General features: G+C 39.7%; 110 protein-coding genes and 2 pseudogenes (2 of these 112 cut by a window edge). 71 read left to right on the top strand and 41 right to left on the bottom strand.

What is annotated here, in order from left to right; translation table 11 throughout:
- From aroB to F927_RS15230, 14 genes and pseudogenes are all read left to right on the top strand, one after another.
- Positions 1-753: the 3' portion of a 3-dehydroquinate synthase gene (gene aroB, locus F927_RS15295; RefSeq protein ID WP_005087027.1), read on the top strand. 333 nt of this gene lie to the left of the window's left edge; only the last 753 of its 1,086 coding nucleotides appear in the window; the start codon falls outside the window, past its left edge; the stop codon is at positions 751-753.
- 15 nt (positions 754-768) lie between these two features.
- Positions 769-1,641 carry a hypothetical protein gene (locus F927_RS15290; protein WP_005087024.1) on the top strand — a complete coding sequence of 291 codons (873 nt, stop codon included), beginning with the start codon at positions 769-771 and terminating at the stop codon, positions 1,639-1,641.
- A gap of 461 nt (positions 1,642-2,102) precedes the next feature.
- Positions 2,103-6,581, top strand: coding sequence for a glutamate synthase large subunit (gene gltB, locus F927_RS15285; protein ID WP_017394591.1), 4,479 nt, complete (start codon positions 2,103-2,105; stop codon positions 6,579-6,581).
- A 71-nt stretch (positions 6,582-6,652) separates the two neighbouring features.
- On the top strand, positions 6,653-8,074 hold the full coding sequence (locus F927_RS15280; protein ID WP_005087020.1) for an FAD-dependent oxidoreductase: 1,422 nt from the start codon (positions 6,653-6,655) through the stop codon (positions 8,072-8,074).
- A 169-nt stretch (positions 8,075-8,243) separates the two neighbouring features.
- Positions 8,244-9,134 (top strand): metal-dependent hydrolase, encoded by an 891-nt coding sequence (locus tag F927_RS15275; protein WP_005087017.1) that lies wholly within the window; start codon positions 8,244-8,246, stop codon positions 9,132-9,134.
- A gap of 173 nt (positions 9,135-9,307) precedes the next feature.
- The gene (locus F927_RS15270; RefSeq protein WP_004641306.1) at positions 9,308-9,898 is read left to right on the top strand and encodes a LemA family protein; all 591 of its coding nucleotides are present in this window, start codon (positions 9,308-9,310) and stop codon (positions 9,896-9,898) included.
- A 24-nt stretch (positions 9,899-9,922) separates the two neighbouring features.
- On the top strand, positions 9,923-10,984 hold the full coding sequence (locus tag F927_RS15265) for a TPM domain-containing protein (protein WP_005087014.1): 1,062 nt from the start codon (positions 9,923-9,925) through the stop codon (positions 10,982-10,984).
- Positions 10,978-11,538: a TPM domain-containing protein gene (locus F927_RS15260; protein WP_005087011.1), complete on the top strand. Its 561-nt coding sequence runs from the start codon at positions 10,978-10,980 to the stop codon at positions 11,536-11,538. Before F927_RS15265 ends, F927_RS15260 begins: the two co-directional genes overlap by 7 nt.
- Positions 11,539-11,935: 397 nt before the next feature.
- Positions 11,936-13,026 (top strand): IS4-like element ISAba33 family transposase gene (locus F927_RS17140; RefSeq protein WP_107010211.1). Its coding sequence is split into 2 segments (ribosomal slippage): positions 11,936-12,476 and positions 12,476-13,026, totalling 1,092 coding nucleotides; the frame shifts between segments, so codons are not numbered across the junction.
- Positions 13,027-13,079: 53 nt separating this feature from the next.
- Positions 13,080-13,598, top strand: a complete 519-nt coding sequence (locus F927_RS15245) for a pilin (RefSeq protein WP_171057141.1) — start codon at positions 13,080-13,082, stop codon at positions 13,596-13,598.
- An 80-nt stretch (positions 13,599-13,678) separates the two neighbouring features.
- A complete protein-coding gene (gene tfpZ / locus F927_RS15240) occupies positions 13,679-14,413 on the top strand; it encodes a TfpX/TfpZ family type IV pilin accessory protein (RefSeq protein WP_005087007.1) in 735 nt (244 codons plus the stop codon).
- A 147-nt stretch (positions 14,414-14,560) separates the two neighbouring features.
- Positions 14,561-15,004 (top strand): pilin, encoded by a 444-nt coding sequence (locus F927_RS15235; RefSeq protein WP_005087005.1) that lies wholly within the window; start codon positions 14,561-14,563, stop codon positions 15,002-15,004.
- A 35-nt stretch (positions 15,005-15,039) separates the two neighbouring features.
- Positions 15,040-15,147, top strand: a pseudogene (locus F927_RS17385) (TfpX/TfpZ family type IV pilin accessory protein); the annotation flags it as partial.
- Positions 15,148-15,302: 155 nt separating this feature from the next.
- Positions 15,303-16,949 carry a PglL family O-oligosaccharyltransferase gene (locus F927_RS15230; RefSeq protein ID WP_005087002.1) on the top strand — a complete coding sequence of 549 codons (1,647 nt, stop codon included), beginning with the start codon at positions 15,303-15,305 and terminating at the stop codon, positions 16,947-16,949.
- Positions 16,950-16,994: 45 nt separating this feature from the next.
- Here the strand turns inward: F927_RS15230 and bfr are convergent, their stop codons facing one another.
- The 6 genes from bfr to gmk form a co-directional block, all read right to left on the bottom strand.
- Positions 16,995-17,459 carry a heteropolymeric bacterioferritin subunit Bfr gene (gene bfr / locus F927_RS15225; protein WP_005087000.1) on the bottom strand — a complete coding sequence of 155 codons (465 nt, stop codon included), beginning with the start codon at positions 17,457-17,459 and terminating at the stop codon, positions 16,995-16,997.
- A gap of 259 nt (positions 17,460-17,718) precedes the next feature.
- Entirely contained in the window at positions 17,719-17,913 is a 195-nt protein-coding gene (locus tag F927_RS15220) for a bacterioferritin-associated ferredoxin (RefSeq protein ID WP_004641287.1), read from the bottom strand.
- Between the two features lie 246 nt (positions 17,914-18,159).
- A complete protein-coding gene (locus F927_RS15215) occupies positions 18,160-18,540 on the bottom strand; it encodes a RidA family protein (RefSeq protein ID WP_004641286.1) in 381 nt (126 codons plus the stop codon).
- Positions 18,541-18,640: 100 nt separating this feature from the next.
- A complete protein-coding gene (locus tag F927_RS15210; protein WP_004641284.1) occupies positions 18,641-20,749 on the bottom strand; it encodes a RelA/SpoT family protein in 2,109 nt (702 codons plus the stop codon).
- 233 nt (positions 20,750-20,982) lie between these two features.
- Positions 20,983-21,261 carry a DNA-directed RNA polymerase subunit omega gene (gene rpoZ, locus F927_RS15205; protein ID WP_004641282.1) on the bottom strand — a complete coding sequence of 93 codons (279 nt, stop codon included), beginning with the start codon at positions 21,259-21,261 and terminating at the stop codon, positions 20,983-20,985.
- Between the two features lie 69 nt (positions 21,262-21,330).
- Complete coding sequence (gene gmk, locus F927_RS15200) at positions 21,331-21,954, bottom strand: guanylate kinase (protein WP_004641280.1); 624 nt, start codon at positions 21,952-21,954, stop codon at positions 21,331-21,333.
- A gap of 102 nt (positions 21,955-22,056) precedes the next feature.
- Here gmk and ispH point away from each other — a divergent pair, with 102 nt between their 5' ends.
- The 18 genes from ispH to rplS all read left to right on the top strand — a co-directional run bounded on the left by ispH (position 22,057) and on the right by rplS (position 41,283).
- A complete protein-coding gene (gene ispH / locus F927_RS15195; protein ID WP_005086997.1) occupies positions 22,057-23,007 on the top strand; it encodes a 4-hydroxy-3-methylbut-2-enyl diphosphate reductase in 951 nt (316 codons plus the stop codon).
- Positions 23,008-23,147: 140 nt separating this feature from the next.
- Positions 23,148-23,636: a pilus assembly FimT family protein gene (locus tag F927_RS15190; protein WP_004641277.1), complete on the top strand. Its 489-nt coding sequence runs from the start codon at positions 23,148-23,150 to the stop codon at positions 23,634-23,636.
- Complete coding sequence (gene pilV, locus F927_RS15185) at positions 23,636-24,136, top strand: type IV pilus modification protein PilV (protein WP_005086996.1); 501 nt, start codon at positions 23,636-23,638, stop codon at positions 24,134-24,136. The genes F927_RS15190 and pilV (F927_RS15185) overlap by 1 nt, the downstream gene beginning before the upstream one ends.
- A 1-nt stretch (position 24,137) precedes the next feature.
- Complete coding sequence (locus F927_RS15180) at positions 24,138-25,271, top strand: PilW family protein (protein WP_004641273.1); 1,134 nt, start codon at positions 24,138-24,140, stop codon at positions 25,269-25,271.
- Positions 25,268-26,056 (top strand): hypothetical protein, encoded by a 789-nt coding sequence (locus F927_RS15175; protein ID WP_005086993.1) that lies wholly within the window; start codon positions 25,268-25,270, stop codon positions 26,054-26,056. Before F927_RS15180 ends, F927_RS15175 begins: the two co-directional genes overlap by 4 nt.
- 16 nt (positions 26,057-26,072) lie before the next feature.
- Positions 26,073-30,083, top strand: coding sequence for a pilus assembly protein (locus F927_RS15170; RefSeq protein ID WP_005086991.1), 4,011 nt, complete (start codon positions 26,073-26,075; stop codon positions 30,081-30,083).
- A gap of 9 nt (positions 30,084-30,092) precedes the next feature.
- Positions 30,093-30,590, top strand: a complete 498-nt coding sequence (locus F927_RS15165; protein WP_004641267.1) for a type IV pilin protein — start codon at positions 30,093-30,095, stop codon at positions 30,588-30,590.
- Positions 30,584-31,042, top strand: a complete 459-nt coding sequence (locus F927_RS15160) for a type IV pilin protein (RefSeq protein ID WP_004641266.1) — start codon at positions 30,584-30,586, stop codon at positions 31,040-31,042. The genes F927_RS15165 and F927_RS15160 overlap by 7 nt, the downstream gene beginning before the upstream one ends.
- Before the next feature lie 274 nt (positions 31,043-31,316).
- Complete coding sequence (locus F927_RS15155; RefSeq protein WP_005086988.1) at positions 31,317-31,913, top strand: pilus assembly FimT family protein; 597 nt, start codon at positions 31,317-31,319, stop codon at positions 31,911-31,913.
- On the top strand, positions 31,910-32,398 hold the full coding sequence (pilV, locus tag F927_RS15150) for a type IV pilus modification protein PilV (protein WP_005086986.1): 489 nt from the start codon (positions 31,910-31,912) through the stop codon (positions 32,396-32,398). Before F927_RS15155 ends, pilV (F927_RS15150) begins: the two co-directional genes overlap by 4 nt.
- 1 nt (position 32,399) lies before the next feature.
- Positions 32,400-33,530 (top strand): PilW family protein, encoded by a 1,131-nt coding sequence (locus F927_RS15145; protein WP_005086985.1) that lies wholly within the window; start codon positions 32,400-32,402, stop codon positions 33,528-33,530.
- A 2-nt stretch (positions 33,531-33,532) separates the two neighbouring features.
- Positions 33,533-34,267 carry a pilus assembly PilX family protein gene (locus F927_RS15140; RefSeq protein ID WP_004641259.1) on the top strand — a complete coding sequence of 245 codons (735 nt, stop codon included), beginning with the start codon at positions 33,533-33,535 and terminating at the stop codon, positions 34,265-34,267.
- Between the two features lie 13 nt (positions 34,268-34,280).
- Positions 34,281-38,537, top strand: coding sequence for a PilC/PilY family type IV pilus protein (locus F927_RS15135; protein ID WP_005086984.1), 4,257 nt, complete (start codon positions 34,281-34,283; stop codon positions 38,535-38,537).
- Positions 38,521-39,000: a type IV pilin protein gene (locus tag F927_RS15130; RefSeq protein WP_026057290.1), complete on the top strand. Its 480-nt coding sequence runs from the start codon at positions 38,521-38,523 to the stop codon at positions 38,998-39,000. The genes F927_RS15135 and F927_RS15130 overlap by 17 nt, the downstream gene beginning before the upstream one ends.
- Positions 39,001-39,165: 165 nt before the next feature.
- A complete protein-coding gene (gene rpsP, locus F927_RS15125; RefSeq protein WP_004641253.1) occupies positions 39,166-39,423 on the top strand; it encodes a 30S ribosomal protein S16 in 258 nt (85 codons plus the stop codon).
- An 18-nt stretch (positions 39,424-39,441) separates the two neighbouring features.
- Positions 39,442-39,990, top strand: coding sequence for a ribosome maturation factor RimM (gene rimM, locus F927_RS15120; protein WP_004641251.1), 549 nt, complete (start codon positions 39,442-39,444; stop codon positions 39,988-39,990).
- Positions 39,991-40,035: 45 nt separating this feature from the next.
- A complete protein-coding gene (trmD, locus tag F927_RS15115; RefSeq protein ID WP_004641249.1) occupies positions 40,036-40,776 on the top strand; it encodes a tRNA (guanosine(37)-N1)-methyltransferase TrmD in 741 nt (246 codons plus the stop codon).
- Positions 40,777-40,911: 135 nt separating this feature from the next.
- Positions 40,912-41,283 carry a 50S ribosomal protein L19 gene (rplS, locus tag F927_RS15110; protein WP_004641247.1) on the top strand — a complete coding sequence of 124 codons (372 nt, stop codon included), beginning with the start codon at positions 40,912-40,914 and terminating at the stop codon, positions 41,281-41,283.
- A gap of 62 nt (positions 41,284-41,345) precedes the next feature.
- Here rplS and F927_RS15105 read toward each other — a convergent pair whose 3' ends face one another.
- Together F927_RS15105 and F927_RS15100 are read right to left on the bottom strand one after the other, a co-directional pair.
- A complete protein-coding gene (locus tag F927_RS15105) occupies positions 41,346-42,320 on the bottom strand; it encodes a lipase family alpha/beta hydrolase (RefSeq protein WP_005086978.1) in 975 nt (324 codons plus the stop codon).
- 104 nt (positions 42,321-42,424) lie between these two features.
- The gene (locus F927_RS15100) at positions 42,425-43,471 is read right to left on the bottom strand and encodes a lipase secretion chaperone (protein WP_005086976.1); all 1,047 of its coding nucleotides are present in this window, start codon (positions 43,469-43,471) and stop codon (positions 42,425-42,427) included.
- Positions 43,472-43,607: 136 nt separating this feature from the next.
- Here F927_RS15100 and truB point away from each other — a divergent pair, with 136 nt between their 5' ends.
- From truB to F927_RS15085, 3 genes are all read left to right on the top strand, one after another.
- Entirely contained in the window at positions 43,608-44,501 is an 894-nt protein-coding gene (gene truB, locus F927_RS15095) for a tRNA pseudouridine(55) synthase TruB (protein ID WP_005086974.1), read from the top strand.
- Between the two features lie 11 nt (positions 44,502-44,512).
- Positions 44,513-45,283 (top strand): sulfite exporter TauE/SafE family protein, encoded by a 771-nt coding sequence (locus tag F927_RS15090; protein WP_005086972.1) that lies wholly within the window; start codon positions 44,513-44,515, stop codon positions 45,281-45,283.
- Positions 45,284-45,429: 146 nt separating this feature from the next.
- Positions 45,430-45,876 (top strand): hemerythrin domain-containing protein, encoded by a 447-nt coding sequence (locus F927_RS15085; RefSeq protein WP_005086970.1) that lies wholly within the window; start codon positions 45,430-45,432, stop codon positions 45,874-45,876.
- A 24-nt stretch (positions 45,877-45,900) separates the two neighbouring features.
- Here the strand turns inward: F927_RS15085 and F927_RS15080 are convergent, their stop codons facing one another.
- Together F927_RS15080 and F927_RS15075 are read right to left on the bottom strand one after the other, a co-directional pair.
- Complete coding sequence (locus F927_RS15080) at positions 45,901-46,767, bottom strand: EamA family transporter (protein WP_005086968.1); 867 nt, start codon at positions 46,765-46,767, stop codon at positions 45,901-45,903.
- On the bottom strand, positions 46,764-47,645 hold the full coding sequence (locus F927_RS15075) for an EamA family transporter (protein ID WP_005086966.1): 882 nt from the start codon (positions 47,643-47,645) through the stop codon (positions 46,764-46,766). The genes F927_RS15080 and F927_RS15075 overlap by 4 nt, the downstream gene beginning before the upstream one ends.
- 429 nt (positions 47,646-48,074) lie before the next feature.
- Here F927_RS15075 and F927_RS15070 point away from each other — a divergent pair, with 429 nt between their 5' ends.
- On the top strand, positions 48,075-48,902 hold the full coding sequence (locus tag F927_RS15070) for a M23 family metallopeptidase (RefSeq protein ID WP_005086965.1): 828 nt from the start codon (positions 48,075-48,077) through the stop codon (positions 48,900-48,902).
- Between the two features lie 55 nt (positions 48,903-48,957).
- On the opposite strand, the gene serA is transcribed toward F927_RS15070, so the two are convergent.
- Entirely contained in the window at positions 48,958-50,190 is a 1,233-nt protein-coding gene (gene serA, locus F927_RS15065) for a phosphoglycerate dehydrogenase (RefSeq protein WP_005086963.1), read from the bottom strand.
- 361 nt (positions 50,191-50,551) lie between these two features.
- On the opposite strand from serA, the gene F927_RS15060 reads away from it, so the two are divergent.
- Positions 50,552-51,961 (top strand): FAD-binding oxidoreductase, encoded by a 1,410-nt coding sequence (locus F927_RS15060; RefSeq protein WP_005086962.1) that lies wholly within the window; start codon positions 50,552-50,554, stop codon positions 51,959-51,961.
- Positions 51,962-52,033: 72 nt separating this feature from the next.
- A complete protein-coding gene (locus F927_RS15055; RefSeq protein WP_005086961.1) occupies positions 52,034-52,366 on the top strand; it encodes a hypothetical protein in 333 nt (110 codons plus the stop codon).
- A gap of 27 nt (positions 52,367-52,393) precedes the next feature.
- Here the strand turns inward: F927_RS15055 and F927_RS15050 are convergent, their stop codons facing one another.
- The 3 genes from F927_RS15050 to F927_RS15040 all read right to left on the bottom strand — a co-directional run bounded on the left by F927_RS15050 (position 52,394) and on the right by F927_RS15040 (position 54,767).
- Positions 52,394-53,977 carry an IS66-like element ISAba25 family transposase gene (locus F927_RS15050; RefSeq protein WP_005080957.1) on the bottom strand — a complete coding sequence of 528 codons (1,584 nt, stop codon included), beginning with the start codon at positions 53,975-53,977 and terminating at the stop codon, positions 52,394-52,396.
- A 74-nt stretch (positions 53,978-54,051) separates the two neighbouring features.
- Positions 54,052-54,387, bottom strand: coding sequence for an IS66 family insertion sequence element accessory protein TnpB (gene tnpB, locus F927_RS15045; RefSeq protein ID WP_000618091.1), 336 nt, complete (start codon positions 54,385-54,387; stop codon positions 54,052-54,054).
- Positions 54,384-54,767, bottom strand: a complete 384-nt coding sequence (locus F927_RS15040; RefSeq protein WP_001055585.1) for a transposase — start codon at positions 54,765-54,767, stop codon at positions 54,384-54,386. The genes tnpB and F927_RS15040 overlap by 4 nt, the downstream gene beginning before the upstream one ends.
- A gap of 272 nt (positions 54,768-55,039) precedes the next feature.
- Here F927_RS15040 and F927_RS15035 point away from each other — a divergent pair, with 272 nt between their 5' ends.
- Entirely contained in the window at positions 55,040-55,342 is a 303-nt protein-coding gene (locus tag F927_RS15035) for a hypothetical protein (protein ID WP_005086960.1), read from the top strand.
- 43 nt (positions 55,343-55,385) lie between these two features.
- Here F927_RS15035 and F927_RS15030 read toward each other — a convergent pair whose 3' ends face one another.
- Positions 55,386-56,177, bottom strand: a complete 792-nt coding sequence (locus F927_RS15030; protein WP_005086959.1) for a hypothetical protein — start codon at positions 56,175-56,177, stop codon at positions 55,386-55,388.
- A gap of 135 nt (positions 56,178-56,312) precedes the next feature.
- On the opposite strand from F927_RS15030, the gene F927_RS15025 reads away from it, so the two are divergent.
- On the top strand, positions 56,313-57,077 hold the full coding sequence (locus F927_RS15025; RefSeq protein ID WP_005086958.1) for a nucleotidyltransferase domain-containing protein: 765 nt from the start codon (positions 56,313-56,315) through the stop codon (positions 57,075-57,077).
- A 259-nt stretch (positions 57,078-57,336) separates the two neighbouring features.
- On the opposite strand, the gene F927_RS15020 is transcribed toward F927_RS15025, so the two are convergent.
- Together F927_RS15020 and F927_RS15015 are read right to left on the bottom strand one after the other, a co-directional pair.
- On the bottom strand, positions 57,337-57,651 hold the full coding sequence (locus tag F927_RS15020) for a putative quinol monooxygenase (protein WP_005086955.1): 315 nt from the start codon (positions 57,649-57,651) through the stop codon (positions 57,337-57,339).
- 12 nt (positions 57,652-57,663) lie between these two features.
- Positions 57,664-58,254 carry an NAD(P)H-dependent oxidoreductase gene (locus F927_RS15015; RefSeq protein WP_005086951.1) on the bottom strand — a complete coding sequence of 197 codons (591 nt, stop codon included), beginning with the start codon at positions 58,252-58,254 and terminating at the stop codon, positions 57,664-57,666.
- A 253-nt stretch (positions 58,255-58,507) separates the two neighbouring features.
- Here F927_RS15015 and F927_RS15010 point away from each other — a divergent pair, with 253 nt between their 5' ends.
- Both F927_RS15010 and craA read left to right on the top strand, forming a co-directional pair.
- On the top strand, positions 58,508-58,879 hold the full coding sequence (locus F927_RS15010) for a hypothetical protein (RefSeq protein WP_005086949.1): 372 nt from the start codon (positions 58,508-58,510) through the stop codon (positions 58,877-58,879).
- A gap of 351 nt (positions 58,880-59,230) precedes the next feature.
- Positions 59,231-60,459: pseudogene (gene craA, locus F927_RS15005) on the top strand (chloramphenicol efflux MFS transporter CraA).
- Between the two features lie 21 nt (positions 60,460-60,480).
- Here craA and yccS read toward each other — a convergent pair.
- From yccS to F927_RS14990, 3 genes are all read right to left on the bottom strand, one after another.
- The gene (yccS, locus tag F927_RS15000) at positions 60,481-62,631 is read right to left on the bottom strand and encodes a YccS family putative transporter (protein WP_005086941.1); all 2,151 of its coding nucleotides are present in this window, start codon (positions 62,629-62,631) and stop codon (positions 60,481-60,483) included.
- 307 nt (positions 62,632-62,938) lie between these two features.
- A complete protein-coding gene (locus F927_RS14995; RefSeq protein WP_026056338.1) occupies positions 62,939-64,036 on the bottom strand; it encodes an AI-2E family transporter in 1,098 nt (365 codons plus the stop codon).
- A gap of 121 nt (positions 64,037-64,157) precedes the next feature.
- On the bottom strand, positions 64,158-64,802 hold the full coding sequence (locus F927_RS14990; protein WP_005086938.1) for a ParA family protein: 645 nt from the start codon (positions 64,800-64,802) through the stop codon (positions 64,158-64,160).
- Positions 64,803-64,934: 132 nt separating this feature from the next.
- On the opposite strand from F927_RS14990, the gene F927_RS14985 reads away from it, so the two are divergent.
- The gene (locus F927_RS14985; RefSeq protein WP_005086937.1) at positions 64,935-65,402 is read left to right on the top strand and encodes a Holliday junction resolvase-like protein; all 468 of its coding nucleotides are present in this window, start codon (positions 64,935-64,937) and stop codon (positions 65,400-65,402) included.
- Here F927_RS14985 and F927_RS14980 read toward each other — a convergent pair.
- Complete coding sequence (locus F927_RS14980) at positions 65,399-66,031, bottom strand: class I SAM-dependent methyltransferase (protein ID WP_004641203.1); 633 nt, start codon at positions 66,029-66,031, stop codon at positions 65,399-65,401. The two genes, F927_RS14985 and F927_RS14980, sit on opposite strands and share 4 nt — an antisense overlap.
- Before the next feature lie 169 nt (positions 66,032-66,200).
- On the opposite strand from F927_RS14980, the gene F927_RS14975 reads away from it, so the two are divergent.
- Positions 66,201-66,764, top strand: coding sequence for a hypothetical protein (locus F927_RS14975; protein WP_004641202.1), 564 nt, complete (start codon positions 66,201-66,203; stop codon positions 66,762-66,764).
- Positions 66,765-66,843: 79 nt separating this feature from the next.
- Here the strand turns inward: F927_RS14975 and F927_RS14970 are convergent, their stop codons facing one another.
- Together F927_RS14970 and F927_RS14965 are read right to left on the bottom strand one after the other, a co-directional pair.
- Positions 66,844-67,386 (bottom strand): hypothetical protein, encoded by a 543-nt coding sequence (locus tag F927_RS14970; RefSeq protein WP_004641200.1) that lies wholly within the window; start codon positions 67,384-67,386, stop codon positions 66,844-66,846.
- A gap of 8 nt (positions 67,387-67,394) precedes the next feature.
- Positions 67,395-68,174: a class I SAM-dependent methyltransferase gene (locus tag F927_RS14965; protein WP_005086935.1), complete on the bottom strand. Its 780-nt coding sequence runs from the start codon at positions 68,172-68,174 to the stop codon at positions 67,395-67,397.
- A 112-nt stretch (positions 68,175-68,286) separates the two neighbouring features.
- Between F927_RS14965 and F927_RS14960 the strand changes: the two genes are divergently transcribed.
- A complete protein-coding gene (locus F927_RS14960; protein WP_005086933.1) occupies positions 68,287-69,558 on the top strand; it encodes a hypothetical protein in 1,272 nt (423 codons plus the stop codon).
- A 69-nt stretch (positions 69,559-69,627) separates the two neighbouring features.
- Here F927_RS14960 and F927_RS14955 read toward each other — a convergent pair whose 3' ends face one another.
- Complete coding sequence (locus tag F927_RS14955; protein ID WP_005086932.1) at positions 69,628-70,203, bottom strand: hypothetical protein; 576 nt, start codon at positions 70,201-70,203, stop codon at positions 69,628-69,630.
- Positions 70,204-70,792: 589 nt separating this feature from the next.
- Between F927_RS14955 and F927_RS14950 the strand changes: the two genes are divergently transcribed.
- Positions 70,793-71,104 carry a hypothetical protein gene (locus tag F927_RS14950; RefSeq protein ID WP_004641190.1) on the top strand — a complete coding sequence of 104 codons (312 nt, stop codon included), beginning with the start codon at positions 70,793-70,795 and terminating at the stop codon, positions 71,102-71,104.
- Positions 71,105-71,174: 70 nt separating this feature from the next.
- Positions 71,175-72,521: a S8 family peptidase gene (locus F927_RS14945; RefSeq protein ID WP_005086929.1), complete on the top strand. Its 1,347-nt coding sequence runs from the start codon at positions 71,175-71,177 to the stop codon at positions 72,519-72,521.
- Between the two features lie 96 nt (positions 72,522-72,617).
- Here the strand turns inward: F927_RS14945 and F927_RS14940 are convergent, their stop codons facing one another.
- Positions 72,618-73,031 carry a hypothetical protein gene (locus F927_RS14940; RefSeq protein WP_005086927.1) on the bottom strand — a complete coding sequence of 138 codons (414 nt, stop codon included), beginning with the start codon at positions 73,029-73,031 and terminating at the stop codon, positions 72,618-72,620.
- A gap of 235 nt (positions 73,032-73,266) precedes the next feature.
- Here F927_RS14940 and F927_RS14935 point away from each other — a divergent pair, with 235 nt between their 5' ends.
- On the top strand, positions 73,267-74,763 hold the full coding sequence (locus F927_RS14935; protein WP_005086926.1) for a flavin-containing monooxygenase: 1,497 nt from the start codon (positions 73,267-73,269) through the stop codon (positions 74,761-74,763).
- Positions 74,764-74,815: 52 nt separating this feature from the next.
- Here F927_RS14935 and F927_RS14930 read toward each other — a convergent pair whose 3' ends face one another.
- Entirely contained in the window at positions 74,816-75,235 is a 420-nt protein-coding gene (locus tag F927_RS14930; protein ID WP_005086925.1) for a hypothetical protein, read from the bottom strand.
- A gap of 209 nt (positions 75,236-75,444) precedes the next feature.
- On the opposite strand from F927_RS14930, the gene F927_RS17135 reads away from it, so the two are divergent.
- Positions 75,445-76,535 (top strand): IS4-like element ISAba33 family transposase gene (locus tag F927_RS17135; protein WP_107010211.1). Its coding sequence is split into 2 segments (ribosomal slippage): positions 75,445-75,985 and positions 75,985-76,535, totalling 1,092 coding nucleotides; the frame shifts between segments, so codons are not numbered across the junction.
- On the opposite strand, the gene F927_RS14915 is transcribed toward F927_RS17135, so the two are convergent.
- Both F927_RS14915 and F927_RS14910 read right to left on the bottom strand, forming a co-directional pair.
- Positions 76,530-77,030 (bottom strand): ATP-binding protein, encoded by a 501-nt coding sequence (locus F927_RS14915; RefSeq protein ID WP_005086923.1) that lies wholly within the window; start codon positions 77,028-77,030, stop codon positions 76,530-76,532. The two genes, F927_RS17135 and F927_RS14915, sit on opposite strands and share 6 nt — an antisense overlap.
- Entirely contained in the window at positions 77,027-77,440 is a 414-nt protein-coding gene (locus tag F927_RS14910) for an ASCH domain-containing protein (protein WP_005086921.1), read from the bottom strand. Before F927_RS14910 ends, F927_RS14915 begins: the two co-directional genes overlap by 4 nt.
- A 13-nt stretch (positions 77,441-77,453) precedes the next feature.
- Here F927_RS14910 and F927_RS14905 point away from each other — a divergent pair, with 13 nt between their 5' ends.
- Complete coding sequence (locus F927_RS14905; protein ID WP_005086919.1) at positions 77,454-78,065, top strand: hypothetical protein; 612 nt, start codon at positions 77,454-77,456, stop codon at positions 78,063-78,065.
- Here the strand turns inward: F927_RS14905 and F927_RS14900 are convergent.
- Positions 77,992-79,017 (bottom strand): IS30-like element ISAba125 family transposase, encoded by a 1,026-nt coding sequence (locus F927_RS14900; protein WP_080631719.1) that lies wholly within the window; start codon positions 79,015-79,017, stop codon positions 77,992-77,994. The genes F927_RS14905 and F927_RS14900 overlap by 74 nt on opposite strands.
- 27 nt (positions 79,018-79,044) lie before the next feature.
- On the opposite strand from F927_RS14900, the gene F927_RS14895 reads away from it, so the two are divergent.
- On the top strand, positions 79,045-79,716 hold the full coding sequence (locus F927_RS14895; RefSeq protein WP_005086914.1) for a hypothetical protein: 672 nt from the start codon (positions 79,045-79,047) through the stop codon (positions 79,714-79,716).
- 93 nt (positions 79,717-79,809) lie between these two features.
- A complete protein-coding gene (locus tag F927_RS14890) occupies positions 79,810-80,289 on the top strand; it encodes a GNAT family N-acetyltransferase (RefSeq protein WP_005086912.1) in 480 nt (159 codons plus the stop codon).
- Positions 80,290-80,327: 38 nt separating this feature from the next.
- Here the strand turns inward: F927_RS14890 and glyS are convergent, their stop codons facing one another.
- From glyS to F927_RS17380, 3 genes are all read right to left on the bottom strand, one after another.
- Entirely contained in the window at positions 80,328-82,397 is a 2,070-nt protein-coding gene (glyS, locus tag F927_RS14885; RefSeq protein WP_005086910.1) for a glycine--tRNA ligase subunit beta, read from the bottom strand.
- Positions 82,397-83,386 (bottom strand): glycine--tRNA ligase subunit alpha, encoded by a 990-nt coding sequence (glyQ, locus tag F927_RS14880; protein ID WP_004641159.1) that lies wholly within the window; start codon positions 83,384-83,386, stop codon positions 82,397-82,399. Before glyQ ends, glyS begins: the two co-directional genes overlap by 1 nt.
- 89 nt (positions 83,387-83,475) lie before the next feature.
- Entirely contained in the window at positions 83,476-83,856 is a 381-nt protein-coding gene (locus F927_RS17380; RefSeq protein WP_228127562.1) for a hypothetical protein, read from the bottom strand.
- A 614-nt stretch (positions 83,857-84,470) separates the two neighbouring features.
- Here F927_RS17380 and F927_RS14870 point away from each other — a divergent pair.
- The 3 genes from F927_RS14870 to F927_RS14860 all read left to right on the top strand — a co-directional run bounded on the left by F927_RS14870 (position 84,471) and on the right by F927_RS14860 (position 87,972).
- The gene (locus F927_RS14870) at positions 84,471-85,733 is read left to right on the top strand and encodes a putative DNA modification/repair radical SAM protein (protein WP_005086906.1); all 1,263 of its coding nucleotides are present in this window, start codon (positions 84,471-84,473) and stop codon (positions 85,731-85,733) included.
- Positions 85,734-85,735: 2 nt separating this feature from the next.
- The gene (locus tag F927_RS14865) at positions 85,736-86,530 is read left to right on the top strand and encodes a TIGR03915 family putative DNA repair protein (RefSeq protein WP_005086904.1); all 795 of its coding nucleotides are present in this window, start codon (positions 85,736-85,738) and stop codon (positions 86,528-86,530) included.
- Between the two features lie 155 nt (positions 86,531-86,685).
- Positions 86,686-87,972, top strand: coding sequence for a YncE family protein (locus F927_RS14860; protein WP_005086901.1), 1,287 nt, complete (start codon positions 86,686-86,688; stop codon positions 87,970-87,972).
- 85 nt (positions 87,973-88,057) lie between these two features.
- On the opposite strand, the gene F927_RS14855 is transcribed toward F927_RS14860, so the two are convergent.
- Complete coding sequence (locus F927_RS14855; RefSeq protein ID WP_005086899.1) at positions 88,058-89,473, bottom strand: SLC13 family permease; 1,416 nt, start codon at positions 89,471-89,473, stop codon at positions 88,058-88,060.
- A 612-nt stretch (positions 89,474-90,085) separates the two neighbouring features.
- Here F927_RS14855 and F927_RS14850 point away from each other — a divergent pair.
- Positions 90,086-91,201 carry an HPP family protein gene (locus tag F927_RS14850; protein ID WP_171501598.1) on the top strand — a complete coding sequence of 372 codons (1,116 nt, stop codon included), beginning with the start codon at positions 90,086-90,088 and terminating at the stop codon, positions 91,199-91,201.
- 73 nt (positions 91,202-91,274) lie between these two features.
- Here F927_RS14850 and F927_RS14845 read toward each other — a convergent pair whose 3' ends face one another.
- Positions 91,275-91,544, bottom strand: coding sequence for a PspC domain-containing protein (locus F927_RS14845; RefSeq protein WP_004641148.1), 270 nt, complete (start codon positions 91,542-91,544; stop codon positions 91,275-91,277).
- A 352-nt stretch (positions 91,545-91,896) separates the two neighbouring features.
- Between F927_RS14845 and F927_RS14840 the strand changes: the two genes are divergently transcribed.
- Positions 91,897-92,541 carry a hypothetical protein gene (locus tag F927_RS14840; protein WP_005086895.1) on the top strand — a complete coding sequence of 215 codons (645 nt, stop codon included), beginning with the start codon at positions 91,897-91,899 and terminating at the stop codon, positions 92,539-92,541.
- Between the two features lie 52 nt (positions 92,542-92,593).
- Here F927_RS14840 and F927_RS14835 read toward each other — a convergent pair whose 3' ends face one another.
- The gene (locus tag F927_RS14835; RefSeq protein WP_005086893.1) at positions 92,594-94,417 is read right to left on the bottom strand and encodes an acyl-CoA dehydrogenase C-terminal domain-containing protein; all 1,824 of its coding nucleotides are present in this window, start codon (positions 94,415-94,417) and stop codon (positions 92,594-92,596) included.
- Positions 94,418-94,657: 240 nt separating this feature from the next.
- On the opposite strand from F927_RS14835, the gene F927_RS14830 reads away from it, so the two are divergent.
- Positions 94,658-97,009 (top strand): hypothetical protein, encoded by a 2,352-nt coding sequence (locus tag F927_RS14830; protein WP_005086891.1) that lies wholly within the window; start codon positions 94,658-94,660, stop codon positions 97,007-97,009.
- Positions 97,010-97,058: 49 nt separating this feature from the next.
- Here the strand turns inward: F927_RS14830 and aroE are convergent, their stop codons facing one another.
- Positions 97,059-97,847 carry a shikimate dehydrogenase gene (aroE, locus tag F927_RS14825; RefSeq protein WP_005086890.1) on the bottom strand — a complete coding sequence of 263 codons (789 nt, stop codon included), beginning with the start codon at positions 97,845-97,847 and terminating at the stop codon, positions 97,059-97,061.
- Positions 97,848-97,992: 145 nt separating this feature from the next.
- On the opposite strand from aroE, the gene F927_RS14820 reads away from it, so the two are divergent.
- Positions 97,993-98,574 carry a histidine phosphatase family protein gene (locus F927_RS14820; protein WP_005086888.1) on the top strand — a complete coding sequence of 194 codons (582 nt, stop codon included), beginning with the start codon at positions 97,993-97,995 and terminating at the stop codon, positions 98,572-98,574.
- Between the two features lie 48 nt (positions 98,575-98,622).
- On the opposite strand, the gene hemF is transcribed toward F927_RS14820, so the two are convergent.
- From hemF to ribA, 3 genes are all read right to left on the bottom strand, one after another.
- A complete protein-coding gene (gene hemF, locus F927_RS14815; RefSeq protein ID WP_005086885.1) occupies positions 98,623-99,567 on the bottom strand; it encodes an oxygen-dependent coproporphyrinogen oxidase in 945 nt (314 codons plus the stop codon).
- A gap of 137 nt (positions 99,568-99,704) precedes the next feature.
- Positions 99,705-100,169 (bottom strand): DUF4844 domain-containing protein, encoded by a 465-nt coding sequence (locus F927_RS14810; RefSeq protein ID WP_005086884.1) that lies wholly within the window; start codon positions 100,167-100,169, stop codon positions 99,705-99,707.
- A 42-nt stretch (positions 100,170-100,211) separates the two neighbouring features.
- Positions 100,212-100,814: a GTP cyclohydrolase II gene (ribA, locus tag F927_RS14805; RefSeq protein ID WP_020846336.1), complete on the bottom strand. Its 603-nt coding sequence runs from the start codon at positions 100,812-100,814 to the stop codon at positions 100,212-100,214.
- Between the two features lie 306 nt (positions 100,815-101,120).
- Between ribA and dxs the strand changes: the two genes are divergently transcribed.
- The 10 genes from dxs (at position 101,121) to F927_RS14755 (ending at position 112,606) form a co-directional block, all read left to right on the top strand.
- Positions 101,121-103,016 (top strand): 1-deoxy-D-xylulose-5-phosphate synthase, encoded by a 1,896-nt coding sequence (gene dxs / locus F927_RS14800; protein ID WP_005086880.1) that lies wholly within the window; start codon positions 101,121-101,123, stop codon positions 103,014-103,016.
- Positions 103,017-103,147: 131 nt separating this feature from the next.
- Positions 103,148-103,978 (top strand): inositol monophosphatase family protein, encoded by an 831-nt coding sequence (locus F927_RS14795; RefSeq protein WP_004641131.1) that lies wholly within the window; start codon positions 103,148-103,150, stop codon positions 103,976-103,978.
- A gap of 74 nt (positions 103,979-104,052) precedes the next feature.
- The gene (locus F927_RS14790) at positions 104,053-104,589 is read left to right on the top strand and encodes a shikimate kinase (RefSeq protein ID WP_005086877.1); all 537 of its coding nucleotides are present in this window, start codon (positions 104,053-104,055) and stop codon (positions 104,587-104,589) included.
- A 429-nt stretch (positions 104,590-105,018) separates the two neighbouring features.
- Entirely contained in the window at positions 105,019-106,947 is a 1,929-nt protein-coding gene (locus F927_RS14785; protein ID WP_005086875.1) for a DEAD/DEAH box helicase, read from the top strand.
- A 418-nt stretch (positions 106,948-107,365) separates the two neighbouring features.
- On the top strand, positions 107,366-108,184 hold the full coding sequence (locus F927_RS14780; protein WP_005086872.1) for an ABC transporter ATP-binding protein: 819 nt from the start codon (positions 107,366-107,368) through the stop codon (positions 108,182-108,184).
- Positions 108,181-108,957, top strand: a complete 777-nt coding sequence (gene mlaE / locus F927_RS14775) for a lipid asymmetry maintenance ABC transporter permease subunit MlaE (protein WP_004641120.1) — start codon at positions 108,181-108,183, stop codon at positions 108,955-108,957. The genes F927_RS14780 and mlaE overlap by 4 nt, the downstream gene beginning before the upstream one ends.
- On the top strand, positions 108,957-109,619 hold the full coding sequence (gene mlaD, locus F927_RS14770) for an outer membrane lipid asymmetry maintenance protein MlaD (protein WP_005086870.1): 663 nt from the start codon (positions 108,957-108,959) through the stop codon (positions 109,617-109,619). Before mlaE ends, mlaD begins: the two co-directional genes overlap by 1 nt.
- A 19-nt stretch (positions 109,620-109,638) precedes the next feature.
- Positions 109,639-110,271, top strand: a complete 633-nt coding sequence (locus F927_RS14765; RefSeq protein ID WP_004641117.1) for an MlaC/ttg2D family ABC transporter substrate-binding protein — start codon at positions 109,639-109,641, stop codon at positions 110,269-110,271.
- Between the two features lie 11 nt (positions 110,272-110,282).
- Positions 110,283-110,570, top strand: coding sequence for an STAS domain-containing protein (locus F927_RS14760; protein WP_004641115.1), 288 nt, complete (start codon positions 110,283-110,285; stop codon positions 110,568-110,570).
- Between the two features lie 119 nt (positions 110,571-110,689).
- On the top strand, positions 110,690-112,606 hold the full coding sequence (locus F927_RS14755; RefSeq protein ID WP_005086869.1) for an acyltransferase family protein: 1,917 nt from the start codon (positions 110,690-110,692) through the stop codon (positions 112,604-112,606).
- Positions 112,607-112,679: 73 nt separating this feature from the next.
- Here F927_RS14755 and F927_RS14750 read toward each other — a convergent pair whose 3' ends face one another.
- On the bottom strand, positions 112,680-113,696 hold the full coding sequence (locus tag F927_RS14750; protein WP_005086867.1) for a CorA family divalent cation transporter: 1,017 nt from the start codon (positions 113,694-113,696) through the stop codon (positions 112,680-112,682).
- A gap of 173 nt (positions 113,697-113,869) precedes the next feature.
- On the opposite strand from F927_RS14750, the gene F927_RS14745 reads away from it, so the two are divergent.
- On the top strand, positions 113,870-114,454 hold the full coding sequence (locus tag F927_RS14745; RefSeq protein WP_005086863.1) for an LOG family protein: 585 nt from the start codon (positions 113,870-113,872) through the stop codon (positions 114,452-114,454).
- A gap of 10 nt (positions 114,455-114,464) precedes the next feature.
- Positions 114,465-114,872, top strand: a complete 408-nt coding sequence (locus F927_RS14740) for an NUDIX hydrolase (RefSeq protein WP_020846335.1) — start codon at positions 114,465-114,467, stop codon at positions 114,870-114,872.
- Here the strand turns inward: F927_RS14740 and F927_RS14735 are convergent.
- A protein-coding gene (locus F927_RS14735; protein WP_004641105.1) for a ComF family protein crosses the window boundary here: on the bottom strand, positions 114,841-115,343 show its 3' portion. It continues 157 nt past the right edge of the window; only the last 503 of its 660 coding nucleotides appear in the window; its start codon lies beyond the right edge, outside the window — the gene reads right to left on this strand; it ends in the stop codon at positions 114,841-114,843. The two genes, F927_RS14740 and F927_RS14735, sit on opposite strands and share 32 nt — an antisense overlap.

Raw genomic sequence — 115,343 nt, 5'->3', positions numbered from 1 at the left:
TTTGCATCGGCATGTTTTCAGCGTGGCGTGAATTTTGTACAAGTACCGACCACGCTTTTATCTCAGGTAGATTCGAGCGTTGGGGGGAAAACGGGGATTAATCATCCTTTGGGGAAAAACATGTTAGGTGCTTTTCAGCAACCGCAGGTGGTGCTTGCGGATATGGCCCAGCTAGATACCTTGCCTGATCGCGAGCTATCAGCGGGTTTGGCTGAAGTCATTAAATATGCACTATTGGGTGATCAAGACTTCTTGTTATGGTTAGAGCAACATATGGATGCATTGGTTGCTCGTGATGCAAATTTACTAGCAGAAGCGGTTTATCGCTCATGTGCCCATAAAGCACGTATTGTTGCTAATGATGAAAAAGAACAAGGTGAGCGAGCATTATTGAATTTAGGTCATACTTTTGGTCATGCGATAGAGTCTTATTTGGGTTATGGCGTATGGTTGCATGGAGAGGCTGTTGCAACGGGTATGGTCATGGCAGCAGATTTATCACAGCGTTTAGGATGGATCGCAGTTGAAGATGTAGAACGTACAAAAAAAATCATTCAACGTGCTAATTTACCGATATCATGTCCAAAAATACCATTAGATGAGTTTCTTGCTTATATGGCACATGATAAAAAAGTTTTAAATGGTCAATTGCGCTTAGTTTTGCTCCAAAAGTTAGGGCAAGCTGTGATCACTAAAGACTTTGATATTGAGCTAATGAAACAATCTATTCTTACAAATCAATCTGCATCATAAATCACGAAGGAAAGCATGGCTGTGTCACGATCAATTTGGCAAAATATTCAACAATATAGCTGGCTAGTTTTAGCGCTCGCTTGTTTAATTGCTGCATTGGTTTTTTGGGCGGTGACGGATCGTGATGCTTTGGTTGAAGTGGAGCAACCTTCGAAAACGGAAACCTCTGTGCAAATTCAACCTGAAAAGGTCGCTGCCACGACGCATTTGGGTGCCTTATCAGATAGTGTAAGACCTTTGGATTTAAAAGCGCGTGTGGTGGTTGCTAACGAGCATCTTCCTGAATTTCGTGGGACGAAATTTGTCAAAGACAATCAGCGTCGTTGGACGATGGAAATTTTTCGTAGTTCAAACGAAGCAATTATTAAAAACTTTTTATTAAATCGCTCAGATCGTAAAAAATTTACTTATTTTCGTTTAAGTGGCCAAGATCAAGTTGAACAATATGTTTTGGTATATGGTCTGTTTGCCAATCCAGATGAAGCGAATCGTCAATTTGCACAATTAGAGTTGATTCTACCAGAATCAATCCAACCGAAAGCACAGCGGCTCGAAACTTACGTCGATTTAGTGAATGATTTGGGTGCAGATGAGATGAAGCTGGCCACCAATCAGCTCTATGCGATTCAATTAAAACCCGCTGCTTTACCAAAGGTTGATGAAACGCTATTAATTGGGGCCACTCGAAGTGCGACTTCAGCCAATAAAGCAACTTCATCAGCAGATGCATCGACAACCGTGAGAACAACGGTGACTCGCCGTGATGCACAAGGCAATGTCGTGAATGTCCAGCAAAATCAGTCTCCTGTCCATACACCGACAAATGCAGAGAAAATAAAAGAAAATTCAGATTCTTCTAAGCGCGAAATCAGTGACCCCTTTAATTAATGAGCACTAAAATGGTGCTTTATTAGTGCAATATTGTGGCGCTATGCTTTTTTGTGGTGCATTTTTGGTCAGTAAATCTTGGTCTCAGATTACTATAAATTAAAGTTATTTTAATTTTTTTAATGATTTAGTAAATTTATATCTTATTGGCATGTTTTTTGCTTTTTTGTGGTGCTAATTTGTCTGCTCAATGTTCTTTTTGGTGCTAAATGACTCATTAATTTGGTGAAATGTAAAGTTTTCTGCTTTACAAAGCCTTGCTAAGGTGTAATAACTGAAAACACATTACATGGTAAATACGCTGATTCTTGGATGAGAAAGACGTATATTGCAAATTCGCCATGAAAAATGTTTTCGCGAAGCATTGAACTTTGTATGAGTTAATCGGCAATATCGCAGAAAATGAATTGATTGTTTGTTGCTCGAAAGAGCCATGTTGAAAAGAAGGGTACGCTATGCACATGCCATCGCCTAATACTGTAGCTCCCGCTCAAGGTTTATATCAACCTGATGAGTTTAAGGATAACTGTGGTTTTGGTCTGATCGCCCACATGAAAGGGGAATCAAGCCATCATTTAGTTGAAACCGCGATTCACAGTTTAAGTTGCATGACGCACCGTGGTGGTATTGCCGCAGATGGTAAGACAGGAGATGGGTGCGGATTGTTATTGGCTATGCCTAAACAATTTTTCCGTGATGAAGCACTAAAATTAGGGGTCAACCTGACAGAAATTTTTGCTGCGGGTACTGTATTTCTAAATATTGATCCAGCACTTGCTCAAAATGCAAAGAATATTCTGAATAAGGAAATTGCAGCGGAAGGTTTAACAGTTGCAACGTGGCGTGTTGTGCCAACAAATAATGACGCATTAGGCGAGATTGCATTGCAATCATTGCCTGTGTTCGAACAAATTCTTGTAAATTGCCCAATGGGCTTAACTGAGGTTGAATTCAACCGTAAGTTGTTTTTAGCGCGCCGTCGTGCTGAACAACAGTTGCACAATGATCCTTTATTCTATGTGACGACTTTAGCAACAACGGTAATCAGCTATAAAGGTCTGATGATGCCTGCGGCAATTGCTGACTTTTATACTGACTTGGCGGACGAGCGTTTAAAATCACATATCGTGGTATTCCATCAGCGTTTCTCAACCAACACATTACCGCGTTGGCCGTTGGCTCAGCCATTCCGTTATCTTGCGCATAATGGTGAGATTAATACCATTACTGCAAACCGTAATTGGGCTTTGGCGCGTACTCCAAAATTTGAAAACCCATTATTGCCAGGTCTAACTGAGTTAAATCCAATTGTAAACCGTACTGGTTCGGACTCTTCTAGCTTAGATAATATGCTTGAAATCCTTGTGGGCGGTGGTATGGATCTATTCCGTGCATTACGTATGCTTGTTCCACCAGCATGGCAAAACGTTGAAACATTAGATGCGGATTTGCGTGCCTTCTATGAGTTCAACTCTAAGCATATGGAAGCGTGGGATGGTCCTGCTGGGTTAGTTATTCAAGATGGTCGTCATGCGATCTGTATGTTGGACCGTAATGGTTTGCGTCCTGCGCGTTGGGTGATCACAAAGAATGATTACATCACGTTGGCCTCTGAGATTGGCGTATGGGACTATCATCCAGAAGATGTGGTGTCTAAAGGTCGCGTTGGCCCAGGTCAAATCTTGGTGGTTGATACCCTAACCAGTAAAGTGCTAGACACTAAAGATGTCAGTAATCATCTTAAAAATATGCGTCCGTATCGTGAATGGTTGCGTGATCATGCCATTCGCCTGAAAGCGAATCCTGAGTTAGAAGAGCAATTGATTGATCAAGGTTTAGTAGGCGATCAATTAAAAGCAGCTCAAAAAATGTTTATGGTGACATTTGAAGAGCGTGATCAGTTATTACGTCCGATTGCTGAAAGTGGTCAAGAGGCGGTGGGTTCGATGGGTGATGATACGCCAATGGCAGTATTGTCTCGTCAAGTACGCCATGTGTCTGACTATTTCCGTCAACAATTTGCGCAAGTCACCAATCCACCAATTGATCCATTACGTGAATCAATTGTAATGTCATTGGAAACTTGTTTAGGTCGTGAGCAAAACGTATTCGAACAAGGTCCAGAACATGCGGATCGCATCATTATTTCAAGCCCTGTATTGTCTAATTCGAAAATGCAGCAGCTTCGTGATGTTGAAAAAGAGCGCGAAGGCTATGGCGTAGTTGATATTGATTTGAATTACGCTGAGACTGAGGGTTTGCAAGCTGCAATTACACGTATTTGTGAAGAAGCCGCGCAAGCAATTCGTGATGGTAAGACTTTGATTGTTTTAACGGATAAAAATATTCGTGAAGGTTTCTTACCCGCAAATTCAGCATTGGCAACAGGTGCAGTTCACCATTATTTGATTAAAACCGGTTTGCGTACTGATGCAAACATTTTAGTTGAAACGGGTTTTGCTCGTGACCCACATCAATTCGCTGTATTGCTTGGCTTTGGTGCAACAGCGGTGTATCCGTACTTAGCTTATGACGTAATCAATGATTTGGTTGCTAAAGGTGAGTTATTGGGTGATCCAATTCACGCACAAGCGAATTTCCGTAAAGGGATTGAGAAAGGCTTATTAAAAGTTCTCTCTAAAATGGGCATCTCGACGGTTGCCTCTTATCGTGGTGGTCAGTTATTTGAAGCAGTTGGTTTATCTTCAGAGGTTGTGGACCAATGTTTCCTTGGTGTGCCAAGTCGTATTCAAGGCGCAACCTTTGCTGACTTAGAGAAAGACCAGAAGAAGTTGGCGATCACTGCTTGGCAGAACCGTAAGCCGATTGATCAAGGTGGTTTACTCAAATTTGTTTTTGGTAAAGAGTACCATGCGTTCAACCCTGATGTGATTAACTCGCTTCATAAAGCGGTGCGTTCAGGTCAATACCAAGACTTTAAAGAATATGCAGAGTTGGTAAATAATCGCCCTGTTGCAACGATTCGTGACTTATTTAAGTTAAAAACCACCAATTCAATTTCGCTTGATCAAGTTGAAACCATTGAAGAGATTTTACCTCGTTTTGACTCTGCAGGTATGTCATTAGGTGCATTGTCTCCAGAAGCGCATGAAGCAATTGCGATTGCAATGAATACCATTGGTGGTCGTTCAAACTCAGGTGAGGGCGGTGAAGATCCTGCGCGTTATGGCACGATTCGTAACTCAAAAATTAAACAGATCGCATCAGGTCGTTTTGGTGTAACACCAGCGTACTTAACTTCTGCTGAAGTTCTACAGATCAAAGTGGCGCAAGGTGCGAAACCAGGTGAGGGTGGTCAGCTACCGGGTGGTAAAGTAAATGGCTTGATTGCGCGTTTACGTTACTCGGTGCCGGGTGTGACCTTGATTTCTCCACCTCCACACCACGATATTTATTCGATTGAAGATTTGTCGCAATTGATCTTTGACTTGAAGCAAGTCAATCCTCAAGCAATGGTTTCAGTAAAATTAGTATCTGAGCCAGGTGTTGGAACAATTGCTGCAGGTGTTGCAAAAGCTTATGCAGACTTCATCACCATTTCAGGTTATGACGGTGGTACAGCAGCCTCACCGCTTTCGTCGATTCACCATGCGGGTTCACCATGGGAGTTGGGTTTAAGTGAAGCGCATCAGGCTCTTCGTGTAAACGACTTGCGTGGTAAGGTTCGTGTTCAAACTGATGGTGGTTTAAAAACAGGTCTGGATGTAATCAAAGCAGCAATTTTAGGTGCTGAAAGCTTTGGTTTCGGTTCTACACCAATGATCGCATTAGGTTGTAAATATCTTCGTATTTGCCACTTGAATAACTGTGCAACTGGTGTGGCAACCCAACAAGACCATTTACGCCAAGAGCATTATATTGGCGAGCCACAAATGTTGATTAACTTCTTCAAATTCATTGCTGAAGAAACACGCGAATGGTTGGCTGCATTAGGCGTTTCATCACTAAAAGACTTGATTGGTCGTGTTGATTTACTAGAAGTATTACCGGGTGAAACTGAAAAACATGCACACTTAGACCTAAGTGCATTATTAACCTCTCATCCTGCAGCAGAAGGCAAGGCACAATATTGCCAAGTTCAAGGCAATGAACCATTCGATAAAGGTGTCTTGGCTGAACGTATGGTTGAAGAAATGCTACCAGCGATTGAAGCGGGAACAGGCGGCTCATTTAACTTTACTGTAGGTAACTGTGATCGTTCAATCGGTGCGCGTATCTCGGGTGAGATTGCACGTCGTTATGGCAACTTGGGAATGGAAAACAGCCCTGTTGTGATGAATTTGGTTGGTACTGCTGGTCAATCACTTGGTGTGTGGAATGCAGGTGGCTTGCATATCAAACTTGAAGGTGATGCTAACGACTATGTTGGTAAAGGCATGGCGGGTGGTCGTGTATCGATCTTCCCACCAAAAGGCTCACCATTCCAAACACAAAATACTGCGATCATTGGTAACACCTGTTTATATGGTGCAACAGGCGGTAAGTTGTTTGCAGCGGGTACCGCAGGTGAGCGTTTTGCCGTTCGTAACTCAGGTGCATTTGCAGTGATTGAAGGTGCAGGAGACCACTGTTGTGAATATATGACGGGTGGTGTGGTGACTGTATTAGGTAAGGTTGGTCACAACTTCGGTGCAGGTATGACGGGTGGTTTTGCTTATGTGCTTGACCTCGACAATGACTTTGTTGATTACTACAACCATGAGTTGATTGACCTCAACCGTATCTCGACAGAAGCGATGGAAGATCATAAAGAATATCTATTACGTATTCTTGATGAGCATATCCAAGAAACAGGCAGTGCTTGGGCTTACAAAATCCGTAATGAGTTCGACTTCTATAGTCGTAAGTTCTGGCTTGTAAAACCAAAAGCTGCTAATTTGCAAACGCTTTTGAAAACAACCCAAGCTGATCCACAATAATTCCACGACTGCAAAGACATAGGCAGGTGCAGAGGTGAAGAAAACCGCTGCGCCTACCCACGGAGAGAGACATGGCAGAACGCCTCAATAATGACTTTCAATTTCTGGACGTACCACGCCAAGATCCAGAGAAAAAAGATATTACTGTCCGCAAAGCAGAATTTGTGGAAATTTATAAACCTTTTACTGCTGAAGTGGCTGCGAATCAGACGCATCGTTGTTTAGGTTGTGGTAACCCGTATTGCGAATGGAAATGTCCTGTACATAACTATATTCCTAACTGGTTAAAGCTGATTGCAGAAGGTCAAATTTTCCAAGCAGCCGAGTTGTGCCACCAAACCAATACCTTGCCAGAAGTTTGTGGTCGTGTTTGTCCACAAGACCGTTTGTGTGAAGGTGCTTGTACCTTAAATGATGGTTTTGGTGCAGTGACGATTGGTAATGCGGAAAAATATATCAATGACACTGCCTTTGCTTTAGGCTGGCGTCCAGATATGTCTGGCGTAAAATGGACCAATAAAAAAGTTGCCATTATCGGTGCAGGCCCTGCGGGTTTAGGTTGTGCTGACATTCTTGCGCGCGGTGGTGTCAAGCCAGTGGTGTTTGATAAACGCCCTGAGATTGGTGGTCTACTTACATTTGGTATTCCAGAATTTAAAATGGAAAAAGATGTAATGAAGCGTCGTCGTGAAATCTTCACGGGGATGGGCATCGAATTCCGTTTAAATACTGAAATCGGTGTGGACGTTACAATCGAACAATTACTTGCTGAATACGATGCAGTGTTCATGGGGATGGGGACTTATACCTACATGAAAGGTGGCTTCCCGGGTGAAGATCTTGATGGTGTTTATGACGCATTGGATTTCTTGATTGCGAACGTAAATCGTTGCCAAGGTTGGGAAAAAGATCCAAGCGAATATATCAGTGTTGATGGTAAAAAGGTGATTGTGCTTGGTGGTGGTGATACTGCAATGGACTGTAACCGTACTTCGTTGCGTCAAGGCGCACAAGAAGTCACCTGTGCTTACCGTCGTGACGAAAGTAACATGCCGGGTTCTGCGCGCGAAGTGAAGAATGCCTATGAAGAGGGTGTGAAATTCCTGTTCAATCGTCAGCCAATTGAAATTGTAGGCGAGAATGGCAAAGTCACAGGTGTAAAAGTCGTGACGACACAGATGGGTGAGCCTGATAGCCGTGGTCGTCGTAGCCCTGAACCAATTCCTGGTTCTGAAGAAGTCTTACCAGCTGATGCGGTCTTATTGGCTTTTGGTTTCCGTCCAAGTCCAGCGGACTGGTTTGCGAATGCAAAAGTCAGCCTTGATGGTTCAGGTCGTGTGGTTGCTGCTGAGCAACAAGAATTTAAGTTCCAAACCTCTAATCCAAAGATTTTTGCGGGTGGAGATATGGTGCGTGGTTCAGATCTTGTCGTAACCGCAATCTGGGAAGGTCGTCAAGCTGCTGAAGGTATTTTAGATTATCTTGGTGTCTAACACTTAACGCTGAAACTTATTCTAAACAAAGCCTGCGAAATGCAGGCTTTGTTATTTCATCTGATCCATTTGGTAGTTTTGGCAAATTTTATAAGCTTTTTTGCCCTGTGCATCGAGTTTTCCCAGCGTAATACTCAAACTCAGTATAAAAATTGCGCAGGCACTCGATATGGCACTTGCAAATGTAAATCAAGAAAAAAGTTATTTAAACCGTCCTAAAGCCTTGGGAATTACGGTGCGACGTTTGCAATTTAATCCACAAAAAATTAAGCGGCATTATTTTGCGAATTCTCCACTGATGTCTCATCTGTTAACGGCACTTTCTTCTACTTTTCCGATTGGGGAGCAATACTTTGTCAATAGTGTTCGCAATGTGAGAGATAAAGTCAAAGATCCTCAATTACAAGCACAGATTGCTGCTTTTATTGGTCAAGAAGCGATGCACTCCAAGGCACACACTGAATTCAATGATGCATGGCGACGCGATGACTATAATTTAGATCGTTTCCAAGCGTGGCTGGCAAAACGAGATGATGCACTTCGGGATATTCATCCGAAATTACAATTGGCTTTAACCTGTGCTTTTGAACATTTTACTGCGATGTTAGGGAGATATATCCTCAGACATCCAGAGATTCTGAGTACCTTGGACGATGACGCAATGAAACTTTGGGTCTGGCACGCGATTGAAGAAATCGAGCATCGGTCTGTGGCCTTTGATGTCTACCAAGAAGTATATGGGGATGATCGTATTCGTCGTTTGTTGATGCGCAGTGTCACCACAGGTTTTGCGAGTTTGGTTTTTTATGGAACGACGCGTTTAATTTGGCAGGATAAATGGAAAAGTTTGCCCAAAGTCGGCGGTAATTTATTTGGTACTTATTTACTTGTAAAAATGTTAATTCAACTGATTCCTGAATACTTGTCGTATTATCAAGCGGATTTCCACCCTGCCAAACATGACTATACGAAGTTAGTCAATTATTGGAAAGCACGTATGGCTGATGAATATGGCATGATTTCATTTCAAGAAGAAACAGCATCCAAAATTTATAGTTAATTTAAGTCGACGCAAATTGTGTTTAGTGGGGCATTACTTCAAACATGGAAGTGATGCCTTTTTTATTTAAATATTGAATAACCAAATTTAATAAACTTTACACAGCGCGTAAAAAATCACATTACAATAAATTATTGTTAAAAATATAAAGAAAAACTTGAGGATAAATAGGTATGAAACTGATGAAACAAACTGCACTTGCAACAATTTTGGCAAGTACATTGCTATTCACGGGTTGTGGCTATAACACATTGCAAGTTAAAGATGAGGCGGTGACGGCTGCATGGTCAGAAGTGCAAAACCAGTACCAACGACGGGCTGATCTTGTACCTAACTTAGTAAATGTTGTGAAAGGCTATGCCAAACATGAAGAGCAAGTATTGACTGAAGTCACACAGGCACGTTCTAACGTTGCAGGCTTAAAAGTGGATAAAGAAGTCCTAGAAGATCCTGTGTTATTTGAGCGTTACCAGCAAGCACAAAGTCAATTGACTGGTGCACTATCCCGCCTGATTGCAGTTTCAGAGAATTATCCTGATCTTAAAGCCAATGAAAATTTCCGAGATTTACAAGCGCAACTTGAAGGTACGGAAAACCGTATTGCAGTCGCTCGTAATCGATATATTACCAGTGTTCAAGATTACAATGCTTATTCACGCCAATTCCCACAAGTCATGACTGCGAAAGTGATTGGCATGAAAACCAAAGAAAACTTCAAGGCGGAACAATCTGCTCAACAAGCTCCTACGGTTTCATTTAATTAACTTTGAATATTTGGGAGTAATTTTATGCTGAAAACATTGAAGCAAACATACAAACAGCGATTGGTCGTCGTTTGTATGCTTCTTTTGAGCGCAATTTGTTTTCAGCATAAGGTATGGGCAGAGCAAGCAACCGCCACTGATCAAAGTGATGTGTTGATTGCAGGCAAAATTATTCAAGAGCAACAAAGAGCCCAACCTTCGACCTCGACCGCCAACAATCAAAATACTCAAACATCAATCGAAGTTGCCAATGATATGGCAGATGGAGAGTCGATTCGAGGGCTGCCAACACTCAATCAACCTGTGATAGATCAGGCGAAGATTCTGAGCCCTGCTGAAATACAGCAATTAGATCAAAAGATTCTGAATCTATACCAACAAGGTAAGGCTCAGATTGGTGTGATTATTGTGCCCACCACAGGGCAAGAGGCAATTTTTGATTTTGCATTGAGAGCAGGGGAGAAATGGCAGCTTGGTTCAGCGAAACGAGACAATGGCTTGCTCATCGCCATTGCGATTAATGATCGGAACATTCAAATCCTCACGGGTTATGGTTTAGAAGGCGTGTTGCCTGATGTGGTATTGAGTCGAATTATTCGTAATCAAATTACACCCGCATTTAAACAAGGGCAGTACGCACAAGGTATCTCTGCTGGATTGGATGAAATTACCCGTATTGTGAATCTTGATCCTGAAATTGCACAACAGTCTGCACAAGAACTAAAAGAACGCCATGAACGAGCATTACAGCAACAGCAAGCCAAAGAGAATACTATGTCGATGGCACTGTTTATTCTGGTTGCTGGTGTGATTGGATCATTTGTGGTTGGAAAGCGTCTGAGTGCATCAACTGCTGGTGTAGCTGCTGCTGTTGCAGGGTTGGTCAATGGCGCTGGTGTTGTGATGAGTTTAATTTTGGGCATCGGTGTATTCTTTTTATTAATCACCTCTTTGGCACAACTCATCTTTCAGGCTTTTCTCTCTGGTGGAGGACGTGGTGGCGGCGGAGGTGGCGGTTTTGGTGGTGGAGGCTACCGTGGCGGTGGCGGTAGTTTTGGTGGAGGAGGTGCTTCAGGCTCATGGTAACGAAAACAGACACAACACAGATTATTACTCAACCGAAGTTGGATGAGCGTGTCACACCCAGTTTAAAACGTTGGTTTAAACACTTTTTGTATATCTCTGCGACACATCGTTATTTTAATCAACAGGACCGTGTTGAGATTGCCAAAGGTGTACAACAAGCCGAGCAGGGACACGTTGGCGAAATCCAAGTCGTAATTGAAGGGCATATTCCGTGTTCTCAGGCCTATTATCAAGATACGCGTTTACGGGCTCAGCAACTTTTTGCTGAACTTGGGGTGTGGGATACAGAACTGAATAGTGGGGTGTTGTTGTATCTAAATTTATGCGAGCGAAAAGTTGAAATTGTGATTGATCGTGGCTTAAAAAATGCAACGGATGTGGAAACTTGGCAACAGATTTGTGCTTTGATCATTGAAAAGTTAAAAAACAAACAATATCAGCAGGGCGTGTTGGTGGGCGTTGAAAAAATTGGTCAAGTGCTGGCACAATATTATGATCAACCGATCCCTGAACAAACCAATGAGTTGCCAAATGAGCCGATTATTTTAAATTGATCTTATGAATATCCATTCGAGAGACGAACAATTAAATTTTAACGATGAATGGTCGTGACGGTTACAATTTTTTTTCTGTGATCTATTCCGCTTAATTTTAAAACAATTCGAAAATAGTCAAAAATGAGAAGTTCTTTGAGCGTATCTAAAGAGATAAAGATGACGTTAATTGTCATTTTTTTTCATAAAATGTCTGAATTGCATTAATTGTGATCAGTGCTAATATTGTTTTAAGTCACTGTTTTTTTGAGTTAAAATTGGCTAAGCTAGGAGCTGGCATAAAACGTGCTGAATACAAGTAGCTGAATAAAGCTTATAAAAAATTTCTTTGTACACGACAAAAAAAGATAACTCATTGAAATAATGGCATAATACTTGTTTTCTGACGACGAATATGATGACACATTTCAATGAGTTACATCTCATCTTAAACAAATATCTAAAGTGGAACAAGTCACATGCAAAATGTTTTACACTGATTATGCTTGCATTAATTGTAAAACAGACATGTAATCTTTCTTCTGCATCTAAAGCCTTACCCATCAAGTGCTTACCACAATCATTTTATCGACGTATACAACGCTTCTTTGCAGATCAGTATTTCGATTATCGTCAAATTTCTCAGTTAATTTTCAATATATTTTCATTCGATAAAGTCCAATTAACTTTGGATAGAACTAATTGGAAATGGGGAAAACGAGATATTAATATCTTGATGTTAGCCATCGTCTATCGTGGAATAGCGATACCTATTGTTTGGACATTGCTCAATAAACGTGGAAATTCAGATACAAAAGAGCGTATTGCTTTGATTCAACGCTTTATCTCCATTTTTGGTAAAGATCGTATTGTGAATGTGTTTGCAGACAGAGAATTTATCGGTGAGAAATGGTTTACATGGTTAATTGAAAATGACATTAACTTCTGTATACGTGTTAAAAAAACTTTATTGTGACCAATCACTTAGCCAAGAATCATAAAATTAGTGATTTATTTCGTCATCTTCAAGTTGGTCAAACTGAATGTCGTAAACGACGTATTTGGGTTGGTCGAGTGAAACTGTATATTAGTGCGCTACGATTAGAAGATGGAGAGCTTTTACTTGTTGTTTCTCCTATGTTTAATGCTTCTGCTATTCGTGATTATGCATTACGCTGGGAAATCGAAACGTTATTTAGTTGTCTCAAAGGACGTGGATTCAATCTTGAAAATACTCGTTTAACAGACCCTAGACGAGTCAAGAAATTGATAGCAGTGCTAGCTATCGGTTTCTGTTGGTGCTATTTAACAGGTGAATGGCAACATGATCGGAAAAAAGCGATAAAAATAAAGAAGCATGGACGACTTTCAGTAAGTTTATTTCGCTACGGTTTGGACTATGTTCAAATGGCTATTCTACGTTTGATTGGTTTTGGAAAAAAAGAAGAATTTAAGAAAGTGCTAGCAATTTTAAGAAAGAAAAAGCCTGATAGGACAAGGATCCTATGAAATTTGTCGTGTACAGAGAAAAAATTTATACATTGGAGAATGTTATGAACACAATGCAAAAGGGTTTTACTCTTATTGAATTAATGATCGTGGTCGCGATTATCGGTATTTTGGCGGCGATTGCGATTCCTGCGTATCAAGATTATACGGTGCGTGCACAAGTATCGGAAGGGCTTTCATTGTCATCTGGTTTAAAAACAGCTGTTGGGGATTTTTATTCAACAACAGGACGTTGGGCAGCTGATAATGCTGAGGCTATTTGTGGTCAAACACCAGCTCCAGCAAACTGTACTGTTGGTGCGGCAGCCACTGATAATACTGGTAACTATGTAAGCCAAATTGCTGTTCAAACTGGTAATATCATTATCACCTACAGTGCAACGGCACCACAAAAAGCAAGCCAAGCAATTGATGCTCAAATTTTGACATTACGTCCTGGTGTTGATGCTGCTGGTAATATTACTTGGGTTTGTGGTACAGCGACTGCTCCGTCTTCTTTAACTATGGCTACAGCACCAACAACTCCGACTGATATTGAGTCTCGTTATTTGCCTGCTAGCTGCAAAATTTAATTAATATTTAAAATAAAAAAGACTGGTTAGCCAGTCTTTTTTATTTTTCTAGAATAAATTTTTGAATTGGGGGACACCATATGTCAAAGCGACTTAGTTTTTTCTTATACCATCTATTTATTTCACTCTTGATCGCTTTAGTTGTGGTGGGGGTAGTGTTTTTTATTTGGTATCCAGCTCCATTAGCTACGGCTGTTGGTGTAACTCATATTTTTTTAATATTGATTACGATTGATGTCATTATTGGTCCTATTCTAGGCTGGTTAGTTTATAAAGAAGGAAAAAAGACCTTAAAAATGGATTTAACTGTGATTATATTGATTCAGTTAACTGCGCTGGTCTACGGTGTATATACAATTCAGCAAGGACGTCCTGTATGGTTAGTTTTTAATGTTGATCAATTTGAAGTTGTTCGAAGTAATGAGGTTTATAATAAAAATATTAAACAAGCTGAAGTCCGATTTCAAAATGCTCCTATACTAAACCCGCAATTTGCAGCCGTTAAATTATCAGAAAACCCAGAACAAAAGCAAAAAGACATGTTTGATGAGGTTTTAAATGGAATTTTACTCTCTCATCGTCCTGAACGTTATGTTGAGCTATCAAAGGTTAGGTCTAAAATTCAACGAGAAGCACGAGGTTTAGAGTTATTAAACCAATATAACACTTCACAGTTTGTACAGAAAACTCTTAGCCAATATCCACAAGCCACTGCCTTTATTCCTCTGAAAACTGGTGTGGTAGATATGACGGTTCTTATTAATAAAGAAACAGGTGAAGTAATCAAAATTGTAGATTTAAGACCTTGGAAATAAGGTCTGATGAATGACAAAAATTGTTGTTTATGTACAAAATATGAGTTTTTAAAAATTTAATAATTTTTATGTATTTGAATTTAAATAATAATTAATTGTTGGTATGGAAAATGCAATTTCAAGAGAGGGATAATTTAGGAAACTCTCATGAAGCGACAAAATGGATTTACACTCATTGAGATTAGTGTTGTTGTGGCAATAGTGGGAATTCTAGCTGTGACAGCTATGCCTGCTTATCAAGAGTATATTGCACGTTCCCAAGTAACAGAAGCGTTTAGTGTAGCTTCGTTTTATAAAGTGGAGATGGCCAATATTTATATAGAGAAAGGAAACTGTCCAACGTTGAGTGATTTTTCTCTAGATAATGCGGGAACTATTCAAACTCGTTATTTGAAATCTGTTGTAATAAGCACTTACGCTGGGGCTGATTGTGCTTTTACAATAAGTTTCAATAATATAAGAATATCGCCATTTTTAGAGAATAAACAGATACAAATTGCCATGACCTCAAAAGTTGGTGGTATAGAGTGGAATTGTATTTCAACTAATATCCAACAAAAATTTTTGCCAAAGACTTGCCAAGGCGTTTAATAAACAATTTTTAAGCACTACTAAGTATTATTTAAGCCGATACATTTGTTCAACTCAAAGCAACAGCAGTCGATATGACGGTATTGATTAATAAAGAAAAAGGTGAAGTTGTAAAGATTGTAGATTTGCGACCTTGGAAGTAAAAGTATTTATTTTTTTGAATAGACCTAGCAAATAGTCTTACTAGTTCAAGGAAATACAATCAGTTTGCACATAAAATTGTAGTTTTTCCTACCAAATTGAGATCAATAAAAGGCTTCGTTATATACTACAGCGAAGCCTTATTTTTCTACAACCTATGCAAGCTTTCTGTTTTATTCTCGCCAGCATTTTGCTTGGCTTTGCATGGCTCTCGCCATTCCATACCTATCCATGGGTGACATTTTCCAGTGATCTCGCTGGATTTGCAGCTGCAATTTCACTTTTTACTTTAGCATTCAACCAAAATATAAAAATACCAAAAGCACAACTGTGGATGCTGCCGATGATGTCGATTCCACTCATCCAGTGGGGTTTCGGTTTAATTGGTGATTTAAGTATCGCATTATTAAGTACGTTCTATTTGTTTACGTTTTGGCTAATGATCGTGTTGGGTTTTAATTTATCGCTACAGCATCCAAACCGCCGTGAACAATTGATGCAAGGATTTAGCTATCTTGTTCTAGCAACCGCAGTGCTAACGAGTTTGATGGCAATTCTGCAATGGTTAAAGTTGGAATCTCATTTTAGCTTTGTCAATCAATTAAGAGGAACTCGTCCCTTTGCCAATTTTGGACAACCCAATAATATGGCAACCTTCTTGATTGTCGGGCTATTTGGCGCACTTTACCTGTATGAAAAACAAAAAGCAGCATTATGGTTGTTGATCCCATCCAGCTTATTGATCTTATTTGCGATCAGTTTGGGACAGTCGAGAACTTCTTGGATTGTATTGATCTTTACATTTATTTATTGGATTTATAAGCAATACCGTCATAGCCCAAGATTAAACTTCCCGAAACTTGTTTTATGGTGCGCTGTATTTGTATTGCTTTCGAGTTATCTCTTACCGTGGTTAACACAGTGGATCAGTGCGGAGCAGTTAAGTTCAAGCGTGACACAAACGGCTTCTATTGTTGATCGAGCTGGCCGTGGACACGAACGTTTAGGCATGTGGATGCAAATCCTACATGCGATCGCAGAACAACCTTGGTGGGGCTATGGTTGGAACCAAACCAGTATTGCGGTTGTGGAAAGCCTTGAATTCAATACAGTACAAGTTTGGTTTAACAGCTCACATAATATTCTTTTAGATGTATTAGTGTGGAATGGTATTCCACTCGGGTTGTTAATTATAGGGTATGTGGGATTATGGCTGTTGTGGTTGAATCTACACAGCAAAGAAACCGTTTCGATTGTGGCGATGCTCATGGTTGCAGCGATCCTGATTCATGCTATGTTAGAGTTTCCTCAGCGCTATGCCTATTTTTTATTGCCTATGGGTTTCTTACTTGGGTTAGTTCAGTCGCAAACGCCGAATCTAAAAGGAATTGAAGTTCATAAAAATATTGTGCGTTGTGTATGGGTGATTGCAATTGTGGTCATGCTTCTCATTTGGCGAGATTATAAGCTTTATCAAGAGAATAGCCGTTTAGTGTTTGCAAATAAGCAACCAACCGTTAGTATTTTAGGGAGTTCCGAAATTTTCTTATTGACGCAATTTAAATGGCGTTTAAATTGGATTGGATTGTCACCGAATACCAAAATGTCTGATGCTGAGTTACAGCAGTTGGCTAAAATCGTGAAAAATCGTGCAACACCGTATAATCTTAAGAAATATGCGCAATTATTGGCTTATAACGGTAAAGAAACTGAGGCGAAACAATATATTGCGGTGTGGAATCGTTTATATCGGAAACAATTTACTTTTGAGCAAGTGGTTGGTCAGCCTAAAAGCTCAAGTTAATAAAAAGCCCTTTCAAGTGATAACCTGAAAGGGCTTTTTAAAACATTAAATTTGGCTTTGAATATAGTTTTCAATGCCTACATTTTCGATTAGATCGAGCTGTGTATCGAGCCAATCCCAATATTCTTCTTCTTTCTCTAAAATTTCTTGGACCAGATCACGGGTCACGTAATCTTGTTCAGCTTCAGACAATTCAACGGCTTGTTTGAGTGTTGCGATATTTTCTTTGACTTTGCGAATATCACAATTCAACACTTCTTCAGTATGTTGTCCGATGTATAGTTTTCCGAGATGTTGTAGGTTGGGTAGACCTTCTAGAAATAAAACACGTTCAATAATTTTGTCTGCATGTTTCATTTGGCGAATCGATTCTTTGTATTCAGCGCTACCGAGTTGCTCAATACCCCAATCATTAAACATACGAGAATGTAAAAAATATTGATTGATTGCAGTCAGATGGTGATAAAGCACCTGATTCAGCTGATTAATCACTTCACGATTGCCTTTCATTGCACTTGCTCCATAAACACCAACAAAATGCCTTTTCGGCAATTTATATTATCTTAATCAACAAATAAGAATCTGGCGAGTAATTTATAGAACGGCAAATGAAAATCACAATCATGATGAATGAGTATCGTGCCTTATTGTTTGCAGGATTAAATTTTTATAGGGATGTGATTTGTCATAAAAAAACCGCTTGGATGAAGAGTGGTTAAAGTTCTACAAAAAGCGGTGGAGTCGTAAACACTAAGGATTTACTTCAAAATTATGCAGCCACAGAAATCCGTGCAGCAATTTCTGCAAGTTCTTCACTGATAATGGCTTTGGCTTCTGGAGCGCAACGTCCGCAGCAAGTGCCTAAGCCGAGTTGTTCACGGATTTCACGATAGCTTTCGGTGCCGTTCGCAACAGCATCTTTAATATCCTGATCGGTGATTCCGCGACATAAACAAACATACATGGGAGTTGTATCCACAAATACAAATGCGATAATTGATATTATTGATAATTGTTATCGTTTGTCAATGAATTTCATTCTAAACGGTTTGTCTTGGTTATTGAGAATTTGGATAAAAAAGTGACAACTGAGCGGAAATTCGAGTTAAACTCGAATTTCCGCGCAAGATTGATTCATCATTTAGAACTAAATATTTAAGACCGATTATTTTTATATTTATATATGTGACTGAAAAGTATGAGTTAAATATTATGGAATAATCACAATTCCATCCATTTCAACCAATGCACCCTTTGGTAGGCTAGCAACACCGAGTGCAGCGCGTGCTGGATAAGGTTGGGCAAAGTATTCACCCATGATCTGATTGACGAGTTGAAAGTGCGATAAATCTGTGAGGAAGATGTTCAATTTAGCGATATCAGCTAAGCTGCCACCCGCTGCGGTACATACTGCTTTAAGGTTATCAAAAACGCGGCGAATTTGAGCTTCTATACCGTCTACAAGTTCCATACTATATGGGTCTAAGCCGATTTGACCTGAAAGATAGAGCGTATTACCAACAAGAATTGCTTGAGAATATGTTCCAATCGCTGCAGGCGCGTGTTCAGTATGAATAACTTGACGTGACATTAAGCTCTCCTATGTCATTTTTCTATCTTAAGCACAGCGACTTTAACACAAAAATCTAGCATGGGAGCAATTGAATACTGAGTAGTCGTTGCGATTGGTTTTAACCTATTTTTGCCATTTCTGGCTGTGCTACAGGCATATTTAAACGCTCAATTCGAGGGAAGCCAAGATGCATACGCAAATCTCGAATAATTTGGGCTAATTGTTTTCGATTATTGACCACGATATTCACATAGGTCTTTTGCTCTTGTGAATGCACCATTTCAACCCCTGTTTTGGCCTTACGACATTGATAAATCAAGTCAGAGATTTGCTCATCATTCATTGCCATGTGAATACAAAGATAGGCGCTAAAGCGAACATCTTCGATTTCTTCAGATTGCCAATGTAAAGGCATGATGTTTTCTGGATGTAAATGTTGCTCATGCAAGAGGTTGCGGCAACGTGCGCGGTGGACGATTAATCCGCGACGAGATAAATGTCCTTGAATTGGGTCACCCAAAACAGGATTACAGCAATGTGCATATTTAACATCAACCCCTTCAGTACCAACAATCAAACGATCGGAACTGTCTTGTGGATGAGGTTGATGATCTTGAGCAAAGAGATGGTTTGCAACCAATTGAGGTAATAAGTCTCCAACAGCAATCTGTTCAAATAAAGTGTCTTTGTCAGTGAGATGTCGCCACTCTAAGACATTAATCCAGTCCTGAGGAGAGAGATCATTGGTCGAACGATGAAACAATTTTAAAGCGCGATTTAATGCTTGTTGTCCCACTAGACGTTGCTCATCAATATCCTGTTCTCTAAGTATATTTTGCAAAGCACGTCGTGCTTTTTGCGTATTGATAAAGCTGAGCCAGTCTGGATTAGGTGTGGCGAGTACATCTGTAATGATTTCTACTACTTGACCGCTATTCAATGGCGTTGAGAGAGGACGAATTTCTCCATCAACTTTGGCGCCCACAGCATGGTTACCTAGAAATAAACTGGCTGAGTAAGCAAAATCAACAACAGTTGCGCCTTGAGGAAGTTCATGCAATTGCCCGTGTGGGGTATACACCCAAATTTTTTCTTGGTGTAAATAATCCAATAAATCGCTAAAAGTAGTTTTCGCACAGTCACTATCGATCAAAGTATTCAGGTTTTGCATGGATGCTTGGATGGCAGATCGACATGCTTGAGGCGCATTCTCCCCTAATACAACACCAAAACGAGCGGCTTTACGCATAAGCTCAGTTTGAATGGTGAGAGAAAGGGTGGTTTTTTCCCCTTTTAATTTGATCATTAATGATTGATTGCCACCTGGCAACGGGCGACGAATGTAGTCTTTATATTGTAAGACTTGGAAATTATCTTTTAATGCGGTCACAAGACGATCACAGTCCGCGATGCTTTGCAGAATAATCTCGAAGGCATGACTGTGGCTAAGTTCATTTAAATCAATTTCATTTTTTACAAAATGACGTAACAACTCGATATTATTATTTTTCTTTTTAATTCGACCTTTAATTTTGTGATTTTCTAAGAGGTCTGATAGTTTCTGCTCCCAAATGGCCTGATATTCACAACGTTTTGGCTTGGTTTCTAAAAGAGCAGCTTGTACATCATTGAACATATCCAAATCGAGATTTTGGTAACATAGATGTTCTAAGTTGTCTGCCATTTCATTCATACCAACCAGACGCGCCATTGGTACAAAAATATCTAGCGTTTCTTGGGCGATTCGTGCACGTTTGTCTGGACGAAGTGCGCCTAGAGTGGTCATATTATGATAACGATCGGCAAGTTTAATAATAATGACACGTGGGTCTTGTAAAGTCGCTTGCAGAATTTTCCGGAAGGAGGCCGCTTTATTGTATTCCTTATCGCTGGAATGGCTGAGTTTGGTTACGCCATCGACTAGCTCGGCAACGACCAGTCCGAATTTTTCGCCAATTTCATCTTTGCTAAAATCAGTATCTTCGATGACATCATGTAATAGTGCTGCCATGAGCGTATCTGCATCGAGACGCATATGGGCCAATATGCAACTGACAGCAATCGGGTGTAAGACATATGGCTCACCACTTTTACGGGTAATACCGCTATGCGCTAAGTCGGCAAAATCACAGGCAGCAAGCACACGCTGGACGTCACTATCTTTCAGATAGGCATCAATAATTACTTTTAGCTGTTGCTTGGCTTGGCTGACCTCTTCGCCTGGCATAGAAAACACCTTTAATAACTTGGATTCAGTAAGGATAATCTTTGTTGATACTTTGCTTATCTTCTAATGAAAAGCATATTGCTAAACTTGTCAATTTGTTCATTATAAAAACTCGTAAATTTTTTCAATGAAGTATATTGCTTTTCTCAATATGGAGAAAATTTCACAATAAGATCAACAAACAAAAAAGCCCAGTGTCTTCACAATGGGCTTCGATGTATAGCAAATTCGACTTAGAAAGAAAAGCCTTCTAAATTTAATGAATTTGTAGATAACACCATATCTAGATTTGAAGTTTGATAATCTTGGTCGCGTTGTTTCAAAATTTCTTTGGTGACATGACCCACTGCAATCTCACGTAAAGCGACAACTGTTGGTTTGTCATTGTCCCATTCTACAGTAGGTTCCATGCCTTGACGTGCTATTTGGCGTGCACGTTTACTCGCTACCAGTACTAACTCAAAGCGGTTATCGACATGGTCTAAACAATCTTCAACGGTTACACGTGCCATAAGTTGTCTCGTTTGAACAATACATCTGAAAGACTAAATAGTATAAAAGGCTTTTGTCCAAGACTCAAGTCATTCGCGATTGAGTGTAATCAAGTTTTCAATTAACTGTTGATGACGGCTACTTTGCTGCAATGTTTCTAGACGATTTGCAGTGATAATTGCTTCTAAATCATGTACGGCTTTATTAAAGTCATCATTGATAATCACATAGTCAAAGCTTGCGAAATGGCGCATATCTTCAACAGCACAACTGAGGCGGTGTTCAATTACTTCAACTGAGTCAGTACCACGGTTTGAAAGACGTTGTCTTAGATCGTACTGTGTTGGTGGTAGGATAAATATTTGTTTTGATTCTGGAAATAGTCGACGAACCTGTTCAGCACCTTGCCAATCGATTTCAAGTAAAACATCATGACCTTGTTGAAGTTGCTCTTTTACCTTAGCTTGCGATGTGCCGTAATAGTTACCAAAGACTTCTGCATACTCGATAAAACCGCCTTCCTCGACTTGAGACAAGAAGGATTCTTTATTGGTAAAATGATAATGAACGCCGTCTAGTTCACCTGGGCGTTGATTGCGAGTCGTATGCGATACTGAAACATGAAGGTTGCTGACGCGATCGAGTAGGGCTTTTACCAAAGATGTTTTGCCTGTTCCTGAGGCAGCAGAAACGACAAACAATAGACCCGACATGATATTTTTCCTGATATGATAAAATATCTTGGCTATTGTAGTGTAGCGAGCTGCTAAACGAAATAGTTTGATTGAAATATTCAGATGATGAGAGAGGATGTTATGGAAATCGTGTTGGCCAATCCACGAGGTTTTTGTGCTGGTGTTGACCGTGCTATAGCGATCGTCAATCGAGCACTCGAATGTTTTAATCCGCCAATTTATGTGCGACATGAGGTCGTACACAACAAATTTGTGGTAGATGATTTGCGTCAGCGTGGCGCGGTTTTTGTTGATGAGCTTGATCAGGTGCCTGATGACTCTATTGTGATTTTTAGCGCACATGGCGTATCAAAAGCAGTACAACAAGAGGCTGAACGCCGTGGATTAAAAGTATTTGATGCAACTTGTCCTTTGGTGACCAAGGTTCACATTGAGGTTACCAAATACGCGCGTGAGGGAACGGAAGCAATTTTAATCGGCCATGAAGGTCACCCTGAAGTTGAGGGTACGATGGGACAATATGATAAGTCTCGTGGTGGTGCGATTTATTTGGTTGAAGATGAACAAGATGTTGATGACTTGGTGGTGAAACACCCAGAAAAAGTTGCCTTTGTGACACAAACGACTCTATCAATTGATGATACAGCAAAAGTAATTGATGCATTGCGACGTAAGTTCCCAGAGATCCAAGGACCACGCAAGGATGATATTTGTTATGCAACACAAAATCGTCAAGATGCAGTAGGCGATTTAGCAGAACAATGTGATGTCGTGTTAGTGGTAGGGTCTCCAAATTCATCTAATTCAAATCGATTGCGTGAACTTGCTGAGCGTATGGGAAAGTCAGCTTATTTAGTCGACAACGCAGATCAGCTTGAGCAAAAATGGTTTAAATCGGATAGTAAAATAGGGGTGACGGCAGGCGCATCTGCACCTGAGATTTTAATTAAACAAGTAATTCAACGGTTGCAAGATTGGGGAGCAACACCGCCCCAAGAGTTACAAGGTACTGAAGAAAATATCACTTTTAGCTTGCCAAAAGAGTTGCGCATACAGGTGATACAAGCCTAATTTTCCTAGAAAAATGTGAACTAGAAACAGATGGATTGCATTCCATCTGTTTTTTTTTGGTTCTTATCTGCTTTGTATTGGTTCTGTAAAAATAAAATCTATTATAGCCTCATAAATTTAAAAAAATATTGGTAAAGGCGATGGGGAAAAATTGGGGATTTACCTTAATTGAGTTGATGGTGACGATTGCTGTTTTAGCAATCATTGCGACGATGGCTGCTCCTGCATTCAATAATATGGTGTTGAATCAAGGTCTAAATAAAAGTACTCAAACTTTGGTCTCAACTTTCAATGAGGCGAGAGCAAAAGCCGTTCTTGAACGTAGAGCGATAAAAGTAGAACTAAAGACAGATTCATCAGGGACTCCCAGTGCTAACACTGCAGCACTTTTCCACTGGCAACCAGAATCAAAGAGTGTTTTGAAGTCAACATCACCTACCGCACTTTTATTTAATCTAAATGGTGGGGTTTGTATCGCGGACAATAGTACTCCGCCTACTTGTCAGCGATTAATTGATTCAACTACCGATATATTTGAGATTTGTGATAAGGCCGGGGGCGGTAAATCTAAGTTAATCAGTATTTCTAAAATGGGCACAATTCAACAGACACAAACGGGGACATGTTAATGAGCGGGTTAAATCATCAACGTGGCGTTGGTCTCGTTGAGATATTAGTTGCACTAATGATTTTAGCGATCGGGGTGTTAGGCTTCGTAGCATTGCAATATCGAGCATTAGAAGCGAGTGCTGAAAGCACTTCTCGAGTACAGGCGATCTCAATTGCACGTGATCTCGCAGAGAGAATTCGTGTGAATCGCAATGCTTTTGCTGTTTATCAAGAAGAGATTCAAACAGCTTCGAAACAAAAAACATTCCAGACAGACTGTGTGGCAACTGCTTGTACAGACAGTGATTTAGCTGATTTTGATGTGTCCCAAGTAGCAAATCGAGCTGCTTCGCTAGGGATGACAATGAATATTATGGATTGCCAAAATACAAATAATAGAAGTTGTATTTACGTGGCTTGGGGGGACTCAAGTGCTACAGATGGGGCTGGTACAGGAGATTGTACAAACGGCAATGCTTATAACCCAACCTCAACTTGTGTGATTATGGAGACTTATTAGTATGAACAATAATAAGGACTCTATAGGAAATGCTTTTCCAGTATATAAGTCAGTAAATCGAAGATTTATCAAAGCCAGTTCAGGATTTACATTGGTCGAACTCATGCTATCGCTAGCGTTAGGTTTGATTATTACTGCTGCTGCGATTTTATTGTTTTTGACAGGTCAAAGAAGTTTATCCATGCAACAAGGGGTATCGGATATACAGGATAATGCGAATTTTGGTTTAAATTACATCACCCAAGATATCCGATTGACCAATCTTAATAATTCGAAAGCCATTATCAATGATGAAACTGCTGCTGCGGGAGTCGTCTTGACTTCCTCTGTTAATGCAACATTAGATGAAACCACGACACCAGCGACACCATTAAGTAACCTTAACCGATCAATTATAGGCACGACTGCAAATGTGAATTTACTTTCACGCAGTTCTGGAATGATTGCAGGCACAGCACCGATGTGGACTGGCGTATCTAATATCACGATTGATGGTGAGGAGACGGAAAGTGATCAGTTGGTGATCCAATATGAACCACTATATACGCAAACACGTGACGGAGCTGTTGATTTTTTCGTTGGTGGATTCGATTGTGAAGGAAATACTTTAAGGTTCCGAGTGGAACAAGATGCGGCAAATCCTACAACCCCTTTTGGTCGACAGGTGGTTGTACAGCGCTATTTTTTAAGAGAAGACAATAATAAACAAGCCAACGAGCCGAACCAAGCTTTAGCTTTGGCATGTGATGCGGGTTATTACCCTGTAGAAGGATCTCCAGCGAACATTACGAATTATGGGGACGCTGGTGAAATCATTATGAAGCGAGTTGATCACTTTAGAGTGCTTCTAAATGTTCAAAGTGATGAAACAGCAGGGCGTCGATATGTCTCAATCAATGATTATTTAAATCTTCCGGCGCCTCGACCACGGATTGTCTCTGTCCAATTGGGTATGTTAGTCCGTTCTGCTCAATCTGTTGGCTCAGAAAGTACGATAAAAAACGATCAGGAATTTATTGTGCTTGATCAAACCGTCCAAGTCAAAGTGCCAGAAAGTTCGAATACGAAATATGTTAGACAAGTTGTATCGCAAACCATTGCTTTGCGTAATGTTTTTGGGGAGCGTGGTCGATGAAACATAATCAGTCAGGTGCAACGCTTATTGTTGTGCTTATATTTTTAGTCGCTATTACGATTATTGGAACGATTGCGATTCGGCAAAGTATCGTCGGACTAAATATCGCTACAAATAGTCAGGTCTCGCAGTTAGTCATGCAAAACTCGGATGCTGCATTTTTCAATATTGAGCATGCTGAGAATCTAGCCCAAAGCTTCAGTGGGAGTGGCATGTTTGGCTATATTAATAATGAAAGTGATAAAGATAAAGAGTTGGTATTTTGCTTTCGGGGTGATCAAAGTGATTTCTTCGACATCAATAAAATCAGTTTGATGCAGTGGGAATCAGGTAAAACTCAGCCAACATATAATGCTCTAGGAACAGATGGTTACTGTGATGCACGTACAAATGTTTCTGGGAATTGGTTTACCAGTGGACGAAAAGCAGTGATGACACAGGTAGCTGTAAAGTTCCCAACGGCCATTGAGCAAGACCCCTTTTATGATCGACAAAGGGGTACTGATCCAAAAGAAGCTCAAATAGAGGAAGCGAAACGCGTAAAAATTTTTGCTGTGTCTTTGATGCCTAGTCTAAGCAGTGTGGATCGGAATTTTATTAATGTTTGTTTGCAACAACGTATGAGTGAGCTTTCAATTCCAGAAGATACAACAGCACCTACAATTCCTGCAGGGACAGCAGATAAGGACAATCCGCTTAAGACGGTCACAGAATGTTTAGCAAGTTTGAACGTACCATTTACCACTCAGGTAAGTGAATACACGATCACCCAGAATTTCTCTTGAGTGGGAGTAAATAAAGATGAAAAATAAAATGCAAGAAAGTAAGCAATATAGGCTTTATCGTCAGAAATTACTCGCGACAACGATTGCTGCGTTGAGCTCAGGTTTGGTGATTACCAGTGTTGCTCAAGCGAGTGATATTGATATTTATCAAGAAGCAAAGTCTGGTGATGTCAGCCTCATGATGTTGTTCGATATTTCGGGGAGTATGGGAGCACCTCAATTAATAGGAAATGCTGGTGCTTGTGATATTCCAACTGGTTCGGTAAGCGGTTCGGGTAATGAATTATCCTCAAATGGCTCTCCTGCATATACACGGTATTTCTGTACAGCTTCAAGTGTACGAAGATATGCATTCAAACGCACAGGAAGTTCAACAAGTACGTATAAATATTATAATTGTGGTGATGCTGGATCATATTATAAATCTGACTGTACTACTGAACGCACTACAACACCTTCATTATCAGGTTTTACTTCTGAAGGAAGTGCTCCTGAAGTGTATTATTATAAAACAGAAACTGGAAAATTTTATGATCGTATCACACGTTTAAAAGATGGTATGTTTGATCTTTTGTATGGCAATACAGCAAAAGGCATTGAGCGAATTACAGATGATAAAATCATTGGATTATCAGCATATTCTTTTAACGGGATTGGTCGAAATGGTTATATTCTAGCCCCAGCAAGGCGGTTGGATGCTGTGGTAAATGTAAATGGAGTAACTAAGACACATCGACAAGTTTTACTCGATATTATTGCTAATAAACTATATGCCCGTGGAGGTACACCAACAGGTAACGCTTATGCAGAAGCGGCAGCATATTTTATGGGAACGAGAACCTTCAACTCTAATGAACTCTCAAATTTCCCTAGTGGCGCACCAGTTTATTTTCGATATAGTAGTAGTGGAACGACACATTATAGCCAATGTAACGAATGGGATAATTCTGGGAACTGTACATTTTGGCCGAGCACCAGTCATCCAAATACTTCTGCACGTACTTTTGATTATTTACCGTTAGATCTTTCTCAATATACAACAGGCTCCTGTACAGTTCGGTTGGCGAATAATACTTCTGGTTCTAATTTGACCAGTAATATTACAGGTACTTGCTATTATTTAAGAGGAAATATAGCGAGAAGCAGTGATCATCCGCACGGTTTTAATTATTCGGCTGGACTGGGAATCAAAACAGCTGACGGTACACGATATCAAAAGCCAGCATCGTTAGAACAATCTGACGATGTAAAGAAATGTAGTGGTCAGGGAATTTATGTGCTAACCGATGGGGCGCCTTCAAGTCAGCATAATCAAGCAAAAGCAATGCGAAATGCACTGAATGGTGCAAGCTTTACATGTACTGAACAAGCTGGTGATTCAACCAATAATACTGTAGCAACCAGTTGTTCTTTGGCGTTTAGCCAAAGACTCTTAAATGACAATCCGACAGGATTGAAAATTAGAACTGCAGTAGTGGGGTTTGGCAGTGATTTTAATGACATACCATCTTATGATCCAGGCAAAACACAAGAAGAAAATCTCAACGCTTTGGGAACTATAAATTCTGCAACTAAGGCTGCTGCTGAATGGGGAATTAAAGGTGAAGGTGGTTGGTACTCAGGTAATAGCTCACAAGATGTAGTGGACAGTGTTAATAACTTTATTAATGGGCTAGGTGGGTCGATTCCAGCAGTTACAACAGGCTCACCAACTGTACCTAAAGATAGACTAAATCCTGCTGTTTTACAAAAACAAGCTTATTTCCCGCAGTTCCAACCTACGCCAGATAAAACTTATCAACTTTGGGCTGGAAACTTAAAGAAATACAATGTCGTTGTTGGAGTGCTAAAGGACAATGCAGGTAATAATATAGTTGATAGTCAAGGTCGAATTGTAGATAACTATGATTTATGGTCTCCGGCAGTAAGTACTAATCCTGCGATCAAAGATGGTGATGAGGAGATTTTTGGAAGCACTAAATTTGCTCTAAAGGGTGGCGCCTGGTCGCAATTGAAGCTGAGAAAGAATACAGATGCAACAGTTGATAACCGAAAATTATTAACTAATCGTATCGCAAGTGGTACTGGCACAGCGGCAACTTTTGTTACAGGGACTAGCTTACGTCGAGTGAGTAGTGCTGATTTGACTGATACGACTTATAAAAATGATGCAAACCGTGGTTATTTGATGCAGTTATTGGGATATAACGTAAATCCATCTAATCCAGAAATTACAGCGACTACGCCTGAATTACGCCAAATAGGTGCGGTTATGCATTCTTCCCCATTGCTCGTTACCAATAAAGGGAAGATTGTTTATAAAAATGGTGAGTTGAAAACAGAAAATCGTGAGGATTTTGTACTATTTGGCACGACTCAGGGGTTATTACATGTGGTTGATGCTGAAACCGGGCAAGAAAAGTTCGCTTTTGTACCCAATGAAATGATTGAAAGACAAAAGGAAGCATTTCAAAAATATGATACGACTTCTGGTGGTTTGTCGAACTTGTATTATGGGATCGATGGCGCTTGGACAACATATACAGAGTATGTGGTCGATGGGTCAGGTAATTTAACTGTTGGTTCGGGTAAAGGTACGAATCAGAAAGGTAAACAAATGGCTTATGGTGGTTTGCGGATGGGCGGGCGTAGTTACTATGCTTTAGATTTGCAGAATATCAACGATCCTGAGTTACTTTTTCATATTTCTCCAGATGATAAAAAGGTTTATAGCCGTGATGGTTCGATAACAACATATAACGAATTGGGGGATATGGGGCAGAGTTGGTCTAAGCCTGCGATTACTTGGGTTAAATGGAATAAGCAGCGTAAACGTGTGATGTTTGTTGGTGGTGGATATGATGCTGGTGGTGTAGACGGTAATGCGAACACAGGTGGCTATGAGAGTGATACATATAACCAAACCAATAAAAAGGGTGGTGGTGTTTATATGTTCGATGCCGATAATGGCAAGCTACTTTGGTGGGCAGGCGCAAATAGTACTACTGCTTCTACAAATGTTGTAAAAACAGCAGCAAGTGATTTGAAATATAGTGTTGTCAGTGAAATTCGTACGGAAGATCGTAATGGTGATGGACTTGCCGATCACTTGTATTTTGGAGATCTAGGGGGGCAATTATTCCGAATTGACTTAGATAATAATGCTGCATCCACCAAGGATTTCGCGAAGACACCGAGACGTTTACTGAATCTGAATGCAGCAGAAAAGAGTCCTCGTTTCTATGAGATGCCATCATTCTCAGTTTATGATCATGCAGGGCAAACTTTTGCGGTAGTTTCAATCGGAAGTGGAAATCGTAGCTTACCATTAAAAGATTATACGGTTGGTACATCTGGTTATGATTACGATGCTGTCTATAATATTTATGATCGAGATGTTACTGCACGTAGGTTGTATCAATCAGGATACACCTTTGTCACTCCTACTTTGATCAAGTCTAATTTAGGAGAGATTACACAAGCAAATCGAAATGATGATACAACGCTGGTTGCACCTTATCCAATGTCTCCAACTGCAATGCAGGGATGGTATTATAAATTTAAATCGAATAAGTTGCAGAGCGCTAAAGTGTTTTCAACACCAATAGCCTTGAATAATCGGTTATTCGTTTCGACCTTTGATGGTAGTAAGCCAGGACTTTCTGGAGACTGTGGTGCAGGAGTCAAAGGGGAAAGTTTCTTAAACCAGTTCTGCTTGCCATACGGGCAATGTGACAAAAAATTAGTTACCGATTCAGGTATTGCTTGTAGCACAGGTGATGGTTGTTCATTAGGGGCAGGTATTCAATATTCAACAATTGTTGATGATGAAAAAGATTGTGATCCAACAGATCCAACATGTGGCACTTCAGGTGGTGGTAATGGAGGACCGGGAGATGGTACCAACAATAAGAACTATTGCCTGTCAACAGGGAATCGCGGTGCTACCACTGTAGGAGGTGTTATAGCCACAGGTAGTAGCCGAATTTGCTTAGAACCACAGCGTTGGTATGAACGTTTTAGATAGGGGTGAGCAATGCAAAATAATCGGTTAACCTCTGCTCAAGGGTTTACTTTGGTTGAACTAATGATTGTTGTCGTTATTGTTGCAATTTTTGCAGCAATAGCGATACCAAGTTATCAAGAATATGTTCGGCGTGCGATTGCTGCGCAAGCTCAGCAGGAAATGCAACGCATATCAACTGAACTGGAAAGAAGTAAAGCTAGAAACTTCAATTATTTGGGGTTTCCGAGTACGGTTGTTTTGCCCGTTGGTGCAACAGGTGCTGCGATTCAATATACGATTACTGTTAGTGACGGAGCAGATGTGAGTAGATCACTAACAGATAGTGCAGCAACAGGACAAAGCTGGGTCATGCGCGGTATTTGGAAAACAGCCGAAACAACAAATGTGGATAACTTTAGTTTTTTGATGACCAGTTCAGGAGTCCGCTGTAAAAATAAAACCAAGGCAAACATTACAGCAACGAATGTCGATAATGCGACATGTGGTACAGGGCGAGAAGAATGGTAAGAAAAATACAAGGCTTTACCCTTATTGAATTGATGATTGTTGTTGCAATTATTGGAATTTTAGCTGCAATCGCTTATCCATCCTACCAAGAGCATGTGCGTAAGACCAAACGTACAGATGCTCAAGCAGACTTGATGGAACTGGCGAATCGCTTACAGCGTTATAAGATTGCGAATTTTACGTTTTTAAAACCTAATGGCACTGCAATCAGTTTGGCTGATGTTGGACATAGTGGAACCTTACCTCAGTCTGGAGGAACAACCTTATATAATCTTACCTTGTCTAATGTAACGGCTGGTACTTGGACTTTGACAGCAGTTCCAACTGGCGTACAAGTTGGAGATGGTGATATTGTCTTGAATCATCGTGGTGAACGTTGTTGGGATAAAGGTAATAAAAAGACAGGATTGACTTGTGTTCCGTCAGCAACTTCAAATTGGGATGGCCGTTGATTCATCATAAATTTATTAAGATTTAACCAAAGCAAATATCACACGATATTTGCTTTTTTATTTACTTAAACTCTTTATTTAATCTTGTTGATGTGTGATTTATTTATCATTTTTACAACTTAAGTTGATTTTATTTAAACAATTTATCGGTTATCTGACAATATCTACCTTTTATCTACAAAAAATAGATTTCCTTCTGTTTTGGTAGGAAATTGATAATTAAACATTAGAACATTATTCAAAATTATAAAAATTGTGCATATAGGAGGGCTGTATGCAACGGATAAAGTTTTGCATTACGAATCCTCGTATTCGAAGCATAGCTTCTCGTCTCGCGACGCGACTAAGCTTTGCCCAGTGTTATCTTTACCACTTCGAGCATAGCTCTATGTCTTGCGCTCGGGCAAAGTTCCACTTTGCTCATCCTCGCTCAGGCTTTACGTTATTTGAACTGATTGTAACCATTTCCATTATTGCCATTATTGCGGTCATGGCTGCCCCCTCATTTGCCAGTATGTATTCAAAACAGAAATTAGAATCATCAGCACGTGAGATTGCAATAAAGATATCTGAAGCACGGGCTCAAGCCGTTACATTACGTAGTACAACAGGCATGTGTTTAAGTTCTTTATCGGAAGCAAGTTGTATAACAGCACTTGGAATCACTGATCCAAATAAAAATAAAGTTTTTGTCGCACACTTAGAAAAAGGAATTACGGTTGATAGTCGTTCCGAAACTCATCTTATTTTTAGAAATAACGGAAGTATTGCTGCTGCTTCAAATTTTATTTTGCTCCGTAATGGGCTGTCCTATTGTATAGCCGTTGGACTCACTGGAGATACAAGAATAAGAGAGGGGGCTTGCACATGAAATATAACAATCAAAAAGGTGTGGGTTTAGTTGAGGTACTTGTTGCATTGTTCTTATTGGCTGTTGCTGTACTTGGTTTTGCTGCCTTACAGTTGAGGGCAGTTGATCCTAGTTTAGAGGCAAGTAAACAAGTTTTAGCACTCACGATCGCACGTGATCTCGCAGAACGTATGAGAGCAAATCCTCAAGCGGTAAGAGATGGAGCGTATGTTGTGGGTGCTGTATCAGTGCCAACATCAGAAGTGGTTGCCACTGTTGGAGATGCCGCAAGTATTGCAAAACAAGATTTAAATATTGCTGCTCTAAATGCTAAAAATAATGGAATGAATTTATCTATTTCTGAATGTCCAACAGGTGCAGCAAGACAGTGTATCTATGTTGCATGGGAAGAGACTTCTTTATCTGGGAATCGTGGGATAGAAACATGTATTAAAGATGGTGTGTATGTAAAAGGATCACACTGTTTATTTTTGGAGGCGTATTAAAATGAAAAAAAGCCTCACAAATCACGTTAAACACAGTTCTTCGTCTTACGCTCGAAACCCTCGGACCCGAAGCATAGCTTCTCGTCTTGCGGTATCGGGCCACTTCGAGCATAGCTCTCCGTCTTGCGCTCGGACAAAGTTTCACTTTGTTAATCCTCGCTCAGGATTTACTTTGATTGAGCTGATGGTTTCTTTGGCTTTAGGCTTAATTATTGTCGCTGCAGCAACACAATTATTTATTACAGGCCTGACCAGTTATAAGCTACAAAAGGCGATGGCACATATTCAGGATAGCGCAAGTTTCGGATTAAACTTCATCGTTGATGATATTCGTAAAGCAAATTTGAGCTCGCCAATGCCAGCGGTCAATGATCAAATTGCTTATTCAGGAATCATTCTAACCTCAAAGAATGTTGGATCAAAAATTAATTTAAATTGCACGGCATGCTTTTCTGATAACAAATTAACCAGCTTTGGAAATGCCAATGTTACAGGTCTAGCTAATGATCAGTTGTTAATTCGTTATCGATCTCCACAAGATGGTTTCGATTGTTCTGGAAATACTATAGCAACTGATACATTTGTTGTTCGGCGTTATTTTGTTGGTTCAACATCAACTGATTTACGTCAATCTCTGCGTTGTCAAGCTGCTCAATATACACAAACACAATTAGATGCTGCCACTGAAGCAAATCCTCTGCTATTAAGTTGGTCAGCAAGTCAGGTGATTTTACCAAATGTAGACTTTTTTCAAGTTCGTCTAGGTTATATCGATGGTGAGCTTGAGAGCGCAAATAGCTCACTTGCTTATACTGATATAAAAAATTATATGGCTTTGAGTGCTAAAACCAAGAATATAGATGGCGTTGTTCAAACTGTACGCCCACATGTGCATGCTGTTCAAATAGGTGTATTGGTCCAATCTGCCGATTCTGCGGGGCATCAATCTATTATCAAAGATCGGAATAAACAGCCATTTCAGGTACTTGGTACTCAGGTAACGTTAACACCAACCTATCAAGATACTCGATTACGTCAGGTTGTAGATCAAACAATATCACTTCGTAATGCAATGGGTTGGGTAACTGAAGGGTGTGATAGCAGTAAAACGACTTGTACGGGAGGGGCTTGAGCATGATGCATAATCAAAAAGGTTCAACACTCATTATCGTACTCATGATAGTGCTGTTGATCACGATCATTGGAACGCTTGCTATTCGCCAAAGTGTGAGTTCATTAAAGTTGGTGAGTAACAATCAGATGCAAACATTGTTGTTACAAAATTCTGATGCAGCATTAATGGCTTTCCAAAATCCTGCATTTCAGCAACATATTGCTGCAACAAATGGCATTGTTGGTTTCTTTAAGAATGAAAACAACAGAGATGCTGAATTGGTGATGTGCTTTGAGGGCACTGAACCCTTTCAATTGAGTAATGCAAGCTATCGTTTAAACAGCACCTCTTTTGTAAATATGGCAACGGGGAGTGGAGCTTGCCATAAAGATTCAGTATCGAGTGGTCGTTCTGCTGTTGTGACACAGGTATACATTAAGCGCGAGACAGAACAGGTGACTGTGCCATTTGCGGATTTAGCACGCGGTACTGAAAGTCTAGGTGCAAAAACTGAAAATAATATCCGTTTACGTGTTTACGTTATTTCAGTAATGAAAGGCTTACTTTCTGATCCTAATAAAACATTGTTTACAGATAGTACGGATCCTAAACAAGGTTGTTTGACTAAAAGTATTGATCACGATGGCGACAATCAGGTAGCCAATTGTTTAAAAAGTAATGAAGAAAACCCTTTGTATAATATGCAAGTAGCGGAATATCGCTTCTTATCTGACTTTGAACCTTCAGGTTCATAGGGGAGTAAGAGTCATGAATAATAATAAAATGAGAAAACTAACCAAGCGTGAGCGTAAACAACAAGACAAAGCAAAAGGGTTATTGCTCAGTTGTACTGTGCTATCAAGCTTTTTAATACTCTCCTCTATTGCTTCAGCAAGTGATATTGAGATTTATCAACAAAATAGTAGTAGTAACACGATTATGTTGATGGTGGATTTATCTCAAAGTATGGGGGCAGATCCAATTGCAGATCTACAGCGTGATTATCCACTATGTTTAAGTGGTGGTCTGCTCGGGAATGTCACCAGCTTACTTGGTAAAGTTGCTACAGTTGATATTAATTTATTAGGCTTAGTGAAGTTAGATACGGGAGCGCCAACAGATCCGCAATCATGTTATATCCCATCTCTACTTGTTACACAAATTCTAGAAGGGGTTGATGGTATCACCAATCCTGTTTTGGGTGCTGATCTTCTCGGATTAAGAGGCTCCGTTCAATATATTAAAGATAGTTGTGAGTTGGTTGAGAAGCCACCGCTAGCAATTGCAGGTCCTGCATATCGCTGTTACAACCGTTTATATCGTGTTAAACAAGCCATCCACGATGTGATTGATGGAAATCCCGAAAAGGGAATTAGTGCTTTACCAGACAATGTCTCTGTAGGACTTTCTGTTTTTCCTGCAATGAATGCTTCTGGTAGTGGAAAAAATGAATTGGCTGGTATGATTGCTGTTGAAGCGAAACCATTAGATGCAGCACAACGTGCCAAAATTAAAGCAAAAATCACTGAAGTAAGTAGCGTTGATCCAGTCACAAGTCTCACCACCAAAGTAAATGATTTGGTGAGTAAATTGTTGGCGCTTGATCTTGTTGGTGTCGTTCTTGGAGCTTTGGGTACAATCCCGACTTTAATTAATGATTTAAAAAATCTTGCTGGTTTAAGTACGCCAACGGCGACAGCTTATGCTGAAACAGGCGCATATTTGCTGAGTAATACCACCAAAGGTACTGGAATTGTTGAGATTGGGAGAGTTCGAAAAATTGAAATCAGTCTTTTAGGGATTGGATTGATCAAAATAGGGGAGTATCAAGAATGTAGTACTTATGATGTAACGGGAAAATGTGCGACTTGGGCTGCGTCTTTTAGGGATGGTAGTCTATTAGGTCTAGGTGGCAATGCGCCTGGTTGGTATAAAAATAAATGTACAGCGACAAATACAACAAATTGCCATGACCTACCAACAACTGGTACATCTTTGGTTGGTTTGGAGTTAAACGAATGGAAGTCGTTCTATCGCTATAACGATGATCTTCAATATACATCTGCTTATAGTGGTTTCCCTGTCTCTGTTGCTACCAGTAAGTCAGGAAATCGTTATGTTGGTCCGTCAACAATAAGCAATCAGTGTAGTGCTAAAGGTCTATATGTATTAACTGGTAGCATTCCTGATTTAGATCCAAATTTGCTTGATGGGTTATTGGGAGGGGCAACGCGTGAACCTTTTAATTCGAGTAATAGCCCAGTACGTAAATTAATGAGTCGATCATTAAATCCATCAAGTAATACAGTTTTTAATTGCGGTACTGTTCCTAGTGGATGGGCAAATGGTTCATCCTCAGCGACTTGGAACTGTATTGCAAATTATGCAGGTGTGCTGAAAGATGGAACTTATAATAATGGTGTAGGTATAAAAACTGGTGTGGGTGGTATTGGGCGAGACTTTGCTCATATTCCAAATGCGAAGACATCGGAAGAGTTGGGAACAATAAAAGCCCCAACCACAGTTTTGTCTAGCCTACTTGGGGTCGTAGGTAATCTTTTAAGTGCGCTGAATGCTGTGTTGGGATTGTTGGGTTTGGATAACTTGACCAATAAACTCACGAAGTTGTTAGATAATGTTGTTCCTGTGCCTTTAGACCCTAATCATAACGCTGATGTTGCAAATTTAGCGCGTTGGGGGGTGCATGGCGGTGGTGGATGGTATCAATTATCGAGTGCTCAGAGTATTGCAGAAGGTATTCTCGACTTTAATCAAAATCTGATTGAAATGGAGTCTGACCCCATTGGATTGCAAACGCTTCCTGCTGATCCGCTTACCCCGTATCGTATGACCAATGATGTGTATAAAAGTATGTTTGAACCAACGGAAAAAGCCAGTTGGTTAGGGAATTTTAAAAAATATTACACACAAGACGATAATTCAGTTTTTAAGCTTAAAGATGCATGGAGTACGAACGCATCTCCTTATGATGTAAGGGATTGGAATAAAGGTGGTCTACTTGCCAAACTTGAGAGTTTGAAAACGTCAGCAAATCTTACAGGCAGGACTTTGTTGATTAATCGTGGTTGTGAAAATGATGAGAGTGGAAAAGCTCGATTTGTTGCTACCCATCAATTAAAAACAATAGATAACCATTATTTAGATACTTCAAATAGTAGTCGCTGTTCCTTGGCGCCAAATCAAAGGGACAATGCAAATGATGAAGATTATTACTTGATGAGCCTCTTGGGCTATAAATTAGAAAAAGGTGCTACAGCAGTCGACTTAACTGAAGCAAATCGTACCAATTGGCAGGTTGGTATGAACCTACATTCAACGCCAATAAAACTAACGCAAGAAGCGACTTTTAATGCAGATAGTACAATAAACGAGCGTAAAGACTATATGTTGTTTGGTACAACACAAGGTTTATTACATGTGGTCGATGCTAAAACAGGTGAGGAGACTTTTGCATTTGTACCAAATGAAATGTTGGAAAACCGCCAGCAACGCAATGCTTTCCTAAAAGAGAAAACCGGTGTCAAAGCCAATATGGCATATGGTGTAGATGGTGCATGGACTTTATATAGTGAATATGTCTATGGAATGCAGCGTGTAAGTAGCGGTAGCAGTAGTAGCCGAGTTGTCGCAACTGTAGGTGAAGCAAGAAATGCAAGTGGCACAACCTTAAAAGATAATGCAGGTAAAGTCATAAAAGGTAAACAAGTTGCCTATGGTGGTTTGCGTATGGGAGGGCGTAGTTATTATGCACTCGATTTGGCTAAGTTGAATGAACCAGTCCTTAAATTCCACATCGACCCAGATCATCAACGTATTATTAATCAAGATCAGATCATCAATGATACCAATACACAGATCGCATTGAGCCAAATGGGGCAAAGTTGGTCTAAACCAACAATTACGCAAGTGTATTGGAAAGGGCAATTGAAACGCGTCATGATCGTTGGTGGTGGATATGATGCACGCTATGAAAACCTAGCCTATTCGCATCAAGCTGGTGAAAAAGGTGCGGGTGTGTATATGTTTGATGCCGAAAATGGGGAGCTTTTATGGTGGGCGAGTGCCAATGCAGCAAGTAGCTTACAGATCGATGCAATGAAATATAGTGTGGTTAGTCGAATTAATACAGCCGATCGCAATGGTGATGGTTTGACAGATCATCTTTATTTTGGAGATTTGGGAGGGCAAGTTTGGCGTATCGATTTTGATGCAAATCTAGGTGCTAGCTCGAATAAAGGATTTGCTCGACTTATTTTCAAAAATCCAACTGAACGCTTTTATGAAGCGCCAAACTTTAGTGTATACGGGCATGAACAACCTCGTGCTGTGATTAGTATTGCTTCAGGAAATCGGAGTCTTCCTTTCAGTGATAGAACATCGACGAGTACAATCTACAACCTTTTTGATCGTGAAGTCATTCATCCCAACTTTAAGTTTGAACATCAAACCCTGACAGCAAAATTTACATTAAATGATTTACATAAAATGGATGTATCTCAGTTAAATGGTACTGCTTTGACGCTGTCAGATGTACAAAATTCAGGTAATAAACGCGTACAAAATGGTTGGTATATTTCTGCTGAAACTGTCATTGGTAAGCAGCTAGACTCAAATGGTAATGAAACAACAATAACCAATACCGCATCGAGTAAAGTCTTGGGTGAAATGGTGGTCATGAATAAAAGTTTATATGCCAGCGTTTACAACCCAAATGGCACATCAGATAGTTGTCGAGTGCAAGCTCAAGGTATTACTACGGTACAACGTTATTGTTTACCTTTTGGTATCTGTGAACTCAATGTTACGGATATGAGTTTTGGCGCGGGACGAGGAATAGTAGATGTAATGGCTGGGGTGGGTACAGGAGTGGATGAGAAAAATGAAGCAACACGTCAAATATTGAATCCAAATGCCAAAGATAGCATCGTAGGGGGGGATGGCATGCCAATCAATACCATGCGCCGTCAAATTGTGCCACTAAAATGGTATGAAAGTAATGAATAGGCGATCTGGATTTACTCTGATTGAGCTGATGATCACAGTGGCGATCATTGCTATCCTAGCAGTGATCGCCATCCCGAGTTATGACATTTATATTCGTAAAGCAGACTTATCAACAGCTCAACAAGAGATGCATAAAATTGCTGCATTATTAGAACAACATCGAACGCGTAACTTCAGTTATGAGGGCTTCATATTAAGAGATCCTGTGCGCAATGAAGGACCCTATGCAGATGTGGATAATGCAACCAAGACCATGTTGCTTTTACCTTTAAATGCATCGAGTGGTAAGCAAAAATTTACCTTGATTTTAACGGTTGATTCACAGACTTGGTCACTTAAGGCTGAAAGCCAAAATCCACGTAATTACTCCTTACTTATGACCAGCACTGGTCTAAAATGTAAGACCAAAACACCTGCCAATATCACCAATCAAAGTTGTGGTTTAGCTTCAGAAGAGTGGTAATAAATTTAGATTTCAGCGATTTAAATTCAAAGCTGCGGATAACTTAATATTTAATCTTTCATTCAGTGTAAATTTAACGTAGAATATCGCCCTCTATTAAAGGGGTTTGAAATGCTGTCGATGGTCGGCGCAGGGATAATCCGTAAAAACTATAAGGTTGTTCTCATGGTTGTTATTCGTTTAGCGCGCGGTGGTGCAAAAAAACGTCCATTCTATCAAATCGTTGTTACTGATAGCCGTAATGCACGTGATGGTCGTTTCATCGAGCGTATTGGTTTCTTTAACCCAACTGCACAAGGTAAAGCTGAAAAAGTTCGTTTAGATGCTGACCGTTTTGCACACTGGATTTCACAAGGTGCTCAACCTTCTGAGCGTGTTGCTTCTTTAGCTGCTCAAGCTAAAAAAGCTGCAGCTACTGCATAAGCTTGTAGTAGGTAACCCATGACAGCAACACAGAATGTACCCGAAGATCGTATTCAGATTGGACAGTTACGTTCAGCATATGGACTGAATGGGTGGCTCTGGGTTTACTCAAATACTGAGCCTATGAGCAATATGTTTGACTACCTTCCTTGGTACATTGAGACCAAGGCAGGTTGGCAAACCATCGATGTAAAACGTTGGAAACCACATGGTAAAGGCCTAGTAGTTTCGCTCAAAGGTGTGATTGATCGCACTGGTGCAGAAAACTTAGTCGGTGCCAATATCTGGATTGCTAAATCTCAGCTTCCTAAAGCGGATGTGGACGAGTACTACTGGTCTGATCTTAAAGGCTTAACTGTGTTTGGTCTTGGTGAGGATGAACAGGAAGTTAATCTCGGTCAAATCTTTGAGCTTTTTGAAACGGGTGCCAATGATGTCATGGTGGTCAAAGCGACACCGGACAGTATTGATGCCGAAGAGCGAATGATTCCTTGGCATAAAGATGTAGTACAACGTGTTGATCTTGAAGCGGGTCGCATTTACGTCAATTGGGGCGTAGATTACTAACTCTTGATAGAGTTGTAGCGCAGCAGGAAAATAGAGGAGTCTGCGGTGTTTTTTGCAGTCATCACATTATTTCCTGAAATGTTTGCAGCGATTACAGCGTACGGGATTAGCGGTCGAGCTGTAAAAAAAGAGATTGTACAAGTCTCTTGTATAAATCCTCGAGATTTTGCAGAGGGCAACTATAGACGAGTGGATGAACGTCCGTTCGGTGGTGGTCCTGGTATGGTGATGATGGCTGAGCCACTCGCGAAAGCAATTACCCATGCTAAACAACTTGCAGCGCAAGCAGGCTGTGTTCATGCTCCAGTGGTGTATATGTCACCACAAGGCAAAACCTTAAATGAACAAGCAGTACAACAATTCGTTGATTATGATGGTTTGATTGTATTGTGTGGACGTTATGAGGGTGTTGATGAGCGTTTAATCCAGCATTATGTTGATCAAGAATGGTCAATTGGAGATTACGTTTTATCGGGCGGTGAATTACCTGCGATGGTGTTGTTGGATAGTATTATTCGTCGTTTGCCGAATGTTATGTCTGACGAACAATCTGCAGTTCAAGATTCTTTTGTGGATGGTTTATTGGATTGTCCACAATATACAAAGCCAGACCATTTCGAAGGTTTGGATGTCCCTGAAGTACTAAAATCAGGACATCATGCCAATATTGAGAAATGGCGTTTTTTGCAGCGTTATCAGCGAACTTTAGATCGTCGACCAGAATTGGTGGAAAAAGTTGAGCTGACCAAACAGCAAAAAAAATGGCTAAAAAGTTTAGATACTTAAAGTTATTTAAGTATAAATAGGCTCTTTAAGGCATTCTGCTTTAAAGGGAAAGTTAAACGAGAGATATGCGCTTTAGCCTCTATCCTCAGCGGTGTAAGAGACCTCTTCTCTCCCGCACATATTGGAGATTCCACAATGAGTGGTAAACATCCTTTAGTTCAAGCTGTTGAAAATGCACAGTTAAAAACTGATATCCCTGCTTTTGCTCCTGGTGACACAGTTGTTGTTCAGGTTAAAGTAAAAGAGGGTGATCGTGAGCGTCTTCAAGCATTTGAAGGTGTTGTAATCGCGAAGAAAAATCGTGGTTTAAACTCAGCTTTCACAGTTCGTAAAATTTCTAGCGGTGTTGGTGTTGAGCGTGTTTTCCAAACTCACTCTCCAATTGTTGCTAAAATCGAAGTGAAACGTCGTGGTGACGTTCGTCGTGCTAAACTTTACTACCTACGCGAGTTGTCTGGTAAAGCTGCACGTATTCGTGAGAAATTACCAGCTCGTAAACAAGGTTAATTTTAACTTTGTTGTAAAGCATAAAAATGCGCCAATTGGCGCATTTTTTTATACCTCTTATTTTACAGTCCTTGTAATTTAAGACGATTAGCATGTTGACGGTAGATATCAACGGGATCAGGTGCAAACAGTGCTTTTAATCCCATTACATGATTGACTTCATCCGCGTGGTTCCATGGCAGATTATCACGTATAGTGCGACCAAATTTCGCACTGCAACGGCTGACCATGCCATCGTTATCTCCTTTAGGATCAACAATCAGGCTGCTACCGATAAATATTGGGTCAAGTGGATCAAGAATATTGGTCGCGGCTTGAACGCCAGAAAAGGAATACATATAAATTCCTTGTTCTTGATAGCTACCTTCTCCACAAGCAGTCGTTGGAACGCCCATTGGATATTGAGCATTAAACTTTTCTGAACCTTCCACAGAAATACTTTGTCCAGCCGCCTCAGCATCATGAGGGTAGCTTTGGGGATCAAGTCCTTGGGCCCAAACAGTTGCCGCTGAGAAGAAATTAGTCAAGGCAATACTCGCATCACCAAACATGGTTCCCGAACTTTTCATTAAAAGACTAGCAACAGGTGAGCCTTTATGAGTGCCACTCACACTAGTTATAGACGCTACACTTTCAGGAAGCATCGCTGCAACATAGCGGGAAGTTGGTCCGCCTTGGCTATGAGCGATAAAGTTCACTTTGGATTGGCCTGTAATCGCTAAAATCTCTTCAGTTTGCTGTAAGAGTTGCTCACCACGAACTTCATTTGAGTTAAATGGGGATAAACGGGCAGCCCAAACATTGCCGCCATTTCTTGCAATATTGGGTAAGATCTGATGCCAATAATCGACCCCCATCGGGTCACTACCTACACGGGAAAAGCCCGCGACACCATGGACAAAAACAATGGGATATTTGGTTTTTGCATAGTCTGAAATAACAAAGCTGCTTTTGACTTGGGTCGCATTTGAAGCATAGCTTGTTGAGATACCGATGGTCATTACAGTTAAAGCAAGATAACGAATTAAATTTTGCATTTTATTCTCTTTTAAAATTCCTAAATTGGGTCTTTAATGATTTATTTGAATTCGACATTGCATCGTTGTCCTTTGATGATCTTTCAATGTCTTGTGCTTGTTTTTTAATAACTAAATGGTAGTGTCCCTCCTTGATCATAGATCGTTTCAAATGTTTGTAGACGTTGTTGTTCTTGTGTGGATTTGAATTGTTGTTGTTTGAGCCGTTGAATTGCTTGAGTCTTGGCAGACGCACTCATATTGCTATCGATGATGGTTTTACGTTCTTCTAAATAGGATTGTACTCGTTGCTTCCATACTGATCTTTGTTGATCAAGTTGTTCTAGGCGTTGTGTTGCTGCTTCGCCAACTAAATGAAGACGCATATCACGTAATTCTTGTGGTGAACCATTGCGGGCTTTAATTTGTGCTGTTAATGCACGTAAATCTTCTAATCTAGATAAATCTTTAATATTTTCTTGCCAGTCCTGAGGAAGTTGTTCAAAACGCTCTTGGAGTAATTTGGCTTTAGTTGACGTATCTAGCGAGTTATTCTCTAAAATTTGCATACGATCTAGAGTGTATTGTTGATATTCATCTTCTGTGCCGAATAACTCCTCTATTTCTGTGGTAGAAAAGAAGCGTTGTTTTAGATCTTGTATGGCGTGAAAAGCTGCTTGGAAATAGCGATAGTTTTCCTTCGCTGTTTTATGTATTTGTAGTTGGCTCAGTGCTTCGCGGTAATCTAAATAACGAGACCAAAGTGCTAAGATTTGCTGTTGTTGTGCTGATTGAAAATGATGTTCTAAATAAAGTTGAAAATTCTTGCGAATTTCTGTGATATTTCTTTCTCCATACTGTGATAGGAAATATTCGAAACAGTTTCGGGTTTGTTCATTTATGATCAATTTTTTTGAGGCATTAAATTGCAACTGACAATTGGTTTCTGTGTCTGTCTGGCTTGAGCTTTGAAATCCAAGTAATGTTTGGGCTAAATTATTGTGTGAATTGAGTTGCTGAACGTGTTGACTAGATTGATTTTCAGAAGACGATGTTATATTTACTGAATAGTTTTCGGACTTCGGATAGAACCAATAAATAACGACGATACATAAAATGGAACTGAGTATGAGTCCAGCGTAGATGATCGTTTTGTTTCCTTTCTTATTCATAAAACCGCATCCATTTTTCTTTTGTTTTCGAAAGCGAAAAGAGTCTAGCATGATTGATTTTTTTTTGAACAGTTATTTTTAAAAAATTAATGAATAGTTTTGATAAAATGTATCTTTGTATTTCGACTTTTTATTTATGAAAAAAAGTGCTTATCGTCATTTGAGTGGTGTATTTCTTTTAAATAAGCCAATAGGGATGAGTTCAAATGGAGCATTGCAAAAAGTACGTCGACTTTTTAATGCACAAAAAGCAGGACATACAGGTGCTTTAGATCCATTAGCAACAGGTTTATTGCCGATTTGTTTAGGGGAAGCAACCAAATTTTCTCATTATTTATTGGATTCAACCAAACGTTATCAAACGACGGTAAAGCTTGGACAAACCACAACCACAGGTGATATCGAAGGTGATGTTCTGCAAAAGCGAAATGTTCCGCTCTTGACTCGTGAAAGTATAGAACAGGTTTTGGCTCAATTTCGTGGTGATATCCAGCAAGTCCCTCCGATGTATTCTGCATTGAAAAGAGAAGGCCGCCCTTTATATGAGTTGGCACGTCAGGGCATTGAGATTGAACGAGCAGCGCGTCCTGTCACGATTTATGATCTAACTTTGGTGAGTTTTAACGAAGATAGTTTAACTTTAGATGTGACCTGTTCAAAAGGGACTTATATCCGTGTACTTGGAGAGGATATAGGTGAAGTTTTGGGTTGCGGTGGTCATTTGACGTATTTACATCGTACTCAGACGGGTCATTTTGAAATTAATCCAGACTATACCATTGAGTATTTAGAAAGTTTGTCACAAGAACAACGGGATGCATTATTGCTTCCAGTGTATGCACCTGTAGAACATTTTCCACGTGTTCAATTACCAGAAGGACGTGAAAAATATTTTGGTAATGGTCAAGAAAGCAATATTGATCATGAGGCTGTAGCTGAGGTGCTAGTTTTTGATGGAGAGCGTTGTTTAGGTTTAGCTGAAATTACTGATAAAAAACGTCTTGTACCAAAACGCTTACTCAACTTATAAGGTCTTTCTCCATGGAATGGGAACTCATTCTCAGCTTAGTCTTCTTTGCTTTTTGTGCGGGGACGATCGATGCTGCCGTTGGTGGTGGTGGATTGATTCAAATTCCTGCATTGATGGGCGCACTACCTCAAACGGCACCAGCCACGATTTTTGGAACCAATAAACTCGCTTCGATTTGCGGTACTGCCTCAGCAGCATTTTCATTTGCACGACGGGTAAAATTGAAGTGGCCACTATTGTTGGTGATTGCAATTTTTGCATTTGTCAGCTCATTTGCAGGGGCGGCATGTGTCTCAATGATTCCGACACATATTCTAAGACCATTTGTTTTGATCATGTTGATTGTGATTGCAGTCTATACTTTGATGAAAAAGCAATTTGGGCAAGTGCATGTCGATCAGCGGATTACACCGAAGCTGCTTATGTTCGCTGCGATGGGAAGCTTAGCAATTGGTTTCTATGACGGTATCTTTGGCCCAGGGACGGGTAGCTTCTTTATTTTCTTTTTCATTCGCTTTCTACAAGTTGATTTTTTACATGCTTCAGCCTTGTCGAAGATTGGCAATTTTATGACCAATCTCGCTGCACTCAGCTTTTTTGTCCCCACAGGTCATGTGCTGTTTACATTGGGTTTGATGATGGCGGTTGCCAATATTGCGGGTTCATTACTCGGTGTTCGTTTGGCGTTAAAATATGGTAGTGGTTTTATTCGTATCTTATTTTTGATTTTAGTGAGTATCTTAATTTGCCGTTTGGGATATCAGATTATTGTTGCGGTTTGATTCAAAAGATAAAGTTTGACAACAAAAACATACTTAAATGATGCTGTCTAAAAAACGCACACTTTCTAAGATGAGATTCTAGCCAAGTTCCACAGTATCGAGATATGTCTCGTGTTGTGGTTGTTAGCCAATTTTAGAGGTGAAGAATGAATATATTTGAAGCACTACGAGAAAGTCATGATAAGCAACGTTCACTTGCAAAAAAATTAGTTGAAACTAGCGGGCATAGTGAGGAGCGTAAAGAGCTTTTTGATTTGTTGAAGAATGAACTCTATGCACATTCAGTTGCTGAAGATCGTTATTTATATATTCCACTGATGTTTGATGATGTCGGGTTGGACATTACACGTCATGCCTTGGCTGAACATCATGAAATGGATGAATTAGTCGAGACACTTGAACAAACAGATATGAGTAGTCCAAGCTGGTTGGCAACTGCTAAACAATTAAGTGAAAAGGTACATCATCATTTAAAAGAAGAAGAGCGTAAATTTTTCCAGCAAGCTGGAAAAATCTTGGCAGATGCTGAAAAAGAAAAATTAGGTAAACAATATCTTGCGGAGTATAAAAAATATAAAACCGAAACAGCTTGAGGCCAAAAAGAAGCTATTGTGACTTTACGGGGCTGGAGATTTCTCTCCACGTAAGGTCACACCAATGGATGCGATCATAATACAAAATAAGGCAACCCACTGAATCAGGCTGATTTGCTCATGGAGAATGACCAATCCCGCCAATGCCGCTAAAGCAGGCGCTAGACTGGTCAATGTCCCGTAACTCAGTTTACTTAAACGTTTCAATGCCATTAGATCGAGCGCATACGGAATCGCTGTTGCAAGGATCGCAATCACGAGAGCTTTACCCCAATATTGGGTATCTAGAAGAACAGGCGCATTATTCCATAAACCAAATGGCAATAAGGTCAAGGCAGATAATGCGATGGCAATCGTTAATGCATGCATTCCTATATTTTGTTGCGCGACCCGATGTCCGTAGTAAATATACAAGGCCCAAAAAATCCCCGCACCTACAGCGCAAGCAGCACCAAAATAAGAGAAATTATGTTGGTTGGCATCATGCCAAGGGACCATTAAGGCAATGCCTAAAATTGCAAATGCGACCCAAAGATAATCACTGCGTTGTTTGATTGAAAGCAATGCTAACCCTAGCGGTCCAATGAACTCTAAACCTACAGCAATGCCTTGAGGAAGCTTGCCCAGAGAAGTGTAAAATAAAATATTCATACAGCCTAAGGATGCTGTATAAAGCAGTAAATCTCGCCATTTCAGGTGTTTGAGCTTGGAAATGATAGTCCAAGACCGAAACATGATTGCCACGATGATTGTTGCAAAGCTCAGCCTTAAAATCGTCACAGTGAGGGGATCAAGTGTTGTGATCAGCTGTTTAGCAAATGACGCGCTGATTTGATAAGCCACCATGGACAACACCATGTAAAGCACAGCAACCAATTGGAGATTTTTCATTTAGCCTCTTTTTGTTGTCGAGCGCGTTGCATGGTAAAAGTACAACCGATGGAGGCGATGATAATGGTGGTTAAGGCGAGCCATTGATTCCACAATAATTTTTCACCTAAAAATACAAAACCTGAAAGCGCCGCAACTGCAGGTTCTAAGCTCATTAATGTACCAAAACTCAAAGGCGTTAGATTGCGCAAAGCAATCATTTCTAAGGAGAATGGCAAGGCACTGGCGAGAATTGCAAGCCCAATAAAATAATACAGATTTGGCAGTTCAAAAACACGATCAATTGCACCAGAAAATACTGCAAAAGGCAGCAAACACAGCATACCGATGCTCATTCCAAGACAGACGGTATGATTGCCAGAAATACCTGAAGGCTTTTGTCCTGCAATAATATAGAGTGCCCAACATGCACCTGCACTGACGGCAAAGAATACGCCAATAAGATCAAGACTATGCTGAGCCTGTTGCAATGGAAATAAGAGAATCAAGCCTAAAATGGCACAGCCAACCCAAATAAAGTCATATTTTTGGCGTGCATGATAGAGTGCGACGCTTAAAGGTCCAATAAATTCAAAAGCAACGGCAATCCCGAGAGGAAGTCGCTCTAGCGATAAGTAGAACAATCCATTCATTCCAGCCAAAGCAATCCCATAGCTTAAGATCGCTTTCCAGCGGACTGCACGAAAGTTAATAGTCCAAACTTTGAAAATTACCGCCAAAATGATTGCACCTAAACATAAACGCATCGCAGAAACGGTCAAAACTGGGAAACTTTGGAATAAAATTTTTGCTAAAGAACCACTGCCTTGAACGCAAATCATTGCAAGCATCAATAATGCTATGGCATAGAGTGGTGACTTTAGAGAAGAATTGGACATTTAATCATCAATCAAGTTGGTGTAATTTTCACATAATAATTTAATTTTATCTCAAGATTGGTTGTGAAACGAGCATAATTTAATTGATTTTGAAGTTGCGATGATGACTGTTTTAATTATTAAATAAGTTTTAAGGTTCTTTTTAATAATTATTTATTTATATCATTTTATCGCTCAGATTTTATTGATCCTATTTTACGAATAACTGTCATACATATTCAGATTCATTGGATTCTAATTCCAAGTTTGATGAAGTGCTTAATCTTCTAAATTCGTGTGAATAGTCGTGAGAGTCGATGCGGTTCGTCAGATCACTAAACAAAGCTTTCTGTATCTCTGCTATAAAACTTGGGGGGCGTTATAGACCCCGAAAAGTAGTAAAACTGACAATACTTAAATAAATGAAATAATAATTATGGAGATAATAAGATGTTGAAAATAAAACAAGTTTTTGCCATCGGTATCGTTACATTTATTCCTTTTGCGGCATACGCTGCACCTGCCTTTAAAGCACCTTTTGCCTGTGGTCAAACTTGGAGTTATAGCACTTACCCAGGTCACAACTATAATGCTTTAGATTTTGTGCGCTGGGATAATGGTGCGACATCAGGAGCAGCTGTGATTGCTTCTGCTGGTGGAACTGTATCGGTAAGTTCGATCGGTTGGAATGGTGGTGCAGGTAATATGGTGGTGATCAATCATGGAAATGGTTGGTCAACTCATTATTTTCATTTAAATGCCATTCATATCAGTGTGGGGGCTTCAATTGGTCAAGGTCAACAAATTGGTACTGTTGGAAGTACAGGGCAGAGTACAGGACCACATTTACATTATGAACAACGCTTAAATAGTACAGCACAAAGTATTGTGATTAATGGAAACTCGCTTGCGCCTTATCCAGGAAGTTATGGGCAAAGAGTTCTCACCAGTGATAATGGTTGTGGAGGTACAACACCTCCACCACCGCCACCAAGTGGCAATAAATATTGGGTAGACACGTGGGCGGATGCCAATGGACGTTCTAGTCCGGGTGGTACGATTACAGGAACATTATATAAAGGGACCCATTATGTGTATTGTAAGGTTTGGGGACCGAAGGTTCAAAACTCGACAGGTACACAGTGGAACCATTGGTGGTTAAAAACAGATTTAGATGTTGGTCCGACCAATCAATGGGTTTCCGCGTATATGCTATCTCGTTGGGGTAATGATGAAGCCAAAGATAATAGTGGTGTCGTTATTCCAAACTGTCCTTAATCGTTGAGCAAAAAAAATCACAGCTAATGCTGTGATTTTTTTGCAGTCAATGGACTTAGAACAATACACGTACGCGAATTGTACCTTCTACATTATGTAGCGTATCCAAAGCTTCTTGAGATGCAGAAGCATCAACATCCATTACCAAGTAACCGATATCGCCTTTAGTCATTAATGACTGGCCAGAGATATTGATGCCTTGTTCAGCAAATAAGGTGTTGATCTTAGACAATACACCTGGCACGTTTTTGTGGATGTGAAGTAAACGGTGTTGACCATCAGAAAGCGGTAATGCGATTTCAGGGAAGTTCACCGCAGAAAGCGTCATACCTTTGTCTGAATATGCAACAAATTTCTCAGCTACTTCTAAACCAATGTTCGCTTGCGCTTCCATGGTTGAACCACCAACGTGTGGAGTCAAGATCACGTTGTCTAAACCACGTAGTGGTGAAACAAACTCTTCACCATTCGCTTTCGGCTCTTTCGGGAATACGTCAACCGCTGCACCTGCAAGGTGGCCTGATTTAATCGCATCTGCAAGATCTTCAATAACAACACATGTACCACGTGCTGCATTTAAGAAGATCGAACCTTGTTTCATTTTTGCAAACTGTTCTTTCTTGAAGAAGTTACGTGTAGATGGTACATCTGGAACATGTAATGAAACTACGTCAGCAGTTGCTAAAAGTTCATCCATAGAACCAACTTGACGAGCATTACCTAAAGGTAATTTAGTCACAGCATCAAAATAGATGACTTTCATACCCAAGCTTTCAGCTAAAACAGAAAGTTGTGAACCAATTGAACCGTAACCGACAATACCTAAAGTTTTGCCACGAGTTTCATACGAACCAACAGCTGATTTATCCCAACCGCCAGCATGTGTAACTTTTGATTTTTCAGGAACACGGCGAAGTAATAAAATAGTTTCAGCTAGAACGAGTTCAGCAACTGAACGTGTATTTGAATATGGTGCGTTGAAAACAGGGATACCACGCGACATCGCTGCTTTTAAATCGACTTGGTTTGTACCGATACAGAAACAACCTACCGCAATCAATTTATTCGCTGATTCAAAGATCTCTTCAGTCAATTGAGTACGCGAACGAATACCAATAAAGTGCGCATCTTTGACAGCGGCTTTTAATGCATCGCCTTCAAGTGCAGTTTTGTGGTAATCGATATTGGTATAACCCGCAGCGTTTAAAGTATCGATAGCGTTTTGATGAACGCCCTCTAACAATAGAAAACGGATTTTATCTTTAGGGAGTGATAGATGTTGGCTCATAACGGCTCTACGCTATATCAGGTCGGATTTAAATCGCCGTATCATAACATGTTTGATCAAAATGAGGGCGATTTGATTGCAAATTGGGGCATCGAAATACTGATCATTTTTCATGGAAATGTTGACTGATTTTCAAGTTTAGCCTTGTACGATGCAGTATCTTGATGCAATGCTTTATCCAATGCACGCTTCGATGTAAAATGGATAGACCTAATGCGCTCACCTGAATATAAACGGGTTTGAGCTGTTCTGTAGTGTTGCTATATTTGAGTTATCACATCATCTTCATTTTTCTCAAGATTAGAAAAATAATGTGGTGATTCAAATGCCCTATATTTACTTCTTGCTAGGCCTATAAACGATGAATGCTTCAGTCGCTTTAACCCCTGAGTTATTGACCCAATTAACGGCAATTGTGGGTGAAAACCGTATAAAAACCGATGCCGATAGCTTGGAAAATTGGGGACGAGATCATACTAAACATTTTGATCCGAACCCATCAGTCATCGTTTTTCCATCAAGCACTGAGCAAGTTCAGTCTGTTGTTAAACTTGCCAATCAATTTAATGTTGCGATTACACCATCAGGTGGTCGTACAGGGCTTTCGGCTGGTGCGGTGGCAAGCAATGGCGAGATCGTGATTAGTTTTGACAAGATGAACCAAATCTTGGAGTTCTTCCCAGCAGATCGTATGGTACGTGTCCAAGCAGGTGTGGTGACTGAGCAACTACAGAATTATGCCGAAGAACAAGGCATGTACTATCCAGTGGATTTCGCATCAGCGGGTTCAAGCCAGATCGGTGGGAATATTGGTACTAATGCAGGCGGGATCAAAGTCATCAAATACGGTATGACACGTAATTGGGTGCTTGGCTTAACAGTTGTTACAGGTAAAGGCGATATTTTACACCTAAACAAAGGTATGATTAAAAATGCGACTGGTTATGCCTTACAGCATTTATTTATCGGCGGTGAAGGTACACTTGGTTTAGTTACAGAAGCTGAAATTAAACTTGAGCGTCAACCACAGAACTTACAAGTGATGGTTTTGGGTACACCTGATTTTGAGGCAGTGATGCCAGTATTACATGCTTTCCAAAAAGAAATCGATTTAACTGCGTTTGAGTTTTTTGGTGAAGTGGCAATGCAGAAAGTTTTGGATCGCGGTCATGTACAGCGTCCATTTGAAACACAAGCGCCATTTTATGTGTTACTGGAATTTGAAGCGCCGTATGAGCCGATCATGGACAAAGCCATGCAGATTTTTGAGCATTGCATGGAGCAGGGCTGGGTGATTGATGGTGTGATGAGCCAAAGCCTTGATCAAGCGCAAAGCTTATGGCGTTTACGTGAAGATATTTCTGAGTCTATTGCACCGTTTATTCCATATAAGAATGATATTTCAGTGCTGATTACGCATGTACCAGCATTTATCAAAGAAATTGATGCAATTGTTGCTGATAACTATCCAGATTTTGAGATTTGCTGGTTCGGTCATATTGGTGACGGTAACTTACACTTAAATATTTTGAAACCTGAAAACTTAACTAAAGATGAGTTCTTTGCGAAGTGTCAGGTGGTGAATAAATACGTATTTGATACCGTGAAAAAATATGATGGATCGATCTCTGCCGAGCATGGTGTGGGAATGACCAAGAAGCCATATTTGGAGTATTCTCGTTCGCCTGAAGAAATTGAATATATGAAAGCATTGAAGCTGGCATTTGACCCGAAAGGAATTATGAATCCAGGCAAATTATTTGATCTTTAATGCTTGATTAGATAAAAGAATTTCTGCTAAAAGCGTATCGTAAGATGCGCTTTTTTATTTTGAGAATTAGAAATGAATAATAAATTACAAAATTATGTGCTGCCATTAAAAGTGAAACCTGAGCATAAGAAAGATGGTGACGTTATTTTTTATATAGATCAAAAATTAGTGAATAGAAAAGATGAAATAGCTTTAGGATTAATGCTTATATCTAACAGGCAACTATTTGGAGAAGTTTATCGTCATTTGATCGGAGAATATTTCTATCAAATGGGACCAAATAGTGGAGTGCTTATAAGACCTTTTGCTAAGTCGCAAGATATTTTATCTAATCTTAGTTTTCCGGGAGATATTGATCTATTAATAATTCCATATGAAGATGGTCGTTTAGTCGTTTCAAAGTAAGCGTCCGCTGAATCCCATACCTATTTTTTAATTCGATTTAGGTTTCCAGCAGTGCGGCAGCAATTCTTCAATTTGGGTCACTTTGTGTGTCGGTAACCTTTTCAGCACATCACTTAAATAGGCATACGGATCCAAGCCATTCAGCTTTGCTGACTGGATTAAAGTCATGATGTTTGCCGCTCGCTGACCACTGCGCAGCGAACCTGCAAACAGCCAGTTCTTGCGTCCCAACGCCCAGGGACGCATCTGATTCTCTACCCAATTGTTGCATATCGGTAGATTGCCATCATCCAGATAGCGGCTTAAGGCTGGCCAACGCTTCAGAGTGTAATTGATAGCCTTGGCGGTGGGAGAACTCGATGGCACTGTCAGATGATGTTGGTTGAGCCATTCATATAGTTGTTGCATCACTGGTTGACTATGCTGTTGTCGGTATTCGCGGCGGTCTTCCGCTGTACCATCGGTCTTTTTCCTGAGTTCTGCTTCTATCGCATACAGTTTCTGAATCAGCACTAAGGCCTGTTCAGCAACCTGACTTTTCCCAGTTACATGCAGTTCATGGAATTTACGACGTGCATGGGCCATGCACCCCACCTCAATCACCTGGCCTGATTTAAAACGTGCTTTATAACCACTGTAATCATCACAGACTAGATAGCCCTGCCAGCCTTTCAAGAACTCTTCAGCATGCTGGCCTGAACGACTATCCTGAAAGTCATAGATCACCGCCTGAACTGGATTATACTGTGTGGTGGCATAGGCCCAGACATAACCTTTCTTCGGTTTTTTATTATTCTCACCCATCCGCATGATGGTGACCGGTGTTTCATCTGCATGCAGCACCCGCTGTTGCAGCACCACCTCTTTTAAGGCATTGGCCAGAGGTTCCAGTTCTACACCGCAGCGACCTATCCAGTCAGATAAAGTGGATCTGGACAGATCGATGCCCGCCCGCTGATAGATCAGACGTTGACGGTACAGCGGCAAATGATCGGCATACTTCGATACCAGCACATGGCTGAGCAATTCAGGTGAAGCAATGCCTTTATCAATCACATAGGCGGGCATCGCTTGCTGAGTTAGAGTGTCACACTGATCACAGACCCATTTACCACGCACATGCTGTTCCTTATAGAACTGTGCCGGTCTGAAATGCAGTTTTTCACTGACATCTTCGCCGATACGACGGAGTTGGCAGCCACAAGCACATTGGGTTGATGCAGGTTCATGCTCAATACGGATGGTGTGTAGATGATCTGGCAGTGGTCGACGTTTAGGTTTATTGGTTTTGGCTTTCTGTGTCGCTGCATTGGTTTTATCTGCATTTAGCCGTTCCAGTTCTAGATCAACCGCGGCAATATCTTCTTCAACCGCTTCATCCCACAGATGGATTTGTTTTGCCGTTAAGTGTTCATTCTTTTGGGCGAATTTGTGCTTTTTAAACAGCGCCAGTTCATGCTCGTATTTTTGATTGAGAATAGAAAGATGTTGAACTTTGGCATCCAATTGTTGGTTTGATTGTGCTAGAGACTGATGCTGCAGCGCCAACTGCCTGGTGAATTCCAGCAGTTGTTCATGGGTCAGTTGGCTTAAGTCAGGCAGCGTATTCATGACCGCAGTATGCCTGAGGTCATGAGAAGAATGAAATAGAACGTTTGGAGAATAGCAGAATGGTCGAGCCTGGTTTAAAGCATCGTCACCACCTGCTGTCGTCCAATGCGCTGCCAGGGCAAACCTTGGATCAGTGCCTGTAACTGTTCCGGGCTGAGGGCCACGGTTTCACCTTGGTGAACTTGAGCCCAGTGAAATTTGCCCTGTTCCAGCCGCCGGGCACACAGCCAGATGCCCAATCCATCATGTACCAGCACTTTCATGCGATGGCCACGTTTATTACAGAACAGGTAAGCACAATGCGGTTTGATGTAGCCAAAGGCTCTCACCACCTGAGCCATGGTCGTATCCATACCTGCACGCATGTCCATGGGCTGAGTAGACAACCAGATTTCATCAATGCGGATCATGTTGCAAGTGCCTTGAGTAATTCTGCCAAGGCAGGTATTTCTGATGTCTGCCATTTTAGCTGAATATCATTATTCGTATGAGGCACGGTGATACACAACGTGATCCTCTCATCAATAGGTTGGCTGATTGCAGCAGTGTAAGGCAAAGCAATAAATGCTGGATTCACATGAGTAGGATCCTGCACGGCACCCTCATGATGGCTGAAGATCCTGATCCAACGACTGACAAGGTTGGCATTAATACTATGTTGCAGTGCGACCGAAGCGATCGAGGTATTAGGATTTTTGCAGGCATTGACAATACTGAGTTTGAATTCTTTGCTGTATTTTCGGCGTTTTTTAGCAACAGGAGGTGTTGCTGAATATATATCCATGTTCATGGATTAAGTCCCCACTTGTTTTTAGGTGGGAACTAAATTAAGGCTTATAGGATCGCTTGGTAAGGCTGTGTTAGCCGGATGCTTACGTTTCAAAGACATTAGCAATTGAATTAAAAATTCTAAGAGCAAAATTTTCAAACCAAAAAAAATCACCTAACGAATTTGGTTTCTCTCAGGCTTCTGGATTATTAAATGCTGGATTTCCTTATGTTGCTGTTGTGCACCTAATAGTTTCAGATACTAGTCCCGAGGATGCTTGGCGTGAGATATTAATGGCTAAAGTTATCGATGCGGATAGTGGTGCAATTGAGTTATTAGGAAATGAAAAGAAAGATATGATGCCTGCTGATCTTATTCAAAGGAGTTTTGGGCGATTAAAAGCCCATTCCTTAGACGAAAATTTAGGTCTGTTATCTTGTTATATGGAAAGTGAAAATAATAATGCTATTTGGTCTCCTATGGGACAAACAGCAAAATTTAATAGCCAAAGTAGTTTACAAACTTTTGAACGGATAGCTGACTATTATTATGAAAATTATAAATTCTTTTTAGATACAAAAAGATATAATGATTAAATAAACCGACCATTATTAATCTAAGCTTTTTATTGGAAGTATTCTATTTTTCCTTATACGCTTTCCAACCTGTCAAAATATGATAAATCAATGGTAAAAGACAAAGTGCAAAGAAGCCACAAATCGCAGCAGCCCAGATAGGTATTTTCTGTGGATTGCCTAAAAAGAAATAAGCAAAAATCGAATAAGATAGCATCCCAAACATCGCCATTGCGCCGAGTGGAAGGGTAATTCTAAAAATTAAGAAGTTAGCCAAGGCTTTGTAAGGATCCATATTCCGATTTAAAGCATAGGCAATAATCATGACCAAGATATAGCCCATAATAAACAGCATAAATAGGGTAGCGGCAAACAGCAGACCTGTGCGCCAACTCTTTTCTTGTGCAGACTGATCACCTGCCTCATAAACAACTTGAATATGATCTCCGACCACGGGCACATCACCTGAACGGACTGAATTATCCAAGACTAATGTTCTGTTTTGATCATCTTTGAATTGAACTTGCGCTGTATGCATTAAGGTTCTGGTTTTATATTTACGCTCGTTAGAATCTGTGCGTTCGATATCGACCCATTCAGAGGTATAGCTCACGATGGTTGCATCATAGCTCGGTTTGGTTGCTAAGCCATATACAGCTTGTGAAACCCAATAGGTAAAAGGGAAAAATAGGGAGCTGATACTGAACACAACAACAAATAAATAAGCAAATTCAAACTTACTGCTGTCACGATTTTTGGCTAAACGTTTTAGCCAAAACTTTGTCAGCAGAAAAGACCAGAGACACAAGATCGCAACCACCACCAAGAAAACCTGTCCTGCATAAGTCAGTTGCATGCATGATCCTATTTGTTATATTGAATAGACAGTGATTTTATCAAATGGTTATCTTTTTAAAATCAAATGAATTAGAACAGTAAAAATATTATTGTCTCTCACAAGTCTTAATTTTTAAATCATGAAGTAATACAAATGAACATCCACCAAGAAATCGAAAAACTATTTCAACAGCGCCAAGACATACCATTATTTTATATCGAAAGTGGTAGTCGTTTATGGGGTATGGCTAGCCCTGACAGCGACTATGATGTACGTGGTTTTCATTTACCGAGTAAAGATCAATATTTTGACTATAAAAAGTACCGTGATCTAATTGAAATCATGGATGGGGATTTTGATTTCGTTTCTTTTGATCTCGATAAAATGTTTGGATTACTGGCAAAAAGTAACCCAACGGTTTTGGAATGGGTCAGAGCGCATATTGTGTATTTTAATGCTTTTCCAGAATGGCAAACGTTTCGAGATGGATTGTTAGAGCGAATCGATTATAGTGCGCTGTATCACCACTACTTATCGCTGGCAAAAGGTGGGATGAAAGTGATGCAAACCGCAGATAATTTTACCTACAAGAAAGTATTTTATTCGATTCGTGGTTTGATGTCGGCAGAGTTAGCAACTCAAGAAGTGATGCCTGAATTATTGATTACCGATTTATTTGCACAAGTTTCTGAACATGATCCATTACGTCATTGGGCAGAGGATTATTTGGAAATTAAAAAACAGCAGAAAGAAAAAGCCCAACTCCCTGAAGTGGAACAAGCAGCGATTCTGAATTTACTTAAAACTAAGATTGAGCAGTTGGCTGCTAAAGAGATGCAAAAAGCTGATCGTCGAGAGGGCTTAGAGCGTTATTTAACGGAGTATAGCCGACATATGAAGCAGTATTATTATCAGTAAAATCATTTGCTTATATTTTTCTTTGTCTTGACGGAGTCGTATTGTGTTCTCATTCATATTTAAGATTAGCCTTCGGCTGGAGTTACTTTGGTTTTGCCCAAAGTAACCAAAGGCATTGTCATCTGCAAAACCTGTTCACTTCTTGCATTAATTAAAATCTATCGCAGAAACAGTATCTTCTTGAAATCACGCAGGTTGCAGATGACATTACCGAGTATCATATATTTTATGAGGATTTGATAAATAACCAATCTTTGTTCTAAATCCCACTTTCCAAAATACGCACTTTCACATCAGCCACATGCGCTTTGGTCGCTTCAAAATGCTTTAGCATATGTGCCGTTTGCATATGTGCCTCAAGATGAGCGGTACTTTCCCATTGCTCTAACATCATAATGCTATTTTCATCTTGTGACTGCATTTCAATCGCTGGCAGATGATCAATCAATGGGGCATAACCATGACAACCTTCTTCTGCTAATACAGTTGGAATGATTTTTTGGAATGCATCTAATACGGCTTGGCGGTGTTCTGTGCCTGCATGTGTCTGAATTTCAGCAATAATCGTCAACATAGTATTTCTCTCTTAATTCATGTTCGTAAAAAACTGATCTAAATGGGCTTTATAATCTTCGATATAGCTTGGGACATTTGGCATTTTGATTACATCATTTACGATAAAGGTCGGGAGTGATTCCATACCCAAGAATTGATTGGCTTTATGGAAAGGTAAATACACACCATCTACACCCACACCGTGAAAGAATTGATCAGGATCAGTGAATGCTTCCATTGGTGCATTCCATGTGAGCGACAACATGTACTTTTTACCTTGTATCAAACCGCCTGAACCATATTTTTTAGAAGCATCAGAACGGCTACGTCCATCGCTGGCATAAAGTGAGCCATGACCAATCGTAAACACATCGTCAATGTATTTTTTCATGGTCCATGGCGCTCCCATCCACCAACCCGGCATTTGATAGATCACTACATCTGCCCATAGATATTTTGCTATTTCGGCTTGGATATCATAGTCACAGTCAGTACGTGTTACTTGTACCGTATGACCTAAGCTTTTTAAATGTGATTCTGAAAAGTCGGTCAAGGTGTCATTCAATTCACCATTTGAGTGAGCGAATTGTTTAGCACCATTAATAATTAAAATATTGCTCATGGAGTAACTCAAAAATAGATTTCTAAAACTTGAGTGCATTCTAGAGCGTCTATTCATGAGTAAAAATGTATAAATAAGCAAAATACTATTGACCAAAAATCAACGATTGCTTGATGAACGCTGCTTCCAAGTTCGCTCTCAGTCGCTTATATCGTAAATACAACATGGATCTGCAGCACGTATACATATAACGACTAGTCGATTTATTTCTGAGGAGTAACATAAATAGGTAATGCTTAGAGGAAAATGAAAAATGCACAAACTTTGTATGATCTTAGGCGTTGGGTTGTTTTTGACTGCATGTAATCAACCTACGCAATCGTCTCAACAGCAAATGGATACAAAACCGAGCACAGCGATGCATGCGGTATTATCAGATCAGCCGAATTTATTTGATGAAGACAGTAATCTAAAAATAGATCAGCAATTTAATCGTGCAGAAAATCCTAGTGAAGCACAAGTGACAGTTGAACAGTCTCAACTCGATGATTCTGTGATTGCCATTCGTACAGAATATCAATTAAAACGTGATCAAACGGTGTGGAAAATCGTGAATAAGAAACAAAGTTATCAATGTGCTAGAGGGGAGAACACAGCTAACTTCCAATTTGAGTTATGCCCTTGATCCATTGATATGATTTTGAGTTGACTGAAAGATAGACAATATTGTGGATAACTTTTGGGTTATTCACATATTAAAACATTTGCCTAAATTGCGGTCATTTTTAAAAAGTGCTACAGTTGCGCGTGGAAATTTTTCCTAACGATAAAATATTTTATCAATCTCACGAAAATATATTTTTTCTTATATACACCTTGTGAATACGGTGTTTTCACATTTATTACATGCGCTCTCACAGCATGAAAATCAAAATTTAATTTAAATCTAAACCATAAAATCGTGTGGTGATGTTCCTATTTTCTTTGTATGGAAATGGGGCGCATCCGAATTGGTTGTTTTTGTGAATAGAACATGATGACGAATAATCAAAATATGACGTTAAACCGTATAACGCTCATGTTTCCTTTAGCTTTGGTGCTATTTGAGTTTGCGGTTTATATTGGTAATGACTTGATACAGCCTGCAATGCTGTCGATTACCCAAGAATTTGGTGTCAGTGCGACGTGGGCTCCTTCATCTATGTCATTTTATTTATTGGGTGGTGCCAGTGTTGCGTGGTTGCTTGGCCCCCTTTCAGATCGACTTGGACGTAAAAAGTCCTGCTAGCGGGTGTCGCTTTCTTTACGATATGTTGCTTGTTGATTTTATTGACACATAACATTGAACAATTCTTAGCATTCCGTTTCTTACAAGGTATTGGTTTGACTGTCATTTCCGCAGTTGGTTACGCGGCTATTCAAGAAACATTTGAAGAGCGAGATGCCATTAAGGTCATGGCGTTGATGGCCAATATTTCTTTGCTTGCGCCATTATTAGGCCCTGTACTGGGTGCTTTTTTAATTGAACATATTTCTTGGCATTGGGGCTTTGTTGCAATTGCATCAGTTTCTTTTTTGAGTTGGTTTGGTTTAAAGAAATTTATGCCATCTGTACAAGAAAGCAGAGCCAAGCAACCATTTAGTTATATCTTTGATGATTTCAAAAAGGTATTTAGTAATCGTCGTTTCTTAGGTACAAGTTTAGCTTTGCCTTTGGTTGCGATGCCATTGATGTTATGGATTGCATTGTCTCCTGTGATTTTGGTCGATGAGTTGAAACTGAGTAGTTTGCAATATGGCTTGGCGCAATTTCCAATTTTCTTCGGTTTGATTGCGGGCAACATCGTCTTGATCAAAGTCATGGATCGTTTTGCATTAGGTAAAACCATCTTGGTGGGTTTGCCGATTATGTTTCTCGGTACATTATTTCTGATTTTGGGTGTCATTTGGCCGCTGTATTTAGTGCCATGTTTATTGATCGGTATGACTTTGATCAGCTTTGGCGAAGGGATTAGTTTCTCTGTGATGTATCGTTTTGCCTTGATGTCCTCAGAAGTATCGAAGGGAACAGTAGCTGCAGCGGTATCCATGGTGATGATGATGAGTTTCTTCATTATCATTGAGTTGGTTCGTCTAATGTATACTTATTTCCATATTTGGGCTTTTGCACTCGCAAGCGTGACCTTGATTGCTTTATGGTTTGCTCAGCCTAGACGTGTTTTGAAACAAGTAATGCAAGATCGTCAGCAGCAAGGCATAAATTAAAACCGCTGAAATGTGAGTTGATTAGCGAATTTCCAGTTCTAGAAGTTTATTTTTCAACATCACCAGTTCAGTGAGGGTCTCAAGTAACAGACTAATTTGTTTTAGCAACAATTGGTTTTGCTCTGAGACCTGACCCTGCGAACTTAAGTGCTGGATTTTGACTAGCATGTCTTCAATTTGCTGATGTGGAATCGGTTGTTGTTGAGTCAAAGCATGTTTGAGCAGTTCAACACTTTGATCAAGCAGCGCCAAGATGTGTTGATCTTGAATTTGAGTACGTTGATGACCCAGTGCCGAAACGTAGCTCAACTGACTATGACTATAGACCAAGTAGCGAAATGCATAATGGATCAGTTCTTGATTGGGTTGTGGTTCGGTACTGAGACTCGAAATCATATTAGACAGCTCGATCTGCGCATTATGTGCCGCACGACGCGCTTTTCGATATTCAAGATCATTGGAACGACCTTGATGATATTGCTGGATGACAGCATCGAAGTAATCCAGCGTTGCTTGACTACTTTTACGGATGTTTTCAGGAATATTGCGGAAGTTCCAATCTGGCCAAATCAAATTCACTGCTAACCAAGCAATGGCACAGCCAATCAGCGTATCGATCATTCTTGGTAAAACGATACTAAAACCAGCACCTTTAAGATTAAAAATCAATAAAACCATCAGTGTTGCCATCACCGTAGCCAGCGCGTATTTCTTTTGGCGTAAATAGAAAAAGTACACACCGCTAATCACGGTAATGATGAGTTGTCCCTCAATACTGGGTACAAAATAAAGTATAGGTATGCCTAACAACACACCCAATAACGTGCCGATGGTTCTGAGTTTTAGCCGACTTTTGGTTGCAAAATAGGTGATCTGGCAAACAAATAAACTGGTCAGTAAAATCCAATAACCATTTTTGGCAAACGGCAGCAAAGAAATTGCATAACCTACAGCAAAGACGATTGCTAAACGAATAGCATGACGAAATAAAGCAGACTGTGGACTAAGATGTTGCTTAATTTTTAAGAAGAAGTCCTGAAATCCCTGAATATCTTCATCTAGTAGATTGAGGTGTGCTTGCTGATGTTGTGGTGATCCCGTTTCAATGTTTTGTTTTAATTGCAGTTGCGCGAATTGTTCGTGAATACTTTTTAAGTTATTCAAAATGAGTTCTAAGTTTTTAACTTCTAAATTATATGGGTGTTGCGCGATCCAATCTTGCATTGAGGCTTCGAGTTGGGCAAGGGCAGCATCGGCAAGTGGGCTGTTTTGATAAGTGGTTTTATGTAGCAATGCCTGACTCAGTTTTTTGCAGGCTGTTGCTTGTAAGAACATATTTTTTTGTATACGGAAAATTAAATCACTGCGGTTAAAGTTCTGATGGATTTTTTCATAATGTAAATAATTTGAGGTCACTTGTTCATGGATATCTTGGGCAAAATAATACAAATTTAACCAATAGATACTGCTGTTATTCATGCGTGAAGATTTAAGGCGAGAGAGCAAAGATTGTTTGGCTTGATTCAGGCTATTCACCACCTGTGCATTTTTCTGTGAGAGTTCAAATAGCAGCGTTTCAACATTATCGACATTGTCAGGATCGAACAGCTTAGCTTTGCTCTGTAACAGCTCCCCCATTTCTTTAAACGTAGTCGAAATCTTTTCTTGTAGCGGTAATGTAGGGTGAATGATAAAAAACAGGATAGAGGTAAAACCATACCACAGCGCACCACAGACAAAATAACTAGGTTGCTGATACCAATGTGGGTAATCACCCAATCCAAACATGGTGTAGATGGAAAGTAAGATTGTGCCAAAAGAAATAGTAGCGTAGCGTTGACCTAATGCACCCATGAGTACAAAAGCAGCACTAGATAAACTCAAATAGACGATAAACCAGAATTTATAAGGTGCTAGAAAGGTTAAAATTGTACTGACCGTAAAAAACAGTACACAGACGTAAAATAAGTTTCGAAGTCGGATGCTGAGTCGGTCATCAAAATCAGTCAGGGCTGCTGCAATTGCACCTAGGGTGACAGGCACAATAAATTCACTTAGACCCAATGCGTGTAGCAGTAGTGTTGTACCGATTAAAACAATAAAAATTTGTAGGCAATACCGCAAAATTGAATTTGATCCAAAACGATTAAAGAGCAGATACAGACTATTCATAATTATTTTTCTTCAATTGATCTGGTTTTTGTCATACAAACAAATCTTCCTGATCGAAGTATTGTTTGATCAATATGATATGTCATTTTTTGCATCAAGATTAGGTTGATTGTTCAACTAATTATTAAGCAAGATCCATGCACAGTTATGATTTTGAATATTAGTAATGGACAATTACTAGACTTCTTTCTTAAATGCCTTTGATGCTGTCTATCGGGATACTATAAAGAATGCACCAATACTTAAGGAAGAAGTTTAGTCAATAAGTGAGAAAACTGTGGATATCTTTTAAGATACCCACAGCGATTTATTTAGGATCAGGAGGAGCATCAAGTTGAGCAACAGGTTGCTGTTCGACATTTTCATGTAGCCATTCGCGCCAAATTGCCAGTAATACCGCCAAGATGACAGGTCCAATAAACAAGCCAACAAGACCGAAACTCGCAATGCCGCCTAAGACACCAAACATAATCAATAAGAACGGAATCTGTGTTGCGCCAGAGATCACAAGTGGACGAATAACATTGTCAGCACTGCTTACAATCAATACTCCCCATGTCACGACACCAATTGCTTCAACCGTTTGTCCTTGGGCAAATAGCCATAACCCAACGCCAAGATATGAAACAGGGGTTCCAAATGGAATCAATGCCAATATGAAAGTAACAATCGTCAGCAACATCGGGTTCGGCACGCCAGCGACAAAATAACTTAAACCCGCTAAAAGTGCTTGGGCGACTGCTGTTAAACCGATGCCGTATACCACAGCACGTGTGGTTTCTGAGATGGTTTGCAAGTAATGGTGTACACGAGGGCCGATCACCATTTCGAGTGCACGACTGACTTGCGCCAAGATGGTTTGTCCATCTCGATAGAAAAAGAATAAAGTCATCAAGGCAAAGGTCAATTTGACCAAGTTACGGCTAATTTCACTTAGGACAAAGCGACCATAACTTAAATGGCTTTGAATCCATTCTGCAATACTGCGGGTGATGCTATTGGGGTCACCGCTGAGTTCATTGATTGTATGGCTAATATCTTCACCGATAACAGGAAGGTTTCGAATGAAGTCAGGAACTTGAATATGCCCTGAAAATAATTGTTTTTGTAAGTTCATGTAGAGGTTTCGACCTTCTAATTGAAGTAAGAAGATCGCAAAAATAAAAGGGACTCCAATCACTAGAATGACCAAACTAATCATAATTGTTGCATTCAAGGTTGGACGATTTTCCCCAAAAAAGCGACGTTGCACCCATAGGTAAACTGGCCACGTCATATAAGCAATAATCGCGGCCCAAAGAACTGGAACAATAAAATATTTGAGAATATTAAATCCCAAAAACATCAGGACAAAGAACAGTCCAAACAGCAAAACGCGTTGTAAGACAGGAGCGTATTGTTGCACCATAATTTTCTCTAGTGCTTGAAGTTGAATGAATCCATATTAACTGAAAAATCAGAGCAGCGATATTTTCCTTTTCATCTTTTAAGATTTGATATCAAAAGATTACCTTTCTTTGCAAAAGCTAAAACCATTCACTCGGATCATCAACCAACTGATTGAGCACAGGCTGCCATTGGCTTTGTATCATCACAAAATTCTTTTGTGATTTATCAAAAATACTCAAACCTTGCATAGCGAGTGTTCCATAGGCGCTTCGTTCAGAAATCCATGCCACAGGGGGATGCTCAATTTTGGTAAAAAAGTTTTGAATGTCTTTGGAACTCGCGCTATTTGGCTTAACGCGATTGGCAATCAGTAAAATTTGTACTTTACCTTTACGAATGCGTTTAATCTCTTGTAAATGTTTGAGGAAGCGACGAGTACTATCAATATCAAAAAATGAAGGCTGTATCGGTGTGACAATCGCATGTGCTTCACTGACCAGTTGTTCAGCATGTTCACCTGAAAGTGCCCCAGGCGCATCAATAATCAAATAATCCAAGTTTTTAGGTGCATCACCAATTGATTTCTCATGGCGCCAATCTAGACTTTGGATCTCTGTGACGGTTTCAGGACGTTGTTTTAACCATTGTAATGCGGATTTTTGATTGTCAGCGTCTGCTAAAGCAACCTTATATCCTTTTTGTGATAATGCTGTAGCGAGGGTGATTGCCGTCATGGTTTTACCACAGCCACCTTTTTGATTTGCGATTAATATTGTCTTCATGAACTTAGATTTATTTAACAGGTCTTTATATATTCAACTATACCTTAGCATCTTTTTTACCAGAGTGTGTGACACATGACAAAAGTTTAATGTTGCAGTTAAATAGCAACCTTGAAGGATAAGGACGTTTTTATGTCGGTTTGGCTTGCAATGCTGATAGGTGCTTGTATCGGTGTGGTTTTGACCACAATTATTTTGTCCAATAGTCGTAACGGACGAATTCAAGCAGAGTATGAAAAATATATTGCAGAATTAGAGTTGGAACATAAACAAGCATTATTAGATGCACAGAAACGCAGTGTGAATACCAGTCGTGCTGTACTCAAAGGAAAAATGGCTGAGCAGTTTGCGCCCATCCTTCCAGAGTTTCGTTATTTACCCAGTGATGCTAAGTTTTTGGGCGACCCAGTGGATTATGTCATTTTTGATGGTTATACCGACTTTCGTGATGGGGATGGCGAGGCCGAAGATATTGAGGTGATTTTACTGGATATTAAAAGTGGTGGTGCACGCTTGAGTAAAGGGCAGCAAGCCATTGCTCAAGCAGTGCAAGAAGGGCGGGTACGCTTTGAAACGCTGAGAATTGATTTTGAGGGCTAGGCATTTTTAGACTTTTGTACTCTTGCCAATAACATTTTTTGAGCAATGACGGGGATACCTTCAGCGTCAAAATATTCTTTTTCTGCAAATTGAAACTTTGTTTGCAATAGATGCCGTTCTATATCTCGGTTGAGATGGCAGCCATCGCCAATGCGCTTTTGAATTGGTGTTAATATCGTTTGTAGAGATTGGATTTTAGCAGAATCTGGATGTTTGACATGTTCTAACAAGTGGAATGTTCCCGTTGGTTTTAGCACACGGAAAACTTCTGCAAGTGCTTGGTCGAGTTGAGGAATACTACACAATGTCCATGTTGATACAACATGATCCAAAGACGCATCAGCAAAAGGCAGCTTTTCTGCGCTGGCTTGAATATGTTTGACATAGAATGGCGCATGTTGAACACGTTCTACCGCAAGTTGGTAGATATCAGGATTTGGTTCTAATGCATATAGCGTGTCGATATTGCCATAAAATGGAATATTTAGGCCCGTACCAAAGCCGATTTCTAGTACATCGCCTTCAATCGGCAGTAATAGTTCACGACGTCGATCCATCAAACTGGCTGTTTGCATGACTTGATTGAGTAAATGAGGAAAGATACGGCGTTGATAAAATTGATAAATCATACAGATCCATCCCTTGATTAAATAAAGCAACACATAAATAACAGCACAAAAATATGACCAAAGTGAGTTTGATTGTTACTAAAAAACGCACTTTTTTTCACCATCCAAGCATACTATGAAGAGAGTTAGTTTTTTAAGTTTTTAGTGATATTTTGAGGATGATTGAGCCATGAAAAAGCGTCTATGGATGAGTTTATGCATGGTTGCGGCACTTGGACAAACACACGCATCAAGTAATGGCGTTGAATATAATATTGCCAACGGCTTAGCGCCAGTTGTGAAGTACCAATCAATTTCTGTGCTTCAACCTTTTGATGGGAACTTTCGAATTCTTGGTTCTAAAGTCTATCATGATGATGAGCAAGCAAAATTTTCACCGATTGATTACGCCGTGAGTCTGGATTTATTTACCGATCCAGAAATTGCTCGAACCATCTCGGTTCGTCAGTATGATCGTTATCTCAATTGGAACATGAAAACTTTGCCTGTGCCACCTGATCAAGCCATTAAAATGGTATCAAATATGCACATCATTCCAGCAAATCCTGAGATTGCAAAGCAAATCAAACAAGTCAAGCGTGGGGATTTAGTCAATCTAAAAGGTGAGTTGGTTGAAGTGCGTGATAAGGATCTAGTTTGGACATCTTCTCTAACTCCTGGTGGTGTAGGTGATGGGGCGTGTGAGTTATTTCGTGTGAGTTCGATTGAATGGATCGAAAGACAGAAAATTTAAAAAGATAGCTTTAAATGGAAAAAAGCCCCTGAGTTTAAGACCAGGGGCTTTTTTATGAGATAAATGTATAAACTTTCAATTAGTCTTCAGGTGTTTGCTTGTTTTTCCAGTGGTGTAATTGGCTTTGAGCATGCAAATACTGATTAAGTTGGTCTACTTGCTGAGCAGAATCTGCTTGAGTATTCGGTTGATCCAAAACTTTGGCTTGATGTTCCCAATAACTATAGAGTAGACCTTGGATATAACGTCCTTGTTCGGTTTTAAGATCTAGTTCCTTGAGCATCGTCAGCGCAGATTTTACATTATCCTTTTGGCGTTGCTGTTCAAACTCAGGTGTGAGTGTCCCTTTTTCACGCATTTCCGCTACTTCAATTTCCATACTGTCCGTCATGTCCGTGAAGCGTTGATCGTAATCTTCTAGAATGGCAATATCCGCAGCGTCATTTGCAGTATCAGGAAATTGCTTGATTGGTACTGGATTGAGTTGACCAATTGCATCTTTGACAGAATCACTCGTTCGATCATTTGATCGTGAGGGTTCTTGTTCTTTGTTACATGCACTGAGCATGAGCGCTGCAGTTAATGTAAATGTGATCGCCAGCGTTTTTTTAATTTTAGACATAGTTCCACTCAAGTTGATATTTTCTGAAAATGATAAGCAAAAGTACGATAAGGAAAGTCAATCCGATCTTGCGGATTTAATCCCGTAAAATCAAATACAATTTGTTCAAATTTTGCCTTTAATCGTTGTTGCTCGTGTTGGGGCATGGCAGCAATAAAACTGGTCGAAAGTAAGCGCTTACTCACCACTTGTTCTACTGTACCATGATGATAGAGCTGGAAGTTTTGTAGTCCATTGAATTTGAACAGTCCTTGATGTTCAAATACCTGTTTCCATTGTCCAGTATGGTAACGAGGCGTATCACCTTCGAATGGCGCAATCTCATTTGCTAGGGCTTTCACCCAATCGACGTCAATATCGCGTTGATTCCAGACTAGGCCTAAATGTCCTGAAGGCGCTAACACACGATGCATCTCTTTCAATGTTTTTAGATTAGCAAACCAATGAAATGATTGTGCGCAAATAATGGCATCAATGGATTCATCATCCAAAGGGAGTTGATCACTAAACGCTTGTAGTGAAATTACCATAGGATGTGCTTGTTGTAACTGCTGTAACATTTCGGTTACAGGCTCGATCGCTACAATTTTTGCTTGGGTTTGTAAGAGGTAAGGTAAGAATTTGCCAGTCCCAGAACCTAGGTCGATAACAGTGGAATTTTCATCTATCTGGAGTCGATCTTGCAGCCAAACCCCTATTTCTTGTGGATAATTGGGGCGAACCTGTTGGTAGAGTTCAGCCCCTGAACTAAAGCCCTTTTGTGCCGCTGGATGCAAGGATTGTGTCATTTTTTGCGCTTTTTAATCTGCCCGATCTCTATAAAATAAGATACTCCGCAATTTTGGATTGGCAAAGTAAGTATTTGTTGATTCCCATCAAGGATCTTTTTTTAGTGTGAGCATGGATAAACAAATAATATTTGAAGATGATCATATTCGCGTTATTTTTTTAAAAGGTTCAAGTGATACTTTAGTGGTTTCGTTTGGCGATTTGATTAGTCGCGCTAAAGGCATGTCCATCAATGCTGAAAAATCATTAATAAAATACCAATACAATGTGATCGGCATTATGCCGAAGCAAAAGACATGGTTTCCCAAAAGCAGCATGCTCAACATGCAGCAACAGATTCAACCATTTTTAGCACAGTTTAAAGAGCGAGTCGGCTATGGTGGCTCGATGGGTGGCTATGCTGCCATTAAGTATTCAAATTTATTGAATATGCAAAAAATTGTGGCTTTTGTACCGCAATACACCATTGATCCTGAAGTGGTGCAAGACCGCCGTTATGCAGAGTTTTTTGATGTATCAATTCATCAACATATGGAAATTCAACCGGATGAAGTTGATTCATCTCGTGAATATATCATTGTCTATGATCCATATTTTGCTGAAGACAAAGAGCATTTCTTAAAAATTAAACCATTATTACCGCAAATGCATGTGATTCATTTACCCTTTACAGGACATGAAGCACTTTCTGTTTTGGCGAGTTCTGAATTACTGAATGATTTTGTTGAAAAGCCATTTGATATTACCTACTTCTATCAGCGGGTTCGTCAAGTGAAGAAGCAGAGTAAGTTCTATTATCGTCATGTACTTGATGCCTTACTGCCTCGACATCATCAGGCGTTATTAAAAATTTTAGAAAATAATGATCTACAGTTAGATGAACGTTATTTCGATGCGGTGATGAAACAAAAACTCGTGCAGCAATTGTTCCGAATGAAACAGGGCACTGAGCAGAACTTAGTGAAATTAGGAGCATTACCCCATTTTGTGCAACAAAATGGGGCGGTAAGCCCAAAAGTTAGCACGAGTCAGCATGAGTTCTTGGTTTTTAATTTGGTGAGTTTAAAACTCGAAAGTTATAGCGCAGATGTGATTGCTGCACAGTCGCAATATTTGCTCCCTTTAAATGGTAAAGGTACTGCTTTGGTCGAGTTAGCGTTGAATGGCGACCATTATTTATTGACGATGAATGATCGGGGGATACATAAGCTGATCGCGTTAGATGAACCGTTACCTTTGGATCAATCGCCGTTAATTTTTAAGCAATACGCTGAATTTTGCAGTGTGAGCTATAAGCAATTGACTCTAGCTTGTGATGCAAACGGTTTAAGCCATTTTATTGAAAATAACGTAGATGAACAGACCAAATTATTCTTGATTTGAGTGCGAAATCAGAAGCATAAAAAAAGCCTTTTGAGCATTCAAAAGGCTTTTTTTGATGAATATTTGAGATTAGTTCGCGCCCACTTTAGCATTGGTGTTTACATTCGCGTTTACGCCTAACACTTTTACACCAACATTTGCACCTGCTTGTGCTTGTTTTCGATCAGCATTCAAGCCTGTTTGTGCTTGCACAGATGAGTTGCCAACATGAACGCTAGTTTGTGTATTTAGACCAATTGATTTTGATTCAGCTTTACGATCCTGATAGCGTTTTTTAGCCTCTGCACGTGTCTCAGTAGCGACAGTTTTACCATCTACTGCTTTGTTTACCGCGTAGTTGCTTCCATTTTTAACAGCAGCACCAGTCGTGTGAATGACAGATGAGCCAACATTTGCAGCAGTGCCCACCGTTTTTTGGGTGACATTTACCCCAGTGTTTACAGCCGCATGACCAACATGTTGAGCTGTTTGACCTACACCTTGTGCTGTATTTTTGACTGCACCCGTAACGCCTTTAATTAAGCCGTTTGACTGTACAGAAACTTGTGCTGAGCCACTCGCATTTGCACCCACGTTTTGTGCAAAAACTGATGCAGAAGCAAGAATACTTGTTGTCACGATAGCTGTTTTGATCATTTTTTTCATTGCGGTTTCCTTAAGTGATGTGCCATATCAGGGCACTTCATAATCGCCATCGCATCATAGCGAGCAAAAAGGAGAAAGCTATGGATTTCAGCAAAACTTTACAAGTACGTTACAGCAGAAACACACTCTAGCGGTAAATTGTGGAGAATGCCTAAAACTATAAATATTTGAAATATATAGTTTTAATTAAGGTTTGAAATCTATATATCTCTTGGTGATTAGCTTATTTTATGATGCAGCTAATCTCGATGAAAATGAAGGAGAGCCGTTCTTTTATCTAATTTTTACTCAAATATGATTTAAATTTAAAAGTGGCATTTTTATTGCTTGGTATAAAAGTGTGGAAAATTTATTTTGAGTTTCCATTAAATTTATTGATCTCAATAGAAAACTTATCATCTCTCAAACCATTCTACTATGAGGTAATTGCCGTCTAAAAACCAAGTATTATCGCAATTTGCATTTAATTCATTTCAATGTTTGTAAAATATGAAAATTAATGTGAATATTAATGTTAATAATTATTGGTTAATAGATGATTAAAACAAAACCTTGCAATAAGCAGTAAAAGAAATATTGGAGAATATGAATGAAAATGATTGCGGCATTTTTACTCTTATTGGTTGGATTAGGCGTGATCGTACTGTATTTCCAACCATCTGACCCACTGACTTCATCAAATGATCTGTATATCCACCAGATGAAAGATGATTATCTTGAAGTTCCATCCAAACCACTCAATCAGCAGGAGATTAACCAAAAAGAGATTAAAACAACAACTTTATTAAACCAATCTGGCACATCGGAAGAGGAGGCTCAATTTTATAACACCAAAAGTGACCCAGCGATTCAACCGATAGATCCAGAAACTGATCCAGCAAATCAAATTAAAACGCTTTAATCATCGCATGGTCTTTATCCAAGCCCATGAGAGATACATGTTCTTTATCCAAGAACAATGGAGATAGAAATTGAAAAATAAAACGTTGTTATTACTAAGTTTATGTATTTTATACAGTACCAATACTACAGCAGCAGCGCTGAGTGCAGCACAGTTAAAGCAACAGTTGAATTCAACTGCTTTAGCTAAAGTTGCTAAAGGCAAGATCGATCTTAATGCTTTGGTAAATAATGAGTCGAATGATTTACTCATTGAGTATGAGACGAATTTTTCTCATATTTCACCAAGTGCAGAAAAGCGGAGTTATATTGCTGAGGGAAAAACGCAGTTTAAAGCAAAATTTGCTCAAGCTTCAGGTTTCCAAACTTTACGCGAATTTAATGGAATACCGATGGGGCTCTATCGAATTCAAGACCGAAAAACATTGGCTCAGGTTCTAAATGATCCTTCAGTCAAAGGGGTATATCCGAATCGTAAGAATACACCGACCACAATGCAAAGTTTGCCATTAATCAATCAACCTCAAGCTGTAGCGAATGGCTTTACAGGCGAAGGTTCGAGTGTCGTGGTGATCGATACTGGGGTGAATTATAAGCACTCGGATTTCGGTTGTACGGCAGTCAATACGCCAGCTTCAACCTGTCGCGTGGTGCATTCCTTTGATACTGCACCTGACGATGGCAGCTTAGATGATGATGGGCACGGTAGTAATGTTTCGGCCATCGTTGCTAAAGTTGCGACGAAAACTAAAATTATTGGTATCGATGCATTTAGAAAGGTCAGATCCCAAGGGCAATGGGTCAGCACGGCCTATGATAGTGATATTCTCGCAGGTGTAAATTGGGCAGTAAATAATGCTCAAGCCTATAATATTAAAGCGATTAATATGAGTTTGGGCGTGCCTGGAGTGAAATATACCTCGGAATGCCAAAACAGTAGTTACGCAACTGCCTTTGCCAATGCACGTGCAGCCGGGGTTGTTCCTGTCGTCGCATCTGGTAATGATGGATTTGCTGATGGGATATCTTCACCAGCATGTGTGGCAGGTGCCGTGCGTGTAGGTGCTGTATACGATAGTAATATGGGAAGTTTAGCGTGGAGTAATTGTACTGATAGAACTACAAATGCGGATAAGGTTACTTGTTTCAGCAATGGTGGTTCACTGGTCACTTTAATCGCACCAGGTGCATTGATTACCGCAGGTGGTGAGACACAAGGTGGAACATCACAAGCTGCACCGCATGTGGCAGGGGCGATAGCATTGTTGCGTGCGAATAGTGTGAGTCCAACGGAAAGCATTGATCAAACCATTCATCGCTTGAGAGTCACAGGCAAGTCAGTTACTGATACGAGAACTGGTTTGGTCTTCCCGCGTATTGATGTATTGGCTGCAAGTAACGGCTTATCATCCAATTAAGGTTAATTTTTTATAGTTTAAATTGATCTAGAGTACGTTTTAAAGTGCCATAACTCGTTGCATGATCTTAATCTGCAACGAGTTTTTTTTAAATTATTAATGACATTTAGCTAAATTGTCAGCACTAAAATTACTTTGCAGCTTCTTAAAATTTGCTTGAATGGCTGGTTCTTGAATATTAAATATGGCGGATGTTTGGGTGGGTGAGTTGGTATTATTTGAATATTGTGTTGTGCTGGTGCTGGCTGAAATTAAGCCTTGACGATTAAAAATCCAATGCTCCACAGCTTGACCACCCTCAAAATTACCCGTGAATTCAATAAAGCAATTTTTCGGTTGTTGAATAAGTCGAGCGGTATTGTTTTCGGTCGTAGGGGTTGCTTCGATATTTTGAACTTGTTCTAAAATTTGAGTAGCTGTAGTTGTCTGGATCGGAGAAGAAGAACAGCCTGTAAAGATAAGGCTTGTGGTGATTGAAAATAAAAGTGCTTTTAACGGCGTTACATTCATGTGCGAAATTCCAGTTCTATAAATATCAATCATTTCAGTGTGTCGGCAAAGCGAGTTAAGTTCAATTTAGTTTTTGAAATGGCCATGTAAATTTATAATGAATTCTTTGGAAAAGATAAAAATATAATTAGTAATTTGTATCAAAAATGACCATCGGAAAGCTCAGTCAGGTTAATGAACTTATTTTTAGTTTATGCCATGTTGTATGCGGAATGAAAATAAGGGAAAACGAGTCATGAATACCAAGTCGAAGACTGTGCCATTTTATCGAGTGATTGTGATCGGTGGTGGTTTTGCGGGTTTAGGTGCTGCGATTAAACTCAAACAAGCGGGTATTCATGATTTCATCTTGTTCGAAAAAGCCAATGAACTCGGTGGTGTATGGCGTGAAAATACCTATCCGGGATGTGCCTGTGATGTGCCATCGGCATTGTATTCATATTCTTTTGAGCCGAATCCTACATGGAGTCGAGTGTTCGCGGGACAAGCGGAAATCAAACAATATTTACAGAACACCGCGCAGAAATATCAAGTTTTACCGCATGTTCATTTCAATCATGAAGCCTTAGCTGCAACGTGGTCGGATGTTAAACAGTGTTGGATTATCAAAACCAATCAAGGTGAATTCCATTCACAATTTGCGATCATGGCATGTGGACCAATGCATGAACCTGTGATCCCAAATGTAAAAGGTCTCAAAGATTTTGGAGGTGAAATTTTCCATTCATCTCGTTGGCGACATGACTTAGATTTAGCAGGGAAACGTGTTGCGGTGATTGGTACAGGCGCATCTGCAATTCAGTTTGTGCCGCAAATTCAGCCTTTGGTAAAACAACTCACTGTATTTCAACGTACACCACATTGGGTATTACCAAAGTCAGATATGCCACTGCCAAGTGCCATTCAAACTTTATTTAAATATATCCCTGTCTCTCAGTCGGTGATGCGTGGTTCAGTCTATGGCATCTTTGAAACCTTAAATGGTGGATTACAAAGTAATGCTGCGATGCGACAAGTACAGCGTATTGCCGAATTTCATATTAAACAGGGTATTAAAGATCCTGAATTACGTCGTAAAGTCACACCAAATTATGTAATCGGCTGTAAACGTATTCTGCAATCTAATGAATGGTATCCAGCTCTAGCCCAAGACAATGTCAATGTTGTCGCAGGTGCATTAAGTGAGGTGAAAGGCAAACAGTTGATTGCCAGTGATGGTTCAAGCTTTGAAGCCGATGTGATTATTCTTGGGACGGGCTTTGAGGTGGCTGAACCACCAATTGCTCAGCGTGTCTATAACCGTTATGGACAAAGTATGTCTGATGTGTGGCAGGGCAGTCCAGAAGGCTATATGGGAACGATGGTAGCAGATTGCCCGAATGGTTTCTTGATGTTTGGACCGAATATTGCGGTGAGTTCTTCGGCTTTTATCATTATTGAAGCGCAGCTCACTTATATTATAGATGCGTTGAAACAAGCGATTAAAAATAATATCAAAACCATAGAACCTGATCCTGTGCGTATCGCTGAGTTTAATCAACGCGTACAAGAAGCTTTACAAACCACGGTTTGGAACAAGGGTGGTTGTCAGAGTTATTTCATTGATCGGAACGGGCGAAATAGTACGGTCTGGCCGTGGACAACGTTTAAGATGCGTCAGCAACTCAGCCGTTTTAATTTAAATGAATATCTGATTGATCATCAGGTTAAGCTGGAAACTGAAACAGCTTAAATCTCTCTAATTATTAAAAAACCTCTAACTTTAAATTAGAGGTATTTTATTTTTAGTTTGATGATGGCTGACTAAGTTCAGCACGTTCAATAGGAACATTTCCATCATTGGTACCAACCACCGCATCTTTGGTGTCTTGCCATTTTTTAGCCGTAAATTGTTTGGCTTTTTGTGTTTGTTCCTGAACGATTTCAGATTGTTCAGCTGTATATTCTTTGGTGTTTTTCCATCTCTCACTCATTTTTTGTGAGGTGTTTTCAGATGCACCTTGGATAGATTCACCTAGGTTTTGCATGCCTTTGCCTGTTTTATATAGCAATACTCGACCAAGGCTTGGGTTGTCACCATAAGGGAGTGTTTTTTCTGCCGTTGCAGTGTTTGCATTCGCTGTAGTTGTATTTGTTTCGGCTGCCCAGAGAGAAGACGATGCGATCAGTGCAGTCGCTAAACACAGTGCAGGTACTTTTTTCATCATCTTTTATCCTTTCAGCGATACGTAATCGAGATTTATATCTTAGCCTGAGAACCTAAATAGATATGTAATTTTTACTAAAAAAGTACTTAATCAAGAGTCAAAATTAAGCTTAGATACTAATTCATTATAATTTTTCTTTGTACACGACAAAAAAAGATAACTCATTGAAATAATGGCATAATACTTGTTTTCTGACGACGAATATGATGACACATTTCAATGAGTTACATCTCATCTTAAACAAATATCTAAAGTGGAACAAGTCACATGCAAAATGTTTTACACTGATTATGCTTGCATTAATTGTAAAACAGACATGTAATCTTTCTTCTGCATCTAAAGCCTTACCCATCAAGTGCTTACCACAATCATTTTATCGACGTATACAACGCTTCTTTGCAGATCAGTATTTCGATTATCGTCAAATTTCTCAGTTAATTTTCAATATATTTTCATTCGATAAAGTCCAATTAACTTTGGATAGAACTAATTGGAAATGGGGAAAACGAGATATTAATATCTTGATGTTAGCCATCGTCTATCGTGGAATAGCGATACCTATTGTTTGGACATTGCTCAATAAACGTGGAAATTCAGATACAAAAGAGCGTATTGCTTTGATTCAACGCTTTATCTCCATTTTTGGTAAAGATCGTATTGTGAATGTGTTTGCAGACAGAGAATTTATCGGTGAGAAATGGTTTACATGGTTAATTGAAAATGACATTAACTTCTGTATACGTGTTAAAAAAACTTTATTGTGACCAATCACTTAGCCAAGAATCATAAAATTAGTGATTTATTTCGTCATCTTCAAGTTGGTCAAACTGAATGTCGTAAACGACGTATTTGGGTTGGTCGAGTGAAACTGTATATTAGTGCGCTACGATTAGAAGATGGAGAGCTTTTACTTGTTGTTTCTCCTATGTTTAATGCTTCTGCTATTCGTGATTATGCATTACGCTGGGAAATCGAAACGTTATTTAGTTGTCTCAAAGGACGTGGATTCAATCTTGAAAATACTCGTTTAACAGACCCTAGACGAGTCAAGAAATTGATAGCAGTGCTAGCTATCGGTTTCTGTTGGTGCTATTTAACAGGTGAATGGCAACATGATCGGAAAAAAGCGATAAAAATAAAGAAGCATGGACGACTTTCAGTAAGTTTATTTCGCTACGGTTTGGACTATGTTCAAATGGCTATTCTACGTTTGATTGGTTTTGGAAAAAAAGAAGAATTTAAGAAAGTGCTAGCAATTTTAAGAAAGAAAAAGCCTGATAGGACAAGGATCCTATGAAATTTGTCGTGTACAGAGATAATTTTTAATGATTAGCAGTTTATTGTTAAATATTTTCTTTAAATGTTTTTTTTGTTCAGTCGATAGAATCCCTAATTGTTGCATAGTCAAGGTCGGACGTTCTTTAGAGCCATCATATCGTCTTTGAAGCATCAAATCTTTTGGAGAAATATCTAGTAAAAAAATGTAGTCAAGATTAAATGAAAGTAATACCTCTTTTTTTACAAAGTATGATGATGAATCACTTTGCTCAATAATTGCGTGTAATTCTATGAAAATATCACTATTTTTTGATTTTTCTTTCAGTGCTTTAACTAATGTGCATTGATTTTCATCTAAAGTCATTTTATTTAAAGAAGATCGTTCAATTGGTCTATTCACCTCTTTAAGAAGTTCTGAAGCCGAATAACATTGAAAATCTTTATAGGTCTCCTCAAATTTTTTTCTAATAAAAGTTTTTCCACTTCCCGAAAGACCAAACAAACCGATAATCATAATTGCCTATCAATGAGGTTTTGTACACATTCCTTAGCATAACAAAATGACTGAGGTGCTGTGAACCCAAGTTTTCTGAGGTCTTTTAGATAAAGAGGGGTATCAAGTTTTTTTACATGTTTAATTTCAATCAAATAACAGTTTTCTTTCTCTTGCATATAGTCGTTGAAATACTGCTCAGAAATACATATTTTTTTTAGATGCTCTTCAGTAATCTCATTCTTCTTTAATATTTGAATTTGATTGATTTTCGCTGTCGCAACTATTGCTTTAATAGGGGTGGAACTATAGATTATGATTGTAGCTCCATTTATAAAATTTTTGCCAATTTTAGTTCGCATTTCTATGGTTTTGCTTCCATCTAAAATTAAATTTGTAAATTGAGGTTTTATACTTAGAACAATATTCATCAGGGGATTACACGTGGGTTATAGTTTAGGATTTTGGCTTGAAGATGATACTATAAGTCAATCTGATAGTGATGAGCCTAAAAATAGTGATGAGCATAAAAATAAAGTTGAACTTCATATCAACTATTGGTCATTAGAAGCAAAACAAGCATGTAACTATCTTGATATAGGTTTGAGGTTAAATCTTTTTCGCTATAAAGAATTGAAAAGCATAAATTTTTATTTTCCTTTTAAGATGGAAAAAGAAAACTACATGGGGAACCTTGGGAATGTTATTTGCTCTAAAGATGAGCTTATCGAACTAATATTTAATGAAAAGCTTAAATCTTCTTCTGATGGTGTCAATTACAAGGATATTAGGTTCTTGGGTGATGAAGATAAGGGGCTTAGAGTATATAAGGAACTAGAAATTGGTGATGATCCCAATGATGTAAAATTTATTGTGAATGAAGATAGTGAAAGTACAAAAGTTAGTATTCCAAAAGCAATTATAAGACATGAAGAAAGCGATGATCTTTATCATTACTTTAGATTTAGATTGAAGGGCGAATTCAAACATGAGGTGCGACAGTTTCAAAAGCCTTATGATAATCAACAAGCTGAGCAAATTTCTCTAATGGTGTAAGCCAATCTAACGCTTTTCTAGGACGAGTATTCAGTGACATGGCAACTTGATTTAAATAATGCTGATCTGCCTGATTTAAATCAATCCCTTTAGGTAAATATTGCCTAATTAAACCATTCATATTTTCGCATGTGCCTTTTTGCCAGGGTGAATGTGGGTCACAGAAATATACATCTATGCCTAAATCTTCTTCAAGTATTTTATGTTCTGCCATCTCGCGTCCACGGTCATAGGTCAACGTTTTACGCAGTTCTGCAGGTAAATATTTCAGAGCTTCAGTTAAAGCCTTGCGCACTGATTCTGCCTTTGCATCAGGTAATGTTGCCAAGATACAGAGCCGTGTATTTCGTTCAATAAGTGTTGCTATCGAACTTTTATTGTCTTTACCTTTAATTAAATCAGCTTCCCAATGACCCGGTATTTTTCTTTCTTGAACTTCGGCTGGGCGCTCATGAATAGTTTTAATATCCTGTAATATAGAATCTTTTTTAGGTTCACCGTTAGCTTTTCGCTTTTTATTTTCATGACGTAGACAGGATAATAAGTCTTTTTTCAACTCACCCTTGGGTAATGCTCGTATCGTTGAATAAATCGTTGTATGGCTTACATTCATTGTTTGATCCAAATCAGGAAATGTCTTTAAACGCTTTGCTATTTGCTGAGGAGACCATAAACAACGGATCGCTTCAACAATAAATTTCCAGAGGATTGAATCGATTTTGAGTTTTCTGTGACCACGTCTACGTCTAGCGAAGGTGTTATCAGAAGCATATTGAGCTTGATAAACGTCATTGATGCTATTTCTTTTAAGCTCACGATAGATCGTACTAGGATGTCTTTTAATGAGTTCAGCAAATTTTCTGGCTGAAAAGCCTTCTTTTCTTGACTCAAGCATTAATGCAGTACGATCTTCAAAGTTAAGATGATGGTATGACAATTTTATATACTCCATAAACCCTTTAAATTAATTAGGTGGTTTATGTCGCACTTCAAGTTTTACTCTGCCAAGCTTTCAAGTAAACAAGTTCGAATTCTTTCGCAAAATTATGAGCCAGAGGATAGACTAGTAGTCAGTAAATTTGAAAAGATTGAAGTGATCGATTTTCGTTTAAATGAGTTGCGGGACTTACCGGCTACGATTTGTAATCATTTGAACAATAATTTCATTTTAGAGCAAATTCATTTGTTTATCATCCGTGATATACATGATGAATTGAAATTATCTCATGATAAATACAAAAGATGTAGATTGTTAGAAAAAGAAGTATGGAATGAATATCTACATTTCAAAACTGAAAAAGCAGCTTTACCAACACAGATGCTTATCTACCACTTTGATAAAAAAGATAAAAATGGTGAAAATGAATTTAACCATATTGATAGGTTCAACGCATTTGCAAAGTTTGTTAGAGTCAAAGTGACTTTTGTAAATATCTTGGCATTTGTATTTTCAGTTATTATATTAGGCTCATTAGGTAGTCTGATTGCAACAGTATTCATTGAATCAAGACCAAATGGTATTTATTTTTGGGCTAAGCATTGGTTTTTTCATTTTTTTATTGGTCTTTGCATGATTTATATGATTTATCGTATTTTACATACCTTTTGGAAAGGAAATTTTAAACTTCAATGGCCGATAAGACGAGGTTAACAAGTTTACATTTTTGTACTATTTCATAAATAAAAAGCTTGTATTGTGGTCTTATAACTATATTATTTGGGTCTAAGTTTTACGGGGGTGAATATGCAAAACAGCATCTATCAATTAGATCAATTTTTTGAATGTGAGATCATGTCTCACAATCTCGAAACTTTGAAATTTTTGGGTCAAGATATTGAAGCGCTTGCATATCTTTATCCCGAGATAAAATCTTGGTATTGGAATATCTTTGCCAAGGGATTCGAAGGACATGAGCGCGAAGTTCTAATTGCAAGGGAAAATTCTGGTCAGCTAGCAGGCTTTTCTTTATTAAAAAATACTTTTTTTGAAAAAAAGATTTGTACCTTTTATATACTTCCTGAATTTAGAGAGTCAGGGTTAGGAAGAAAACTTTTGCCTTTGGCTATAGATGTAATTGGTGGAAAAGATATTGGTATTACAGTTTCAGATTCTGTCGATAAATCTTTGAAACCCTTACTATTGAGTAATGGATTTGAATTTGAAAGTATTGAATCAGGTCTTTATTTGCCGCAGTATAAAGAAATATTCTATAAATTAGATTAAAAAACCCGCTCTAAGCGGGTTTTTTATTACATGACTAGTTAACCCTGCAATACACTTACATCTGCAATTGCTGTGAATAAATCACGCAACTGAGCCAATAAACGTAAACGGTTGGCTTTCAATTCAGCGTCGTCTGCCATAACCATCACGCCTTCAAAGAAAGCATCAATTGGTGCACGAAGCGCAGCAAGTTTAGACAACGCTTCTGTGTAGTTGCGTGCAGCAAGTAAAGGCTGAACCACTGGCGTGAGTGCAGACAATTCGGCATAAAGCGCTTTTTCAGCCGCTTCAACTAGATTCGCTTCAACCACAGCACCTTCAGGCGTTGCTTCTTTGGCAAGAATATTGGCAACACGTTTATTTGCCGCAGCCAATGCAGCCGCTTCTGGTAAAGTACGGAAATGATTCACCGCAGTTACACGCTTATCAAAATCAAGTGGAGATTTTGGAGCAAGCGCTTGAACGGCTTGAATCACATCAACAGCTACACCTTGGTCTTCATATTTAGCACGGTAACGACCTTCAAGGAATGCAACGGCATCAGCACGCGTCTTGTCATGATCTTTAACCACGTCACCATAACCTTGAAGCGCAAAGTTAACCAGTTCTTCAATCGTCACATCAAGTTCATTTTCAATGATTAAACGTAAGATACCGATTGCAGAACGACGTAATGCAAACGGGTCTTTAGAACCTGTTGGTGCTTGACCAATACCGAAAATACCAACCAGCGTATCTAAACGATCTGCAAGCGCAATGGTTGTACCTGTCTTTGTTTGTGGTAAAACATCACCCGCAAACTTAGGTAAATACTGCTCACCTAAAGCTTCTGCAACTTCATGATTCTCACCTTCAAGGCGAGCATAATACGTGCCTGCAATCCCTTGAAGTTCAGGGAATTCACCGACAAGTTCAGAGGTCAAATCACATTTAGCAAGTAATGCTGCTTTTTCAGCATCGGCTGCATTTGCACCTGTAATTGGTGATAGTGCAACGGCTAATTTAGCAATACGTTCTGATTTGTTCCAAAGCGTACCCAATTGCGCTTGGAATACCATATTCGCGAGTTTTTCTTTACGCGATGCAAGCGGTTGCTTTTGATCTTGTAAGAAGAAGAATTCTGCATCCGACAAACGAGGGCGTACAACTTTTTCATTGCCTTCAATAATTTGAATCGGATCTTTCGACTCAATATTTGAAATAGTAATGAAGTAAGGCTGTAATTTACCTTCAGCATTGATCAAACAGAAATACTTCTGATTGTCCTGCATCGTGGTAATCAATGCTTCTTGAGGAACAGCTAAATAACGCTCTTCAAAAGTTGCACGTAATGCAACTGGCCATTCAACTAAGCTGGTGACTTCATCAAGTAAATCTGCTGGAACAATCGCAGTTGCATTGACTTCATCAGCTAACTTTTTCACTTGATCTTGAATCGTTGCTTGACGCTTTTCAAAGTTCGCAACCACATAAGCTTTTTCTAAAGCAGCAAGGTAGTCATTTGCGTGCGCCAAAGTCACAGCTTCAGGTGCATGGAAACGGTGACCATAAGTCACATTACCTGCTTTATGATCTTGAATGGTAGCTTCAACTACTTGATCATCTTTCAGCAATACGACCCATTTTACAGGACGCACGAATTCAGTACGACTTGCTGCTGAACGCATACGTTTTGCGATAGGTAAGTTGTCTAATGCAGTTTGTAAAATTTGTGGCAGTAAAGCATCAAGGCTTTGACCTTTCACATCTTTCAAGAAGCACACTTTTTCAACTTTACCTGCTTGGAACGTCGAAAGCTGATCAACCGTAATGCCTTGACCACGCATAAAGCCTTCAAGTGCTTTAGTTGGTTTGCCTTCTGCATCATAAGCGGCTTGAACAGCAGGGCCGTCAAAACGTTTTTGTGTGTCTGCTTGAGCAGCATCAATATCAACAATTTTTAATGCCAAACGACGTGGCGCGGCATAAGCTTCGATTGCAGCAAAATTTAAGCCTGCATCTTTTAAGCCTTTTTCCGTTTCAGCTTTTAAAGCATCACGTAAAGTTTTTAAGCTTTTTGGTGGAAGTTCTTCACAGCCAAGTTCGAATAAAACAGTATGCTTTGTCATTATTTATTCTCCTTCGCTTTTTCAGCTTGGGCTGCTTCAGCTTCAACTTGTGCTTTCAGTTGAGCCAATACTTCATCACGCAAATGTGGTTCTGCCATTGGGAAACCGAGTTTCGCACGCGCAGCCACATAACTTTGAGCGATTGAACGCGCTAAGGTACGAACACGTAAAATATAACGTTGACGCTCAGTTACAGAAATCGCACCACGCGCATCTAATAAGTTAAAGCTATGCGATGCTTTAATCACTTGCTCATAAGCAGGAAGTGGAAGTTCAGCTTCCATTAAACGAGCTGCTTCAGCTTCATAGAAATCGAATAATTCAAATAATTTATCGACTGGCGCATATTCGAAGTTATAGGTCGATTGTTCTACTTCATTTTGATGGAATACATCACCGTAAGTTACTGTACCGAACTGACCTTTGGTCCAAACAAGATCGTAAACTGAGTCTACACCTTGAAGGTACATCGCAAGACGTTCTAAACCGTATGTGATTTCACCAGTAACAGGGTAGCATTCAACACCACCGACTTGCTGGAAGTAAGTGAACTGAGTCACTTCCATACCATTTAACCAAACTTCCCAACCTAAGCCCCAAGCGCCTAGTGTTGGAGATTCCCAGTTGTCTTCTACGAAGCGAATATCGTGAGTCAGGGTATCGATGCCGATTGCTTTTAACGAATCAAGATAAAGCTGTTGGATATTGTCTGGGTTTGGCTTAAGTACTACTTGGAACTGATAGTAGTGTTGTAAGCGGTTTGGGTTCTCACCATAACGACCATCTTTCGGACGGCGTGAAGGTTGAACATAAGCCGCGTTCCAAGTTTCTGGACCTAATGCGCGTAAGAAAGTTGCAGTGTGGAATGTTCCTGCACCCATTTCCATATCATATGGTTGTAATACGACGCAGCCTTGCTCCGCCCAATAGTTTTGTAGGGCAAGAATTAAGCCCTGAAATGTATCAATATGCGATATAGCACGACTCATGGTGCATCCACTGGAATCAAACAAAAATTGTGGTTAAGTATAAGGATTTTGGGGGGGAGTGGCAAAGGCGTTGTGTAAAAAACTTATGGTTACTCATTCTTTAAAATTGGAGGTTTATCAACTAACTCGATCATAAGAATATCTGCGTCTTCTAGAAATTTTGATTCATGTATACTCACTTTAGGTATTTTTGCGATTAGACATACTTCTTGGTTAGAGTTTGTATAAATGACATCACCAATTAATGTAGAACGCGTGATCCCATGAGGTGGGATGTAGTGTGAGTAAGTACCATACTGATCTAATTTGAATATTAAGTAGTAGGGATTATCTTTAGACTCTTTCATGCCTTGTGAATATTCTGAGGCAATTTGCCGACCACATATCTTTTTAAATTCAAACTCGTAGTCTGGAGCTAAATATTCAATATCTAGTAGCTCATTGATACGATCTGCCTGATAAGCATTCATACTAACATGCAAACATATATCTTGATTATTTTGTAACTTGTCTAATCTCAGCTTTTTTGAACTGTTATAACCATAGTGGATGGCTTTCGTGTGATTGATATTGTAAGAGTAATCTCCATAATCACTTAATTGAAAATAGAAGTTATAACTACCTTTACCTCTATTTGAACTTATAAATTCTTCATATTTATAGACGCCGCACAGTTTTTTATAGGTGTTGATGTTGGGCGGAAGACTTTTAATTTCAGAATAACAGTACTGTAATAAGATTATGGTACTGGAAATAATCAAAAGTAGACCAACGGTATGAGTCTTTTTAATAAAAGTAATTTTAATAATAAGAATGATCCAAAGAGCAATAATATATCCAAACATTCGCTGTACAAAGCTCATATGGTTTTTAGTAAGACGTTTTTTCGGTTAGCGTAATTGATAATTTTGTTTTATTTGCAATTCCTAACCATGACTTTAATTGTAGCAATATTTTGTACCTTTTACTAAGATCAGAATAAAACGTCACCACGTGACGCATTGCATCTCCCATGCTCTTAATTTCACAATATGAAAATGCTAATTTTTAAACGATATTCTCTGTTCTCATCAGGTCGTTTGATATGTCTGATCGCATTCGTGAAAAATTGCAAATTCTTGCGGACGCTGCCAAATATGACGTGTCCTGTTCATCCAGTGGTAGTGACCGTAAAAATAAAGACAAGGGCCTAGGTGATGCCAGTCGGTCAGGGATTTGCCATAGTTATACCGAAGATGGTCGTTGTGTTTCATTACTGAAAATCCTGTTCAGTAATGTCTGTATCTTTGATTGTGCCTATTGTGTGTCACGCCGTTCTAATGATGTCAAACGTGCTGCATTTACCGTACAAGAAGTGGTTGATCTGACCATTAATTTTTATCGTCGTAATTATATTGAGGGATTATTTCTTAGCTCAGGGATTTTTAAATCCGCAGACCATACGATGGAGCGGATGCTTCAAGTGGTGAAAAAACTACGTCTAGAGGAAAATTTTAATGGCTATATTCACCTCAAAACCATTCCCGGTGCATCGCCTGAACTGATTCATGAAGCAGGGCTTTATGCTGACCGTATGAGCATCAATTTAGAAATGCCAACTGAGATCGGATTAAAAGCGTTTGCCCCTGAAAAATCACATCAAGAAGTGCAAAAAGATTTAGGTTTGGTTCGAGATCGACTGATTCAACTCAAAGATGAACGTCAAATTATTAAGCATGTTCCAAAATATGTACCCGCAGGACAGACCACACAAATGGTGGTTGGCGCACATCAGGAAACTGATCAAGACGTACTTGTAATGGCAGATCGACATTACAAGGAATTTAAACTGAAACGGGTGTATTTCTCAGGTTATATTCCAATCAACACAGAAAATAATTATCTTCCTGCTGTCGGTTCAGCACCACCTTTGTTACGTGAAAATCGTCTTTATCAAAGTGATTGGTTGATGCGTTTTTATGGTTTTGAAGTCAATGAAATCGTCAATGAAAAACACCCACATCTTGATTTAGATGTAGACCCAAAACTGAGTTGGGCGTTGCGTCATCCTGAGCAGTTTCCAGTGGATTTAAATCGTGCTGACTATCGCATGATCCTTCGTGTACCCGGCATCGGAGTGAAATCAGCCAAGAAAATCGTACAAGCACGACGTTTTGGAAAGGTGCATATTGATTTGTTGAAACAACTCGGTGTGGCGTATTCACGTGCTAAGTTTTTTATTCGTTGTGAAGATAGTCCACGGTTTCAAAAAGAACTTTCTACGACTGATATTCGTCAGCAAATATTAACGCAGGGTTCATCTAAATACGTGAAACAACTGTCACCACAGCTGAGTTTAGGATTCTAAATATGCTCAGTGATGCTGTGGTTTATTATTACTTTGATGGTTCAATGGTCGGTTTGCTCAACTGCGTATTTCGTGCGTTCCAATTTAAAGAATTTCACGTGCAACTCTGTTTAAACCAAGGCGCACAGCATGGCTTATTCGCGACGGTGGTTGAAATTCCAAATCATGAGCAACATGCAGCACGTGTTTGGTCAGCCTTACAGCAGAAATTGTCGTATTCATCTTTGAGACAATTTTATTTTGCCTATTTATCAGAATCCTTGAATGCTTATCAGCATTTATTTAATTACTGTATCTACGTCTTTCGGCATCAACATTCAGTTGAGAAGAATTATTCGCATCCCAGTGTTTTGGCGATTTCACAATGGACCAAAAAGGTGGGACGTGAAAAGCATCGCATGGAAGCTTTTGTACGTTTTAAGAAAACCACAGATGGATTGTTTTTAAGTTTGGTACGTCCTGATTTTAATGTATTGCCTTTGATTCAACCGCATTTTAAACGTCGTTATCAAGATCAACGTTGGTTGATTTATGACGAACAACGCAAATATGGATTGTATTATGACTTACACGAGATCCATGAAGTCTCTTTAGAAGCCCATCAGATTGACCATAATATCGAAAATGGTGCCAGTCAAAATTTCCAATTAGAATTAGATGAACACGAAGAATTATATGATCAGCTTTGGAAAGATTATTTTAATAGTATCAATATTAAAGAGCGTCAGAATGTGAAATTGCATGTGCAGTATTTACCAAAACGTTATTGGCGTTATCTCAACGAAAAAATTATCTAAAGGATTTTATTAAACAATACAGTTCCTTAGAGTTTGATTTTGACGAATAGGCTTTGTGAAGACTGAAAAAAATAAAAGGAAGCATTAATTTTAAGTAAATGTTATGTTATAACGTTTCAAAATTAATACAAATCAGTCCAACAGGAAAAATAAGCATGAATAGGTTAAAACAAACTTATCTACTAAGTGTTTTATTCAGCAGTGTGTTGTTGTCAGCATGTGGGGGGAGTAGTAACTCATCTAGCTCATCATCAAATACACAAAAGCCTGAACAGCCAGCTCAAAGTCATGAAGGTCGCCTAGCGATTGCCAATGCGGATACAGAGCGTCCTTCGTTATCGGTCTATGATCTTAAAGATCAGAAAGTGATTGATACCAAAGCATTAAATTACATGCCTTCAGCGATGTATAGCAGCCCTCAATTACGTTATGCAGTGATGTTGAGCCGTAATAATGGGGTGGTGCAATTTGCTGATGGTGGTGTCTTTACGCAAAGCAACCAACTCAAAATCAATACACCTAATATCTTAACGTTCCAATTGAGTGGTACGACACCTGCTCATTATCGTAGTTTCAATGGTACGGCAGCATTGTTCTATGATGGTAGTGCTTCGGAGGTGTCTAAGTTTGAAGTGTTTACGGATAGTATGATTGCACAGAAAAGTATTGCGACTCAAAAACTACCGAAAGGACATCATGGTGTTGCTGAACCACGTGGCGAGTATGTGTTAAGTACTTATATGCCGACAGATGCGAGCACATTAAGCATAGTCAAAAGCTATCATATTCATGGTGATCACTTCCATGAAGAGCAGAGTTTAACCAATCCATGTAATCGTTTACACGGGGCAGCCTCGATTGCTAAATATGCTGCATTTGGCTGTGAAGATGGTGTTTTGGTGGTTGAACAGAAGAAAGATACTTTTGTTGATAAAAAAATTAAAATAACAGATCAAAATGATCAATTAATACGTATTAGTACAATTGCAGGGCATGAGAAAATTAATCAATTTGCTGCATTTGCATCAGGCACCCATGCTTTATTTATTGTTGATCCTGAGAAATTAAATGCAACCAGTTTAAATTGGTCAGCAGATGCAAAAGAGTTGGATGGGACAACGGCTGTTCGACGCTTACAGCAAAGCTTTGATGCAACTGGACGTTATCTCGCGATTTTAGATAGTATGGGAACTGTACATGTGATTGATACACAAACTTGGCAACGATTAGGTCAAATTCAGGCGATTAACAATGTTGTTGGTACTGAGCTTTCTAAAAGTCGTTTAGTGGTCAATGCTGCTTCGGATACCGTTTTTATCAATAACACTGAAGCAAAAACAATTATTGAACTTGATTTAAAAAACTTGAAAATCAAACAAACCATTCAATTAAATGATGTGCCAAACACCTTTACTTGGTTAGGTGTTGCAAAAATGAATTAATTCATTTGTTAAAAAAACAGCCCGCATTGCGGGCTGTTTTTTTTATTTGGACTTTTTCAAATCGATAGATCTTTATGCCTCAAAATTAGAGGAAGAAAAGATAGATAAAGATCGATACAACTGCCACACATAATATATTCAACATAAAGCCGACTTTCATCATTTCACTTTGTTGAATATGCCCAGTACCAAATACAATCGCATTTGGTGGCGTTGCAACAGGAAGCATAAAGGCACATGACGCACCGATACCAATCACAATCACAAGAATTTCTTTTGGTAATCCCATCTGTGCAGCGATTGCAGCAAATACAGGAACTAGTAAAGCTGCAGATGCAGTATTACTGGTCAACTCGGTTAAGAAAATAATAAAGGCGGCAACAACAACGATGACAACGAACGGAGATGCATCGCCGAAAGCATTTGCCAGCGTTTGACCAAGGACTAACGAAGAACCTGAATCTTTTAAAACCGCACTTAACGTTAGACCACCACCGAATAACATGAGTACACCCCAATCGGTGTTATCTGAAATATCTTTCCATGTGGCAATACCTAATATCACCACCATACACGCAGCGCTCAGAGCGACCCATGTATCTGGTTGGCTGATTCCGAATTTCTCACTTACACTTTTGCCAAAAATCCAGCCGATTGCAGTGACAATAAATAAAATCATGGTCAGTAGACGGTCGCGGTTCCAAGGAATCGATTCAGCTTTAAATTCAACTCTGTGATTTAATTTAGGACGCAAAATGAAATACAAACTGACGAGCATGGCTGGGAAAATTAATAACATCAGCGGTAAACCGATTTTCATCCAGTCTGCGAAATCGTAACCTAAAGCTTTTGCTGCAATGGCGTTTGGTGGTGAGCCAACCAACGTCCCTAAACCGCCAATATTGGCTGAATACGCAATACCCAGTAGAATAAAGACGAAAGTTTTACGTTCTTTGGCAACATCCAAATGCGTTAATAAACCCAATGCAAGTGGGAGCATCATCGCTGCGGTTGCGGTGTTAGAAATCCACATTGATAAAAATGCAGTCACAATACAGATCGCCAAGACCGCTAAACCTAAATGCCCTCGTGATAAGGCAATCACCCACATCGCGATTTTTCGATCAAGCTTTTGCACATGTAAGGCTGTTGCTAAAGCAAAACCGCCAAAAAATATGAAAATAATCGGATCGGCGAAAGTACTTAGTGCTTTAGTTGTCGTGATTGGACTGACTTCATCATTACTACCCACACTTGGCATTCCGATGAGTACAGCGAGTACAGGAACCAGCAGTGCTGTAATGGTGATGTGGATTGCTTCGGTGAGCCATAAAACACCAATAAAGAATAATAAACTTAAACCTTTGTTGGCATTTTGCTCATAGGGGAGAATTTCATATAAACCGAATGACAGCAGGGCTGCAATCGCAATAATCACCCAACCGCGGAGTACACCTTTCGGCATCGCATTGGTTGGTGTTTCTAAGTGAGGAACATTCATACAATATCCTTATTTGTGTTGTTATTTGCCACAAAGCTACATTTGGCAGAATAACTGTATTGCTCGCAAATATATCGTAAATACTAACTTCGATCATCCATGTAAAATCTTTCAAAGAGTTGTGTGATTTACCCAACTCATCTCATAGATGTTGAGATTAAATTTTTGTTGCTAACACAGGGATTGGATTAGAAAAAATGATCATTTATGGGTGGAATAAGCCCATTATGCAGATAAAATTTAAAATTAAACCTTTTTAATCAATCCCTTATGTTTTTAAGCATCGTCCTGTCTTTGAAAGATGAATTTCAAAGATTATGCTGTCCAGTTTTTGAACGTTTGAATTTTATTGTATTTAAACACAAATGGATATTTAGTTTTTTGATAAAAAAATGAGAGATATTTATTTCACTTATAAAACGATGTTTAATTTTAATTTATTGTTTTTTAATAATAAATCATGTTTTGTTCTGGATTAGACTTTAGTCTAATCTTTACTTAAGTGCTGCAATATTAAACGCTTACGGAGGGGGTAGCCTATGTTTTTAAGGTGTAACCTAAATGCATCTTTCTCATAATTCAACATATAATTGTGCGATTGATGATAATGATATGATTCCAGCAAGGTGCATTGTGAGCTCGACCCAATCAGACTGGCTAAATTTGCTTAAACCAAACTACAAAGTTCTACCGTTAAGAGAGCGTCTCCTTTCAGCAATTGGCGCCTTATGCGGTTTGGCAATTTCCTCTTTGTTAAGCTGGCATGTTTTAGACGGTATGAATGCTTGGTATATTGCGCCTATGGGAGCCTCATCTGTTTTATTATTTGCTTTACCAAGTAGCCCTTTGGCACAACCTTGGAATGTCATTATCGGTAATACGCTGGCAGCTTTTATTGGGGTGGCATGTGTTGAGTTACTGCCTGATTTAACCACCGCTTTCAGTGTTGCTGTGGGACTGGCAATATTTGTGATGATGACGACTGATTCTTTGCATCCGCCGAGTGGTGCTGTAGCAATTACAGCGGTATTGGGAGGGGAGGCTGTTCATCGTTTAGGTTTTTATTTCATTCTTTATCCTGTATTGCTCAACACGGTTATATTATTGCTCTTTGCCGTTTTGTTTAATCGTGTGATTGGGCGTCATTATCCAATGACCGCACATGTCAATGCACGTTCTAAGGATCCAACGCCAACTCAAAAGGTTTCTATTCAACCAAAAGATATTGAATATGCGCTAGAGCAACACACGGAGTTGCTCGATATTAGTCAATATGACTTAGAAAAAATTATTTTGGATGCACAAGAACGTGCACAAGGGCGATTGCATCTTGATTTTGTCTGTCAGGATATTATGAGTAAAGATGTGATTAAGTTGCATGAAGATGATGATATTCATCAAGCCTTAGATAAATTTAAGGCAGTGAATTTGATGAGTTTGCCAGTTGTAAATAATCAGAATCACTTAGTCGGGACACTTGCTTTATATGAAGTAGTCGAGTGGTTTAAAAATGCCACAGATCCGCGAAACTCTTGGCAGCATTACGTCAAACAAATTATGCATCGTCGAGTAGTTACGGTGGATCCACGACAACCGATTCAGGATTTACTCCCTTACTTTGTAGAGAAATCATTTAATTATATTCCTGTGGTTGAAGAACAGTGCTTGATCGGGATGATCAGCCGTGCAGATATGATTGCTGCTTTGCAACAGCAGTTAAGCCAATAAATTTTGACTAAAAAAAAGCTACGGTTGTATTAGGGGTGAACTCAACCGTAGCGACCAAAAGGTAAGGGGAAGATTAGCGGTTTATATTTTTCTCTTCATAAATCGTTTTTACAGGTTGTTGATAACCTTGTACCTGTGCAGTTTGGGTATCCTGCTTTTTAGGAATAACCAACCATAAAATGAGGTAAACCAAAATCCCAGGAAACGCTGCACTCATAATCGAGATCACAACAAAGATCAGGCGTAGTAAATTTGCATTCCAACCAAATCGTTCAGCAATACCGCCCATTACACCTGCGATCATGCTTTTTTGGTTTGAGCGATATAAACCAGAATTGGTCATCGATTTCTTCTCCTTAACTAAATGAAACCTCAGTAAAAAATAAACAATAGCTTTGTGAATTACTGATAATTATGAGATAGGGGCTATTCGGGTGATTTAAAGTTTAAATAAGAGATAAATTAGTTACGATGTGTAATTTCTTGCTGGAAAAACCAACAGTATCGCCTAAAATGCACCGACTTAAAGCAGGTCGCTTTGTCCCTTGTGCTACAGTCCTATCGCTTTGCCGCAGTATTGGTTGAATGAACATTCAATAAGCCAGTACTCTGATGTAATTAATACACTTATCGTTTATCAAAGATCTAAGTGTAATGTGCGATAGCCATGTTGTTGATGTTAGAGATTTGTGGATATGCAGTTCCGGTTGTCCTTCCCGCATTTTAGCGTAGGAATCCTTTTGGTTTTGGGTTTAAGTGCTTGTGATCGCCAGCACCCAGAGTCAACCCAGCAAGCCCAGACGCAACCAAGCCATGAAGCAGATGAGCAGTCAGTGGTCGCTGAAGGAATGTCCCTAACGAAAGTTGCAGGGCAAGCATCATTGCCTTATTCAGGAACTCCAGTGCGTAATTTGACTCAGCCCTCAGAAGCGAGTTTGGCGTATGTGGGACGTTACCATGCTCGTATCCCATGTACTGATCCTTTTGCGGGTTGTGTCAATCATGAAAATGAGGCGGAGTATATTCTCAATCTGCTTGAAGATGGTTCTGTGTATTGGACCAATACTAGTTTTGGCCGTTTAGGGGTAGATCCTTCACGCAATGTGACGAAAATAGAGCAGATGTGTAATCAAGTGCAATGGTATGCGCATGAAGCACAGAATGAAATTATGGTGCGTTGTGATGCTGCCAATATCAGTCTGTATTATCAGATCAATCAAGATAGAGATCTGGTCTTAGATTTAGATAAGTTATGGCATGCAAATAACGGAGAGAATCAAGCATTCTTTAAAGAGTACCCATTCCCGAAAAAAGCATATATTTTTAAACGAGTTGGTTAAAGTAAAAAAGAGCGCTTTAAAGCGCTCTTTTTATTTATCAGTTTAGATTGAATTAATAATCGAAGCTGAAATGTTCTGGTGCTAGAGAAGTCAAGGTGCGAGACGGAGTAACCATCGACTCTGCATGACCTTGAGCACGTGGCAACAAACGATCAAAGTAGAAATCTGCAACTTTGATTTTTGCTTTATAGAACTCAGGTGTTTCAATACCGTTACCAGCTTCTAATTTTTCAGAAGCGATCACCGCTTGTTGAGCCCAGAAGTAAGCCATCATGACATAACCAGAGAACCTCAAGAAATCTACAGAAGCAGAAGATACGATGTCACGGTCTTTACGTGCAGCAAGCATGATGCGAACAGTCAATGTGTTCCATTGTGCACAAAGCTTAGTTAAGTCCCAAGCGAAGCGACGTAGATACTTGTTGCGAGCATGTGTAGCACAGAATTTTAAGATTTCAGCAGTATAGTCACGAACAACTTTACCTTTTGAGCTTAAAAGAACTTTACGGCCAATTAAGTCAAGTGCTTGGATACCCGTTGTGCCTTCATATAGTGTAGAGATACGTGCATCACGTGCGATTTGTTCCATACCCCATTCACGGATGTAACCATGACCGCCGTAAACTTGCATACCGTGATTCGCTGCTTCTAAACCGAGTTCAGTCAAGAAACCTTTAAGAATCGGTGTATAGAAACCTAATTTGTCATCGTATGCTTCGTAAGCTGCTTGGTCGCCGTTTACAAGAGCATCAGTCATTTTATCAGCAAGTTTTGCAGCATGATAAATCATGGCACGACCGCCTTCAGCTACAGCTTTTTGAGTTAAAAGCATGCGACGAACGTCAGCGTGGTGAATGATTGCATCAGCAACGCGCTCTGGCTCTTTCTTACCAGAAAGTGCACGCATAGACATACGATCTTTCGCATAAGGTAAAGCGCCTTGGAAAGAAAGTTCAGCGTGTGCGATACCTTGAACAGCTGTACCAATACGTGCAGTGTTCATAAAGGTAAACATTGCATGTAAACCTTTGTTGATTTCACCGATTAAGTAACCAGTTGCGTTATCAAAGTTCAATACTGCTGTTGCTGAGGCTTTAATCCCCATCTTGTGCTCGATCGAACCACAAGAAACCGTGTTGCGCTCACCTACGCCACCATCAGCAGTTGGAATGAACTTAGGTACGATGAATAAAGAGATACCACGAGTACCAGCAGGTGCATCTGGAAGACGAGCAAGTACGATATGGATGATGTTCTCTGTTAAATCGTGTTCACCTGCAGAGATGAAGATTTTTGTACCAGAGATTTTATAAGTACCGTCAGTAGCAGGTTCTGCTTTAGTTTTTACTTGACCTAAGTCAGTACCACATTGAGGCTCAGTTAAGCACATTGTGCCAGACCAAGTGCCTTCAACGAGTTTAGGCATATACGTATTTTTTTGCTCATCCGTACCGAACTGCATGATGGTGTTCATACAACCTGTACTTAAACCAGGGTACATGGTGAATGACCAGTTAGCAGTACCCATCATTTCAGACTTGATGAGGTTTAGAGACATTGGTAAGCCTTGACCACCAAACTCTTCAGGATAAGAAAGACCTTGCCATCCACCCATTACAAATTGGTCATACGCTTCTTTAAAGCCTTTAGGCGTAGTCACTTCACCGTTGTTGAATGTGCAACCTTCTTCATCACCAGATTGGTTTAGTGGAGAAAGTACATTTTCGCAATAATCTGCTGCACCTTCCAAAATCATATCTACAGTTTCAGCATCCGCATTTTGACCACTTGTCAAAGTTTGGTAATGTGCTGGATAATCTAACATTTCGTTCATTAAGAAACGAACATCACGGAGCGGGGCTTTATATGCTGGCATAATCTTAATCCTGTATTTGAATCATTTTGGATTATCTGTTTCGATAATTTAGATTATTCACAATGGTAATCAAAATACATTGATAAGCCCAGTAGAAAAAAATGTCAGAAAAGCGAATTTTGTAAGGCTTTAATTCGTGAGTGAGTCCTTTTTTTATTTGATTTTTAAACGTAAGTTTACAATGAGAATAGGTCGGTTTTTTATTGAAAATATAATGATATAAGGGTGATTGGTAAAACTATGCGTTTAAAATATTTAACTTTATGTTTGTTGGGACTGAGTCTGTCAGCTTGTTCTCAGCATGTCATTAAAACCAATAATGCTCAGGTGGGATTGGATCAAAAAGCGATTAATAGCATCAATGCGATGTATGAATATCCAAGTTATGATTATCGAGGAAAGTTTAATATCCAGGTTGAGCAAGATGGTGATCAATCAACCAATTCAAAAACCAAAGCAACGCTAGATACTGGGGTGAAACAAAAAGTTGATCAATATTTGCGTGAGCAAAAAGTCAAGTTGAATCAGCAACAAAAACAAGCGTTATATGATGTATTGGCACAAGATAATCGTTCGTATGGTCAAGCCAAAGTGGATAAAGTGATCCAAGGAATGGCAACGATTTTGAATGATATGCAATTTGAATACGATGGTTCAGTGCATTATCGTCAAAAAATGGGATCATTTAATCTGACAGCGCGTTATGAGAAACCGACGCTATTGGTACAAGCCAAATTGCCTATGGTGCTGGATTTAAACGACCATAAGTTTTATGTCAATTACTTTGGCTTAATGCCGTATTTGGTGAATAAAGAAAATCAGAATAATTTAGCCTATTTCGATTTTTCTAAATATCAAGGTTTGATCAAACAAGTTGATTACAAGAAGTTTGTTGAGTATCTAAAAGCTTCAAGTGGCGTGTTTTATCGTTTAGCTGATCCGCAAAATATACATACTTTACCTGTGTCATCTAAAGAGCGTGCAGCAGGTGTCGTTGAAAAAATTCGCTTAAAAACCACCATTGAAGAAGCGATCTTACAATCAACGCTATATGGCAAGGTCAATGAAAAATATTTAATGCAAAGCATTTTAAATATCAATGAACAAAGCTTAGAAAAACTAATTGCAGATGAAGTTGATGCTCAAACTAAGGCTAAAGCAGGATCTTCTAAAAATGCCAAAACTTCATCGAATGATGCTAGTGTGGTGAGCCAGCAGCTCTATCGATTGGTGAATCAACATTTTGGTGTTGAAGATGATGTCTATGGTTCTGCTTCTGATGACGCAACTGTTGCCGCTTTAGAAGCCATGGCGGCAGCGGAATCAAGCCAAGCAGTTGCATGGGAAAGTGATGGTGAGGATCATGCAGCAGAAAGCGGTTATGGTTCCGAATCGGATATGGATGCTGCTGATGAAAGTGGTTTAAGTCGTGAGCAATGTGACTCTTTATCATCAAATCCTAAAATTACCTATGGCAATGCACAATTTTGCCAAAGTATGTATGGTATTGATGTGTTCAATCCAACACAGTCTAGTACCTCAAGTTTAATTTCTTATATCGCGAAATTAAGTGCATTAGAAGAGTTATTCTCTGTCTATAACCAAGCTCAGTTTATTGACGATCATGCGTTCAAAGCACTTTGGATGAAGCATCAGACTGAAATCAATCAAGCCTTGCCAGCGACTAATAAACGCAATCCATTGATCATGGATATTAGTTTGGATGAAAAAGGGCGTGCGATTAACTATGACTATGATTTAAATTACACTTCCCCAGAATTGCGATCGCGTGTGAACATTAAAGCGGATATGCAAGTTTTAAATTATGGGAAAGGCACGCCGATTGATCGAGCACAATTAAAACGTGCAAAGTCATGGTCAGAAGTAAGTAAAGGATCGATGTTTGAGCAAGCGATAGGGCGTTTCTCTGAAAAAATGGGGCAGTCGGGAATTGTCGAGCGTGCAGCCGAACCTTATACCCTTTCTTTAGATGATCAACTCAAAGTGATTGCAGCACAACGGTATGATGCAACACGCTCTTATGAGCAAACGTATAAAGCCGTATTTATTGCTAAATTAACTGAAAGCTCACCACAGATGGTCCAACGCTACTCCACTCAAGAGTTGCAAGAAATAGCAAGTGTTTATGCGTATTGGTATTCTAGTGAAGACGTCTATAATCCCAAAGGCACAGCACTCAAAACAATCGAAGCTTTACAGAAAAAACATCATTTAGAAGATGACGAACAATTCGATTACCGTTTGGGTGAGTCTGTGAATCGTATTGTGAGCGATGCAATGCATAGCGATCAAGATCGCCAAGCATGGAAAAAATTGCAAGGGCAGTATAAACAGCCACATCAGCTATTTGCTAAGCAGTACCAAGTTCAATTTGAACGTGAGAATGGTGCTTCAAGTGAGGAAAAAGTCTTACTAGAGCAGACGGCAAATATTCTAGGGCAAGTTTATGTCGCCGCACGTCATAACAAATTGACTTTGAAGACGATTCAAAACTTAAAGGTTGAACATGAAGAGTTTATTGATTATGAAATCTTTAAAGATGTTTATCAAAAGATGTTAATGGTCAAATAATACTAAGATCTAAAAAGAACCTGCATCATGCAGGTTCTTTTTATTGGATTTACAAAAAATCTTTTAATTCAGGCTTAACCTTATTCCAAATATAAAAAGCTTCTATTGCTTGACCAACCAGCATACCAAAACCATCAGTCGCGGGAACTTGGCGAGCTTGAGCTTGATCTAGAAAACTTGACGGTTTGCCATAGGCCATTTCATAAGCATGGTGGAACACAAGGCTTTCGGGGAGTTGTAACGCATCGCCTGTTAAGCTTGCCGATGTTGCGTTAATTACGATATCAAATTCGCCAGTGAGTTGTTCTAGGCTGATAGCCTGAAGTACTGCATTTGCTACAGCATCTTTTAAATCCTCAACCAATTGTTCTGCACGAGCTAAAGTGCGGTTGGCGATCACGACCTGTTTTACGCCAGCTTGAACCAGTGGATAAATTACACCACGGGTTGCGCCACCTGCACCTAAAATGAGAATGCGGCTATTTTCAAGATTCCAACCTAAGGCTTGAATCGCTGCAACCAGGCCTTGTCCATCCGTATTGTCGCCATATAGTTTGCCATCTTGCATCCATAAAGTATTTACGGCTTTGGCAATCTTGGCGCGTTCAGTCAATTGATCGCATAGCGCAAAAGCTTGCTCTTTAAATGGCACAGTGACATTCATGCCTACACCATTTTGATTAAAGAACGCTTTGACTGCGGATTCGAAACCATCTAGTGGAGCAAGGATTTTTTTATAATTTAAATCAACACCTGTTTTTGCTGCAAAAGCATGATGCAATTCTGGTGAGCGAGATTGTTCGATTGGATTTCCAATTACAGCAAATTGTTTGGTCATAGGTATTGAGAAAAGTGAGCGTGGTTAAAGTTTATAAAGTTGATAGAGATGCTGCAATGTTGATTTTCATCTGATGGATATTATTAAATGATCTAAGGTTGAAATGCCTTAATTGAGTAGAACAGTAAGGAAGCTAAATTTTATCATGAGTATTTTTCTAATTCGACATGCACAAAGTGAAGCTAATATCAATGGTCGGACTTTATCCCATGCTTCGATTTCGTTGAGTGAAAATGGCAAAAGACAAGCAGAAAAGCTCTGCGCAGCATTGCCTCGAATAGATCATGTCATCATTTCTAAATACCAGAGAACTTATCAGACAGCAGAACCCATCTTGCAAAAATATCAACTAATACCAGAGATCAATGAGAGTTTACATGAGTTTAGTTATTTGTCAGAAAGCAAGTGTGCCAATACCAATTTAGATGATCGTAAGCTCTGGGTGGATGCATATTGGGAGAGAATGGATTACCGTTTTCGTGATGCCGATGATGCAGAATCCTTTGAAGATCTTTATATCCGGGTACGACAATTTCACGAGCAAATAAAGCAACTCGCTGATGATTATATACAAAAGAACTTAGTTGTATTGGGTCATGGGCAATTTTTACAGTTATTGATGACCTTGATCAAGCGACCTCAGCCCTTGAGCCGAGAATTGATGCGAAATTTTAGGGCAGATTTAATCAATCGTCCTATTCAAAATACCCAGATATTTTTATTCTAAAGTTTAAAAAATTTATCCCTAATAGAATTAATTAGGGATAAATAAGTTTTATTTCTTATTTAAACCTAACCAATCTCTTGGTTTTAAATAATAATCGGTAAGACGTTTTTCCGGGGAGTCAGCTTCCCACTCTGGACGATAAGACCAGCCCGCCAGATTCGGCAAACTCACGAGAATGGATTCAATCCTTCCACCTGTTTGTAGGCCGAATAAAGTGCCACGGTCATAAACTAAATTATATTCAACATAACGACCACGACGATACAGCTGAAACTCACGCTGCGCTTCGGTATAAGGTTGTTCTCGATGTTTTTCAAAAATCGGTAAGATGGCTTCTAAATAACCATTACCCACAGCTTGCATATATTTGAAGCAAGTTTCGAAATCCCACTGATTCAAATCATCAAAGAATAAACCACCAACGCCACGCTGTTCATCACGATGCTTTAAATAGAAATAATCATCACACCACTGTTTATGTTCAGCATAGACATTTTCGCCAAAAGGCTGACATAGGTCATAGGCAGTTTGATGCCAGTTCTGAACATCCTCATCATCTGGATAAAATGGGGTTAAGTCGAAACCACCTCCAAACCACCACACGGGATCTTGACCTTCTGGCTCTGCGACAAATAAACGCACATTGGCATGTGAGGTCGGAATATTCGGGTTTTTAGGATGAATCACAAGTGATACACCCAACGCTTGTGCTTTTGCACCAGCGATTTGTGGGTGGCGTTCAGTGGCCGAAGCGGGGAGTTTGCTGATATTGATGTGGGAGAACATCACTCCACCTTTTTCAATGACTTCACCATTTTGCAAAACCCGTGAGCGACCACCGCCACCCTCGGTTCGTTGCCAATCATCAATGATAAACTCAGCGGTTCCGCCGCCTGCACGTTCCTGTTGCTCTAGTCCTGCACAAATACGTGCTTGTAGATCGAGTAAAAACTCGCGAACACGTTGAATATCAGCTGAAGTTGGATGCTGCATGATGATCCTCTTGAGGTGATCTGGGAATTAGTTACATCAAAACATAAATCCATAAAAAAAGTAAGGGATTTGGTTTTAATATTTACTTTTTAGATCAATTCGCTATCAAATAAGTGTTTAGTGCTTGCTGGTTATGTTTAGGGAGAAAGATTATTTTGTTCGATCAATTTGTTGATTTCTTCACCATACATCCAAGTATTTAGAATGCCTTCTGAACTCTCTAAACCTGTTATATCCAAAAAATGTTCAAAAGTCGTAGCAACTTGTTCTCTATCTTCTGTATCTAAAGTATCAGGATTAATTTGATGGATACCATCAGAGAGAATCTTAAGTCGTTGTTCTTTGCTGGGGTGTTTAGAATGTTGATAGAGATGAATATAAGATTCAGCAGTTTGGGCTACTTTTTGATTTAATAATTCTTTTAGTTTCTTATCTTCTACGCCTGAATATAGATAACCATCACTAGCAAAATGATCTTGTTTCTGAAATTGGTGTAGCTGCTCGATCACTCTATTTGATGAGTTATCGTTATGCTCATTCGCTTTAGTACAACCACTTAGTAACAGGAGACCTGTTACTAAGAAAATGCTTAATAATTTCACTTTTATGGATACTCTTATTGAATGAACGGTATGACTTTAAACTTAGAAGTCATCTTTTTTATAAAGATGATCCATGCGCTCGCGTTTGGTCTTTAAATAATGTTCATTGAACGGATTACGACCTACAGTGAGCGGAACGCGCTCGACCACATTAATTCCAAGATCAGTGAGTGCTTTTAGTTTGAGTGGATTGTTCGTCAGCAATTTTACTTCTTTCACTTGCAGATGATCGAGCATAATGCTGCACATATCATAACGACGCGCATCAGCAGGTAGATTTAACAATAAGTTTGCATCAACGGTATCATGACCTTGATCTTGCAAGGCATAGGCACGAATTTTATTGGTCAAACCAATCCCGCGACCCTCTTGACGTAAATATAAAATTACACCTTGTCCAGCCTCATTAATTAGGCGTTGCGTGGCTTGCAGCTGTGGTCCACAATCACACTTTAATGAAGCAAAAGCGTCACCAGTTAAACACTCAGAGTGAATACGTACCAGTACGGGTTGATTGGGAACAGTTTCTAAGCCTTTAGAAAGCGCCACATGCTCTTCACCTGTTTCTGGGTCTTGGAACACGGAAATATTGAAGTCACCAAAAGCAGTTGGTAGCTTTGATGTAGCAATAAATTCAATTGGCACAGAGAGCTCACTATTATGATTAAAACAGTGAAAGTATAGCTTAATGTGTGAAGATTGAGTGAATTGGAATTTCTGATTTTTTATATTGAGTTTTTCTTTTTCATACAAACCACACAATAATGGTTGATTAACAGTGACATAATTCAGGATAATCACCGAGCCAGTCACCAATGATTGGTAAAAGAATGTTCAGCGCTGCATCATTCGCACAGGTGGCTGATTGAAGGTAGATCGTATTTAATTGTATGATTGGCCTCATTTAACCCAGCTTCGGATTTGCCAGGCTTAAAAAGGCTTTGCCACACTATGTTGTATACCGAAATTCCAACTCAACGCCCTGTTACGCCATTGTTAGATGGAATTGATCATCCGCAACAATTACGTCAGCTCGAGCAAAGCCAACTCGTACAAGTGGCGGATGAGTTACGTCAATATATTTTGTATGCAGCAGGGCAAAGTGGTGGTCACTTTGGCGCAAATCTAGGCGTGATTGAGCTTACTGTTGCTTTGCATTATTGCTTTAATACACCACAAGATCGTTTGGTCTGGGATGTAGGGCATCAAGCATATCCACATAAAGTACTCACAGGTCGCCGTGAGCAGATCACGATGATTCGTACAAAAAACGGTTTAGCTGCATTTCCAGCCCGTGACGAATCTGAGTTTGATACTTTTGGTGTAGGACACTCATCTACTGCAATTTCAGCCGGTTTGGGCATGGCGCTTGCACGTCGCTATCAAAAAGATCTATGTGATGTAGTAGCGATCGTTGGTGATGGTGCAATGACTGCAGGTATGGCATTTGAAGCCATGAATGACGCAGTAGCTCATGATGCTGATTTAATTGTTGTGTTAAATGACAATGACATGTCTATTTCGTGTAGTACAGGTGGTTTTGCCAAACATTTGGCTGCAATCTGGGAAACAGGACATCTTGTTAATGTCAATGAACATGGCGAAGCCTATGTTCAACCCCATCCAAAATGGACTTATAATTCACGTTTGCATCAATCTGCAACAGATGCTGCTGATAATTTATTTAAAGCGATTGGCTTTGACTATTTTGGACCATTCGATGGTCATGATGTTGAACAACTGACGCAAGTTTTTCAGGCATTGAAAAAACGCAAAGGACCACGTTTAGTTCACGTATATACTAAAAAAGGTAAAGGTTTTGCGCCAGCTGAAGCCGATCCAATTACTTATCATGCAATTACTAAAATTGCACCAGTAACCTCTACAACCGTTAAGAAAGCACCACCAAAATATTCTGATGTGTTTGGACAATGGTTATGTGATGAAGCAGCTCAAGATCAGCGCTTATTGGCGATTACCCCTGCGATGTGTGAAGGGTCGGGCATGGTGAAGTTCGCCCAGCAATATCCTGAACGTTTTTTTGATGTTGCAATTGCAGAACAACATGCAGTGACATTAGCAGCAGGTATGGCATGTGAAGGTTTAAAACCTGTGGTAGCGATATATTCAACCTTCTTACAACGTGGTTATGATCAATTGATCCATGATGTTGCATTGCAAAATTTGGATGTGACCTTTGGAATTGATCGTGCTGGACTCGTTGGAGAAGATGGACCAACCCATGCTGGGGCATATGATTATGCGTTTATGCGGACTGTCCCGAATATGGTCATCATGGCACCAAAAGATGAAAATGAATGCCGTCAAATGCTACATACCGCTTATCATTTTAACGGACCTACGGCAGTAAGATATCCGCGTGGTGTCGGTTTAGGTGTGGAAATACAACAGCAAATGACAGCTTTAGAGATTGGTAAGGCTGAGATTGTTGCTGAGTTTAATTCAAACGCAGATCAGCAAATTAGTGTTCTTGCATTTGGTAGTCGTGTTGCAGCTTCAATCGAAGCAGCTGAGCAATTTGCCAATCAACAAGCTGTTGGGGTGCGTGTGGTGAACATGCGTTTTGTGAAGCCATTGGATGAGCAATTACTGCGAGATTTGGCGCCACGTACGCAACTCTTTGTGACAGTGGAAGAGCATGCGGTGATGGCAGGTGCCGGTAGTGCTGTGAATGAGTTCTTGGCGCAAGCGAAGATTGTAAAACCAATTTTAAATCTGGGGCTTCCAGATGAGTTCTTACATCAAGCAACGCATCAACAAATGCTTGCAGAATGTGGTTTGGATGCCAAAGGAATTTTACTTTCTATTGAACAAGCTTGGTTATGACACATAAGCATCTGTAAATACGTAGATAATTTTTAGTAAACATTTTTTACCTAAAAGCCCGTATATTTGATAGAATATGCGGGCTTTTATGCATTATTCTTTGTCAAAATCTTCAAATTTGTGGGTGTTCAATGGAACCTATGGTGGTTATGGCTGCGCGCGCAGCTCAAACAGTTGGTCAAGAGCTTTTAAAGGCTCATCAAAATCGTCATAAACTCGATTTACAAGTTGAAGAAAAAGGCATTGATGGTCCAGTAACGCGTGTAGATCGTTACTTGGAAGAACTAACAATTGATACCCTCCGTAAAAGTTATAAAAACCACAGCTTCCATGGTGAAGAGTTTGGTATGCAAGAAGGTAAAGGTCACGATGCAGATTGGTGCTGGGTGATTGATCCTTTAGATGGTACACAGAACTTTATCAACGGTTTCCCACATTTCTGTATTTCTATTGCTGTACAACACAAAGGTGTAACTCAACACGGTGTGATCTACGATCCAGTACGTGATGAGTTGTTTTCTGCGAGTCGCGGTCGTGGTGCGGTGATGAATCAACGTCGTATTCGTGCCAATGTCAAAGAAAGTCTTGAAAACACTTTTCTTGCAGTAGGACATCCGTACCGTGCAAAACGTAATGGTGAAATTGTTTCTTATGCAGAGCAACACTTCGCTTCATTATTGGCAGTGACTAAATCTGGCGCGCAAATCCGTCGTGGTGGCTCAGCTGCTTTAGATTTAGCATATGTTGCTGCGGGTCGTTTTGATGGTTTCTTTGAACTAGGTTTAAAACCGTGGGATATCGCTGCGGGTGAATTGATTGTCAAAGAAGCGGGTGGTGTCGTGGTTGATGCTCGTGGTGGTAATGATTCATTTGATAATGGTCAAGTGCTAGCATGTTCACTTAAATTGTTAAAACCATTGATGCAGACCGTTGTTCCAGCTTGGGGCGAAGCTGCAAAATAATTTGTCGAATTCTAAAAAAACCCTCAATATTTGAGGGTTTTTTTATGCGAGCTTAGCGTAAGGAGGGACATAGATTGCTGATTTATTTCATTGGTCCTGGTGGGGCAGGGAAAACAACCACGGGGCATTTATTGGCATTTCAATTAGGGGGGTGCTACGATTTGGATGAATACTTTATGCAAATAGAGGGTGATATTTCTAAGTACATCAAAGAAAATGGCTATCAAAAGTATGCATCTCGGAATGTTCAGGCATTTTTAGAATTACAAGCAAAACATAAGATTAAAAAGGTAAGCATTATCGTGTGTTCATCTGGATTTATGACTTATTCAGATGATGTACATCAAGACTATTTAAAAATAAAACAGGAGGTAGAACACCATCTATTTACTTTTTTACTGTTACCTTCATTGGATTTTGAAGCATGCGTTAAGGAGACGCTTAAAAGGCAGATGGGGCGAGTGTATTTAGAAGATATGAGTGCTGAAAAAGAAGAATTAAAGATCAGAGCACGATTTAAACTTTATACTGGATTAAATTGTAAAATCGTTTTAACAAGTGAAACACCAACACTAGTGGTTTCTAGAACATTAGAAATATTGGGGAAATAAGTAGGAAATCATTCTTTTAGAATCTTTGTTGATTGTTTTATATGAATAATTTTTAAAACTATGGTTATTTTGAAGAGATTTTTGATTGAAGTTTAATTATAAAATCACGAAAACCAATTAAAATAGGTGACTTTTAAAATTATTCTGCTATAATCCGCGCACGCACTTAAATTCCAGTTCATTACCTGAACATTCAGTTCTATTCATATTATGCGCACGCTGTCCATAGAGAGGACCACATCTTGCGCCCAAATCGCTTAGCGATTCTTCAGGTTGAGGCAGTAATCAAGCGTGCGTTAGTCCACATCGTCGTTATTCGGATTGCCGCTGAATTTTATCTATTTTCAGCTTGAGTCGCTTTGCCGCTTGTTGCCGATGTCTATTTTTTGTATTTATTAAAATGGAGCACCCATTAGGGTGAAACTCTCTATGAGCAAAACTTTTGCCGAATTTTCTTTGCACGAAACCTTACAACAAGCTTTAGAAGGTTTAGGTTTCACTACACCAACTCCTGTGCAAGAACAAGCGATTCCAGCTGCGTTAGAAGGAAAAGATTTATTGGTTTCAAGCCAGACTGGTTCTGGTAAAACAGCAGCATTCTTACTTCCTACATTAAATGCTTTAGCGGGTCAGGAAACTTTTGTGCCATTTAAAGAGCGCATGAAAGCAGTGACTCAGCCAACGATTTTAGTTATTTCTCCTACGCGTGAATTGGCTCAACAAGTTAGCCAAGATGCGATTGCATTTGTACGTCACATGAAAGGTGTTCGTATCGCTGCAATTATGGGTGGTATGCCTTTTGGTAAACAAATTCAACAGCTTAAAGGTGCACAAGTTGTCGTTGCGACCCCAGGTCGTTTACTTGACCTTGTAAATCGTCGTCAATTAAAACTTGATAAAGTTGAATCATTAATTGTTGATGAAGCAGACCGTATGCTTGATCTTGGCTTTGCTGAAGATTTAGAAGCGATTGGTGAATTAGCTGCAAACCGTAATCAAACATTAATGTTCTCTGCAACTTTTGCAGATCGTATTATTCGTCTTGCTGAACGTATGATGAATGATCCACAACGTATTGCGATTGAAACTGGTCACAGCACCAACACTGATGTAACTCAAACATTGCATTGGACTGATGGTTTCGAACACAAGAAAAAATTATTAACTCACTGGTTATCTGATGAGTCAGTAGATCAAGCTGTAGTATTTGCGAGTACGCAAGAAGATACAGACATGCTTGCTGAAGAATTGGCTGAAGCAGGTCACTCTGTTGTTGCATTGCATGGCGCGATGCCACAAACCGTTCGTAACCGTCGTTTACGTAGCATTCGTGAAGGTCGTGCAAAAATCTTAGTTGCGACTGACGTTGCAGCGCGTGGTTTAGACGTACCAACGATTTCACACGTGATTAACTTCGGTTTACCGATGAAAAATGAAGACTATGTACACCGTATTGGTCGTACAGGTCGTGCGGGTCGTACAGGTCAAGCTGTGACTTTAGCAACTTACCGTGAACGCGGCAAAATCCGTGCTTTAGAAGATTATTTAGATGCACGTTTGAATGTATCTGAAATTGAAGGTTTAGAGCCATCTCCACCTCCTGCACGTTCAGGTCGTGATGGCGGTGGTCGTGGTCGCGGTGGTCGTGATGGCGGCGGTCGTGGTCGTGGTGGTTTTGGCGGTGGTCGTCGTTTCGAAGGTGAAGGTAACTTCAAACGTCGTGAAGGCGGTGATGATCGTCCACGTCGTAGTTTCGATGATAAACCACGTGGTGAACGTCCATCATTTGGTGGTGAAGACCGTCCACGTCGTGAGTTCAATTCAGATCGCCCACGTCGCGAAGGTGGTTTTGAAGACCGTCCGCGTCGCGAGTTCAATTCAGATCGTCCACGCCGCGAAGGTGGTTTTGAAGATCGTCCGCGTCGTGAGTTCAATTCAGATCGCCCACGTCGTGAAGGCGGTTTTGATGACCGTCCAAAGCGTAGTTTTGGTGGTGAAGACCGTCCGCGTCGCGAGTTTAATTCAGATCGCCCACGCCGTGAGGGTGGTTTCAATGATAAGCCGCGTTTTGACTCGAATGATGACAACCGTGGTAACCGTGTAGATTATAAGCCACGTCGTGAAGGCAGCTTCGGTGATCGTCCAAAACGTGATTTTGGTGATCGTCCGCAACAGCGTGAAGGTGGTTTTGGTGACCGTCCAAAGCGTAGTTTCGGTGGTGGCGATGACCGTCCAAAACGTAGTTTCGGTGGTGGTGATGACCGTCCAAAACGTAAGTTTGGTAGCGATGATCGCCCGGTACGTGGTGCACGTGAAGAGACTTTCGGTGGCGACCGTCGTCGCAAAAACGATTTTTAATCGATAAAAACCGATGAAAAGAAAAAGCCAGTTGAAAAACTGGCTTTTTTATTTGTGATTAGTCAGGTAAAATTGTAAAAACGAGTACTAATTCAAATTTTATAAAAGAAATGAATAGGATTAATCAAAACAACGGTTTTAGCCATCAAATCTGGTCTTTCATTTGCAATGAAGGGCTGCCATGCTTGTTCGTCATCTTAATGTTATGCAATGGTTTATTTTTTGCTTATGCTGTTTTTGATCAAACTAACGCCAATGCTTTTAAAGTAAATACCCAACAAACAACTGAGCATGTTGATTCCAAACATGGCTACATAAATTAAATAATCTTGATACATCACTTATCAAAATAAAAACAACCATTTAATATTTCAGTGTATAGTATGCGTGCATAAAAAGTGCAGGAATGAATGCCATTATGAATAATAACTCTCCTCTCGATGCTGAAGCCTTAATTGAAGTTAGAAACTTAAGCTTTAATCGAGGAGAACGCGTCATTTATGACGATATCAGTCTTAAAATTCGACGTGGTCAAATTACTGCAATTATGGGGCCTTCTGGTACGGGTAAGACCACCTTACTACGTTTGATCGGTGGACAACTGGTTCCAGATCAAGGCGAAGTATTGCTAGACGGTCAAGATATTGCCACGATGTCTCGGCAAGAGCTTTTTGCTGCTCGTGCGCGTATGGGCATGTTATTTCAAAGCGGTGCTTTATTTACAGATATGTCTGTGTATGAAAATGTTGCCTTCCCAATCCGCGCTCATACCAAATTACCTGAGCACATTATTGCTGAACTGGTGGGTTTAAAGCTTGAGTCTGTCGGGTTACGCGGTGCTGAACAACTCATGCCTTCTGAGCTTTCAGGCGGGATGAATCGTCGAGTGGCTTTAGCACGTGCGATTGCATTAGATCCAGAACTCATTATGTATGACGAGCCGTTTGCTGGACAAGACCCGATCGTGATGGGTGTATTGACGCGCTTAATTCGATCTTTGCGGGAAGCGCTTGATTTAACTACAATTATTGTTTCACATGATGTTGCAGAAACATTGTCGATTGCTGACTATATTTATGTGGTTGCAGAAGGGAAAATTCAGGGAGAAGGTTCACCTGAACAATTAAAAAATCATGCCTCACCATTTGTTCGTCAGTTTTTAACAGGCTCAATAGAAGGGCCTGTTGAATACCAGTTTACGCATCAAGCATATTTAGATAACGAGGTTCGTCCATGAATACGATTGCCTGGCTAGGTAGACTCGTTATTGAGCGAATAAAGGGGATTGGTGCTGCATCACTGATGCTCCTACAAATTTTATTTTCAATGCCATCAAAAGGTGGTTTCCAACGCTTTATTTACCAAATGTACCGTGTCGGGGTGATGTCTTTATTGATTATCTCCGTATCGGGTTTATTCATTGGTTTGGTATTAGGGCTGCAAGGCTATTCGATTCTAGTCAATGTGGGCAGTGAAGCCATGCTCGGTACCATGGTGTCTTTAACCCTGTTACGTGAGTTAGCGCCTGTCGTAGCTGCTTTATTATTTGCAGGACGGGCTGGGTCAGCACTGACTGCCGAAATTGGGTCCATGAAGCAAAGTGAACAGCTTGCAAGTATGGAAATGATCGGAGTCGATCCACTGAAACAAATCGTATCGCCACGATTATGGGCTGGTATTGTGAGTTTACCAATGCTAACTGTCATTTTTGCTGCGATCGGTATTGTCGGCGGTAAGTTGGTGGGTGTTGATTTCCTTGGCGTGGATGAAGGTTCATTCTGGGGTGGGATGCAAAGCAGTGTTCAATTTGGACATGATGTGGTCAACGGCATCATAAAAAGTATTGTATTTGCTCTGATTTGTACATGGGTGGCGGTCTATCAAGGTTATGCCTGTGATCCGACTCCAGAGGGTATTGCGACTTCGATGACGAGAACGGTCGTATATTCTTCGCTTTGTGTATTAGGTTTTGATTTCGTGTTGACTGCGGTCATGTTCGGAGGGATTTAATGAAATCACGTACTAGTGAGCTGGCCGTAGGTATTTTTGTCATTATCTTCGGTATTGCTCTATTTTTTCTGGCAATGAAGGTGAGTGGTTTAGTTGGTACTAATCTTCGTGACAGTTATAGCATGACAGCCCAGTTTGACAATATTAATGGGTTGAAAACGCGCGCTAAGGTCACCATGAGTGGTGTTACCATTGGTCGTGTGGACTCGATTACGCTTGATCCAGTGACTCGTTTAGCAACAGTTAAATTTGATCTAGATGGAAAACTCACGAGCTTTAATCCAGAACAACTCAAAGACGTTCAAAACAATGCTTTGGAAGAGTTACGTTACAGTACTGATTATGAGCAAGCCGACGCTGCGCAACAAAAAGCAATGGAACAGCAACTTATCAGTAACATGACCTCCATCACCAGTATTGATGAAGATGCTTATATAATGGTAGCGACCAATGGCTTATTGGGTGAGAAATATTTGAAAGTTATCCCAGGTGGTGGTGTGAACTACTTAAAGCGTGGTGACGTAATTTCAAATACCCAAGGTACAATGGATCTAGAAGATTTAATCAGTAAGTTTATTACTGGTGGCGGTGCTGGCAAAGTTGCATCTGATACTGGAAGTTCAGTATCACAAGCAGATGCTGAACCATCTTTTGCTGAGTAATCGTATTTAGGAGTTTAAAGTGAACACATTATTGAAACAGACTTTAACTGCAAGTGTATTATCAACTATGCTTGCTAGTGCAGCATTTGCAGCACCAACAGAAACCCCACCAGACTTTGTAAAACGTGTGGCGGACGGTTTGGTGACACGTTTAAAAGCTGATCATGCGAAGTTACAAAACAACCCTGAATTGGTTAGAACAATTATTCGCCAAAATCTTGATCCATATGTAGATTCACAAGCATTTACTCGTATCGTATTGGGTACTTATGCAAATAATCAGCATACAACTGCAGCACAACGCGCACAGTTTGAAAAAAACTTCCGTGAAGTGATCATCGAAAACTATGGTAGTGCTTTTGCGAAATACACGAACCAAAGTTACACCATGCGTCCATACCGTGCGACAAACTCGAAAAATCCTGTAGTGACTTTAGATTTTCTTAATAATGGTGAGAAGATTCCTGTGTCATTCCAGTTGGTAGATAAAGGCGACCAATGGCGCATCCGTAATGTGAATGTCGCGGGTATTGACTTAGGTTTGCAATTCCGTAACCAGTTTGCTGCGACAGTTCAGCGTAATGGTGGTGACATCAACAAAGCAATTGCAACCTTCAAACCAGATGCAGATGCTGCAGTTACAAAGAAATAAGTAGGTGATGGGTGATTCAGTATATTGATCAGCAATTGATTGTTTCAAAAACGATTAATTTTGAGAATGCAGAGCAAGTTTATCAGGCTGGCTTAAAGCATATTCAGCAACATCAGAATTTTCCTTTGGTGGTTGATCTTGCGCAGCTTGAAAATGGTAATACTTTATCATTGGCAGTATTGGTACAATGGTTGCGTCAAACACCAGAGCGTAAAGGACTGCATTTCAAAAACGTTTCTGAGAAAATGTTGAAAATCATCCAAGCGAGTCATTTGCAAGATGATCTGAAATTGATCTGAAATTGAAGTATGAAAAAAGAGCTTTTGATAAAGCTCTTTTTTTACGGGAAAATGTTAGCACGACATTATATTTATACTTACAATGCTGGCTCTGAAATAGGTGTAAGAACATTTCATATATGACTTTTCGTTATGATATTAATAGCTTAAGAGCAATAGCAGTACTTGCTGTTGTTTTCTTTCATTTTAATCCTGAATGGCTATCAGGCGGTTTTGCGGGAGTCGATGTTTTCTTTGTTATTTCCGGCTTTTTAATGACATCCATTCTCTTTAATGAAATGGAAAAAAATACCTTTAATATATTTAAATTTTATATTGCTCGGGCAAATCGTATTATCCCTGTATTGACTGCGATGGCAGCTGTACTTCTTGTCTTTGGGTGGTTTTATCTATTACCGACTGATTATAAGGACTTAGGTCGACAAGTCGAAAAAAGCTCACTGTTTACCTCAAATATATTGTTTACCAAAGGGGATGGGTATTTCGATAGTAATGAGAAAACCAAGTGGTTATTACATACATGGTCGCTTTCCGTAGAGTGGCAGTTTTATATCTTTTTCCCTGTTATTCTATTAGTTCTAAAAAGGTTTTTCACTTTACAGAAAATTAAATGCGTTATTTTGGCGTTATTTGCGATGAGCTTCTGTTATGCCATTTATGCTACAGAAAAAAATAGCCAGAGCGCTTATTTTTTGTTGACCTCTCGTGCATGGGAAATGTTGTTTGGTGGTTTAGCATTTTTATATCCTATGCCAATCAAACTGTTTAAATATCGGGCTTTGATACAGTGGATTGGGATAATTTGTATCTTAGGGTCCTATGTTTTGTTTTCAGCACAAACACCTTGGCCGAGTTATTGGGCTTTATTACCTGTTTTAGGTGCTTATTTTATTATTTTAAGTGCTAATCAAAAGAATATATTTCTCAACAATGCCTTATTTAATTCGGTTGGAAAGTGGTCATATTCAATCTATGTTTGGCATTGGCCACTTGTTGTTGCTGGTTTATATTTCTCTTGGAATAATTGGGAAATTTATGGAATTTGTTTATCAATCGCAATTGGTTATTTAAGCTATAAATATATCGAACAAATTAAATTCAAAAAGTTCACAACTTGGAAAGAAATTTATAAAGTAAAACCCTTGTATATGGTTTTGGTTTTATTTCTTTGTGGTTATGGGGTTAAAAAAACCAATGGATTTGAATCTCATTATTCACCTCGTATCCTCAAAATTCTAGATGAAGTTAATAATACGAATCCTTATAAATGTGATCCTGGTTTTCGAGACCCTCGAATTATACCGTGTCAGATTGGGCAAGCTCACGCAATTAAGGCGATTGTACTGGGAGATAGTCACGCCAATGCAGTGGCAACTTCTGTTGCAGCGGTTTTTGACTTAAAGAAAGAGGGGGTACTGACTTTAACAAAATCAGGTTGTCCTTATATTTTAGGTGCAAAATTTAGTAATGAGAACTGTGAAGCGATTAACCAAGAGCGTTCGATATTGTTGAATAAAGAAAAAGGTACTCCGATCTTTCTGATTAATCGTTATGCTTTGCAGTTAGAAGGGGAGAATAATCCAGAAAAAGTAGATCATAAGAACCCACTCAAAATTTATTTCAATAAAGAAGATGAATCTAAAGCAGAGACTTATCTTGGCTTTGAGCAACATTTGCAGTCTAGTATTTGTGCTTTAACTAAAACTAATCCTGTGTATTTGGTTCTACCAATTCCTGAAATGGGCTTTGATGTGCCAGAAATGATGGCGAAACAGGTTTTATTTCAGTATAAGCGCAATGATCTTTCGATTTCTCTTGCAACCTATCAGGCAAGAGTTGGGAAAGTGAGTGAGATTTTAGGTCGTGTCGCAGCTCAATGTGGGGCACATACTCTGAACCCAAGCGCGACTTTATGTAAAAGTGGGAAGTGTATTGCTGAATATCAAGGGCGACCGATTTATCGAGATGGGGATCATTTAAGTGAATATGGAAATAAATTACTAACCCCGATGTTTAGATCTGCTTTGTACCAATAGCTAACTAAAACTCGAATTTTTAGCCTCCATTATGGTCTATATATGGAGGCAGATAAACGTGCTGGTAATAAGATTAAATCCATTTCTTCCAACGGAAATAGAGGATTGGACCGATTAATAATGTAGTAACAAAGGTAATAACAATCCAGAAGCTGGTATCCCCTTGAGCAAAAGGTAATACATCTGTATTCATACCGTAGATACTGGCAACCAACATGGGTGGGGCTAACATACTGGGTAAAATAGAGAAACGCTTAAAGGTTTCATTCATTTCAGTGTTGGCAAAACCAGTCGTAATATCAAGTAAGAATTTTAGCTTCTGGAATAAGAACGCATTATGCTCAAGTAAAGAGCGTACATCTTCACTCATTTCTCGAATATCAGCATCATATATATGACTGCCTAATGCACGTGGACGTGATAGGAAGGTCAGCACTCGACGTAAGTCAGTTAGACAGAGCTGTGCTTTTCCTAGCATATCTTCTTGATGCGCTAACCGTGTGATCATGTCATCAAGATCCAAGATTTGCTCACGATGATGATCATTGAGAACCTCAGCAGAATATTCTTCAAGGTATCGATGAGTATCCTCAAGAATATCTGACAGTTCATCTAGTTTAGCTTCTAAGAGTCCTAATAAAATCCAAACGGGATTTTTATAGTCCATCTCATAATCATTCCGCCGAGCGCGTGAACGAAAGGCGCGGAAAGCAACGAGTTTTTCACCACGCAAAGTAATGAGTCGATTTTTTTCAAGCAAGAATGCAACGGTATGTACCGTCGCCGCCAATGTATTTTCTAAATCTTCTTGTTCTCGATCAGATTGAAAGTTTTTATTCTTTGTTAAAAAATAAGTACTGATATGCAAAATCCCATCATCATCACGGTAAAATCGTGCAGATGAGGAAATATCTTCCAGTGACTTTAAGGTAGGTAAATTTCGTTCATAGGCATCGAGTACCCATTGCTGCTCTTCTTGGGATGGTGCGATTAGATCGATCCAGACCAACTCAGGGTAGAGATCAAAACCACCATTGATGGTTGCGTCTTCTAGGCTACCGCGCTCTGTGGCATAAAAGGCTTCAAGCATGTCTTTTTTCCTCGCGCAGTGAATATTAGGACTTTTTGCACTTTGCAGAAAGTCAGCGTGTATTTTAGACAAGGATGCAATGAAAAACACTTGCCTAATCGTTATTTTCTCAAAAATCTTGTTTCTTAGCTTACTTTAACAGCATGACAATTGCATAAAACGGTTTTAATTGTATGAATTCAATATGTGTTTTCTGTGGCTCTTCTCTTGGAAACGATCCGATATATCAACAAATGGCTCAAGCAACTGGGCAGGCGATTGCAGAGCAAGGTAAGACGCTGATTTACGGTGGTGGTCGTTCTGGTTTAATGGGTGTCGTTGCTGATAGTGCATTAAAGGCTGGAGGACGTGTGGTTGGTATTATTCCAAATGCATTGGTTGATCGGGAGCTTGCACATAAGGGGTTAACCGAACTGTATGTGGTTGATAATATGCATGAGCGTAAAACCCAGATGTCTGAGCAAGCAGATGCATTTATTGCATTACCTGGTGGTGCGGGAACATTAGAAGAAATCTTTGAGCAATGGACTTGGAATCAACTCGGCATTCATCAAAAACCATGTGCATTTTTAAATGTTGGTGGTTTTTACGATGATTTAATTAAAATGATTCAAGGTTCGGTGGCACGTGGATTTAGTCAGTCACGTTTTGTTGATCAATTGATTGTGGCAAATGATATTAATGAAATTCTAACCGCATTTTCTACCTATCAACCTGCGGTGCCTAAATGGATGTCGGTTGATGAAATTCAAGCATGAGGACGTTTCATTGAAAATTATAACGGTTGCAGCGGCGGTCATCGTAAATCAACATGATCAACTCTTGTTGGTGCGGAAAAAGAATACGCAAGCATTTATGCAGGTCGGTGGTAAATTGGAAATCAATGAAGCACCTGAAATCACGATTCAACGTGAAATCTTGGAAGAGATTGGTTGTGAGTGTGAGATCCAGCAATTTGTTGGAAAGTTTGAGACAGCTGCTGCCAATGAACCTGATCATCTATTAGTCAGTTATCTCTACATGGTTGAGTTAAAACAACAACCGCAGATTGCAGCAGAAATTGCAGAAATGAAATGGATTGATTTAAATGATTCAGCGACTTTACTCGCCCCTTTAACCAAAGAGGTGGTGATCCCGTGGATGCTTAAGCAACAGATGGCAGGATTGAGTCCTTAACCCCACCAGCAGCAAGACAAACAGCATAGATCTGTTGGCAGCCCAATTGGCGTAAGCTTTTGGATAATGCATCAATCGAGCTGCCAGTCGTGATGACATCATCAACAATTAAGACTTTGCGATAACGGATTTTATTCGGTGGATGAGCAATAAACTGATGCTCGATATTCTCCAAACGTTCTAGGCGGGATAAGCCTTTTTGAGAATGTTGGGCTAAACGTCGAACAGGTTGCCAAACTGGAATATTGAGCGTTTGTGCTAAGCCTTGAGCCAATAATAAAGATTGATTAAAGCCTCGTTCGACTAAGCGATCGGTTGAAATGGGCATGGGAACAATCGCTTGAACTTTGGGAAGTCTAACTTGTTGTAAGATGCCACTGAGCACTCGCTGGTGATGTAGCTTCTGCTCATATTTAAATTGTTGAATAATGCGGTTGATGGGATATTGATAATGGCAGGCAACGAAGACCT

The organism is Acinetobacter haemolyticus CIP 64.3 = MTCC 9819, assembly GCF_000369065.1.
Classification (GTDB): domain Bacteria; phylum Pseudomonadota; class Gammaproteobacteria; order Pseudomonadales; family Moraxellaceae; genus Acinetobacter; species Acinetobacter haemolyticus.
This window is presented reverse-complemented; position numbering and strand designations above follow the sequence as displayed.

Bases quoted from the DNA above. Each gene is read 5' to 3' on its own strand.
- F927_RS15075 (WP_005086966.1), bottom strand. From the start codon at position 47,645: ATGTCCAATTCTTCTCTAAAGTCACCACTCTATGCCATAGCATTATTG.
- F927_RS15170 (WP_005086991.1), top strand. From the start codon at position 26,073: ATGAAAAATAAAATGCAAGAAAGTAAGCAATATAGGCTTTATCGTCAG.
- F927_RS15230 (WP_005087002.1), top strand. From the start codon at position 15,303: ATGCAAGCTTTCTGTTTTATTCTCGCCAGCATTTTGCTTGGCTTTGCA.
- F927_RS15020 (WP_005086955.1), bottom strand. From the start codon at position 57,651: ATGTTGACGATTATTGCTGAAATTCAGACACATGCAGGCACAGAACAC.
- tfpZ (WP_005087007.1), top strand. From the start codon at position 13,679: ATGTCAAAGCGACTTAGTTTTTTCTTATACCATCTATTTATTTCACTC.
- F927_RS15015 (WP_005086951.1), bottom strand. From the start codon at position 58,254: ATGAGCAATATTTTAATTATTAATGGTGCTAAACAATTCGCTCACTCA.
- F927_RS15210 (WP_004641284.1), bottom strand. From the start codon at position 20,749: ATGCCAGGCGAAGAGGTCAGCCAAGCCAAGCAACAGCTAAAAGTAATT.
- F927_RS14960 (WP_005086933.1), top strand. From the start codon at position 68,287: ATGGATAAACAAATAATATTTGAAGATGATCATATTCGCGTTATTTTT.
- F927_RS15245 (WP_171057141.1), top strand. From the start codon at position 13,080: ATGCAAAAGGGTTTTACTCTTATTGAATTAATGATCGTGGTCGCGATT.
- F927_RS15025 (WP_005086958.1), top strand. From the start codon at position 56,313: ATGAACATCCACCAAGAAATCGAAAAACTATTTCAACAGCGCCAAGAC.
- F927_RS14865 (WP_005086904.1), top strand. From the start codon at position 85,736: ATGCTCAGTGATGCTGTGGTTTATTATTACTTTGATGGTTCAATGGTC.
- mlaE (WP_004641120.1), top strand. From the start codon at position 108,181: ATGAATACGATTGCCTGGCTAGGTAGACTCGTTATTGAGCGAATAAAG.
- F927_RS14795 (WP_004641131.1), top strand. From the start codon at position 103,148: ATGGAACCTATGGTGGTTATGGCTGCGCGCGCAGCTCAAACAGTTGGT.
- dxs (WP_005086880.1), top strand. From the start codon at position 101,121: ATGTTGTATACCGAAATTCCAACTCAACGCCCTGTTACGCCATTGTTA.
- F927_RS15175 (WP_005086993.1), top strand. From the start codon at position 25,268: ATGAAACATAATCAGTCAGGTGCAACGCTTATTGTTGTGCTTATATTT.
- F927_RS14930 (WP_005086925.1), bottom strand. From the start codon at position 75,235: ATGAAAAAAGTACCTGCACTGTGTTTAGCGACTGCACTGATCGCATCG.
- F927_RS15215 (WP_004641286.1), bottom strand. From the start codon at position 18,540: ATGTCACGTCAAGTTATTCATACTGAACACGCGCCTGCAGCGATTGGA.
- bfr (WP_005087000.1), bottom strand. From the start codon at position 17,459: ATGAAAGGCAATCGTGAAGTGATTAATCAGCTGAATCAGGTGCTTTAT.
- F927_RS14890 (WP_005086912.1), top strand. From the start codon at position 79,810: ATGCAAAACAGCATCTATCAATTAGATCAATTTTTTGAATGTGAGATC.
- F927_RS15275 (WP_005087017.1), top strand. From the start codon at position 8,244: ATGGCACTTGCAAATGTAAATCAAGAAAAAAGTTATTTAAACCGTCCT.
- F927_RS14840 (WP_005086895.1), top strand. From the start codon at position 91,897: ATGCAGTTCCGGTTGTCCTTCCCGCATTTTAGCGTAGGAATCCTTTTG.
- rimM (WP_004641251.1), top strand. From the start codon at position 39,442: ATGACAGCAACACAGAATGTACCCGAAGATCGTATTCAGATTGGACAG.
- F927_RS14935 (WP_005086926.1), top strand. From the start codon at position 73,267: ATGAATACCAAGTCGAAGACTGTGCCATTTTATCGAGTGATTGTGATC.
- glyS (WP_005086910.1), bottom strand. From the start codon at position 82,397: ATGACAAAGCATACTGTTTTATTCGAACTTGGCTGTGAAGAACTTCCA.
- F927_RS15270 (WP_004641306.1), top strand. From the start codon at position 9,308: ATGAAACTGATGAAACAAACTGCACTTGCAACAATTTTGGCAAGTACA.
- F927_RS14780 (WP_005086872.1), top strand. From the start codon at position 107,366: ATGAATAATAACTCTCCTCTCGATGCTGAAGCCTTAATTGAAGTTAGA.
- F927_RS17380 (WP_228127562.1), bottom strand. From the start codon at position 83,856: ATGAATGCTTATCAGGCAGATCGTATCAATGAGCTACTAGATATTGAA.
- glyQ (WP_004641159.1), bottom strand. From the start codon at position 83,386: ATGAGTCGTGCTATATCGCATATTGATACATTTCAGGGCTTAATTCTT.
- F927_RS15155 (WP_005086988.1), top strand. From the start codon at position 31,317: ATGCAACGGATAAAGTTTTGCATTACGAATCCTCGTATTCGAAGCATA.
- truB (WP_005086974.1), top strand. From the start codon at position 43,608: ATGAAAAAAAGTGCTTATCGTCATTTGAGTGGTGTATTTCTTTTAAAT.
- F927_RS15035 (WP_005086960.1), top strand. From the start codon at position 55,040: ATGGCTAAAGTTATCGATGCGGATAGTGGTGCAATTGAGTTATTAGGA.
- F927_RS14835 (WP_005086893.1), bottom strand. From the start codon at position 94,417: ATGCCAGCATATAAAGCCCCGCTCCGTGATGTTCGTTTCTTAATGAAC.
- F927_RS14755 (WP_005086869.1), top strand. From the start codon at position 110,690: ATGACTTTTCGTTATGATATTAATAGCTTAAGAGCAATAGCAGTACTT.
- F927_RS15080 (WP_005086968.1), bottom strand. From the start codon at position 46,767: ATGAAAAATCTCCAATTGGTTGCTGTGCTTTACATGGTGTTGTCCATG.
- yccS (WP_005086941.1), bottom strand. From the start codon at position 62,631: ATGAATAGTCTGTATCTGCTCTTTAATCGTTTTGGATCAAATTCAATT.
- ispH (WP_005086997.1), top strand. From the start codon at position 22,057: ATGGAAATCGTGTTGGCCAATCCACGAGGTTTTTGTGCTGGTGTTGAC.
- F927_RS15190 (WP_004641277.1), top strand. From the start codon at position 23,148: ATGGGGAAAAATTGGGGATTTACCTTAATTGAGTTGATGGTGACGATT.
- F927_RS14900 (WP_080631719.1), bottom strand. From the start codon at position 79,017: ATGGAGTATATAAAATTGTCATACCATCATCTTAACTTTGAAGATCGT.
- pilV (WP_005086986.1), top strand. From the start codon at position 31,910: ATGAAATATAACAATCAAAAAGGTGTGGGTTTAGTTGAGGTACTTGTT.
- F927_RS15290 (WP_005087024.1), top strand. From the start codon at position 769: ATGGCTGTGTCACGATCAATTTGGCAAAATATTCAACAATATAGCTGG.
- F927_RS15280 (WP_005087020.1), top strand. From the start codon at position 6,653: ATGGCAGAACGCCTCAATAATGACTTTCAATTTCTGGACGTACCACGC.
- F927_RS15165 (WP_004641267.1), top strand. From the start codon at position 30,093: ATGCAAAATAATCGGTTAACCTCTGCTCAAGGGTTTACTTTGGTTGAA.
- F927_RS15090 (WP_005086972.1), top strand. From the start codon at position 44,513: ATGGAATGGGAACTCATTCTCAGCTTAGTCTTCTTTGCTTTTTGTGCG.
- aroE (WP_005086890.1), bottom strand. From the start codon at position 97,847: ATGACCAAACAATTTGCTGTAATTGGAAATCCAATCGAACAATCTCGC.
- hemF (WP_005086885.1), bottom strand. From the start codon at position 99,567: ATGCAGCATCCAACTTCAGCTGATATTCAACGTGTTCGCGAGTTTTTA.
- F927_RS14855 (WP_005086899.1), bottom strand. From the start codon at position 89,473: ATGAATGTTCCTCACTTAGAAACACCAACCAATGCGATGCCGAAAGGT.
- F927_RS14965 (WP_005086935.1), bottom strand. From the start codon at position 68,174: ATGACACAATCCTTGCATCCAGCGGCACAAAAGGGCTTTAGTTCAGGG.
- F927_RS14785 (WP_005086875.1), top strand. From the start codon at position 105,019: ATGAGCAAAACTTTTGCCGAATTTTCTTTGCACGAAACCTTACAACAA.
- F927_RS15235 (WP_005087005.1), top strand. From the start codon at position 14,561: ATGAAGCGACAAAATGGATTTACACTCATTGAGATTAGTGTTGTTGTG.
- F927_RS15140 (WP_004641259.1), top strand. From the start codon at position 33,533: ATGATGCATAATCAAAAAGGTTCAACACTCATTATCGTACTCATGATA.
- F927_RS15010 (WP_005086949.1), top strand. From the start codon at position 58,508: ATGCACAAACTTTGTATGATCTTAGGCGTTGGGTTGTTTTTGACTGCA.
- rpsP (WP_004641253.1), top strand. From the start codon at position 39,166: ATGGTTGTTATTCGTTTAGCGCGCGGTGGTGCAAAAAAACGTCCATTC.
- F927_RS15085 (WP_005086970.1), top strand. From the start codon at position 45,430: ATGAATATATTTGAAGCACTACGAGAAAGTCATGATAAGCAACGTTCA.
- F927_RS15260 (WP_005087011.1), top strand. From the start codon at position 10,978: ATGGTAACGAAAACAGACACAACACAGATTATTACTCAACCGAAGTTG.
- F927_RS15100 (WP_005086976.1), bottom strand. From the start codon at position 43,471: ATGAATAAGAAAGGAAACAAAACGATCATCTACGCTGGACTCATACTC.
- F927_RS14745 (WP_005086863.1), top strand. From the start codon at position 113,870: ATGAATTCAATATGTGTTTTCTGTGGCTCTTCTCTTGGAAACGATCCG.
- F927_RS15145 (WP_005086985.1), top strand. From the start codon at position 32,400: ATGAAAAAAAGCCTCACAAATCACGTTAAACACAGTTCTTCGTCTTAC.
- F927_RS14940 (WP_005086927.1), bottom strand. From the start codon at position 73,031: ATGAATGTAACGCCGTTAAAAGCACTTTTATTTTCAATCACCACAAGC.
- pilV (WP_005086996.1), top strand. From the start codon at position 23,636: ATGAGCGGGTTAAATCATCAACGTGGCGTTGGTCTCGTTGAGATATTA.
- tnpB (WP_000618091.1), bottom strand. From the start codon at position 54,387: ATGATCCGCATTGATGAAATCTGGTTGTCTACTCAGCCCATGGACATG.
- F927_RS15130 (WP_026057290.1), top strand. From the start codon at position 38,521: ATGAAAGTAATGAATAGGCGATCTGGATTTACTCTGATTGAGCTGATG.
- F927_RS14915 (WP_005086923.1), bottom strand. From the start codon at position 77,030: ATGATTATCGGTTTGTTTGGTCTTTCGGGAAGTGGAAAAACTTTTATT.
- F927_RS15040 (WP_001055585.1), bottom strand. From the start codon at position 54,767: ATGAACATGGATATATATTCAGCAACACCTCCTGTTGCTAAAAAACGC.
- F927_RS14860 (WP_005086901.1), top strand. From the start codon at position 86,686: ATGAATAGGTTAAAACAAACTTATCTACTAAGTGTTTTATTCAGCAGT.
- F927_RS15265 (WP_005087014.1), top strand. From the start codon at position 9,923: ATGCTGAAAACATTGAAGCAAACATACAAACAGCGATTGGTCGTCGTT.
- rplS (WP_004641247.1), top strand. From the start codon at position 40,912: ATGAGTGGTAAACATCCTTTAGTTCAAGCTGTTGAAAATGCACAGTTA.
- F927_RS15105 (WP_005086978.1), bottom strand. From the start codon at position 42,320: ATGCAAAATTTAATTCGTTATCTTGCTTTAACTGTAATGACCATCGGT.
- F927_RS14870 (WP_005086906.1), top strand. From the start codon at position 84,471: ATGTCTGATCGCATTCGTGAAAAATTGCAAATTCTTGCGGACGCTGCC.
- F927_RS15060 (WP_005086962.1), top strand. From the start codon at position 50,552: ATGAATGCTTCAGTCGCTTTAACCCCTGAGTTATTGACCCAATTAACG.
- F927_RS14895 (WP_005086914.1), top strand. From the start codon at position 79,045: ATGTCGCACTTCAAGTTTTACTCTGCCAAGCTTTCAAGTAAACAAGTT.
- F927_RS15050 (WP_005080957.1), bottom strand. From the start codon at position 53,977: ATGAATACGCTGCCTGACTTAAGCCAACTGACCCATGAACAACTGCTG.
- F927_RS14975 (WP_004641202.1), top strand. From the start codon at position 66,201: ATGAAAAAGCGTCTATGGATGAGTTTATGCATGGTTGCGGCACTTGGA.
- F927_RS14750 (WP_005086867.1), bottom strand. From the start codon at position 113,696: ATGCTTGAAGCCTTTTATGCCACAGAGCGCGGTAGCCTAGAAGACGCA.
- F927_RS14910 (WP_005086921.1), bottom strand. From the start codon at position 77,440: ATGAATATTGTTCTAAGTATAAAACCTCAATTTACAAATTTAATTTTA.
- gmk (WP_004641280.1), bottom strand. From the start codon at position 21,954: ATGTCGGGTCTATTGTTTGTCGTTTCTGCTGCCTCAGGAACAGGCAAA.
- rpoZ (WP_004641282.1), bottom strand. From the start codon at position 21,261: ATGGCACGTGTAACCGTTGAAGATTGTTTAGACCATGTCGATAACCGC.
- serA (WP_005086963.1), bottom strand. From the start codon at position 50,190: ATGAGCCAACATCTATCACTCCCTAAAGATAAAATCCGTTTTCTATTG.
- F927_RS14845 (WP_004641148.1), bottom strand. From the start codon at position 91,544: ATGACCAATTCTGGTTTATATCGCTCAAACCAAAAAAGCATGATCGCA.
- F927_RS15055 (WP_005086961.1), top strand. From the start codon at position 52,034: ATGAATAATAAATTACAAAATTATGTGCTGCCATTAAAAGTGAAACCT.
- F927_RS14985 (WP_005086937.1), top strand. From the start codon at position 64,935: ATGTCGGTTTGGCTTGCAATGCTGATAGGTGCTTGTATCGGTGTGGTT.
- F927_RS14850 (WP_171501598.1), top strand. From the start codon at position 90,086: ATGATTCCAGCAAGGTGCATTGTGAGCTCGACCCAATCAGACTGGCTA.
- F927_RS14980 (WP_004641203.1), bottom strand. From the start codon at position 66,031: ATGATTTATCAATTTTATCAACGCCGTATCTTTCCTCATTTACTCAAT.
- F927_RS14950 (WP_004641190.1), top strand. From the start codon at position 70,793: ATGAAAATGATTGCGGCATTTTTACTCTTATTGGTTGGATTAGGCGTG.
- gltB (WP_017394591.1), top strand. From the start codon at position 2,103: ATGCCATCGCCTAATACTGTAGCTCCCGCTCAAGGTTTATATCAACCT.
- F927_RS15220 (WP_004641287.1), bottom strand. From the start codon at position 17,913: ATGTATGTTTGTTTATGTCGCGGAATCACCGATCAGGATATTAAAGAT.
- F927_RS14955 (WP_005086932.1), bottom strand. From the start codon at position 70,203: ATGAAAAAAATGATCAAAACAGCTATCGTGACAACAAGTATTCTTGCT.
- F927_RS15030 (WP_005086959.1), bottom strand. From the start codon at position 56,177: ATGCAACTGACTTATGCAGGACAGGTTTTCTTGGTGGTGGTTGCGATC.
- F927_RS15160 (WP_004641266.1), top strand. From the start codon at position 30,584: ATGGTAAGAAAAATACAAGGCTTTACCCTTATTGAATTGATGATTGTT.
- F927_RS14830 (WP_005086891.1), top strand. From the start codon at position 94,658: ATGCGTTTAAAATATTTAACTTTATGTTTGTTGGGACTGAGTCTGTCA.
- F927_RS14970 (WP_004641200.1), bottom strand. From the start codon at position 67,386: ATGTCTAAAATTAAAAAAACGCTGGCGATCACATTTACATTAACTGCA.
- mlaD (WP_005086870.1), top strand. From the start codon at position 108,957: ATGAAATCACGTACTAGTGAGCTGGCCGTAGGTATTTTTGTCATTATC.
- F927_RS15070 (WP_005086965.1), top strand. From the start codon at position 48,075: ATGTTGAAAATAAAACAAGTTTTTGCCATCGGTATCGTTACATTTATT.
- F927_RS15180 (WP_004641273.1), top strand. From the start codon at position 24,138: ATGAACAATAATAAGGACTCTATAGGAAATGCTTTTCCAGTATATAAG.
- F927_RS15135 (WP_005086984.1), top strand. From the start codon at position 34,281: ATGAATAATAATAAAATGAGAAAACTAACCAAGCGTGAGCGTAAACAA.
- F927_RS14820 (WP_005086888.1), top strand. From the start codon at position 97,993: ATGAGTATTTTTCTAATTCGACATGCACAAAGTGAAGCTAATATCAAT.
- F927_RS14990 (WP_005086938.1), bottom strand. From the start codon at position 64,802: ATGAAGACAATATTAATCGCAAATCAAAAAGGTGGCTGTGGTAAAACC.